Origin of the sequence: Pseudomonas sp. B14(2022) (assembly GCF_012030485.1) — a bacterium.
Lineage (GTDB): Bacteria > Pseudomonadota > Gammaproteobacteria > Pseudomonadales > Pseudomonadaceae > Aquipseudomonas.
In genome coordinates this window covers 1-114481 of record NZ_JAAUVM010000011.1, presented here as the reverse complement: position 1 = coordinate 114481, position 114481 = coordinate 1, and the positions used below count along the sequence as shown (strand labels likewise).

The window sequence follows — 114481 nt, the reverse complement described above, 5'->3', positions numbered from 1 at the left end:
GTCCAGTGGATTGAGTTCATCAGAGGTTAATAAGTCTTTTATAAGGTTTGCAAGGGGTATTTTTCAGCGGTGAGCCATCGAGCGGACGCTCTGTTCTCACAAACCCTAGACGGCCGCATCGCACGCGGGCAGGTAAAACTGTTGCGCGGTATGAATCACTGATCGCACACAGACTGCAGTCTTGTGCCGACTCAATACCTGGCCGCGAAGGTTGCTTGCAGGCAACCCAGGCCGTTATTGTGCTGAATCCTTTTAGTCCTTCCTCCAGGGTTGTGTAGTGATGAATGCACCGCGTACCGCAGTCGGTCCGATCAAGGCCGTGATTTTCGATATGGACGGGTTGTTGCTGGATACGGAAGGCATCTACACCGAAGTCACGCAGATCATCGCTGAACGCTACGGCCGAACCTACGATTGGGGCATCAAGCAGCACATCATCGGGCGCGGTGCCCAGGATTTGGCCGACTATGTGGTCAAGGCGCTGGACCTGCCGATTACCCCGGCTGAATTCCTCGAAATTCGCGAACCGCTGATGAGCGCGCGCTTTCCCAAGGCCTTGGGCATGCCTGGTGCCGAGGCGCTGGTGCGGCACTTGAAGGCACACAACATTCCGATTGCCGTGGGCACCAGTTCGTCGCGCAATTCGTTTGGCCACAAGACCACCTTGCACCGCGAGTGGTTTGGTTTGTTCGACACCATCGTCACCGCTGACGACCCGGAAGTCGGCGCCGCCAAGCCTGCGCCGGACATCTTCCTCACCGCTGCGCGCCGCCTGGGCGTTGCCCCAGAGGATTGCCTGGTGTTCGAGGATTCGCCGTTTGGTGTAACGGCGGCGAAGGCCGCCCGTATGACCGCCATCGCCGTGCCCGATGAAGCCATGGCCGACAGCAAGTACCAGCATGCCGACCAGATCATCCGCAAGCTTGCGGACTTCGACCTGGCGGCCTATGGCCTGCCCCCCATCTCCTGAACCAACAAGGTCAACATGTGGGAGGGGGCAAGCCCCTCCCACCTTGGGTTATGCGCTGAACCCACCATCGATAGTCAGGCTGGCACCGGTGATATACCCCGCTTCCGGCCCGGCCAGATACGCCACGAAACTGGCAATCTCTTCCACATGCCCGTAACGCCCCACCGCCATCAACCCGATCAGGCTCTCGGCAAAATCACTGTTTGCCGGGTTCATATCGGTGTCCACCGGCCCAGGTTGCACGTTATTGATCGTGATGCCCCGTGGCCCCAAGTCCCGCGCCAAACCTTTGGTCAAGCCGACCAGCGCCGCTTTGCTCATCGCATACGGGCCACCGCCGCCAAAGGGCATGCGTTCGGCATTGGTGCTGCCGATGTTGATCACCCGGCCACCTTCACCCATATGCTTGGCGGCTTCCTGGGTGGCGATAAACACGCTGCGCACGTTGATCGCCAAAGTCTGGTCGAAGTCTTCCAGCTTGAAGTCTTCCAAGGGGGCGATGGCCAGCACGCCGGCGTTATTCACCAGGATGTCCAGGCGGCCAAAGGCTTCCACGGTGGCGTTGACCGCATTGCGGATCGCAGTGGCATCGGCGCTGTCGGCGTGAATCGCCAGGGCTTTGCCGCCTTCGCTGATCACGCTGTTCTGCAGGGCTTCAGCCTTGGCGGCAGAGCTGACGTAGGTAAAGGCAACGGCTGCACCCTGTGCTGCCAGGCGCTTGACGATGGCGGCACCGATGCCGCGGGAACCGCCTTGGATCAAGGCGACTTTGCCGCTGAGGTTGTGTGTGGTCATGTCGATCTCCGAGTCGTTCAAGGCGCAATGCCCTGTTGTTGGAGCCGAGTATCGACCTCGCTCGCCGCTGCCGGTAGACCGTGATTGCTATAGTCTGTGTAAACCAAAAGTTTAGAGTGGGGCGTGATGGAGAGCTTTGGCAGTATCGAATGCTTTGTGCGCAGCGCCGAAGGCGGCAGCTTTGCCGAGGCGGCGCGGCACCTGAGCCTGACCCCGGCGGCGGTCGGCAAAAGCGTCGCCAAGCTGGAGGTGCGCCTCGGCGTGCGGCTGTTCCAGCGCAGCACCCGGCGTCTGGCGCTGACCGAAGCCGGCAAGCTGTTCCTGGCCGAAGTCAGCGGCAGCCTCACCACCATCCAGAATGCCGTGGCCAACCTGGCCAGCGCCGAAGGCCGGCCGGTGGGCACGCTCAAGGTCAGCATGGGCACGGTGTTTGGCAATCGCTATGTGGTGCCGTTGCTGGGGGCATTCATGGAGCGTTTTCCGGATATCAGCCCGGACTGGCATTTCGATAACCGCCAGGTTGACTTGATCGGCCAGGGCTTCGATGCCGCCATCGGCGGCGGTTTTGAGCTGCCCCAAGGCGTGGTAGCGCGCAAGCTGGCGCCGGCGCACCGGGTGCTGGTGGCCTCCCCGGGTTACCTGGCGCAACGCCCACCGGTGCGCGAGCCCGAAGACTTGTCGCGGTGCAAAGGTATCCTGATCCGCTCACCGCAAACCGGGCGTATCCGGTCCTGGCAGTTGACCAGTATCGAACGTGAACACCGCCCGCTGGTGCTCAAGCCCGGCATGACCATGAGCGACTCCGAAGCCGCCTGCTGTGCCAGCGCTCAAGGCCTGGGGATTGCGCTGGTGAGCATGCCCATGGCCGTGCCGTTCCTCGACAGCGGCGACGTGGTCAGGGTATTGCCCGACTGGTACGTCGACGACGGCAATATTTCCGTCTACTACGCCGAGCACAAACTGCTGCCCGGCAAGACCCGGGCGTTTGTGGATTTCATCATCGAGCAGTTTGCCGAAAAGAAACTGGGGCAAAGGTTCAGCGCAATCTAAAACCAAGTGCAGCTCAGCGGCCGAACCGAGTCGGCCAGCCAATCACCTGCTTCGGCCGAGGCGTCGCGTAAGTCCGTATCTTCGACGTCGACAACCCCAGCCGCACCAGGGATTCGGCGATGGTCACCGCCGCCGTCACGCCATCCACCACCGGCACCCCGGTGCGCTGGCGAATTTGCTCATCCAGCCCGGCCATGCCGCCGCAACCCAGACAGATCACTTCGGCCTTGTCTTCGCGAATAGCCAGTTCCGCCTGGCGCACGATGGCTTCCATGGCGGCCAGCGGGTCTTCTTCCAGCTCCAGAACCGCCATGCCGCTGGCGCGCACCGAGGCGCAGCGCTGGTACAGGCCGGCGAGTTTCAGGCGGTCTTCGATCAGCGGCACGGTGCGGTCCAGGGTCGTCACCACTGAATAGGCATGGCCTAGGAACATCGCCGTGCTGGCCGCCGCTTCGGTGATGTCCACCACCGGCACATTCAATAATTCCTGCAAGCCTTCCCGGCCGTGCTCGCCGTAGCCGGCCTGGATCACCGCATCGAACGGTTGGTCGTAAGCCATCACCCGGTCCATCACGGCGATGGCGGCCAGGTAGCTTTCAAAATTGCCTTCAACCGATTCCGCGCCGAAGTACGGGGTAAGCCCGACAATCTCGGTGCCCGGCGAAGCCACGGCCCGTGCTTGCTGGGCGATGGTTTCAGTGATGGATTCGGTGGTGTTGACGTTGACCACGAGGATACGCATGGAAGGTCCTTACTCAGTGACTGACGTTATCGACGGCAATGCTTTCGCCGCTGACATCGGCGTAGAACGGCTGGCGCTTGGCGATCAGCAGGTACAGCAACCCTGCAATACCGGCGCCAAACAACCAGGAAAACGGCGAGACGCTGGCAAATCCAGGCAACAGCGCCAGCAGGATGGCGATCACGGCGGCAGGAATAAACGCCGCCACTGCACGCATATTCACCCCTCGGCTGTAGTAATAAGCGCCATTCGGGTCTTCGCTATACAGCTGTGGCACGTCCACCTGGCTTTTACGAATCAACCAGTAGTCGACCATGATCACCCCGTACAACGGCCCCAGCAGCGCGCCCAGGCCGGAGAGGAAATACACGATCACCAACGGGCTGTTGTAGAGGTTCCACGGCAGGATCAGCACGGCCACGGCGGCGCTGATCAACCCGGCGCGACGGAAGTTCAGGTACTTGGGTGCCAGGTTGCTCAGCACAAAGGCCGGCGCGACGAAGTTGGCCATGATGTTCACCGCCACGGTGACGATCAGGAATGCCAGGCAGCCGAGCACGAGAAAGAAGGTATTGGGGATGGCGGCGATGATTTCGGTCGGGCTTTCGATCACCCGGCCATTGAGCTGGAACTGCCCGCCGCAGAGCAGCACGGTGATTGCGGCAAACACCAGGATATTCACCGGCAGGCCCCAGAAATTGCCGACCAGGATGGTCTTGCGGCACGGCGAAGAGCGTGCGAAGTCGCAGAAGTTGAGGATCAGCGTGCCGTAGATCGCCAGCCACAACGCGCCACCGGCAAAGATATTGCGCCACATCTCGCCGCCGGTGAGCGGCTCGCGGATCGACCAGGCGATGTTGCCACCGGCCTGGAAGTACATCCAGCCGGCCAACGCGGCCACCGTCAGCAAAATCACCGGCCCGGCGAAGCCTTCATAGCGCCTCACCATCTCCATGCCATAGGCCAGGATCACCAACTGCACGAACCAGATCACTACAAAACACGCCCAACCCAGGGTGGATAACCCCAGGATCGAATTATGGTCATAGTCGGCAAAGCCTGGATGAATCGCCGTCAGCAGTACGCGGAAAACCACCGACGCCAGGTAGGTCTGGATACCAAACCAGGCAATCGCGATCACGGCGCGGATCAACGCCGGAATCTGCGCACCGTGAATGCCAAAGCTGATGCGGCTGATCACCGGAAACGGCACGCCGGTCTTCTGGCCCATATACCCCGATAAGTTCATGAAGAAGTATACCAGCGCCGCGCCGATGCCCAGGGACAACAGGATCTGCCAGCCGCCCAGGCCCAGCGCGTAGAGGCCGATGGCGAACGAATAGTTGGCGATGTTGTGCACGTCATTGGTCCACAGCGCGAAGATGCTGTAGCGCCCCCAGCGTCGGCCTTCGACCTTGGTGGGCGCCAGGTCCTTGTTGTGCAGGCGTGGGCTGAGCACCAAGGGGCCGGGGCCCGCGGCGTCTGAGTTCAGGGCGGAGGAGGGCAGATCCAGTGCGATGTTATTCGAGAGGCTTGTACGCATTCCGGCAGGCTCCAGCACATCTGCCGGGAAGCCGCAGATGGCAAAGTGTATGTAGGTTTTGTATTTATTGTATACAAAGCACATTCCACCTTAAGCCACATGCGTGCCAGTTTTGAATCTATGAAAGTCCTGGGTAATTTAGTTTTTATAGCTTGGTTAAATAACTGGCTGAATTTTAAGAAATATAAATTGACCGATTGAACAGCTATTTATTTTTGGGTTGTCAGCGTGCGATTCGCCAGGCCAACCGAGGGGAGGGGAGAGGTGTTACGTTATGGTGCGGCTGAATAGAAATTGCACACATAAATGGCACCGATGGTTACATGTATGTGTACATCTCTAACACTCAACACAAGACAAATGTGGGAGGGGGCTTGCCCCCGATTGCGGTGTGTCAGCAACCATTGAACTGGCTGACCCACCGCTATCGGGGGCAAGCCCCCTCCCACATTTTTTACAGCATCAACTTCAAGCCTTGCTGATGATATTCCCGGCATGCAGCCCGCATTCCTTCTGCGTGGCTTCCTCCCACCACCAACGACCTTCGCGCTCGTGCTGGTTCGGCAGCACGGGACGGGTGCACGGTTCACACCCTATGCTGATAAAGCCGCGCTCATGCAGGCTGTTGTACGGCAGTTCCAGCATGCGGATGTAACCCCAGATCTCTTCGCTGGTCATCTGCGCCAGCGGGTTGAACTTGTACAGGGTGCGTTCCGGGGTAGAGAAGGCCGTGTCGATTTCCAGCGCCGCTACCTGGCTGCGGGTGCCGGGGCTCTGGTCGCGGCGTTGGCCGGTGGCCCAGGCGCTGACGCCGGAAAGCTTACGGCGCAGCGGCTCGATCTTGCGCACGCCGCAGCATTCGCCATGGCCGTCCTTGTAGAAGCTGAACAGGCCTTTCTCCTTGACGAAGGGTTCCAGCTTGCTCTGGTCCGGCGAGATCAGTTCGATATCGATCTTGTAGAAGTCGCGCACCTGCTCGATAAACCGGTAGGTCTCCGGGTGCAGGCGGCCGGTGTCGAGGCTGAACACCTTGACGTTCTTGTTCAGCTTCCAGGCCATGTCCACCAGCACCACATCCTCGGCACCGCTGAAGGAAATCCACAGGTCATCACCGAACTGGCTGAACGCCAGCTTGAGAATGTCCTGGGCAGACTTGTTGGCATAAGTCGTGGCGAGTTCAACGACGTCGAAGGCTTGGTTCATCAGGACGGTTCCTACAGGTCAATGGCGCTGAGCGCTCTATAGGGGAGCGATGGTATCAAAATCCGCCCTGCGTTGCGGCGGCGGGCTTGAATCGCTAGAGTTCGGCAGTCCTTTTGCTCGCTCAACTAACAACATCCAATGGGAGTGTCTTGTGGAAATTGCCTGTCTCGACCTGGAAGGGGTGCTGGTGCCAGAAATCTGGATCGCCTTCGCCGAAAAAACCGGTATTGAATCCCTGCGGGCCACCACCCGGGACATTCCCGACTACGACGTGCTGATGAAGCAGCGCCTGCGCATCCTCGACGAACACGGGCTCAAGCTCGCCGACATCCAGGAAGTGATCGCCACTCTCAAACCGCTGGACGGCGCCATCGAGTTCGTCAACTGGCTGCGCGAGCGCTTCCAGGTGGTGATCCTGTCCGACACCTTCTACGAATTTTCCCAGCCGCTGATGCGTCAGTTGGGCTTCCCGACCTTGTTGTGCCACCGTCTCATCACCGACGAAAACGACCGCGTGGTCAGCTACCAACTGCGCCAGAAAGACCCCAAGCGCCAGTCGGTATTGGCGTTCAAGACCCTCTACTACCGCGTGATCGCCGCCGGCGACTCCTACAACGACACCACCATGTTGGGCGAGGCCGACCGTGGGATTCTGTTCCATGCGCCGGAAAATGTGATCCGCGAATTCCCGCAATTCCCGGCGGTGCATACGTTTGAAGATTTAAAGAAAGAGTTCATCAGGGCGTCGAATCGGCAGTTGAGCCTGTAATTTCTTTCGGGCCGCTGAGGGCCCTATCGGGAGCAAGCCCCCTCCCACATTCGACACCATTCCAACAGATAAACGAGGTCGAATGTGGGAGGGGGCTTGCTCCCGATGGGGAAGGTAGCGCCACTACCAATGTTTCTGTCAGCTCCCTGCAAGCAACCGCTCATAAGGAATACTCAAGCCTTCATGCAGTCGCTTGATCATCGACAGGCTCAGCTTGCGCTTGTGGTTCAGCACTTCGGATACACGTCCGCTGGTGCCGATAAATGGCTCCAGGTCGCGGGCAGTCATGCCCAGTTGCTCCATGCGAAATTTAATGGCTTCCACCGGATCAGAAGGTGGCATTGGGTAATGTTCGGCTTCGTACTTCTCAATGAGTACTGCAAGAATTTCCAGCTCATCGCCTTCAGTCGAGCCGATGTCCGCTCCCCAGAGCTGCTGCACCCGCGCGAGTGCCGCAGTGAGGTCTTCCTGGGAGTGTATGGGTTTGATGTTCATTACACGGTCTCCGCATTGATCTGGTCGTACTGCGCATGAGTCCCTACGAACCGTATGAACCCAAGCTGTCGCTGGTAATCGATCGCCATGATCACTCGATATTTGTTGCCGCCCACGTTGAATACAACCCTGCTACCTTTGAGAATGCTCGCGGTCCTGAGCGCTGCCTTGAGTGCTTGTGGCGTAGGGTAAATGGCCTTTTCCATATGCCGATACAATTCAATAAGCGGCGCTTTCGCATCGATATAGGCGGGTTGGCTTTCCCAGAATATTCGTAAGGTCGAGAGGGCGATTATCCGCATCGCTGCAACCTCCCGATTTGGGAGATGATAGGCGCGGTTGAGAGGGGGCGCAAACTCGGAAATATTTCCTGACGGGTAGGCAGTCGCTTCATGTGATCCTTCACAGACGGCGGGTGGACGGTTGAAGCCGGACGCTATCTTCCGACGTTCAACTACGTCTACTGCGGTTCTGATTCAGGTTTTTTCTACTGCTCGGCGCTACGTCTGAGAGCCAGGAAGGCACTGTGCGCTACAGGCTTTCCAGTGTTTGTAACAACACCCGCACCTTCGTCAGTGACTCCTGATACTCCGCCTCCCACTGCGAATCCGCCACGATCCCACCGCCGCCCCAGCAACACACTTGGCCATCCTTGACCAGTAAGCTGCGGATGGCGATGGAGCTGTCCATCTCGCCGCGCACATCCAGGTACACCAGCGAACCGCAGTACAGCCCGCGTCGGGTCGGCTCCAGTTCGTCGATGATCTGCATCGCGCGAATCTTTGGGGCGCCGGTGATCGAGCCACCAGGGAAGCTGCCGGCGATCAGGTCGAGGGCGTCTTTATCGTCGGCCAACTCGCCGGTCACGCTGCTGACCAGATGATGCACGTTGGGGTAGCTTTCCAGGCTGAACAGTTCCGGCACGTTGACCGAGCCGATGCGGCAGGTGCGGCCGAGGTCGTTGCGCAGCAGGTCGACGATCATCAGGTTCTCGGCGCGGTCCTTGGGGCTGGCCAGCAGTTCGGCGGCCTGGGCGGCGTCTTCTTCAGGCGTGAGGCCGCGGGGGCGGGTGCCTTTGATCGGGCGGGTTTCGACGTGGCGCTCGCTGATGTGCACGAAACGCTCCGGCGACAGGCTCAGGACCGCGCCGTCGTCCGGCAGGCTCTGGAACCCGGAAAACGGCGTCGGGCAGGCTTCGCGAAGGGCGCAATAGGCTGCCCAGGGATCACCCATGCACGGTGCGCGAAAACGCTGGGCGAAGTTGACCTGGTAGCAGTCGCCGGCCTGGATGTAATCCTGGATACGCACGATGGCTTGGCGGTAGGCCTCGGCGCTGAGGTCGGGCGCCATCGGGCCCTGGAGTTTGAACGTCGCGCAGGTGTCGACAGCCCCATGGCTGAACAACGCGATCAGCCGTTGCCGTTCGCTATCTGCCAGCGAGGGATGAAACACCAACTGGCTGCTCTGGGCCTGGTGGTCACTGATCAGCGCCCAGGCGTACAGCCCGAAGCGCGCGTCCGGCAGGTGCAGGTCATCCACCGCCAGGTGCGGCATGTGCTCCAGGTGCCGACCGAAGTCGTAGCTCAGGTAGCCGATCAAGCCGCCGGCGAACGGTAACTGCAAACCGTCGGGAATCGCGGCTTCACCCAATCGCGTGAGGTTTTCCCGCAAGCGTTGCAGGAAAGCAGCGCCGCTTTCGTCAGGCGCTACCGCCAAGGTCGCTTCGGGCCAGGCGCTGAGCAGGTCGTAACGCCCACGCTCGGCCGTCGGCCGGCCGCTGTCGAGCAGCACCGCGCCGGGAGCGTGGCGAATCGCCGCAAAATACTCGGCGGGGTTGGCCCGGTAGGGCAATGGGTGTACGGAGCAGGTCGACATGCGGGGTTGAATCAGCCAATGGCGCGGGGGAGGGGGATTGTAGTCCCCTGTAGGATTTGCTCCTAGAGGGGATGTCGGGGATAGACAGTTCGAAGACCGGATCAGCCTTCCACGGGCGGAATATGCCCGAACATCTCCTGCACAAACTTCACCCGCTCTTCCGGGGTTTCCGTCACGCCGGCCGCTTTCAGTTCTTCCAGTCGCGCCTCCACCGCATGGGTGCGCAAGGTCAGGCCGCAGTCGTTGGCGATCTGGATATTCAGCCCCGGCCGCGCATTCAGCTCAAGGATCAGCGGGCCTTTTTCCTGGTCGAGCACCATGTCCACGCCGATATAGCCCAGCCCGCACAGCTCGTAGCAGCCGGCCGCGAGCTTCATGAAACCGTCCCAGTTGGGCAGTTGCACGCCATCCACCGCGTTGGTGGTGTCGGGGTGTTTGGTGATGATGGTGTTCAGCCAAGTACCGCGCAGGGTCAGGCCGGTGGCAAGGTCGACGCCCACGCCAATCGCGCCCTGGTGCAGGTTGGCCTTGCCGCCCGACTGGCGGGTCGGCAAGCGCAGCATCGCCATCACCGGGTAGCCCATCAGCACGATGATGCGAATATCCGGCACGCCTTCGTAGCTGATGCTCTTGAAGATCTGGTCGGGTACCACGCGGTATTCGATCAGCGCACGGTCGCGGTGGCCACCCAGGGAGTAGAGGCCGGTGAGGATGCTGGAAATCTGATGTTCGATCTCTTCATGGCTGATGATCTTGCCGGACACCGTGCGGTAGCGCCCCTCAAAACGGTCCGCCACCACCAGGATGCCGTCACCGCCGGCGCCCTGGGCCGGTTTGATCACGAAGTCGCTGCGCCCGCCGATGATCTCGTCGAGTTTGTCGATTTCCTTCTCGGTGGAGATCACCCCGTACATTTCCGGCACATGGATGCCGGCGGCGATCGCCCGTTCCTTGGTGATGATCTTGTCATCCACGATGGGGTACAGGCTGCGCTTGTTGTACTTGAGCACGTAGTCGGCATTACGCCGGTTGATGCCCATGATCCCCCGCGCTTCCAGGGCCTTCCAGGTCTTCCAGAAGCCGAACATTACGAATCAGCCTTGAGGAAGGCCTTGAATCGCACCAGCTCGGTCAGGCGGTAGCCACGATAGCGCCCCATGGCCAGCATGAAGCCCACCAGGATCAGCAGGATCGCCGGGAAAGTGAATACGAAGTAGATCAGCTCCGGCACGCTCATGATGATGTGCGCCAGGGACGCGGCGAACAGCGTACCAATCGCCACTTTCATGGCATGGCTGGCGCCGCGCTCTTCCCAGGTGATCGACAGGCGTTCGATGGTCATGGTCAAAATCACCATCGGGAACAGCGCCACCGACAACCCGCGCTCCAGCCCCAGCTTGTGGCTGAACAGGCTGATGGCCGCGATCAACACCACCACGAAGGTCAGCACCACCGACAACCTCGGCAGCATCTGCAACTTCAAGTGTTCCAGGTACGACCTGAGGGACAGGCCCAGCGCCGTGATAATCGTGAACAGCACAATCCCGAAGCCCAGCTGCGTCTCTCGGAACGCCAGGGCAATCAGCACCGGGGTAAAGGTGCCCAGGGTCTGCAGGCCGATCAGGTTGCGCAGGATCAGGATCACCAGCACGCCAATCGGGATCATCACCATGATCATGAAGGTCTGCTGGGTTTGCAGGGGCAGGCCGTACAGCGAGTATTCGAGGAAGTTGGCGTCGGTGTTCTCGTCGGTCAGCTTGGCCAGGCGAATCGCGTTCATTTCGCTGTTGTTCAGGCTGAAGGTGACCATGGCTTTCTTGCCGCCATCGACGGTGATCAGGTTTTCATCGCCGGTCCACCACAGCAGGCGGTCGGCGGGCAGGCCCGGTTCGCCGGTTTCCGGGTTGAAGTACAGCCAGTCGTTGCCATTGAAGCTACGCAGCCACAGCTCCGGGCTTTGCGGCTGGTCGGCCACCAGGCGGATGGTGTGGACCTTTTCCACCGGCACATGGGCAATGGACAGCAGCAACTCGACGATCTTGGCCTTGTGCGGCGTCGACGGGTCGCCGGCCAGCAACAGCTTCACATTGTCGTCGTTGAGGTTGTTGGTGCGCTTGATGGCTTCGGTGATGAAGGTCTCGACGTCGGCCGAATGCTGGCGAATCGGCGCCAGCAAGGCCTCGGCGGCGATTTTCTCCGGGCCTTCCACGGCAATACTGTCGCGGAAGGTCGGGCCCTTGATCTTGGTTTTTTCGCCGCTGTAGCGCTTGGTCAGCACCAGGCGGTAATACAGGGTCTGGTTGCCCTTGGCGCGGCGTGCCGACCAGGTGACCTTACGGTTGCCGTCGATGCGGTTGACGCTGACCCCGTAGTTATTGGAGATAAAGCTCTCATTAAGACTGACGAAGTCGCGGCTCAAGGGCGGCACGAACATCTGGATCTTCACCGGGTCTTTCGGGTTGGCGACGAACTCGACCTTGGCGTCGATGTTCCACAAGTCGTCGGTGGCGTCCTCGGTGACGGGAATGCCCAGCACGAAGATCTGGTAGGCGGTGACCGAAATACCCAACACCACCAGGATGGCGATCAGGATTCTCAGGTGTAGGGTTAGAGCGCGCATTCGGTTTACTCGGCGGTATGAGCGTCGGCGGCGCAGGCAGGTTTGCCTGCTGCGTATTTAAGACTGGGGTCGACCAGCGCATCAAAGCGTTTGAGCGCTTCGGAGCCGATCAGCAGCGGAAATTGGAAAGCGCTGCGGTCAGTCAAGTTCACTTCGATGCTGCGTAAAGCGGTGCCCATGCAGATATCCAGGGCAATCACTGGACGGGCGGTGTAGTTCTTGTCCTCATCGGGGTCGTAGTCGCCGGCGCGACGCTTGATCTTGCTGACGCGGGCCAGGGGACGTTCGATGGGATGGGAATGGGCGGTGTCGATGGCCAGGTAGAAGCGCACCCAGGATTCGCCGTTGCGCTTGAAGCGCTTGATGTCGCGGGCGCTGAGGGAGGCGGTCTTGGCGCCGGTGTCGAGCTTGGCGGCTACTTCCAGGTCGATGCCGGCCAATTGGGCGTATTCATTGAGGCCATACACAGTCTTCTCGGCGGCAGCGCCAAGGCTCGGCATGGACAATAGGCAAAACAGTAGGGGGAAGGGCTTGAGTCTCATAGATCCTGAGGCGGTGCAGTGCGATGTTCAATTCAAGGCGACTGGCATTGCTGCGCAAGCTCCCTTCGTGCGCCGTTTCATCAAGTGATGTCAGGCAAATGCGGCGGGCATTCTAACATGATGCTTTTTTGGCGCCAGCGCTGGCAGCCGGCCATGCCCTGAGGGCGTGCAGCCGGGATTATTAGACGATTGTCGACAATATCGATTTATTCTTTGACTGGTAGCGGTTTATTAGCTAGTTTTTGCCGCATTGCTTTCAAAGGTGTCGACAATATGCTGGGTCAATCAGAAGCTCCGATAATGGCGTCGGACGAATCCCAAACGATGTCCGAGAACGTCTTCCGACGCATCCAGGCCGCCATCGTCAAGGGTGAGATCGCTCCCGGCAGCAAGATTTCCGAGCCGGAACTGGCTCGCACCTACGGCATCAGCCGTGGCCCGCTGCGCGAGGCGATCCACCGCCTGGAAGGCCAGCGCCTGCTGGTACGCGTACCTCATGTGGGCGCCCGGGTCGTGTCCTTGAGCCACGCCGAGCTGGTTGAACTGTATGAAATCCGCGAGTCCCTGGAAGGCATGGCCTGTCGCCTGGCCGCCGAGCGCATGACCGACGTGGAGATCGAAGAGCTGCGCCAGGTGTTGCACACCCATGAGCGCGACGCAGCGTTCCAGGCGGGTGTCGGCTACTACCAGCAGGAAGGCGACTTCGATTTTCATTACCGGATCATTCAAGGTGCGGGTAACCGCACGCTCACTCAAATGCTCTGCGGCGAGCTGTACCAGCTGGTGCGCATGTACCGCATCCAGTTCTCCGCCACCCCCAATCGTCCACGCCAGGCCTTTGCCGAGCATCACCGCATTCTTGATGCGATTGCCGATCGCGACGGTGAACTGGCCGAGTTGTTGATGCGCCGGCATATCGGTGCTTCCAAACGCAATATTGCCCGTCATTTCCCAGGCGGCGCCCCTGATAGAGGTGAGTCATGAGTTCGAACAACAAAAGCACACCCGGCCAGCGTTTCCGTGACGCGGTCGCCAGCGAGCACCCTTTGCAGGTGGTCGGCGCGATCAACGCCAACCACGCGTTGCTGGCCAAGCGCGCCGGCTTCAAGGCGATCTACCTGTCGGGCGGCGGGGTGGCGGCCGGTTCCCTCGGCGTGCCGGACCTGGGCATCACCGGCCTGGATGACGTACTCACCGACGTGCGCCGTATCACTGATGTCTGCGACCTGCCGCTGCTGGTGGACGTGGACACCGGTTTCGGTTCCTCGGCGTTCAACGTCGCGCGCACCGTCAAATCGATGATCAAGTTCGGTGCCGCCGCGATTCATATCGAAGACCAGGTCGGCGCCAAGCGCTGCGGCCATCGTCCGAACAAAGAGATCGTGTCCCAGCAGGAAATGGTCGACCGCATCAAGGCCGCCGTGGACGCGCGCACCGATGACAGCTTCGTGATCATGGCGCGTACCGATGCCCTGGCCGTCGAAGGCCTGGAGTCTGCCCTGGAGCGTGCCGCCGCCTGCATCGAAGCCGGCGCCGACATGGTGTTCCCGGAAGCCATCACTGAACTGGAGATGTACAAACTGTTCGCCGCCCGTGTGAAGGCGCCGATCCTGGCCAACATCACCGAGTTCGGCGCGACGCCGCTGTACACCACCGAACAGTTGAAATCTGCCGATGTTTCCATCGTGCTGTACCCGCTCTCGGCCTTCCGCGCCATGAACAAGGCCGCCGAGAACGTCTACACCGCGATCCGTCGCGACGGCACCCAACAGAACGTGATCGACACCATGCAAACCCGCATGGAGCTTTACGATCGCATCGATTACCACACCTTCGAGCAGAAGCTTGACGCGCTGTTCGCCGCGAAAAAGTGACGAACACGCCTCCCTGAATAACGACAAAATTGGAGAAAAACCATGGCTGAAGCAAAAGTATTGAGTGGTGCCGGCCTGCGTGGCCAGGTCGCCGGGCAGACCGCACTGTCCACCGTGGGCCAGGCCGGTGCCGGCTTGACCTACCGTGGCTACGATGTGCGCGAACTGGCGGCCGATGCGCAGTTTGAAGAAGTCGCTTATCTGCTGCTGTACGGCGAACTGCCGACCCAGGCCGAACTGGCCGCCTACAGCGCCAGGCTGAGCAAGCTGCGTGACCTGCCGCAAGCGCTGAAAGAAGTGCTCGAACGCATCCCCGCAGACGCCCACCCAATGGACGTGATGCGCACCGGTTGCTCGTTCCTCGGCAATATCGAGCCGGAAAAAGACTTCAGCGTGCAACGCGACGTGACTGACCGCCTGCTCGCCGCGTTCCCGGCGATCATGTGCTACTGGTACCGCTTCAGCCACGACGGCAAGCGCATCGACTGCGTGACCGACGAGCCGAGCATCGGCGGCCACTTCCTGCACCTGCTGCACGGCAAGAAGCCGAGCGAGCTGCATGAAAAAGTCATGAACGTGTCGTTGATCCTTTACGCCGAGCACGAGTTCAACGCCTCGACGTTCACCGCGCGGGTGTGTGCCTCGACATTGTCCGACCTGTATTCCTGCGTCACTGCCGCCATCGGCTCCCTGCGCGGCCCGCTGCACGGCGGCGCCAACGAAGCGGCGATGGAAATGATCGAGCGTTTCGGCTCGGCGGAGGAAGCCGTCGAAGGTACCCTCGGCATGCTGGCGCGCAAGGACAAGATCATGGGCTTCGGCCACGCCATCTATAAAGACAACGACCCGCGTAATGAAGTGATCAAGGGCTGGTCGAAAAAACTCGCTGACGAAGTGGGCGACACCGTGCTGTTCCCGGTCTCCGAAGCCATCGACAAGACCATGTGGGAACAGAAAAAACTGTTCCCCAACGCCGACTTCTACCATGCCTCGGCGTACCACTTCATGGGCATCCCGACCAAGCTGTTCACGCCGATCTTCGTCTGCTCGCGGCTTACAGGCTGGGCGGCCCACGTATTTGAGCAGCGTGCCAACAACCGCATCATCCGTCCAAGCGCCGAGTACACCGGCGTTGAACAGCGCAAGTTCGTGCCAATCGAACGTCGCTGAATGGGAATACCGACGATCCCGAAGTGGAAACCGGACCCAGTGTGGGAGGGGGCTTGCCCCCGATGGTGGTGTGTCATTCAAACCTATAGCAACTGATACACCGCCATCGGGAGCAAGCCCCCTCCCACATTTGAATCGCATTCCAGCCCCGGATCAGCCGGTTCCGTTTGTAATCACCGTGACCGAGTCCTGACGATGAACACTGAATTTCGCAAACCGCTCCCCGGCAGCCGCCTGGATTACTTCGATGCCCGCGCGGCCGTCGATGCAATCAGCCCCGGCGCCTACGCCACATTGCCCTACACCTCTCGTGTGCTCGCCGAGAACCTGGTGCGCCGCTGCGACCCGGCCACCCTCAACGCTTCCCTGAGCCAACTGATCGAACGCAAGCGCGACCTCGACTTCCCCTGGTTCCCGGCCCGCGTGGTGTGCCACGACATTCTCGGCCAGACCGCGCTGGTCGACCTCGCCGGCCTGCGTGACGCCATCGCCCTGCAAGGCGGCGACCCGGCCCAGGTCAACCCGGTGGTACCGACCCAGTTGATCGTCGACCACTCCCTGGCCGTCGAAGCCGGCGGTTTCGACCCGGACGCATTCGAGAAAAACCGCGCCATCGAAGACCGTCGCAATGAAGACCGCTTCCACTTTATCGAGTGGACCAAAAAGGCCTTCAAGAACGTCGACGTGATCCCGCCGGGCAACGGCATCATGCACCAGATCAACCTGGAGAAAATGTCCCCGGTGATCCAGGTGCGTGACGGTGTGGCCTTCCCGGATACCTGCGTTGGCACCGACAGCCACACCCCCCACGTCGATGCCCTGGGCGTGATCGCCATTGGCGTCGGCGGCCTCGAAGCCGAGAGCGTCATGCTTGGCCGCGCCTCGTGGATGCGCCTGCCGGAAAGCGTCGGCGTCGAACTGACCGGCAAGCTGCTGCCAGGCATCACTGCCACCGACATGGTGCTGGCCCTAACCGAGTTCCTGCGTCAACAGAAAGTGGTCGGTGCGTGGCTGGAGTTCTTTGGCGAGGGCGCCTCCAAACTGACCCTCGGTGACCGCGCGACCATCTCCAACATGGCCCCGGAATACGGCGCCACGGCGGCAATGTTTTATATCGACCAGCAGACCATCGCCTACCTGAAACTCACCGGCCGCGAAGACGAACAAGTCACCCTGGTCGAGCAATACGCCCGTCATACCGGCTTGTGGGCAGACGACCTTAAAGGTGCGCAATACGAGCGTGGCCTCACCTTCGACCTGTCCAGTGTCGTGCGCAACATGGCTGGCCCGAGCAACCCGCACGCCCGCGTCGCCACCCGCGACCTGGCCGCCAAAGGCATCTCCGGCCAGTGGGATGAAGTGCCGGGGCAAATGCCCGACGGCGCAGTGATCATCGCCGCCATCACCAGTTGCACCAACACCAGTAACCCGCGCAACGTGATCGCCGCCGGGCTGCTGGCGCGTAACGCCAACAGGCTTGGGTTGACGCGCAAGCCGTGGGTCAAGTCGTCCCTGGCACCCGGTTCGAAAACCGTGGCCATGTACCTGGAAGAAGCCGGCCTCGGTCATGAGTTGGAAAAGCTCGGCTTTGGTGTGGTGGCGTTTGCCTGCACTACCTGCAACGGCATGTCCGGCGCGCTCGACCCGGTGATCCAGCAAGAGATCATCGACCGCGACCTGTACGCCACCGCCGTGCTCTCGGGTAACCGTAACTTCGACGGGCGTATTCACCCGTACGCCAAGCAGGCGTTCCTGGCTTCGCCGCCGCTGGTGGTGGCCTATGCCATTGCCGGCACCATCCGTTTCGACATCGAGAAGGACGTGCTCGGCTTCGACGCCGACGGCAAGGAAATCCGCCTGCAGGACATCTGGCCGAGCGATGAAGAAATCGACGCGGTGGTCAAGGCCTCGGTCAAGCCGGAGCAGTTCCGCGCGGTGTATATCCCGATGTTCGCGATCCACGAAGACACCGGTCCGAAAGTCGCGCCGCTGTACGACTGGCGCCCGCAGAGCACCTATATCCGCCGCCCACCGTACTGGGAAGGCGCGCTGGCCGGTGCGCGGCCGCTCAAGGGCATGCGCCCGCTGGCGGTGCTGCCGGACAACATCACCACCGATCACCTGTCGCCGTCCAACGCGATCATGCTCGACAGCGCCGCCGGCGAATACCTGGCGAAAATGGGCCTGCCGGAAGTCGACTTCAACTCCTACGCCACTCACCGTGGCGACCACCTGACCGCGCAGCGCGCGACGTTCGCCAACCCGAAACTGTTCAACGAAATGGTGCGGGAGAACGGCAAGGTCAAGCAGGGCTCCCTGGCGCGGATCGAACCGGAAGGCAAGGTCACGCGAATGTGGGAAGCCATCGAAACCTATATGGAACGCAAGCAGCCGCTGATCATCATTGCCGGCGCCGACTACGGCCAGGGCTCGTCCCGCGACTGGGCCGCCAAGGGCGTTCGTCTGGCGGGTGTGGAAGCGATTGCCGCCGAAGGTTTCGAGCGCATCCACCGCACCAACCTGGTAGGCATGGGCGTGTTGCCGCTGGAGTTCCTGCCGGGCACCGACCGTCACACCCTGCAGATTGATGGCAGCGAAACCTACGACGTGATCGGCCAACGCACCCCGCGTGCGCAGCTGACGCTTGTGATCAATCGCAAGGATGGCGAACGTGTCGAGGTGCCGGTGACGTGCCGCCTGGACACCGCCGAAGAAGTGTCGATCTACGAGGCGGGCGGCGTGTTGCAACGTTTTGCCCAGGATTTCCTGGAATCGGCGACCACCGCCTGAAGAGGATGACCATGGCACACGCAGCGCAAATCAAGATCCCCGCCACCTATATGCGTGGCGGCACCAGCAAGGGCGTATTTTTCCGCCTCCAGGACCTGCCCGAGTCGGCGCAGGTGCCGGGAGCGGCGCGGGATGCCTTGCTGCTCCGGGTGATCGGCAGCCCCGACCCCTACGACAAGCAAATCGACGGCATGGGCGGCGCCACATCGAGCACCAGCAAAACCGTAATTCTCGCCAAAAGCACTCGCGCCGATCACGACGTGGACTACCTGTTTGGCCAGGTCTCCATCGACAAACCCTTTGTCGACTGGAGTGGTAACTGCGGCAACCTGTCGGCGGCGGTGGGTTCGTTCGCCATCAGCGCCGGGCTGGTCGATGCGGCCCGCGTGCCCCGCAACGGTGTGGCCGTGGTGCGGGTGTGGCAGGCCAATATCGGCAAGACCATCATTGCCCACGTGCCGATCACCGACGGTGCGGTGCAGGAAACCGGCGACTTCGAACTGGACGGCGTGACCTTCCCGGCTGCCGAAGTGCAGCTGGAATTCATGGACCCGGCGGCGGAAGAAGAGGGCGGCGGCGGCTCGATGTTCCCCACCGGCAACCTGGTCGACGACCTCGAAGTGCCGGGTGTCGGCTCCTTCAAGGCCACGCTGATCAACGCTGGCATCCCGACGATTTTCATCAACGCCGAAGACCTCGGTTACACCGGCACCGAGTTGCAAGGCGCGATCAACAGCGACCCCAAGGCCCTGGCGATGTTCGAGACCGTACGGGCCTATGGCGCGTTGCGCATGGGGCTGATCAAACACCTCGACGAAGCCGCCCAGCGCCAGCACACGCCGAAGGTGGCGTTTGTGGCCAAGCCTGCGGATTACGTGGCGTCCAGCGGCAAGGCGATCAAGGCCGGCGATGTGGATTTGCTGGTGCGCGCCCTGTCCATGGGCAAGCTGCACCACGCGATGATGGGCACGGCGGCGGTGGCGATCGGCACGGCGGCGGCGATTTCCGGCACCTTGGTCAACCTCGCTGCAGGCGGCGTGGAGCGTAATGCCCTGCGCTTCGGGCATCCGTCCGGCACGTTGCGCGTGGGGGCTGAAGCCACCCAGGTGAACGGTGAATGGGTGGTGAAGAAAGCCATCATGAGCCGCAGTGCACGGGTGTTGATGGAGGGTTTCGTCCGCGTACCCGGCGACTCTTTCTAACGTCCAACACCAATCCCCTGTGGGAGGGGGCAAGCTCCCTCCCACAGTTATAAACAGGCATTCAGACCTGCGAAACGATCAACCCTGACCCTGAGGATGCAGCAACCCTAACTCACTTTGGAGATCTGCCATGAGCACCAACGTCGACCAGAACAACCGCCCCGACTACGACCAGGTCCTGCAGGACATTGCCGACTACGTCCTCAACTACCACATCGACTCCCAAGCCGCCCTCGACACCGCCCGCAACTGCCTGATGGACACCCTCGGTTGCGGCCTGCTGGCCCTGCGTTTTCCCGAGTGCACCAAGCACCTGGGGCCGATTGTCGAGGGCACGGTGGTGCCGTTCGGCGCGCGGGTGCCGGGCACGTCGTTTCGCCTGGACCCGGTCAAGGCGGCCTGGGACATCGGCTGCATCGTGCGCTGGCTCGACTACAACGACACCTGGCTCGCTGCCGAATGGGGTCATCCTTCGGATAACCTTGGCGGCATCCTTGCCGTGTCGGATCACCTGTCGCAAAAGCGCGTGGCCAATGGCGATGCGCCGTTGACCGTGCGCGCGGTGTTGGAAGCGATGATCATGGCCCACGAAATCCAGGGGGTGATTGCCCTGGAAAACTCGTTCAACCGCGTCGGCCTCGACCATGTGCTGTTGGTGAAAGTCGCCTCCACGGCGGTCACTGCCAAGTTGATGGGCGCCAACCGCGAACAGCTGCTGTCGGCGCTGTCTCACGCCTTCGTCGATGGCCAGGCCTTGCGCACTTACCGGCACGCGCCGAATGCCGGCTCGCGCAAATCCTGGGCGGCGGGGGATGCGTCGAGTCGCGGCGTACGCCTGGCGGACATCGCCCTGCGCGGGGAAATGGGCATCCCCGGTGTGCTGAGCGCGCCGCAATGGGGCTTCTACGATGTGCTGTTCAGCCACACCAATAACGACCTGGCGCTCAAGCCCGAGGACAAGCGTGCGTTCAGCCTGTCCCAGCCTTACGGCACCTATGTGATGGAAAACGTGCTGTTCAAGATCAGCTTCCCCGCTGAGTTCCATGCGCAAACCGCCTGTGAAGCCGCGGTGACCTTGCATCCGTTGGTCAAGGATCGCCTGCACGACATCGAGCGCATTGTGATCACCACCCATGAGTCGGCGATTCGCATCATCTCCAAGGTCGGGCCACTGGCCAACGCTGCCGACCGCGACCATTGCCTGCAATACATGACCGCCGTGCCCCTGGCATTCGGCAACCTGGTGGCCGAGCAGTACGAGGATGAGTTTCACGCCGCTCACCCTATCATCGATGAACTGCGCGACAAGATGGTCATCGTCGAGGACCCGCGTTACAGCCGTGAATACCTGGAAGCCGACAAGCGTTCCATCGCCAATGCGGTGCAGGTGTTCTTCAAGGATGGCTCCAGTACCGAGCAAGTGGCGGTGGAATACCCGATCGGCCATCGCCGTCGTCGGGTGGAGGGCATTCCGATGCTGGAAGACAAGTTCAAGGCCAACCTGGCCACGCGGTTTACCGCGCAACGCAGTGCCGAGATCTTTGCGTTGTGCACGGACCAGGCGAAGCTCGAGGCCACGCCGGTCAATCGTTTCGTGGACCTGTTCGTGCTCTAGCAGGATGCGCCGAGCTTAACCTGTGGGAGGGGGCAAGCTGCCTCCCACAGTTGGAACCCCGCTCACTCAAACCGCAGGATCACCCGGCGGTTGTGCTTGCTCTTCTTCTCGATCTTCTCGCAGAACACCCGGCCGATTTCCTCGGTGTTGAGCACATGGGTACCACCGCATGGCTGGATATCGATCCCGCCGATTTCAATCACCCGTACCGAACCCTGGATCACCGGCGGCGCAACCGCCTGGGTACGGGTGATCTGCAGCAGGGTGGCGTACTCCGAAGCAGGCATCGACAGGGTTTTGACCTCGTGGGCCTGTTCGATCAGCGCGTTGAGGTCACGGGTGATGCTGTCCTTGTCGAGGGTCATTTCCGGCAGGTCGAAATCCAGGCGACCTTTGTCGGCACTGATGCTGCAACCGGTCACTGGTGCGTCGATGAGCGAGCACAGCAGGTGCAGGCAGGTGTGCATTTTCATGTGCTGGTAGCGCCGCTCCCAATCCAGGCCGGCGTCCACCAGTACCCCGGCGATCAGTTGCTCGGGGCAGTGTTCTACCTGGTGCCAGATGATCGAACGCAGCACCGGGTCGCGCACCGTGCCGGTCACTTCGACCTGCGTACCGTCCGCCAGGGTCAAGTGGCCGGTATCGCCGGGTTGGCCGCCACCTGTGGGGTAGAACAGGGTGTGCTCCAGGGCGATGCCATGTTCGCTGACGGCAATCACCCGGGCGCTGAATGCGTTCTGGTAGGGCGCGCTGTCAAACAGCGCCAGGGTTTCCATGGTGTGCACGGACATGTTCAACCTCCGACGATCAGTGGGCTGGCTTGCAGCAGGTGGCGCACCATCGCGCTCAAGCCAGGGGGGGAGAGCAGGGTGATTTCGAATTCCGGCCCGCAGACTTTCAGGTTCAGCGGCAGGCGCGGCAGGTAGTTGCCGGATTCGAGGCGGTGAAGCCTGAATTGCAGGTGGTGACGCTCCTTCACCGTCGGCTCCAGCATCAAGCCTTGCAACGGGTGAAAGTCGGCGTCCAGCACCGTGACCTTGTGGCTGGTATTGACCTCGCCGACCACGTGCAGGCGCTCATCGAGGGCGAAGGCCCCGAGGTAGTTACTGTGGTCCGATTCATCGTTTTTTTGCAGCTGGATCTGGTTCACCACCTTCACCTTGGTGCCGGCGGGTACGTCCTGGGTGATCACACAGGAGGGGCTGATAAACACGTTGTCGCCGATCAGCACATAGCCCAGCACGCGGGCGCCGGAGCCGACCTCGACGTTGTTACCCAGGCGCGGATGGCGCTTGCCATCGGGGTTGTTGGCGATGCCGCGGGCACCCAGGGTCACGCCGCAGAGGATGTAGCAGTCGTTGCCGATCTCGCAGGTTTCGCCGATCACCGTGCCGTAGCCGTGGTCGAGGACAAAGCGCCGGCCGATACGCGCCGCCGGGTGGATTTCGGCCCCGGACAGGACTTTGCCCTGGTTGCTCAGCTTGAGGGCGATGCGTGAAAACACGCCGTTGGTCTGGTCGGGGAAATTCCACACCAGGTGCGCAAGCCGGTAATAGAGCACCGCCTTGAACGAGGCGTAGGACTCCAGGATCAGTTCGCCGCGCCCACGGGACGCCGGGTCGCGATAGGCGTAGGCGATCAAGTCCTCGGCCACCGCCTGGGCAGCATTCTGGATCAGTGGCGCGAGGTGCGGCTCCAGTTGTTTCATCTGCATGGGGGTGAGGGTCTTGACGAGCTGGGTGAGCAACTCATCGTGCAACTGTTGCATGTCGATAAAGCCGCCCATGGAGGCATCCCCGCATTCTGGCTGGTTGGAAGCCCCGTCATTCGAAACTGGGCAGGTAGCTGTCGGCATTGTCGTAGACCATGGTCAATACCACCGTTTCGGGCGGCAATTCGGGGGCGAGCCTGGCGATGGCGACCATGTTGGCGGCCGAGGACAGGCCCAGGCTGATGGCGTCGGTGCGCATGATGCGTTTCATCATGTCGATGCACTCCTGGCGCGAGACCTTGAGCATGCCGTCGATCACCTCCAGGTTGAGGATGCTCGGGATCAGGCCGATCGACAGGCCCTGGATATGGTGCGGCGCGTGCTGGTTTTTCAGCAGGTCGCATTCTTCCGGCTCTACGCCCATCACGCGCAGGGCGGGCCAGGCGGCTTTCAGGGTCTCGCCGATGCCGGTGATGTGGCCACCGGTGCCGATGCCGCTGACGAAATAGTCAACACGGCGATCACCAAAGGCGCGGAGGATTTCCGGCGCGGTGGTGTCGCGGTGGGTTTGCGGGTTGGCGCCGTTGCGTTGCTGGTTGAGCATCACGTAGCTGGGGTTTTCCAGCTGCAGCTCCATGCATTTTTCGCCGTGGGAGTTGTTGCCCAGGCGGCTGTCGGAGAGCACCACCTTGGCGCCGTACAGGCGCAGCAGCTTCTGTTTTTCGGGGCTGTAGTTGTCCGGGATCACCAGCACCACCTTGTAGCCCAGCACATTGCCGGCCATCACCAGGCCGATGCCGGTATTGCCGCCGCTGGGTTCGATGATGGTTTGCCCGGAATCACGGATCAGCACGCCGCGCCGCTCGGCGTCGAGGATCATGCCCAGGGCGATGCGTGCCTTGTGGCTGCCGCCAGGGTTGAGGGATTCGAGCTTGGCGTAGACCTCAATGCCAAGGTCTTCGGAAAACTGCGCCAGGCGGACGATCGGCGTGTGGCCGATGGCGTCGAGAATAGAGTTATGCAACATCATTCAGTCCTCGGCTCAATACAGCGGCATGTCGGGTTCGACGTCGCGAACCCAGTGCTTCATGCCGCCCTGCAGAACTTTGGTGTTGGCGAATCCGGCCGCCAGCAATGTGCTGGCCGCCTGCTCGGCGCGGGTGCCGGCGTAGCAGATCAGGTAATGGGTGTTGTCACGGCTGAGGCGCCCGAGTTGGCCATCCAGCTCGGCCAGGGGGATATGCACCACCCCCGGTAATTTGCACACCTCCAGTTCGCTGGCGTCGCGCACATCCAGCAGCACGTCGGCGCTGCTGGGGTGTTCGAGTACCTGCTTGAGTACGCGTGGCTTGATGTAGCGCTCTTCGGCCAGGGACGGTTGGCTGGGCACGGCGTCCGCACAGACGGCTGGCGCCCGGGTTTCGCTGTGTCGCAGGTCGGAGCAGCACGGGCAGTCGGCACGACGCTTGAAACGGATTTCGCTGAACTTCATGGCCAGTGCATCGAAGCGCATCAGGCGGCCGGACAGGGGCTCGCCAATGCCGATCAACAGTTTGATCGCCTCGGTGGCCTGGATCATCCCGACTACCCCGGGAAGCACGCCGATCACACCACCGGCGCTGCAATTGGGCGCCAGTTCTACGGGCGGTGCGCTGGGGAACAGGCAGCGGTAGCACGGCCCGCCTTGGTAGTTGAGCACGCTGATCTGCCCGTCGAAACGGTAGATGGCGCCGTACACCAGGGGTTTGCCCAGTTGCACGCAGGCGTCGTTGACCAAGTAGCGGGTATCGAAATTGTCGGTGCCGTCGATCACCAGGTCATAGGCGCCCACCAGTTCCAGGGCGTTATCGGCGTTCAACGCGGTGTTGTGGGCGTTGATCTGGATATGGCGGTTGAGGTCCTGCAAGCGCTGCTTGGCCGACTCGACCTTGGGCATGCCCAGGGTGCTGTTGCCGTGGACGATCTGGCGTTGCAGGTTGCTGCTTTCCACTACGTCGAAATCCACCAGTCCCAGGGTACCGACACCGGCCGCCGCCAGGTACAGGCTGATGGGCGAGCCCAGGCCGCCGGTGCCGATGATCAGGACCTTGGCGTTCTTGAGGTTCAACTGGCCTTCGCGGCCGACGCCGGGCAGGGTGATATGGCGCACATAACGTTGCACTTCCTCGTTGCTGAGGCTGTCGACGTCCATACCGCCGGAGGTGGCGAGCAGCACTTCGATGCGGGCTTTTTCCGGCAGCCGGTCGTCGGCGCTGATCAGCTCTTCCTCGGCGGTGAACAGGAAGTGTTCTTTGAGCTGGTTGTTCTTTTCGTGAAACAGATGGGCGCGCAACTGCGGGTGGCTGCTGCAGAGGTTTTCAATGACTTCGCGCAATGTCGATCCGGCGCCCTCGAGGGTCGATTCCGGCAGCTTGGCCACGCGAACCAGAATGTCGGGGAAAGAGACAGCGTTCATGGACAACTCCGTGTGCAGGTCGTTGAAGGGGGTTAGGGCGAAATGCTTGCCATCCCAGGCAAACAGTTTTGAACCCAGGGCCTGGCCCTGGCGAACGTCGACCACCAGGTAACTGACGGGGTAGATCGGCTCGCCCATGAACAGGGCCTTGTCCTGGTCTTCATCGCTGAAATAGGCGCCGACATCCGGGTGGGAGTGGTAGATCACCACCACCGGGTTGTCGCTGCGAAACGCCTTGTTCAGCATCAGGGTGTCGGCCACCGAGAAGGTGTAGCCATTGGCCGCGCTGCGCGGGTACATCTCGGGGTTCTTGCGGTGCAGTTCGTTCTGGATGTTTTTGCCCAGGTATACGCTGCCGTCGGCGAAGACGAAGCCGCAGCATTCTTCGGGGTAGCTGCGGCTGGCGTGGGCGTAGATCTGTTCCAGGGCTTTGGGGCGGAGGACGTCCATGTTTCTCTCGCGTTGATGGAGGGTCAATTTTTCTTGGCCAGGAGTTTTTCAACGGGCAACTTGGTGATCGCAAAGCCGGCCAGCAGGATGGCCGAATACAGCATCAGGTCGCGGGAAATCGCCACGCCTTCGTACCAGGCACCGATGATCACCGCGAACACCGGGAAGATGATGAACACGAATGACAGGATGATCGGGCTCAAGCGCTTGAGCAGCATGAAATACACGATGAACCCTCCCACCGAGGCCACCAGCCCCAGGTAGAACAGCGCGCTCCAGGAGCGCAGGGTGATGTTTTCGAAGGTCGGCGTTTCAAACCACAACCCGGCCACGAACAGCATCAGCCCGGCAATGCCGATGGGCAGGGTGTTGTAGGTGATCACGCTGATGGCGCTGCCTTTCTGCTTGGTAATCACGTAGCACAAGGCATGCATGATCGCGGCAGTCAGAATTGCGAGCACCCCGAAGAACTCGGCGTGGTCCAGGTGCAGGCCTTGGCTCCTGATGATCATGTAGAGGCTGCCGAAACCGATACCGATGCCGACCACCTGGGAAAAGTAGATGCGCTCGCGCAGGAACAACGCGGAGAAAATCAGGATAAACACCGGCATGCAACTGAACAGCAGGGCGGTGAGGCCGGATGACACATGCATCTCGCCGTAGTTGAGCAGGTAGTAGGGCACGCTGAAGTAGGACAGGGTCACGAACACGAAGAACCAGCGGCTCTCGCGCGGAAACAGGATGGGTTCACGGCGCACCATGGCGAAACACAGGAACAGCGGGAAGGCGATCAGGAAGCGCAGGCCGGCGGACGTCAGCGGCGGCACGCTCTCAACGGCGATTTTGATCCCCAGCCACGTGGTGCCCCAGCTCAGGCACACGATCAGGAACATCACGCTGGTCACCAGCCCGGCCAGCCACTGTTTTTGCGTTTTGGTTTTGGCGGTGTTTTCGAGAACGGCGGACATTGGCATCGTTTATTGCTTCCCTGAGCCTGAATTGAACTCTATATTGAGCTTGTAATGAGTTGTAAAATTCGGCGATTGAACCCGTAAAAGCACACTATTAGGGCGAAAGATGGCTGTCAAAACAAATATTGACATGGTGTCAATTATGCGTGAGGGGTTGTCCAACGGGCAGGGCGTGAAGTACAAGCGCCTGTCCGATGTCATGGAACGGGGCATCCTCGAAGGCTTGATTGAACCGGGACGAAAACTGCCGCCTCATCGGGTGCTTTCCGACAATCTTGGGGTGACCATCGGCACCATCAGCCGGGCCTACGGTGAGCTGGAGCGTCTGGGTTTGGTGGTAGCGCGAGTGGGTGACGGCACGTTCGTACGCAAGCGTGGGATGGAGCGCCAGCGTGATGAAGGCTTTCGTAACTTCAGCGAGGAGCCGCGCCAGTACTTCGACATGAGCCGCAACATGCATATTCCGGGTCAGGAAACCACCTTCCTGGCACAGAGCTTCCAAACCCTCTCGACCAACGCCAAGTTCCTCCAGGACATCAGTGCCTACACCCCGGACGCCGGCCTGCCGCGTTATCGCGATGCGGGCGCGCAGTGGCTGGTGCAGCGTGATTTTCATCCGATCCCCGAGCAGGTGATCTGCGTCAACGGCGGCCAGCATGGCCTGCTGTGCGCGATGATGGCCCTGCTGCGCGCCGGCGATACGGTGGTCACCGAACAATTGACTTACCCGGGGCTGATCACCGCCGCGCGCATGCTGGGTATCCGCTTGATCGGCCTGGAGATGGACGAAGAAGGCGTGCTGCCGAGCGCGCTGGATGAAGTCTGTCGTAATCACCGGGTTTCAGCGTTGTATTGCACGCCGACCATCCAGAACCCGACCACGGCGGTGTTATCCGTGGCGCGGCGCGAAGCCTTGGTGAAGGTGTGCCGGGAACATAATCTGCTGATTCTTGAGGACGAAGCCCACGGCGTATTGGTTGAAGACCGTCCACCGCCCCTCAGCCATTTCGCTCCCGAACGTACGATTTTGATCAGCAGCCTGAGCAAGGCCGTGTCTGCCGGGCTGCGTGTGGGGTATGTGCATGCGCCCCCGGCGCTGGTCAGCCGTATCTCGGCGGCCTTGCGCTCCACCTGCTGGATGGCCACGCCGGTGACCCTGGAACTGGCGACGCAGTGGATTGAAAACGGCACGGCTGAATACCTGCTGCGCCAGCAGATCAACGAGATCAGCCGACGCAAAACCTTGGTGCAGGACTTGTTGGCCGGCCTGGCGTACCGCACTCACCTGAACAGCCCGCACTTCTGGATCGAAGTGCCGGAGCCCTGGCGCGCGTCGGAAATCGAGGCGGAGCTCAAGCAGAATAATTACCTGATCGCCACCGCCGAGGCGTTTGCCGTAGGGCAGACGGCGGTGCCGCAGTTCATTCGGGCGAGTATCTGCAATACGTCTGGGGACGATCAGTTGTTGCGGGCGGGGTTTGATGCGTTGGCGACGGCGTTGGGGCAGGGGGGAGGGCGGTTTCACCTATAGCGAGTGGACGTCCATGCTGTGAGCAGGCTTGTTGTGGCAAGCAAGTCAGTTAAGGAGGAACACTGTAACTGTGGCGAGCGGGACAAGCCCGCTCGCCACAGTAAAACAGAGTATCAAGGTGTTATTTGAAGCGCCGTTCCACACCTTTCTCCACCAGAATCTTCGCCGAAATCTCTTCCACCGAAAAATGCGTGGAATTGATGTGCGCAATATTCTCGCGACGGAACAGATTTTCTACTTCGCGCACTTCGAATTCGCACTGGGCATAGCTGGAGTAGCGGCTGTTGGGCTTGCGCTCGTTGCGGATGGCGGTGAGACGGTCCGGGTCGATGGTCAGGCCAAACAGCTTGTGCGAATGGGCGCGCAGCGCCGCAGGCAGCGTCAGGTGCTCCATGTCGTCTTCGGTCAGCGGGTAGTTGGCCGCACGGATGCCGAATTGCATGGCCATGTACAGACAGGTGGGCGTTTTGCCGCAGCGTGACACGCCGACCAGGATCAGGTCGGCCTTGTCGTAGTAGTGGGTGCGAGCGCCGTCGTCGTTGTCGAGGGCGAAGTTCACCGCCTCGATACGCTCCATATAATTGGAGTTATGCCCAATGGAATGGGACTTTCCGACCGAATAGGAGGAGTGTTCGCTCAACTCCTGCTCCAGCGGCGCCAGGAACGTCGAGAAAATGTCGATCATGAAACCATTCGACGTTGCGAGAATCTCACGGATGTCTTGATTGACGATGGTGTCAAAAATGATCGGCCGAAAGCCGTCTTTTTCAGCCGCCAGATTGATTTGTTGTACCATAGCCCGCGCTTTATCCACGCTGTCGATATAGGGCCGTGTGAATTTGGCGAACGTAACGTTTTCGAACTGCGCGAGCAGGCTTTGACCCAGGGTTTCGGCTGTAATGCCGGTGCCGTCGGAGATAAAGAAAGCAGATCGTTTCATTTGAGCCCTGGGCCTTAAGCTGATGACGAATCTTGGATATGATAGGCGCGATTTTGCCGCCCCATAGTGGGCCGCATTCTCACTTATTTTCCAGGTCCAGGCCACAAACGCGGGTAATCGCTCCTACGAGCAGCCGGCGTCCTGAGCTTTTCCAACACAGTTAGTGGAGAGATCACCTTGGTAGAGTACGTAGTTTCCCTCGATAAGCTCGGCGTCCATGATGTAGAGCACGTAGGGGGCAAGAACGCATCCCTCGGCGAGATGATCAGTAATCTTGCAGGCGCTGGTGTGTCGGTGCCCGGTGGTTTCGCCACCACGGCCCAGGCTTACCGTGATTTCCTCGAACTGAGCGGCCTCAACGCTCAGATCCACGCCGCGCTGGACGCCCTGGACGTCGACGACGTTAACGCCCTGGCCAAGACCGGTGCCCAGATCCGCCAATGGATCATGGAAGCCGAGTTCCCTGAGAAACTCAACGAAGAAATCCGCACCGCCTTCGCCACATTGTCGGCGGGCAACCCTGACATGGCCGTTGCCGTGCGCTCCTCGGCCACCGCCGAAGACTTGCCGGATGCTTCTTTCGCGGGTCAGCAAGAGACCTTCCTGAACATCCGCGGCGTGGAAAACGTGATCCGCGCAGCCAAGGAAGTGTTTGCCTCGCTGTTCAATGACCGCGCCATTTCCTACCGCGTGCACCAGGGTTTCGACCACAAGCTGGTGGCCCTGTCTGCCGGTGTGCAGCGCATGGTGCGTTCGGAAACCGGCACCGCCGGCGTGATGTTCACCCTGGACACCGAGTCGGGCTTCCGTGACGTGGTGTTTATCACCGGCGCCTACGGCCTGGGCGAAACCGTTGTACAAGGCGCGGTCAACCCCGACGAATTCTACGTACACAAACACACCCTTGAAGCCGGCCGCCCGGCCATCCTGCGCCGCAACCTGGGCAGCAAGGCTATCAAGATGATCTACGGCGACGAGGCCAAGGCCGGTCGTTCGGTGAAAACCGTGGACGTCGACAAGGCCGAGCGCGCGCGCTTCTGCCTGAGCGACGCGGAAGTCAGCGAATTGGCCAAGCAAGCGATGATCATCGAAAAGCACTACAAGTGCCCGATGGACATCGAATGGGCCAAGGACGGGGACGACGGCAAGCTGTACATCGTGCAGGCCCGTCCGGAAACCGTGAAGAGCCGTACCTCGGCCAACGTCATGGAACGCTACCTGCTCAAGGAAACCGGCACCGTGCTGGTGGAAGGCCGTGCCATCGGCCAGCGCATCGGCGCCGGCAAGGTGCGGATCATCAAGGACGTGTCCGAGATGGACAAAGTCCAGCCCGGTGACGTGCTGGTTTCCGACATGACCGACCCGGACTGGGAACCGGTGATGAAGCGTGCCAGCGCCATCGTCACCAACCGTGGCGGGCGTACCTGCCACGCGGCGATCATCGCCCGCGAACTGGGGATCCCGGCAGTGGTCGGTTGCGGCAACGCCACCCAACTGCTCAAGGACGGCCAGGGCGTGACTGTGTCCTGCGCCGAAGGCGACACCGGCTTCATCTTTGAAGGCGAGCTGGGCTTCGACATCAAGCAAAACTCCATCGACGCAATGCCCGACCTGCCGTTCAAGATCATGATGAACGTCGGCAACCCGGACCGTGCCTTCGACTTCGCGCAGTTGCCGAACGCCGGTGTGGGCCTGGCCCGTCTGGAGTTCATCATCAACCGCATGATCGGCGTGCACCCCAAGGCCCTGTTGAACTACGACGGCCTGCCGCTGGACATCAAGGAAAGCGTGGACAAGCGCATCGCCGGCTACAACGACCCGGTGGGCTTCTACGTCGAGAAGCTGGTGGAAGGCATCAGCACCCTGGCGGCGGCGTTCTACCCGAAAAAGGTCATCGTGCGCCTGTCGGACTTCAAGTCCAACGAATACGCCAACCTGATCGGCGGCAAGCTCTACGAGCCGGAAGAAGAAAACCCGATGCTGGGCTTCCGTGGCGCCTCGCGTTACATCAGCGAAGCGTTCCGTGACTGCTTCGAGCTCGAATGCCGCGCCCTCAAGCGTGTGCGCAACGAGATGGGCCTGACCAACGTCGAGATCATGGTGCCGTTCGTACGTACCCTGGGCGAGGCGAGCCAAGTGGTCGACCTGCTGGCCGAAAACGGCCTGTCCCGCGGCGAAAACGGCCTGCGCGTGATCATGATGTGCGAACTGCCGTCCAACGCCATCCTGGCCGAGGAGTTCCTGGAGTTCTTCGACGGTTTCTCCATCGGTTCCAACGACCTGACCCAGCTCACCCTGGGCCTGGACCGCGACTCCGGGATCATCGCTCACCTGTTCGACGAGCGTAACCCTGCGGTCAAGAAGCTGCTGGCCAACGCCATCCAGGCGTGCAACAAGGCCGGCAAGTACATCGGTATCTGCGGCCAAGGCCCTTCCGATCACCCGGACCTGGCCAAATGGCTGATGGAGCAGGGTATCGAAAGCGTCTCGCTTAACCCCGATTCCGTGCTGGAAACCTGGTTCTTCCTGGCGGAAGGCCAAGCGTCCGCCTAAGGTCGTGATGTCAAAAGTGCCGGTCCCCCGTCGAGGGTGACCGGCATTCTTATCTGTGCAGGGCGGAAATCCTTCCGGACGCCGCCCTTTTTTGTGCAAGAGCATTATGCAAAGCAGCAGCAACCTGTTTCCCGTCGCCCTGATCAGTGCTGAACGTCGTGGCGACCTGAGTGAAGATGTGTACCGCCTCAAGCCCGGTAACAGCCCCGACGGTACCGTCGAGCTGGCCGTTACCCGTTTGGGCCTGGCCGATGTCCCGCAAAGCCGGGGCATCCCGGTTATTTTGTTGCACGGCAGTTTTTCCAATCGGCGCTTCTGGTACTCGCCCAAGGGTATCGGTCTTGGCGCCTACCTGGCACGCCAGGGGTTCGATGTGTGGATCCCGGAAATGCGTGGCCATGGGCTGTCCCGGCGCAATCAGGACTACGCCCGGAACCGGGTCGCCGACTACGCGCGCTACGACTTGCCGGCCATTGGCGCGTTTGTGCGTGAGCAAAGTGCGCAGATTCCCCATTGGATTGGTCACTCTCTGGGCGGCACAACCCTGGCGGCGGCCCTGGGTGGGCAGCATCTTGGCGCGCCGGCAGTGGCCTCGGTGGCCTTGTTTGGCTGTCAGGTTAGTCGCAGCCACTGGCCGTTGAAGCTTCCGCCGGTGGAGTGGACCGGCCGTCTGCTTTTAAAGCGCTTCGGCGGAGTATCCGGCTCGCGGCTCAAGCGAGGACCGGAGGACGAACCGGCGGGTGTGCTGATCGAAGCCATGCGCTGGAATGGCCTGTTCGGTCGCTTTGGCGAAGGTAAGCGCGATTGGTGGAAAGGCCTGGCGGATGTCGACGTGCCGCTGTTGGCTGTGAGCGCGGCGGGCGATCAGCAAGATCCGGACTGGGCTTGCCGCAAGCTGTTCGAGCAGATCAGCTCCGAGCACCGTCAGTACCTGTGCCTGGGGCGTCAGCAAGGCTTTACTGAGGATTTCGGGCATGTGGAAATGCTGGTCAGCAAAGCCGCCCAGGCCGAGGTCTGGCCGCTGGTAAAACAATGGTTAAACGATCCACTGACACCTTTGTTGGGTGCCAAGCCTGAGGCATTGGTCGTAGTTTGACGCAGGGCTCTGCCAAGGGCGTTTCGCTCGAGTGTGGTTGCGGCTAAGATATGACGCGTTAAACGCTTCTGGTCATATTCAGTCGCTCACTGGTTATTGCGTTGCGACGAAGCGGATGGGATGTTGCGCACCGGCTCCGGCTGGCGCTTCTTTCGAAAGACACTTCTTTGACGGAAAGGAATTTTTTCAATGAACCATTACGTGACCCCCGACCTGTGCGACGCCTACCCTGACCTGGTGCAGGTGGTCGAGCCGATGTTCAGCAACTTCGGCGGCCGAGATTCCTTTGGCGGCGAGATCGTCACCATCAAATGCTTCGAAGATAACTCCCTCGTCAAGGAACAGGCCGACCAGCCGGGCGCCGGCAAGGTGCTGGTGGTCGACGGTGGCGGTTCCCTGCGCCGCGCGTTGCTGGGCGACATGATCGCCGAGAAAGCCGCTAAAAACGGCTGGGAAGGCCTGGTGATCTACGGCTGCATCCGTGACGTCGATGTCATCGCCCAGACTGACCTGGGCGTACAGGCGTTGGCCAGCCATCCGATGAAAACCGACAAGCGCGGCATCGGTGACCTGAACGTCGTGGTGACATTTGCGGGTGTGACGTTCCGCCCAGGTGAGTACATCTACGCCGACAATAATGGCGTGATCGTCTCGCCAAGCCCGCTGCAAATGCCTGAATAAACCGCAATAACCAACAGGGGTGGGGATGTTCGAGGAAGAAAACGCGCAGTGGGGGCTGGTGCATGCCCTGGTGCTGGACGGTAAAGGCGGTGCGCGTTCGATTGCCCGGACTGAGCTCGACGACTTGCAACTGCAGCCCCAGGAAAGCCTGTGGCTGCACTGGGATCGCAGTCATCCCCAGACCCAGACCTGGCTGCGCAAATCCAGTGGCTTGAGCGAATTCGCCTGTGATCTGCTGCTGGAGGAGAACACCCGCCCACGCCTGTTGCCGCTGCCGGATGCCGAGTTGCTGCTGTTCCTGCGCGGGGTCAACCTCAATCCGGGGGCCGAGCCGGAAGACATGGTCTCGGTACGTATCTTCGCCGCCGCCAGCCGCGTGATTTCCCTGCGTCTGCGCCCGCTGCGCGCTACCGATGAGCTGCTGGTGCAGTTGGCGGATGGCAAGGGGCCGAAAACCGCCTCGGAGCTCATCCTTTATATGGCTCAGTACCTGACCAACAAGGTCCAGGATCTGGTCACGGATTTGTCGGAAATCGTCGATGCTGAGGAAGAAAAACTCGATACCGACGAACGGTACACACCTGAACATGGCAGTGTTTTGCAGATCCGTCGCCGAGCGGCCGGGCTCAAGCGTTTCCTGTCGCCGCAGCGGGATATTTTTGCCCAGCTCACGCGGATAAAATTGCCGTGGTTCTGTGACGACGATGCCGACTACTGGAACGAATTGAACAACAGTCTGACCCGCTACCTGGAAGAGCTCGAATTGACCCGGGAGCGCGTGGGGCTTGTGCTTGAGGCCGAAGACCGGCGCTTGAGCGTGCGCATGAATCGCACCATGTACCGCTTCGGGATCATCACGGGAATCTTTCTGCCGATGAGTTTCCTGACCGGTTTGCTGGGTATAAATGTGGGTGGCATACCGTTCTCTGCCAGCCCTTACGGATTCGTGATTGCATGCCTGTTGATGGTGTCGGTGGCGCTCGGGCAATGGTGGTTGTTTCGACGATTGCGCTGGGTTTGAGCTGAATACGACCTGAACGTAGGAAGGGTCCCATGTGACCCCAGGAATTTTACCCTCGTCTTTTAAATCACTTGCGAGAGGTCTTTATGCACGATCCGTTCGAACAGTCTTTGCGTGACATGCTCAATGCCTCGCCGTCCAACCGCGACGACGATGCCTGTCTGGGCCGTGTGCTGAAAACGGCTAATCGCCAGGTGGGCGCGGGTGACCTGTTCGGCCTGCTCGGCCGCTGGATGCCGGCGTTGATGATGGCCCTGAACAACGGTTCGGCCCACGTATCCCCGGTTTCCCGTCGTAAACCTCTTGCTCGCACTGCTGATAAGGCTGATTGAATATGGAACTTGATCTCTGGACCCAGAGCCTGGTCACCGCGATGACCGCATTGTGGACCAAGGTGGCGAATTTCATTCCCAACCTGTTTGGTGCCCTGGTCCTGGTGCTGCTGGGCTTTGTCGTGGCCAAGCTGCTCGACACCCTGCTGTCCAAGTTGCTCGCAAAACTGGGCCTTGACCGCCTGATGGCAGGCACCGGCCTGACCAAGCTGCTGGGGCGCGCCGGGCTGCAGGTGCCGATCTCCACGTTAATCGGCAAGATCGTCTATTGGTTTGTTTTGCTGATTTTTCTGGTTTCAGCGGCGCAATCCCTTGGACTTGAGCGAGTTTCAGCTACGCTCGACATGCTGGCGCTGTATTTGCCGAAGGTTTTCGGCGGCGCGCTGGTGCTCCTCGTAGGCGTTTTGCTCGCACAATTGGCCAATGGGCTGGTGCGCGGTGCCGCCGAAGGTGTGGGATTGGACTATGCCGCTGGCCTGGGGCGAATCGCCCAGGGGCTGGTGATCATCATCAGTATTTCGGTCGCGATCAGCCAGTTGGAGGTCAAAACTGACCTGCTTAACCACGTGATTGTGATCGTTTTGATTACCGTTGGTCTGGCCGTTGCGCTGGCCATGGGGTTGGGAAGCCGGGAAATTGCCAGCCAGATTCTTGCGGGAATCTATGTGCGTGAGTTGTATCAGGTTGGGCAACAGGTGCGTGTGGGCGAGGTCGAAGGGCAAATCGAGGAGATCGGCACAGTCAAGACGACGGTGCTGACCGATGACGGCGACCTGGTGTCGCTGTCCAATCGGATTCTCCTCGAGCAGCAGGTCAGTAGCCGCTAACCCGGTAAACCCTGCTAATGTACGCCGCCGCAAGCCCGGCTGACCGGGCTGTAGTGGACATTGACCTGACTGTCGGCACGACTTGTTTTGAATAAAGCCCAAACGCTGTCCACGCGCTATGACCCCCGTGAGCTCTCTGATGAGGAGTTGGTCGCGCGCGCGCACACGGAGCTGTTTCACGTAACTCGCGCGTATGAAGAATTGATGCGCAGATATCAACGCACTCTGTTCAACGTTTGTTCAAGGTATTTAGGGAACGATAGAGATGCGGATGATGTCTGTCAGGAAGTGATGCTCAAGGTGCTGTACGGCCTGAAGAACTTTGAGGGCAAATCGAAGTTCAAGACATGGCTATACAGCATCACCTACAACGAGTGCATCACGCAGTATCGGAAGGAACGGCGAAAGCGTCGCTTGATGGACGCCTTGAGTCTGGACCCCCTTGAGGAGGCGTCTGAAGAAAAGGCGCCGGCACCCGAGGAGAAGGGCGGACTTGATCGCTGGCTGGTGTATGTGAACCCGATTGACCGGGAAATTCTGGTGCTACGATTTGTCGCGGAGCTGGAATTCCAGGAAATCGCTGACATCATGCACATGGGTTTGAGTGCTACAAAAATGCGTTACAAACGTGCTCTAGATAAATTACGTGAGAAATTTGCGGGCGAGACTGAAACTTAGTGCGTGGCAAATATCTCTTACGTGTAGGCAAGTTCTGTTAGACTTGTCGCCGAGTTGTCCCCCGGTTTGTGGGACTGCTTTACAATCACCAGATGGGGATTTAACGGATGAAACTGAAAAACACCTTGGGCTTGGCCATTGGTTCTCTTATTGCCGCTACTTCTTTCGGCGTTCTGGCACAAGGCCAAGGCGCAGTTGAAGGCGAGCTGTTCTACAAGAAGCAGTACAACGATAGCGTCAAGCACATCGAAGACGGCTTCAATCCTGGCGCTCGCATCGGTTACTTCCTGACCGACGACCTGTCCTTGAACCTGTCCTACGACAAGACCAACCACACCCGTTCGAACGACGGTACTGGTAACCAGAAGATCAAAGGCGATACCGGCAGCCTGGTTGCCCAGTATCACTTCGGTCAAGCTGGCGTAGACAGCCTGCGTCCATACGTAGAAGGCGGCTTCGGTCACCAGAGCCGTACCAACGTTCAGGCTGACGGCCACAGCGGTCGCGACCAGACTACCTTCGCTACCGTTGGTACCGGCGTGAAGTACTACTTCACCAACAACCTGTACGCTCGTGCCGGTGTTGAAGCTGACTACGGTCTGGACAACGGCAAGTGGGACTACTCCGCACTGGTTGGCCTGGGCGTGAACTTCGGCGGTAACGCTGGCGCAGCTGCTCCAGCTCCTACCCCAGCACCAGCTCCAGAGCCAACTCCAGAGCCAGAAGCTCCAGTTGCTCAGGTTGTTCGTGTTGAGCTGGACGTTAAGTTCGACTTCGACAAGGCCGTTGTTAAGCCTAACAGCTACGGCGACGTGAAAAACCTGGCCGACTTCATGGCTCAGTACCCAGCTACCAACGTAGAAGTTGCTGGTCACACTGACTCCGTAGGTCCAGACGCTTACAACCAGAAGCTGTCCCAGCGTCGTGCTGACGCTGTTAAGCAAGTCCTGGTTAAAGACGGCGTGGCTCCTAGCCGTGTAACTGCTGTAGGTTACGGCGAATCCCGCCCAGTTGCTGACAACGCAACTGAAGCTGGTCGTGCTGTTAACCGTCGCGTAGAAGCGTCGGTTGAAGCTACCGCTCAGTAATTACTGAGATGTAGAAAAAACCCGGCTTCGGCCGGGTTTTTTTTCGCCTGGAGTTTGTCTCAGGCGCTGACTGCGGTAGCGACGTAAGCCGTCTGCTCGGTGGCTGCAACATGGCCGATCACCAGAATCGCGGGGCTCTTCAAGGCAAATGCCTGGGCGTCTTCATGCATCCGCGACAGCTGGCTGCGGCATTCGCGCTGTTGGGGCAGTGATGCATTCTCGATCATCGCCACCGGCATATCTGCCGCCATCCCACCTTCCAGCAATTGCTTGCGAATCTCCTCCAGCTTGGCCACTCCCATATACACCACCAATGTCGTCCCGCCTTCCGCCAGCGCGCGCCAATTAAGGCTGCTGTCGTCCTGGGTATGGGCCGTGACCAGGGTCACACCGCGGCTGACGCCACGCAACGTCAGTGGAATCGCGCAATTCGTTGCGCCCGCCAGCCCGGCGGTAATCCCGTTGACCAACTCTACTTCGACGCCGCGTTCGCGCAGCCACATGGCTTCTTCGCCACCGCGCCCGAAAATGCATGGGTCACCCCCCTTTAGCCGCACCACGCATTTGCCTTGGCGGGCGTAACGCAGCATCAGGCGGTGGATGAAGTCCTGCGGGGTCGAGCGGCAGCCGCCGCGTTTGCCAACCGTGATCACTCGCGCCTTGGCGCAATGCTCCAGCACCGCCGGGTTGACCAAGTCATCGATCAGTACCACATCGGCTTCGTGCATGGCCCGTACAGCCTTGAGGGTCAACAACTCCGGGTCGCCAGGGCCCGCGCCCACCAGCCAGACTTTCGCGTTCATGGGTTTTTCCTCGTCTAGAGCTGACGTCAGCTGTGAAAGAGTGAATACAGAAGAATCAGATTGATCAGCATCGAGACCAGGCCCAAGGTGCGCCACACCTTCAACGGTTCACGCTCCAGCAGAGGCCTGGGACGGATGCTCAGTTCCTGGCGGTCAGCCTGTTCCAGCACCCGCAACCATTCCTCGGCGGTTTCGTAGCGATGCGCCGGCTGTGCGGCCACAGCCCGTTCGAGGCTCAGGGGCAGCCAATCCGGGAGGTCCGAGCGATAGCGGTTGGCGCTGACAGCCTGGGCAAATCGAGGCCGTTGGAAAGCTTCGATTTCCCCGTAGGGATAGTGCCCGGTCAGCAGGTAATACAGGGTGACGCCAACGCTGTATAAATCCTGTTGGGCTGTGGGACGGTCACCATTGAACGCTTCGGGCGCGATAAAACTCGGGGTCCCAGGCAGCACATGGGCTCGGTCCTCCGAAAGACCCGGACAGTAGGCCAGACCGAAATCCAGCACGCGCAATTCACCGTCATCCCCCAGCAGCAGGTTTTCCGGCTTGATGTCGCGGTGCAGGATCTGCCGTCGATGCAGCATGCCCACTGCGCGCAGCAAACGCTCGGCCACGGACTGCCATTGCGCCAGGGGCAATGGGCCCTGGTGCTGAAACAGCTCGGCCAGGGTTTGCCCTGGGTATTCACGCATCACGTAGTACAAGTGCTGGCGCCCGCTCGCGGCATGCACTTCAGGAAATGCGCGCCCGGCTACCCGCCGCAGAAACCACTCTTCCGAGAGCAATGCCTGGCCGGCGTCGCTGTCGTCGTCGCGGCTCAGTGGCAGGGTTTTCAGCAACCAGGGTTGCTGTTGGGCATCGCGCACCCGGTACAGCAATGATTGCCTGCTTTGCGCCAGCACGGCGTCCACGTGCCAGCCTTCGAAGTGTTGCCCTGTTTTCAGCAGCGGTGGCAAGGGCCACTGCTGCAGTTGCACCAAGGCATCGCCGAGCGTAGCGGCGCCGAGCGTGTCGACACGCACCAGCAAGGCGCTGGCATTGTCCTGGCTGCCCGCCAGGTGTGCGGCATTGACCAGCGTAGTTACCGCCAGGTCCAGGTCGGCTTGTTCGCGCAGGATCGCGCTGATGCTGTGATCGCCCAGGGTGGCCCATACGCCGTCGCTGAGCAGCAGGAAGCACTCACCTTCGCGCAATTGACCGTCGAGAAAATCCAGCACCAGATGTTGATCCAGGCCGAGGGCACGCTTGAGCACGTGCTGCATGCCCGGCTGTTCCCACACATGGTCTTCGCTGATGCGCTGCAACTCACCGTCCAGCCAGCGATACGCCCGGCAATCGCCGACATGGGCCAGGGTGAAACGCTGGCCGCGAAAGACCAAGGCGCTGAGGGTGGTCAGCAACGGCTGGCCGCCGCCATTGGCCTGCAACCAGCGGTTTTGCGCCAGCAGCAGGCGCTCCAATGCCTGCGCCACGCCCCAGGTTTGCGGTGTGGCGTAGTAATCCAGGGCCAGGGCCTGCAAAGTCGAGCGTGCGGCCAGGCCGCCGTCGGCGCACTGGCTCACACCGTCGGCCATGGCGCACAGGTAACCTTTGCTCGCCGCCAGTTCCGCTGCGGGGGTGACAACCCGCAGCGCATCCTGGTTTTCCGCCCGTGGGCCGATGGCGCTGGCATGGGCGACGCTCAGTTGCAGGCTCATCAGACGCGCGCAGCGGTCACTGCGGCCGAACCCCAAGTGGTTCTCCAGCGACGCTTGACGCCATGCAGGCCGAACCAGGCCAGTACGCCCAGGCTGGCGAACAGCCACAAGGCCAGTTGATAGCTACCGGTGCTTTGCTTGATCGCGCCCATGCCCGCCGCCAGGGCGAAACCGCCGATGCCGCCGGCCATGCCGATCAAGCCGGTCATTACGCCGATCTCACGCCGGAAACGCTGTGGCACCAACTGGAACACGGCGCCATTGCCCGCACCCAGACCGAGCATGGTGCAGACGAAGAGCGCCAGTGCCGCGTAGGAGCTGGGCAGGTTGAAACCCACTGCCGCAATGCAGATCGCCGCAACGCTGTACATGCCCAGCAGGGTGCGGATCCCGCCGAAACGGTCGGCCAGGGCGCCGCCCAGTGGGCGCATCAGGCTGCCACCGAACACGCAGGCAGCGGTGTAGTAGCCGGCAGTCGTGGGGCTCAGGCCGTATTGGTCGTTGAAATAGCCGGGCAGGGCACTCGCCAGGCCGATAAAGCCGCCGAAGGTCACGCTGTAGAAAAACATGAACCACCAGCTGTCGCGGTCGCCCAGGGCCTTGAAGTAGTCGGCCATGGACTTGGCTTTCGGCCGCTCGGGTGCGTTGCGTGCCAGCCAGGCGAAGACGATCAGCGTCAGGATCAGCGGAATCAGCGCGAAGCCGAACACATTGCTCCAGCCAAATGCGGCCGCCAGCACGGGGGCCAGCAGGGCAGCGAACACCGTGCCCGAGTTACCGGCACCGGCGATGCCCATGGCCTTGCCTTGGTGTTCGGCCGGGTACCACTGGGATGCCAGCGGCAGCGCCACCGCAAAGGATGCGCCGGCCATGCCGAGGAACAGCCCCAGCAACAAGGCTTGTTCGTAGCTGTGAATCCCCAGTTTCCAAGCGCCGAACAATGCGACGATCACAATCACCTGGCCGATCAGCCCGGCGGTCTTGGGCGACAGCTTGTCCGCCAGCATGCCCATCAGAAAGCGCAGCACCGCGCCGGCCAGGATCGGCGTCGCCACCATCAGGCCGCGTTGCTGGGTGGTCAGGTGCAGGTCGGCGGCAATCTGCACCGCCAGGGGGCCCAACAAATACCAGACCATGAAGCTCAGGTCGAAATACAGGAACGCGGCAAACAGGGTCGGGGTGTGCCCGGATTTCCAGAAGCTTGATTTCATCACGCACCTCAACGGTTGGGAGTCTTGTAAGAAGGCCTGGTGATGGAGCCGCCGGCTGAGGCCGCCCCACCGGCCCCGTGCTACGGGGCCAAAACAAAAAAAACGCCGCCACCGGGTTCGCGAGGGCAAACCGGGTGTGCGACGTCTTTGTCGTGAAGGGGCAACCGCCGTTGGTTACCTGTGATGATTACTTAGCAAGTCCTGCGCCAACATGCTGGCCGTAGTTACCGTCTTATCCAACACATGCTACGGATGTTTAACCGAGCAGTTCGCTCATGGCGATAATCTGCTCCGCCACCTGAATCAGTTTCTGCTGGCGGCTCATGGCCTGGCGGCGCATCAGGGTGTAGGCCTCTTCCTCATTGCAGGCCTTCATTTTCATCAACATGCCCTTGGCCAACTCAATGCGCTTGCGCTCCGCCAACTGCTGGTCCCGCGCCTGGAGCTGGGCGCGCAAGGCCTGGTCGCTCTCGAAGCGGGCCATGGCCACATCGAGGATCGGTTGCAGGCGCTGGGCCTGAATGCCTTCGACGATGTAGGCGCTGACCCCGGACTTGATCGCCTGGCGCATCACGTCGGGGTCATGCTCGTCGGTAAACATCACAATGGGCCGGGGCTGGTCGCGGCTGACCAGCACCACTTGCTCCATCACGTCGCGGCCCGGTGACTCGGTATCGATCAGGATGACGTCCGGGCGCACCGTTTCGACGCGCGCAGGCAGGTCGATGGTCAAGCCGGATTCATCGATCACCTCGAAGCCGGCCTCGATCAGCGCCGTGCGCAGGCGGCCGACCTTGCGCGGGGTGTCGTTGATTAACAGGATTCGCAGCATGGATGTCCTCCTGTCAGCGCAAGGCTTGGCGGCTGGTAGGATCGACCATGGCATGCAGGCGGAAGCTGCGCGCGTAGCCGGCGGGGTCCGAGCCGTCCCAGATTTTGCCGTCGATCAGTTGGCTGCTGCGCATGTCCTGGCCGTTGTTGCCGAGGCCCAGTGCCTCGGCTGCCTGACGATACAGCGCCAGCTGTTGCACTTGGCGAGCAACGCCCAGGTAATCAGGGTCTTCGCGCAGCAGGCCCCAGCGTCGAAACTGGGTCATGAACCACATGCCATCGGAGAGGTAGGGCAAGTTGACCTCGCCATCGGCAAAAAAACGCAGGGCATGGGGGTCCTGCCACTGGTTGCCCAGGCCGTCGTCATAGGCGCCCAGCAAGCGCGGCTCGATGCAGTCGAGCGGGGCATCGAGGTACTCGCGGCCGCTGAGCAATTGTGCGGTGGAGCGACGGTTTTCGGTGTTTTGCTCGATAAAGCGGCTGGCCTCCAGGATCGCCATCACCAGCACGCGGGCGGTGTTGGGATACTGGTCGACAAAGGCCTGGGTGCAGCCGAGCACCTTTTCCGGATGGTTCGGCCAGATCGCCTGGGTGGTCGCCAGGGTAAAGCCCTGGTTTTGCTTTACGGCACTGGCGCACCAGGGCTCGCCGACACAAAAGCCATCGATACGCCCGGCCTGCAGGTGCGCGACCATTTGCGGGGGCGGTACTACGACGCTGTCCACATCCTGTAGCGGATGAATGCCTTGGCTCGCCAGCCAGTAGTACAACCACATGGCGTGAGTGCCTGTGGGAAAGGTCTGGGCGAAAGTCAGTTTTGTTCGGCTTTGGTGCACGTGGCGGTCCAGTGCTTCAGGAGTGATCACTCCCTGCTGTTGCAGGCTGTGGGACAGGTTGATGCTTTGACCGTTCTGGTTCAGCCCCATCAGTACTGCCATGTCGGTAGGCGCGACGCCGCCGATGCCCAAGTGCACTGCGTACACCAACCCGTACAGGCTGTGGGCGGCATCCAGTTCGCCGCTGACCAGTTTGTCCCGCAGGTTGGCCCATGAAGGTTGGCGCTTGAGGTTCAAGGTCAAGCCATAAGGCTGTGCGAAGCCTTGGGTCGCCGCCACCACCAGGGATGCGCAATCGCTCAAGGCCATGAAGCCCAGGTCAAGGCTGCTCTTCTCCGGGGCATCACTGCCGTTGACCCAGGCCAGCGGGTCGTTCATCGGGCTGTTGCCAACCGAATCGTTCATCAACACCTACCTTTTCTTTCAAAAAAAAGCGTCGTTCCCTCAGATGGCGATGCAAGGCCATTGCGGGTAACGACGCCTTTGTCCGTAAGCCCGCTCCGCCGTTGGTGCGCGCTCTGATACAGAGTCCATAGCAAGGCACATGCCACGGGCCGATGGGCGCCGCCGGCCGTCAACTTTCCATCAAGATTGAAAATCGGCTGCCTCTCAGTATGGCCGCTTCTTACTGCCAGGCCGCCCAGGAAATCCAAGGTGTACGCTCACTTTTCCGTAACGACTCCCTGTCTCTGGCTGCTGTTTACTGCGCTGATGCTGGGAAGTGTCGATGCCCAGGGCGAAACCTACCAGGCGCAGGACGAGAGCCTGCACACCGTTTTTACCGCCTTGTCCATGCCTATGGGCCTGCCCATCGTCGTGAGCAGTGAAGTGGCGCGCATACGCATCAGCGAGGTCATTGACCTCGATACGCCGCAACAGGCCCTGGAGACGCTTTCACAGCAATACGGCTTGATCTGGTACAGCGATGGGCAGGCGCTCTACCTCTACGCCGTCAGCGAGGCAAAAAGCCTGGCGGTGGTGTTGCGGCATATATCGGTCGACAGGTTTCGTGGCTTCATGCGCCGCTCGGGACTTGATGAAACACGTTACCCCCTGCGCGTGAGCGGGACGCGGACATTCCATGTGTCCGGGCCACCCCATTATGTCGACCAGGTCTTGCGTCTGGCCCAGTTGATGGATCGCGAGCGGGCTGAATTGCACGTAGGTAACCAGGCGTTTGCTGTCGTTCAGGTACTCAACACCCATGTGGCAGACCGAGGGTATGCCATGGGCGACGAAAAGGTCACGGTGCCGGGCATCGCATCGACGATCGACACCCTGTTGGGTTCTGAACAGAAGGGAGCGCTGGCCGACAAGAGCCTGGTAGTGATCGCCTATCCGGATACCAACAGCCTGCTGATCAAGGGCAAGCCTGCGCAACTGGCTCTCATCGAACGCCTGGTGGCGGAGTTGGACACACCCAAGCGTTCTATCGAAGTCTCGCTGTGGATGGTGGACGTGGACCGTGATGAACTGAAAAAGCTGGGCTTTGACTGGGACAAGGACGCGAAGGCCCAGGCCACGCGAATTCTGGAGCCGATGGACGATAACCGCTTGATGGCGCAAATAGCCACGCTGGAGCGCCGGCGGCGAGCAAGGGTGATGACGTTGCCGGTAATTCTCACCCAAGAGAATGTGCCGGCCGTGTTTCAGGATAACCATACCTTCTACCTGCCGGCTCCCGGAGCTGACCATGCTGATTGGAAGCCCGTGCAATATGGCTCCCAGGTCAGCGTGCTGCCGCGTTTTGCCGAAGCGAATCAGATCGAGATGCTTCTCCATGTCGAGGATGATCGACAACTGAGCCAGGCGGGGCGGCGTGGTAAACCGACAGCGGTCGGGCGGGTGAGTGTCAGCAGTGTGGTAAGGGTGCCGCAGGGCAAGCGCCTGTGGCTGGGAGCGTTCAGCCGTGAGGCACATGAGTCGGGACGCAGCGCCGATTCAACTGGCCCGGCCAAGGTTCGCCTGTTTGTGATTCAGGCCCGGGCCGTGGGGAGCGAGTTGGAAGCGTTGGCGACAGGCGTCGGCGCACCACCGTTGAGTGCGGCGCAATACGAGCGCGTGCAACGTGCATTTGTACGCCCGGGTCGCGATAGCTCTCCGTGAATAAGGTGTTGACCCATGCATTTGGAAATTCTTCTACAGGAACAACTAATCAGCCGCAGGCGCCTGGCAGCCTTTGCTCCTGGGAAGGTGCTGCCATTGTCGCCAGGCATTATCCACTGCGTGGAGGTTCGGGTTAATGGCCGGTTGCTCGCATTGGGCGAGTTGGTGCAACTGGAGGACCGGTTGGGGGTTGAGTTGCACGAGGTCTATAAGAGGGGAGCGTCTGGTGTGTGTGGGTGAAGAGTCTTACAGGGGGTGGCTAAAAAGCTTTGGTTGTATGGGTTTTTTCCTAGCGTGGGCTGCAAGGCGGTTTTTTATAGTCGTGATGTGGGCGAAAGAGCCAGTACTGGAAAATAAGGACTTCAATGTCAGTAGTCGGATGTCGAGGTAGATATGGCCGTCGTGAATGATGAATTGACGGCGACTTCCCTGCTCTTTTCCCAGTGGACGCTGCATGGCGACGGTCGCCTGACCGGCGACGGCAGCGATGTCCAGTTGCCACCCAAGGAACTGCATGTTTTGCGGCTGCTGCTGGTCTCTGGCGGTGTGCTGATGAGCAAGGACCGTTTGCTGGAGTTGGCCTGGCCCCAGGGGGAGGTCGCCGAGGAGTCGCTGACCCGTTGCATTTACTCGCTGCGAAAGCATCTTGGCGCTGACAAGGGGTTTATCAAGACCATCTATGGTCGTGGGTATCGCTTTACATGCCCGGTGAAGGCTGAGCAGCATGGGCACGGGCCTATGGATACCGTGCAGTATGTGTGTTCGGCCTGTGGCCAAGTCAGTCATGGCTGAGTTCTGGCGCAGGTTGCTGTTGCTTGGCCTGATGACGAGCGGCAACCAGGCACTGGCCTATTGCTGGGAGGAAACCGCCCATCGCTACGATATCGAGCCGGAATTGCTACAGGCTATCGCCGCCGTGGAGTCGGATTTTCGCCCGGATGCGATGAACTACGCGAACGGTAATGGCACACGGGATATCGGCCTGATGCAGATCAACAGTATCCATTTGCCTCGCCTGCTCAAGCTGGGTATCACCGAGGAAAGGCTGTTGAGTGAACCCTGTCTGTCGGTGGAAGTCGGGGCCTCCATACTCGCCGAGTTTATCCAGCGTTTTGGCTACAACTGGACGGCTGTGGGTTCCTACAATGTCGGGCCCGGCTCCGGCCCTCAGCGCGACGTGTTGCGCATGCGCTATGCAGAAAAAATCTGGGCACGTTATGAGACCCTGGTACAGCAGCGCTACTGACGTTTGGGCGGCTCGCCTCGCGTGTACCCCGTCACCCCGGCTATAATCGCGGCCACCTTTCGCCGCCATCCGAGTCTAGCCCGCCCATGTATACCCTGGCCCGCCAGCTGTTGTTCAAACTTTCCCCGGAAACCTCCCACGATCTGTCCCTGGACCTGATCGGCGCCGGTGGCCGCCTGGGGCTCAATGGCCTGGTATGCAAGGCACCGGCAAAAATGCCGGTGTCAGTGATGGGGCTCGACTTTCCCAACCCGGTCGGATTGGCCGCCGGCTTGGACAAGAACGGCGCGGCCATCGATGGCTTCGCGCAACTGGGTTTCGGTTTTGTGGAGATCGGCACCGTGACGCCGCGCCCGCAGCCGGGTAACCCCAAGCCACGGATCTTCCGCCTGCCGGAAGCCGAGGCGATCATCAATCGCATGGGTTTCAACAACCTGGGCGTCGATCACCTGCTTTCGCGTGTCGAGGCCGCGAAGTACACGGGCATCCTGGGCATCAACATTGGCAAGAATTTCGACACCCCGGTCGAGCGTGCGGTGGATGACTACCTGATCTGCCTGGACAAGGTCTACACCCACGCCAGTTATGTCACCGTCAACGTCAGTTCCCCCAACACCCCGGGCCTGCGCAGCCTGCAGTTCGGCGATTCGCTCAAGCAATTGCTCGAAGCCCTGCGCCAGCGCCAGGAAGACCTGGCCGTGCGCCATGGCAAGCGCGTGCCGCTGGCAATCAAGATTGCCCCGGACATGAGCGACGAAGAAACCGTGCTGGTGGCCCAGGCCCTGGTGGATTCGGGCATGGACGCGGTGATTGCGACCAACACCACCCTCAGCCGTGTCGGCGTCGAAGGCTTGGCCCATGGCGATGAAGCGGGTGGCCTGTCGGGCGCGCCGGTGCGGGACAAGAGCACCCATATCGTCAAGGTGCTGGCCGCTGAGCTGGCCGGACGTTTGCCGATCATCGCGGTGGGCGGCATCACCGAAGGCAAGCATGCAGCCGAGAAGATCGCTGCGGGTGCCAGCCTGGTGCAGTTGTACTCGGGTTTTATTTACAAAGGCCCGGCGTTGATTCGCCAGTCGGTGGATGCGATTGCGGCCAGCGGGCTTGCCCCGCGTGGGGCTGCGCAGCGGCCCTGAAACCAGGCAGCGCATTTCTATCTGAAAGACTGAGTGGATCTTATTGGGGCTGCTTCGCAGCCCTACGCGAGGCAAGCCCGCTCACCACAATAAAAGGACAATCACAATAAAAAGGGCTCCATAAAGGAGCCCCCTGGGCCGAAGCCCGCCGCCTGGATAGGGCGTGCGTGGTTAAGTCGTTACATATTCGTGGTGGTGTCGGAATTAATGCCCTTGATTAGCCGACGGCGTGAAGTTCGTTGAGTCTGTGGATGCCCGCAGTGCCAGTCATACCGTCCCAGTTGTCGCCGCGTCCTTCTCGCCAGCCGTTGATCCAGGCTTGGCGTACCGACGGTAGAGTAAATGGGCAAAGCTCACGGGATTTGCCATGAACGCCATATTGATATCCGCGTAAAAATGCTCTTTCCAACGGATCACGCTTAAGTCTTCTCATAGGGTGTTTCCCTCACTTGTTGACTGTCTTGATATCCTTCGGCCTCGTCTGAGGCCGGGCAGAGTTTTTCTGCCGTTGGTGGGCTCGCTGCCGGCGTGGCGAGCCTAGGTGTCGGCGTCGTTACGGCGCCAACCTGTGTTGAGTTCTAACCAATAGGTCACATGGATTCAATGATCGTTTTGTCATAAGCACGTAACGATAACGATGCTATAGCCATAAGCTGGGATGGCTTTTCGCCCCATTTGTTGGGCAAAGCCAGCTATGATGCACCCTGCAAAGAGGATGGGTTTAAACCTTTAGTGAGAATGCCCACTGGTTGCAGTCGGTTATTATTCGACGAAGGGTCGGAATATTTCTTTTTGTTGCGTCAAATTCTCTCCCTGCCCTGTCAATAAAGGCCCCAGTGCCCGTCTGACGGGGTGGAACGGCACATTCGTGCCACGCGAGCACTCTTCAAGAAAAGTGCTTGCTTGAAAACCGAGCCGGCGATGCGTCGCCCGTTCATTTATTGCTGAAAAGCCTGGAATGCCCCATGTCGGACCGTTTTGAACTCTTCCTCACCTGCCCCAAGGGCCTCGAAGGCCTGCTGATCGAGGAAGCCGTCGGGCTTGGCCTTGAGGAAGCCCGCGAGCACACTTCGGCCGTGCGCGGTATGGCCGACATGGAAACCGCCTATCGCCTGTGCCTCTGGTCGCGCCTGGCCAACCGTGTGTTGCTGGTGCTCAAGCGCTTTCCCATGAAGGACGCCGAAGACCTCTACCACGGCGTGCTGGATATTGAATGGGCCGATCACATGGTCTCTGACGGTACCCTGGCGGTGGAATTCAGCGGTCACGGCTCAGGCATCGACAACACCCACTTCGGCGCGCTGAAGGTCAAGGATGCGATCGTCGACAAGCTGCGCACCCCGAGCGGCGAACGCCCGTCCATCGACAAGATTAACCCGGACCTGCGCATCCACCTGCGCCTGGACCGTGGCGAAGCCATCCTGTCCCTCGACCTGTCCGGCCACAGCCTGCACCAGCGCGGCTACCGCCTGCAGCAGGGCGCCGCGCCGTTGAAGGAAAACCTGGCGGCGGCGATCCTGATTCGTGCCGGCTGGCCGCGCATTGCTGCCGAAGGCGGCGCGCTGACTGACCCGATGTGCGGCGTAGGTACCTTCCTGGTGGAAGGCGCGATGATCGCCGCCGACATGGCGCCCAACCTGAATCGCGAATTGTGGGGCTTCACCACCTGGCTGGGTCACGTCCCGGCGTTGTGGAAGAAGCTGCACACCGAGGCCACTGAACGCGCAGCCATCGGCATGAACAAGCCGCCGTTGTGGGTGCGTGGCTATGAAGCCGACCCGCGCCTGATCCAGCCTGCACGCAACAACATTGAGCGCGCCGGTCTGAGCCATTGGATCAAGGTGTACCAGGGCGAAGTGGGCACCTTCGAGCCGCGCCCGGACCAGAACCAGAAAGGCCTGGTGATCTGCAACCCGCCCTACGGCGAGCGTTTGGGTGACGAAGCCAGCCTGTTGTATCTCTACCAGAACCTTGGCGAGCGTTTGCGCCAGGCGTGCATGGGCTGGGAAGCGGCGGTGTTCACCGGCGCGCCGGACCTGGGCAAGCGCATGGGCATCCGCAGCCACAAGCAGTATTCGTTCTGGAACGGCGCATTGCCGTGCAAATTGCTGCTGATCAAGGTCAACCCGGATCAGTTCGTCACCGGCGAGCGTCGTACCCCGGAACAGCGCCAGGCTGAACGTGAGCAGGCCGTTTACGACCAAGCCCCGGTCGAGCCACAAGAGCGCCAGTACAACAAGAACGGCAACCCGATCAAGCCAGCCCCGGCCCCTGTGGTCGAGCAGGCGCGCCTGAGCGAAGGCGGGCAGATGTTCGCCAACCGCCTGCAAAAGAACCTCAAGCTGCTGGGCAAGTGGGCCAAGCGTGAAGGCGTGGATTGCTATCGGGTGTACGACGCCGATATGCCCGAATACTCCATGGCCATCGACCTGTACCACGATTGGGTTCACGTGCAGGAATACGCCGCGCCCAAATCCATTGATCCGGAAAAAGCCTCGGCCCGCATGTTCGATGCCCTGGCCGCCATTCCCCAGGCACTGAACATCGACAAGAGCCGCGTGGTGGTCAAACGTCGCGAGCGCCAGAGCGGTACCAAGCAGTACGAGCGCCAGAGTGCTCAGGGCAAGTTCACCGAGGTCAGCGAAGGCGGCGTCAAGCTGCTGGTCAACCTCACCGACTACCTGGACACCGGTCTGTTTCTCGATCACCGTCCGATGCGCATGCGTATTCAGAGGGAAGCGGCCGGCAAGCGTTTCCTCAACCTGTATTGCTACACCGCCACCGCCAGTGTGCACGCAGCCAAGGGCGGCGCGCGCAGCACCACCAGTGTCGACCTGTCCAAGACCTACCTGGACTGGGCCCGCCGCAACTTCTCCCTCAACGGCTTCTCCGACAAGAACCGCCTGGAGCAGGGGGACGTGATGGCCTGGCTGGACGCCAGCCGCGATGAGTTCGACATGATCTTCATCGACCCGCCGACCTTCTCCAACTCCAAGCGCATGGAAGGCATCTTCGACGTCCAGCGCGACCACGTGCAGTTGCTCGACCTGGCCATGGCGCGCCTGGCACCGGGCGGCGTGCTGTATTTCTCGAACAACTTCCGCAAGTTCCAGCTGGAGGACAACCTCAGCGAACGCTATGCGGTCGAGGAAATCAGCGACAAGACCATCGATCCGGACTTTGCGCGTAATGCGAAGATCCATCGGGCATGGAAAATCATGGCTCGCTGATCGGCGCTAAGAAAAAGCCGCGAGCCTGGATTATTCCGGGCTTGCGGCTTTTTTACGCTGGTCAAACCCTGGGCCGATAGCTATAACTTAAGGCCTAGCCAAAGTGACACCTCCCGCAGGCTGGCGTTGTGAGTGCTGCCTATGCCGTTGCAAGCCGTTCGCCCGAAAATCCTAGGCTTTATCAGTGAGCAGGCGTCGGCTTGGCTGGTGGCATTGGTGGTGTTATTGGCAGGTTTCGCGCTGACGGCAGTCATCGCCTGGGCCGCCTCCGACCTCTATCAGCAACAGGTGCGCCAGCGCTTTCAGTTGCTGGTCAACGAGCGTTACACCCGCTTGCAGGAACGCTTCGAGGATCAGGAACAACGCCTGAACAGCCTGCGGCGATTCTTCGTCAATTCCGATGACGTGTCCCGCGAAGAGTTCGATGGGTTTGCCCAGCCGTTGTTATTGCGCGCCCGTGCCTACTCCTGGGCGCCCCGCGTGTTTCGCGAACAGCGCAGACAGTTTGAGCAAGAAGTATCCCGCCAGCGTGGGGTGCCCTTCGTCATCCGTGAGTTAAATAGCGCCGGAGGATTGACCCCTGCGCCCGAGCGTGATGAATACGTGCCGGTGCTCTACAGCCAGACCCAAAGCCTGCTGGGCACACCCCTGGGCTTTGACCTGCTGGCCCAGCCCTTGCGACGCTCGGCCCTTGAACGTGCGCAAAAGAGCGGCAAGCTGGCGGTGTCCCAACCGATGCAACTGGTGGGGGTCGAGCCGGCTTATGCCATGGGTGTATTACTGGTCGCGCCGGTTAGCCACCTACCCACGTCCGAGCTGTCCAAAAATGAGCCCTACGGTTATGTGATGGCGGTGATCAGCATGCGCCAACTGGTCGCCGATGGATTGCCCAAAGCGGAGCGGGACAACCTGGTGATGCAGATCGTCGACACCTCCGACCTGCAATCGCGTGTGCTCTTCGAGTCCGGCAATGCCGTGGCCAACAGCGACCTCGCTGGCGCGCGCCGCCTGACCCTGGGCGACCATGTATACGCCCTGAGCCTGCGCCCGAGCCAGGTATTCGAGCAGACCAATCATTCCTCGCTGTCCACGATCCTGACCATGGGTGGCCTGCTCAGCCTGCTGCTCAGCGCCTTGCTCTATGTGTTGGTAAGCCAACGCCAGCGCGCGTTGAAACTGGTGGAGCAACGCACTGTGCAGTTGCGTTTGCGTGAGCAGGAACTGCGCGGTGCCCACGGCCAGTTGCGCAGTGTGCTGAATGCCGCTACCCAAGTGGCGATCATCGCCACTGACCTGCGGGGTGTCATCAATACTTTCAACGCCGGTGCCGAGCAGATGCTGGGGTTCCCGGCCGAGCAGGTGGTGGGCAGGCTGACCCTGGAAAGCCTGCACTTGGCGGTCGAGCTGGAGGCACGCTCGGCCAGCCTGAGCGTGACCCTGGGCAAGCGTATCCCTGCGAGCCAGGCCATGCTGGTTGAAAGCCCCGACAACCTGCACGAAGCCCGGGAGTGGACCTTGGTCCGCCAGGATGGCAGCCAGTTGATCGTGAACATGTTGGCCACCGTATTGCTGGATGACCATGGTCTGTGGATCGGTCACCTGGCCATTTACCTGGATGTTACCGAGCAGAAACGCGCCTACGAGGCCCTGTCGGCACGGGACCGCCTGCTCAAGAAACTCAGTGCCCACGTGCCCGGCGGTATCTTCCAATTCACCCTTGAGCCCCAGGGCAACTGGCGTTTCATCTACGCCAGCGATGGTATGCGCGACATCTATGAAATCGAGGTCAACGCGTTGCAACGAGATGCGACGAAGGTCTTCGAACGGATCCATCCGCTGGATGCGGAGCGGGTACGGGCGTCGATTCGTTTGTCGGCGTTGCAGTTGAGCCATTGGCGCGAAGAGTATCGGGTGCTGTTGCCGCAACGTGGCCTGCGCTGGATTCGTGGCGAGGCCACGCCGGAAGAATTACCGGGGGGCGGTACGCTGTGGCATGGCTACGTGTCGGATATTTCCGATCTCAAGCGGGTAGAAGAAGAACTGCGGGCGCTGTCCATTACCGATTCCCTGACCGGCATTCACAACCGCCGCTATTTCCAGGATCGCCTCAGGGTCGAGATGGCCAGGCTCAACCGGACCTCGGGGACGCTGTCGGTGATCATGCTCGATATCGATCACTTCAAGCGTATAAACGACCAGCACGGGCATGCAGTCGGCGACGGGGTGTTACAGGAGTTGTGCAAGCGCATCGGTCAGCGTCTGCGCCGCACCGATGTATTCTGCCGCTTGGGGGGCGAGGAGTTTATGGTGCTGTGCCCCAACACCGGCGGCGAGCAGGCATATGGCCTGGCCATGGAGTTGTGGCAATCGCTGCGCAGCCTGCCGATGGAGCCGGTGGGCATCGTCACCGCGAGCTTTGGGGTGGCCAGCTGGCGGGTGGATGAAGGCATCGATGGGCTGTTATTGCGTGCCGACTCGGCGGTGTATTTGGCCAAGCAGGCGGGCAGGGACCGGGTGGAGTCGGAGAGGGTATGAGCTTGAAAGGTATGTGGGAGGAGGGCTCCCGATGGCGCAGTGTCAGTCAACCTGGCTGTGACTGCACCATCGCCATCGGGGTAAGCCCCCTCCCATAGTGTCCTAGAGCACCGGTGAAGGCGCCGCCAGCTTCGGCTGGCGGTACAGATCCAGCAGCACCTGGTCCAGCACCGACGAAGCGCCCCACGGCTTCGGGTCGTTGAGGATCGCCACCACCGCCCAAGTGTTGCCGTTGTTGTCGCGGCTGAACCCGGCAATGGCACGCACAGTGTTCAACGTACCGGTCTTGACGTGGGCTTCGCCGCGCATGGCGGTGGTCTTCAGGCGTTTGCGCATGGTGCCGTCGGTGCCGGCGATCGGCATCGAGCTGATGTATTCCGCAGCGTAGGGGCTTTTCCAGGCGGCTTGCAGCATGGCGGCCATCTCGCGGGCGCTGACCCGTTCGGCACGGGACAGGCCCGAACCGTTCTCCATCACCAGGTGTGGCGCGGTGATGCCTTTCTTCGCCAGCCACTGGCGCACCACACGTTGCGCGGCCTTGGCATCGTCGCCGTCGGCATCGTTGCGGAACTGTGCACCCAGGCTCAGGAACAACTGCTGAGCCATGGTGTTGTTACTGTATTTGTTGATGTCGCGGATGATTTCCGCCAGGTCCGGCGAAAACGCGCGGGCCAGCACCTTGGCATCCTTGGGCACCGGCGCCTGGATGTCACGGCCCTGGATGCTGCCGCCCAGTTCCTGCCAGATCGCCCGCACTGCACCCGCGGTGTAAGTGGCGTGGTCCAGCAGTGACAAGTAGGTCTGCGAGCTGCAGCCATCGGCCAGTTGGCCGCTGACGGTGACCGTCATACTGCCATCGGCGCCTGTGACCGGGTTGTAGCGTACGTCGCCGGTGCACTGCTTGGCGTTGGAGGCCTTGACCTGGTTGTCGATGCGGATGCTGGCAATCGGCGGCTCGACCGAGACGAGCACGCGGCCCGAATCGTTACGGGTCACAAAGCGCAGGGCCTTGAGGTTGACCAGCAGGGCGTCGGGCTTGACCAGGAACGGTTTGTTCTCGTCGTTGCCGTCATCATTGAATTCCGGCAACTGCGGTTGGTTGAAGAAACTGCGGTCCAGCACCAGGTCGCCAGTGACTTGCTGTACGCCATTGGCCCGCAGGTCGCGCATAAGCAGCCAGAGTTTTTCCATATTCAGCTTTGGGTCGCCGCCGCCCTTGAGGTACAGGTTGCCGTGCAACACGCCACCGCTGAGGGTGCCGTCGGTGTAGAACTCGGTTTTCCACTGGTGGTTGGGGCCGAGCATTTCCAGAGCCGCATAGGTGGTGACCAGCTTCATGGTCGAGGCCGGGTTCACCGAGACGTCGGCGTTGAAAACCGTGGGGGTGCCGGGGCCGTTCAGGGGGATCATCACCAGGGACAGCGCGGTGTTTTGCAGCTTGGCTTTGGCAAGTGCCTGCTGGACGTTCGGCGGCAGGGTGTTATTGATCGGGGTAGCGGAGGTGGAAAAGGCCAGTGGCAGGAGAAAACCGGCGAGTAGCAATGGACGCAAAGATTTGATCATAAGAAGTAAAACCCTACTGCTGAGGAGGGTGAAAAAGGCGAGGGGTAAATAGGAAAATTCCCTCAATGGTCATGAAAGTGTCGGCATTATGCCCCAAGGTGAACGCACTTGTAGCTGAACGATAGCTGGTAATCGGCGTTTTTTTAACAGCAAAGTGCCGCCTGTCCCAGAGAGTCGGGCAATCGTCGTCTTAAACTGCTAAAGTGCCGCCCGTTATTACTTATGAGGATTGTTCCAATGGCGACTAACCGTTCCCAGCGTCTGCGCAAAAAACTGTGCGTTGATGAATTTCAAGAGCTGGGTTTCGAACTGAACCTGGACTTCAAAGAAGGCCTGAGTGAAGAAGCTATCGACGCTTTCCTCGAAGCGTTCATCAAAGAAGCCATGGAAGCCAATGGTCTGGGCTATGTTGGCGGCGATGACTACGGTCTGGTTTGCCTGCAGAAGCGTGGCTCGGTCTCCGAAGAGCAGCGTGCTGCCGTCGAAGCCTGGCTGAAAACCCGTTCCGAGCTGACCAAGGCTGAAGTCAGCCCGCTGCTGGACGTGTGGTATCCGGAAAAGCCGATCAACGCGGCCAAGTGATACTGAAAAAAACGGCGACCTGAGGGTCGCCGTTTTTTTATGCCTTGCGCCAGTTCAGAATCAGCAGCGTCAACACCCCCGCCACAATCCCCCAGAACGCCGACCCGATGGAAAACAACGTCAAGCCTGACGCGGTAACCATAAAGGTGATCAGCGCCGCTTCCCGTTCCTTCGGCTCATTCATGGCGATGCTCAAGCCATTGATGATCGAGCCAAACAAGGCCAAGGCCGCAATCGACAGCACCAGCTCCTTGGGCAAGGCCGCGAACAATGCAGCCAGCGTCGCTCCGAACACCCCGGCGATGCCGTAGAACACTCCGCACCATACGGCGGCGGTGTAGCGTTTGTTGCGGTCTTCATGGGCATGGGGCCCGGTGCAGATCGCTGCGCTGATCGCCGCCAGGTTAATGCCGTGGGAGCCGAACGGCGCCAGCACCAGCGAGGTCAGGCCGGTGGTGGTGATCAGCGGCGAGGCCGGCACGTTATAGCCATCGGCCCGCAGTACGGCGACGCCGGGCATGTTCTGCGAGGTCATCGCCACCACGAACAGCGGAATCCCGATGCTGATGGTCGCCGCCAGCGAGAAGTGCGGCGTCGTCCACACCGGCGTCGCCACTTCCAGGTGGAAGCCGCTGAAGTCCAGCAAGCCCATCAGCCCCGACAACAGGGTGCCGATCACCAGCGCGGCCAGCACCGCATAGCGTGGCGACAGGCGCTTGATGATCAGGTAGGTGAAAAACATCCCCAGTACCAGGCCGGTGCGATGCTGCGCGGCAACGAAAATCTCGCTGCCGATCTTGAACAGGATCCCCGCCAGCAACGCTGCCGCCAACGACGCAGGGATACGCTTGACCAGTTTTTCAAAGCTGCCGGTGAGCCCGCAGAGCGTCACCAGCACCGCGCAGGTGATATAGGCACCGATGGCCTCGCCATAACTCACACCGCCCAGGCTGGTGATCAACAGCGCCGCGCCAGGGGTGGACCAGGCAATGGTGATCGGCGTGCGATAGCGCAGGGACAGGCCGATGCTGCACACCGCCATTCCGATGGAAATCGCCCAGATCCACGAAGAAATCTGCGCCGTGGTCAAGCCGGCAGCCTGGCCGGCCTGGAACATCAGGACCAGGGAACTGGTGTAGCCGGTCATCATGGCGATAAAGCCGGCGACGACGGCGGAGGCAGAAGTGTCGGCCAGCGGGCGCAAAGGCGCTTGGGTGGCGTCGGTCATGGAGAGGTGTTCCTTTTACCTGGTTTTTTGCCGGTGGCGGCGCAGATTCAAGCCTAAACTCAAACGTAACGACTCATTGCAATACAGACGGCACCGCAAACAGCCGTACAGTGTGTTGGCGCAGTGGGTTGTGTACAATGTGCCGTGTTTTTAGGTGGTACTTGCCAGCGACCCAGTGTTGCCGTATTACCTTGAATTTGCCGTATTACCGTTAATTCGCCGCCGTTCTCCCGACCCGAGTGCCCATGAACGAACAGTTGCAACCTCTCAAGAAACAACCGCGAGCCGGTAAGGCCGGTCGCAGCGGAACCCAGGACGATATCGTCTATGCGCATATCTTCGAGGCGATCCTCGAGCAGCGCCTGGCACCCGGTACCAAATTGAGCGAAGAGGCACTGGGCGAAATCTTCGGCGTGAGCCGCACCATCATTCGCCGCGCCCTGTCGCGCCTGGCCCATGAAGGCGTGGTGTTGCTGCGGCCCAATCGTGGCGCGGTGGTGGCGAGCCCAAGCGTGGAAGAAGCGCGCCAGGTGTTCCTGGCCCGGCGGCTGGTAGAGCGAGCGATCACCGAGTTGGCGGTACAGCACGCCACTGCCGAGCAACTGGCCGAACTGCGCCAGATGGTCAACGACGAGCGCGACAGCTTCTCCCGCGGCGATCGCGGTGCCGGCATCCGCCTCTCCGGCGAATTCCACCTCAAGCTGGCCGAGGCAGCGAAAAACGCGCCGCTGATCAGCTTCCAGCGCAGCCTGGTGTCCCAGACTTCGTTGATCATCGCCCAATATGAAAGCGGCAACCGCTCGCACTGCTCTTACGATGAACATACACAGCTGATCGATGCGATCGAAGCACGGGACGCGGCGCTGGCGGTGAATTTGATGATGCATCACATGGATCACATCGACAGCAAGCTCAACCTCGACGAGGAAAGTGCGTCGGATGATTTGCATGCGGTGTTCTCGCATCTGTTGCAGACCAAGAAGCCGGGGCGTTCCTCGATAAAGCTGTAATTTCCCCGGCTCACCCGGGACAAAATGTGGGAGGGGGATTGCTCCCGATAGCGGTGGATCAGTTAACACATTACTAACTGAACCGCTGCCATCGGGAGCAAGCCCCCTCCCACATTTGGTTTTGTGTGGCGGTTGAGATCAGCGTTGGTGCACGAGTTGGCCTGCCGCATAGGTCTGCAACACCGTCCGATCATCCCCCAGCGTCATCAACACAAACAACGTCTCGGCAATGTTATTGGCCTGCTTCAAGCGATAGCTCAGCAGGGGCGTGGCGTTGTAATCCAGAACCAGGAAGTCTGCATCGGTGCCCGGCTGCAACGTGCCGATCTTGTCTTCCAGGCGCAGCGCCCGCGCACCACCGAGGGTGGCCAGGTACAGCGACTTGAACGGGCTCAACCGCGCGCCCTGCAATTGCATGACTTTGTAGGCTTCGTTGAGGGTTTGCAGCAGTGAGAAGCTGGTGCCGCCGCCCACATCGGTGCCCAGGCCAACGTTGAGTGTGTGTTTCTCGGCCATCGGCAGGTTGAACAGGCCGCTGCCGAGGAAGAGGTTTGAGGTCGGACAGAACGCCACCGCCGACCCCGTCTCCGCCAACCGCGCGCATTCGTCATCACACAGGTGCACGCCGTGGGCAAACACCGAACGCTCGCCCAGCAGCTTGTAGTGGTCGTACACGTCCAGATAGCCGTTTCGCTCGGGGAATAGTGCCTTTACCCACTCGACTTCCTGCTTGTTCTCACTGATGTGCGTCTGCATGTACAAGTCCGGGTACTCGCCCAACAGTTGCCCGGCCAGCGCCAATTGCTCCGGCGTGCTGGTCGGCGCAAAACGCGGTGTGACCGCATAGTGCAGGCGACCCTTGCCGTGCCAGCGTTCAATCAGCGCCTTGCTTTCCCGGTAGCCGGATTCGGCGGTGTCGGTGAGGTAATCCGGGGCGTTGCGGTCCATCATCACCTTGCCTGCGATCATACGCAGGTCGAGTTTTTCCGCCGCTTCAAAAAAAGCGTTCACCGACTGCGGATGCACGCTGCCGAACACCAGTGCGGTGGTGGTGCCGTTGCGCAGCAGTTCCTTGATAAAAATGTCTGCGACTTCTTCGGCATGGGCCTTGTCGGCGAACTGGCTTTCGCACGGGAAGGTGTAGGTGTTGAGCCAGTCCAGCAACTGCTCGCCATACGCGCCGACCATGCCGGTTTGCGGCAGGTGGATATGGGTGTCGATCAGGCCCGGGGTGATCAGCGCATCCTGGTAGTGGGTGATGTCGATGTCGGCAGGCAAGGTCGGCAGCAGGTCGCCAGCATGGCCAACGGCGCTGATCCGGCCGTTTTCGATCACCAGCAAGCCGTCTTCGAAATACTCGTAGGAGGCTTCGATCCCAACGATGGCGGGGTCGGCGATGCTGTGCAGGATGGCGGCACGGTAGGCTTTGCGAGTCAAAGGCATGGTGATCTCAATTCTTGGCAAAAGAAGGAATTGCTTGGCTGCGGCGCGAGGCCGGGAGCAATTTGGCAATGGGTTCGGCGCTCGCGGTGTGCTGGCCGAAATTGGCGTTATAGGTGGCGATGATTTCGCCGGCGATGGAGATGGCGATCTCCACCGGCAACTTGCCCTTCACCTCGGTGAGGCCCATGGGGCAGCGCATGCGTTGCAACTGCGCGGCGTCGAAGCCGCGATCGCGCAGGCGGTGTTCGAACTTGACGCGTTTGGTCTTGGAACCGATCAGGCCGAAGTAAGCAAAGTCATTGCGCTTGAGCAGGGCGGCGGTCAGTTCCAGATCCAGCGCGTGATTGTGGGTCATGACGATGCAGTAACTGCCCACCGGCAGGTCGGCGATTTCGTCCACCGGCTCTTCGCTGACGATTTTACGCACGCCGTGGGGGATATGATCCGGAAACTCCTGCTCGCGCGAATCGATCCAGTGCACCCGGCACGGCAGGGTCGCCAGCAACGGCACCAGCGCGCGGCCGACATGGCCGGCGCCAAATACGGCGATCTGCGCCTGGACCTGGCCCATGGGTTCGAACAGCAACACGGTGACGCCACCGCAGCACTGGCCCAGGCTCGCGCCGAGGCTGAAGCGCTCCAGGTGGGTGTTCTGCTGGCCACGCATGAGCATATCGCGGGCGATCTGCATCGCTTTGTACTCAAGGTGCCCGCCGCCGATGGTGTCGAAGGTCTGCGCGGCGCTGATCACCATCTTTGAACCGGCATTGCGCGGCGTGGAGCCGAGCTCTTCGATGATGGTCACCAGTACACAGGGTTCGCCTTGGTTTTGCAGGTCGGCGAGGGCGCTGATCCAGTTGTTCATAGTCACCTCTTGTGGTGTCTGTCAGGCCGTCATCGGGGGCAAGCCCCACTCCCACATTTTGATCTGTGAATACCTTCAAATGTGGGAGGGGGCTTGTCCCCGATGGCAGCGCCTCGGTCTAGAGCGAAGCCATTTCAGTTTCAGTCTCGACAGCTGTCGCCGTCTGCACCTTGCGCATCTGCTCACACCCCCACAACACCCGCTCCGGTGTCGCCGGAGCATCAATCTTCGGCTGATGGCGATAATCACCCAGGCTCGCCACCGCATCCTTGATCGCGCACCACGAGGCTATCCCGAGCATGAACGGTGGCTCGCCCACGGCCTTGGAGTGGAACACCGTGTCTTCCGGGTTCTTACGGTTTTCCACCAGCTTCACGCGCAAATCCAAAGGCATGTCGGCCACCGCCGGGATCTTGTAGCTGGCCGGGCCGCAGGTCTCTAGCTTGCCCTTGTTGTTCCACACCAACTCTTCCATGGTCAGCCAGCCCATGCCTTGGATAAAGCCGCCTTCCACCTGGCCGATGTCGATGGCCGGGTTCAGTGAGGCGCCCACATCGTGAAGGATGTCGGTGCGCAGCATCTTGTATTCGCCGGTCAGGGTGTCGACGATCACTTCGCAGCAGGCAGCGCCAAACGCGAAGTAATAGAACGGCCGACCGCGCGCCTGGCTGCGGTCGTAGAAGATTTTCGGGGTCTTGTAGAAGCCGGTACTCGACAGCGAGACCTGGGCGAAATACGCCTGCTGGATCAACGCCTCGAAGGTCAGGATCTGGTCGCGCACGCGCACATGGCCGTTGTGGAATTCCACATCCGCTTCGCTCACGTCGTACTTGCGCGCGGCGAATTCTACCAGGCGTTGCTTGATGGTTTCGGCGGCATTCTGCGCGGCTTTGCCGTTCAGGTCCGCACCGCTGGAGGCAGCGGTCGGCGAGGTGTTGGGTACCTTGTCGGTGTTGGTGGCGGTGATCTGCACGCGGTCGATGTCCACCTGGAACACTTCGGCCACCACTTGCGCGACCTTGGTGTTCAAGCCCTGGCCCATCTCGGTGCCGCCGTGGTTCAGGTGGATGCTGCCGTCGGTGTAGATATGGATCAGCGCGCCCGCCTGGTTCAGGAAGCTCGCCGTGAACGAGATACCGAACTTGACCGGCGTCAGCGCCAGGCCTTTTTTCAGGATCGGGCTGTGGGCGTTGTACAGGCGAACCGCTTCGCGGCGCTCGGCGTATTGGCTGCTGGCTTCAAGTTCGGCGGTCATCTCTTCGAGCATGTTGTGCTCGACGGTCTGGTAGTAGTGGGTGACGTTGCGCTCGGTCTTGCCGTAGTAATTGGCCTTGCGCACCGCCAGCGGGTCCAGCGCCAAATGACGGGCAATGGCGTCCATCACTTCCTCGATGGCGACCATGCCTTGCGGGCCACCGAAGCCGCGATAGGCGGTGTTGGACGCGGTGTTGGTCTTGCAGCGATGGCCGTTCACCGTGGCATCGCCCAGGTAATAAGAGTTGTCGGCATGGAACATCGCGCGGTCGACGATCGAGTTGGACAGGTCCGGTGAGCAGCCGCAGTTACCGGCCAGCTCCAGATTGATCCCGTGCAGACGACCGCTGTCGTCGAAGCCCACGTCGTATTCGATATAGAAGGGGTGGCGTTTGCCGGTCATCAGCATGTCTTCGACGCGCGGCAGGCGCATCTTGGTCGGTTGGCCGGTGAGGCGCGCCACCACCGCGCACAGGCACGCCGGGCTGGCGGCCTGGGTTTCCTTGCCGCCAAAACCGCCGCCCATGCGGCGCATATCGACGACGATCTTGTTCATCGACACGTCCAGCACTTCGGCCACCAGCTTCTGCACTTCGGTGGGGTTCTGCGTGGAGCAGTAGACGATCATGCCGCCGTCTTCGGTGGGCATCACCGATGAGATCTGGGTTTCCAGGTAGAAGTGTTCCTGGCCGCCGATATGCAGCGTGCCCTGGATACGGTTTTTCGCCGTGGCCAGCGCCCCCGCCGAATCGCCCCGTTGGTGGGTGTGACTGTCGAGTACGAAATGCTTGTTGCGAAATGCCTCGACCACATCCAGCACGGGCTCCAGGTCTTCGTATTCGATCAGCGCGGCCATCGCGGCCTTGCGTGCGGTGTCCAGGTCGCGGGCAGCCACGGCCAAAACGACCTGGCCGACGAACTGCACCGTATCGATGGCCAGCAACGGGTCGCCGGGCATGAGCGGGCCGATGTCCTTGAGGCCCGGCACGTCTTCATGGGTGATGACGATGCGCACGCCGTCAAAGGCATAGCAGGGCGCGGTGTCGATGCTGATGATCCGGGCGTGGGCGCGGTCGGACATGCGCGCATACAGGTGCAACTGGTTGGGGAATTCCAGGCGGTCATCGATGTACTGCGCTTCACCGGATACGTGCTTGGCGGCACTGTCATGCTTGACGCTGCGGCCGACCCCGGAGGTCAGGTCCTGGGCAAACAGCGCGGCCAGTTCGGCCTGGGTTTTTTCCACGGTGTGATGGTTAGACATAAGCGGTCACCCGAGTCTCGATGTGCGGCGTTTGCAGTTCGATGAAGTATTTGCGCAGCAGGTTCTGCGCGCTGAGCAGGCGGTATTCTTTACTGGCGCGGAAGTCCGACAGCGGGGTGAAGTCCTCGGCCAGGGCGGCGCAGGCTTTCTCGACGGTGGCGGCGTTCCAGGTGGCGCCGACCAACATGGCTTCGCAGCTTTTCGCGCGTTTTGGCGTGGCGGCCATGCCGCCAAAGGCGACGCGGGCCTCACTGATCACACCGTTGTCGATCTTCAGATTGAATGCAGCGCAGACGGCGGAAATATCATCGTCCAGGCGCTTGGAAACCTTGTAGGCACGGAACAACGCGTGGCCTTTAGGAACGATAATTTTCTCGATGAACTCGCTGTCCTGGCGCGCCGTCACACGGTAGTCGATGAAGTAGTCTTCCAGCGCCAACGTACGGCGCACGTTTCCTTTGCACAGCACGATCTGCGCGCCAAGGGCTATCAGCAGCGGCGGAGAATCGCCAATCGGTGAAGCGTTGCCGATATTGCCGCCGAGGGTGCCTTGGTTGCGGATTTGCAGGGAGGCGAAGCGGTGCAGCAGGTCGCCGAAATCCGGGTATTCGTGGTGCAGCGCGGTGTAGCAGTCGGAGAGGGCCGTGGCGGCGCCGATTTCCAGGCGGTCGTCGAAGCGCTCGATGCGCTTCATCTCTTCAATATTGCCGACATAGATCATCACCGGCAGGGTGCGGTGGAACTGGGTGACTTCCAGGGCCAGGTCGGTGCCGCCGGCCAGCAGGCGGGCTTGGGGGTAGGCATCGTAGAGGTCGGCCAGGTCGGCAACGGTGAGTGGCACCAGGCAGCGTTTGTCGCCGCTGTTGAGTTCACCGGTTTGGGTCGGCGCGATGGCTTTGAGGCGGGCGATGGTCTCGGCCTGGCGGCTGTCGAACTGGTCCACCGGTTTATTGCAGCAGGCCTGTTCGGCGGCGGCGAGGATCGGCCGATAACCGGTGCAGCGGCACAGGTTGCCGGCCAGGGCTTCGTGGGCTTTTTGGCTGTCGGGAGCGTCGCTGTTCTTTTGCAGGGCGAACAGCGACATCACAAAACCTGGGGTGCAAAAGCCGCATTGCGAACCGTGGTACTCCACCATGGCCTGTTGCACGCTGTGCAGTTGGCCCTGGTGCTTGAGGTCTTCGACGCTGATCAGTTGTTTGCCGTGCAGCGACGAGACAAATGTCAGGCAGGAATTGAGGCTGCGATAACGGATCTGCTCAACGCCCTGAGGGTCGGTGTGCAACTCGCCGACCACCACGGTGCACGCGCCGCAGTCGCCGCTGGCGCAGCCTTCCTTGGTACCGGGTTTACCCACATGCTCGCGAAGATAGTTGAGCACGGTGAGGTTGGGGTCCAGGGCGTGCTCGCTACGGAGTTCCTGGTTAAGTAAAAACTGGATCACGGAAGGCCTCGCAGACTCATTATTGTTGTTAACCGCTTTGCGCCGAATCTAGTCATGTCTGACTTTTCGGTCAACGATTTTCTGACTTTAAGGTCAAGAAATTGCGATCTCAACACATTCAATTATGGTCCAGTCTTCTGGGACCGGCGTTTTTGGCGGCTTATGGGTTTCGCCTGATGCGTAAAAGTTGCTTATTTCATGCCAAATTCGCCACGGTGGGCGTAGCGCCATCAGCGGGCCAATGCGCTACACTGCCGCGCTTGTACCGATAGAAGATTTTGAAGGGAAAACATGACGTTCAAGGCGCCGGACAGTCTCGCCGAGCAGATCGCTCACCACCTCGCCGAACGTATCATTCGCGGCGATCTCAAGCCTGGGGAGCGGATCCAGGAACAGAAAGTCACGCTGGCGCTCAATGTCAGCCGTGGTTCCGTGCGTGAAGCTTTACTGATCCTTGAACGTCGCCACTTGATCGCGATCCTGCCGCGCCGTGGCGCCCACGTGACCGAGCTCACGGCGCACAAGGTGCAGAGTCTGTGCACGCTGATGAGTGAGCTGTATATCCTGCTTGGCAATGCGGTCGCCCAGGGCTGGCAGACCCAGGCCGACATGGCGCCGTTCGTACAGATCCAGCAGCGCCTGGTGAGCAATTTCGAGCGCCAGGACATCCGCGCCTTTGTCGAAGAGTGCTTCAATGTGATGCGCGCCGCATACCCCTTTGCCAACAACCCGTATTTGCAGGAAACCGTCGAGAACCTGCAGCCAGCGATGAACCGCGCCTATTACCTGGCCCTGGATCAGCGTAAGGCGTCCATGAGTGAGTACCTGGCGCTGTTCGAGCAACTGCTCGCCGCCGTGCTCGCCCGTGACCTTCTGCAGATTCGCCAGGTGCTGTCGGCCTACTGCGAGCGCAGCAGCTCGCTGGTCATCGCTGCGTTGGCGGACGCCTAAACGTGCGGCTCAAGTGCATCAAACTGGCGGGGTTCAAATCCTTCGTCGACCCGACCACGGTGAACTTCCCCAGTAACATGGCGGCAGTGGTCGGGCCCAATGGCTGCGGCAAGTCGAACATCATCGACGCCGTACGCTGGGTGATGGGCGAGAGCTCGGCAAAAAACCTGCGTGGCGAGTCGATGACCGACGTCATCTTCAACGGCTCCACCAGCCGCAAGCCAGTGAGCCAGGCCAGCATCGAACTGGTGTTCGACAATTCCGACGGCACCCTGATCGGCGAATACGCGGCCTACGCGGAAATCTCCATCCGCCGCAAGGTGACGCGCGACAGCCAGAACAGTTACTTCCTCAACGGCACCAAGTGCCGACGCCGGGACATTACCGACATCTTCCTCGGCACCGGCCTGGGCCCGCGCAGCTATTCGATCATCGAACAGGGCATGATCTCCAAGCTGATCGAAGCCAAGCCCGAAGACCTGCGCAACTTTATCGAGGAGGCGGCCGGTATCTCCAAGTACAAGGAGCGCCGCCGCGAGACCGAAAACCGTATCCGCCGCACCCATGAAAACCTTGCCCGCCTCACCGACCTGCGCGAAGAGCTGGAGCGCCAGTTGGAGCGCCTGCACCGCCAGGCCCAGGCTGCCGAGAAGTATCAGGAATACAAGGGCGAAGAGCGCCAGCTCAAGGCACAACTGTCGGCCCTGCGCTGGCAGGCGCTGAATGACCAGGTGGGCCAGCGCGAAGCGATCATCGGCACCCAGGAAATCAGCTTCGAGGCCCTGGTGGCCGAGCAGCGCAATGCCGACGCCGCCATCGAGCGCCTGCGCGACGGGCACCATGACCTGTCCGAACGCTTCAATCTGGTGCAGGGCCGCTTCTATTCGGTGGGCGGCGATATCGCCCGGGTCGAGCAAAGCATCCAGCACGGCCAGCAGCGCCTGCGTCAGTTGCAGGACGATTTGAAGGAAGCCGAACGCGCGCGCCTGGAAACCGAATCGCACCTGGGCCACGACCGTACCTTGCTGCTGACGTTGGGCGAAGAGCTGGACATGCTCACCCCCGAGCAGGAGATCACCAACGCCGCCGCCGAAGAGGCCGCCGCTGCGCTGGAAGAAGCCGAAACCACCATGCACGGTTGGCAGGAGCAGTGGGACGCCTTCAACCTGCAATCTGCCGAACCGCGGCGCCAGGCCGAGGTGCAGCAGTCGCGCATCCAGCAACTGGAAACCAGCATGGAACGCCTGGCCGAACGCCAGCGTCGTCTGCAGGAAGAGCGGGTGCTGCTTGCCGCCGACCCGGAAGACGCGGCGATCATGGAACTCAGCGAGCAACTGGCCGAAAGCGAAATGACGCTGGAGGAGCTGGAAGCCAGCGAAGAACAACAAGTGGAGCGCCTGGAGCAACTGCGTCAGCAGCTGCAACAGGCGACCCAGGCCCAGCAGCAGGCCCAGGGCGATTTGCAGCGGCTCAATGGCCGGCTGGCGTCCCTTGAAGCCTTGCAGCAAGCGGCGTTGGACCCAGGCACCGGCACCGCCGAATGGCTGCGTGATCAGCACCTGGCGGAGCGTCCGCGTTTGGCCGAGGGCTTGAAGGTTGAAGCCGGTTGGGAGCTGGCGGTAGAGACCGTTTTAGGCGCCGACCTGCAAGCCGTGCTGGTGGATGATTTTGGCGGCTTCGACCTGGCCGGTTTTACCCAGGGTGACCTGCGTTTGCTCAGCCCCGCCGCTGATGGCACGCGGGTGCCGGGCAGCCTGCTGGACAAGGTCGAGGCGGCGATTGACCTGTCGCCGTGGCTGGGCCAGGTCAAACCGGTGGAGTCCCTTGAGCAGGCCCTGGCCCAGCGCGGTCAACTGGCTGCCGGCGAAAGCCTGATCAGCCGCGACGGTTACTGGGTCGGCCGCCACTTTCTGCGAGTGCGCCGTGCCAGTGAAGCGGAAAGCGGCGTTCTGGCCCGTGGCCAGGAAATCGTCAACCTGATCGCCGAGCGTGAAGAGCGTGAAGCCACTCTGGAAAGCCTCGAAACCGAACTGCAAACCTTGCGCGCCACACAGCGCCAGCAAGAGACCGGCCGCGAACACCTGCGCCGCCTGTTGCAGGACGAAGCACGCCAGCAAGGCGAATTAAAAGCGCAGCTCTCCGCGAGCAAAGCCAAGGCCGAGCAACTGACCCTGCGCCGCACCCGCCTCGACGAAGAAGTGGCGGAGATGGGCGAGCAGCGCGCCCTCGAACACGAACAGATCGGCGAAGCGCGCCTGCAATTGCAGGAAGCCCTCGACAGCATGGCCCTGGACACCGAGCAGCGCGAACTGCTGCTGGCCCAGCGTGACAGCCTGCGCGAGCGCCTTGATCGTGTGCGCCAGGAAGCCCGCCAGCACAAGGACCACGCCCATCAGTTGGCAGTGCGCCTGGGTTCGCTCAAGGCCCAGCACAATTCCACGGCCCAGGCCCTTGAACGCCTGGAAATGCAGTCCGAACGCCTGACCGAAAAGCGCGAGCAACTGAGTCTCAACCTGGAGGAGGGCGAAGCGCCGCTGGAAGAGTTGCGCCTCAAGCTTGAAGAGTTGCTCGACAAACGCATGACCGTCGACGAAGAACTCAAGACCGCGCAGATCGCCCTGGAAGATGCCGATCGCGAACTGCGCGATGCGGAAAAACGCCGGACCCAGGCCGAGCAGCAATCCCAGCTGATTCGCGGCCAGCTCGAACAACAGCGCATGGAATGGCAAGCTTTGACCGTGCGCCGCAAGACCCTGCAAGACCAATTGCTCGAAGACGGCTACGACTTGCATGGCGTGCTCAACACCTTGACCGCCCAGGCCAACGAGAAAGAGGCCGAGGAAGAACTTGAACGGATTGCCGCACGTATCCAGCGACTCGGCGCGATCAACCTCGCCGCCATCGATGAATACCAACAGCAGTCCGAGCGTAAACGTTATCTGGATGCCCAGGACGCCGACCTGGTGGAAGCACTGGACACCCTGGAAAACGTGATCCGCAAGATCGACAAGGAAACCCGTAACCGCTTCAAAGATACCTTTGATCAGATTAATGGCGGTTTACAGGCGTTATTCCCGAAAGTTTTCGGTGGTGGCAGCGCTTACTTGGAACTGACGGGCGAAGATCTACTCGATACAGGGGTAACGATCATGGCGCGGCCTCCGGGCAAGAAGAACAGCACCATCCATTTGTTGTCCGGCGGCGAAAAAGCCCTGACCGCATTGGCCTTGGTGTTTGCCATCTTCAAGTTGAACCCGGCGCCGTTCTGCATGCTCGACGAAGTTGACGCACCACTGGATGACGCTAACGTTGGACGCTATGCGCGACTGGTCAAGGAGATGTCCCAGACGGTGCAGTTCATCTATATCACCCACAACAAGATCGCCATGGAAATGGCTGATCAGTTGATGGGGGTGACAATGCATGAACCGGGCTGTTCACGTTTGGTCGCGGTGGATGTCGAAGAAGCGATGGCGATGGTGGACGCCTAGCGGCAAGCTTCAAGCAGCAAGTGAGTTGGCTTGAAGCTTGTAGCTCAGGGCTTGTAGCTCACAGTCGGCGCCTGCTGTAGGAGATTGCCTACTATGCCTGAAAGCTGGCAATTCGACACATTTCGCGTCAACTGTGTAAAGTTATCTTTGGTCGTGCTAGTTTAATGTCAATTTTTCGTATGCGTGGGCAAAACGTCAGTCAGAACATAGAGTTGGCGCCACGTTTTAAAGCGGTTTGCACGGTGCTAAACCCCTTATTTTTCAGCATTTTTTATTAGAGGCACGGGATTACATGGAAATCGGTCTGCGCGAGTGGCTGATCGTCATCGGCATCATTGTCATTGCCGGTATTCTTTTTGATGGCTGGCGCCGCATGCGCGGTGGCAAGGGCAAGCTCAAATTCCGTCTGGACCGCAACCTGTCCAACTTGCCTGACGACGACGGCAGCGCCGAGCTGCTGGGGCCGCCCCGTGTGCTGGATACCCATAAGGAACCGCAACTGGACGAGCATGACTTGCCGTCGATGAGCGCGCCGGTGCGTGAAGCCCGCGAGTCATCCTCCAAGCGTGGCAAGCGTGGCAGCGCCAGCGTTGCCGAACCGCATCAGGGTGACCTGAACCTCGATGTCGATGAAGGCCCGAGCTTCAGCAGCCGCGACGATGATTTCCCGGACGAAAACGCCGGCAAGAATGCGCCGCGTCAATCGGTCAACGATCAGCCTGCCGCTGAAGAAGTGCTGGTGATCAGCGTGATCTGCCGCGACGCGGCCGGCTTCAAGGGCCCGGCGCTGTTGCAGAACATCCTCGAAAGCGGCCTGCGCTTTGGCGAGATGGATATTTTCCACCGCCACGAAAGCATGGCCGGCAACGGCGAAGTGCTGTTCTCCATGGCTAACGCAGTCAAGCCAGGCACCTTCGACCTTGACGACATTGACCTGTTCAGTACCCCTGCGGTGAGCTTCTTCCTCGGCCTGCCGGGCCCGCGTCACCCGAAACAAGCGTTCGACGTGATGGTGGCCGCTGCCCGCAAGCTGTCACAGGAACTCAACGGCGAGCTCAAGGACGACCAACGCAGCGTCCTGACCGCCCAGACCATCGAGCACTACCGTCAGCGCATCGTCGAGTTCGAGCGTCGCGCCCTGACACAGAAACGCTGAGGATTGGTTTCCAGCGTTGTCATTAGAATAAGCGCACCAACATTTGAGCAGCTTCGGCTGCTCTTTTGCTTTATGAGAGAACACCCATGACCGCCGTCCACACCCGCATCCTCGAACTGCGCGCTGAACTGGATCAGCACAACTACCGTTACCACGTCCTCGACGAGCCGAGCATTCCGGACGCCGAGTACGACCGGTTGTTCCACGAGCTCAAGGCCCTGGAGGCCGAGCATCCGGACCTGGTGACGCGTGATTCACCGACGCAGCGGGTCGGCAGTGCGGCGTTGTCCGCCTTTACTCAGGTACGCCATGAGATCCCGATGCTCAGCCTGGGCAACGCGTTTGATGAAACCACCATGCTTGAGTTCGATCGCCGGGTCACCGAGGGTCTCGACCTGCCCGTGGGCGATCTGTTCGGCGGTGGCGCGGCGGTGGAATACAGCTGTGAGCCGAAGCTGGATGGCCTCGCGGTCAGCCTGCTTTACCAGGATGGCGAATTGGTACGCGGCGCCACCCGAGGCGACGGCACCACCGGCGAAGACATCAGCGTCAACGTGCGCACCGTGCGCAATATCCCGTTGAAACTGCATGGCAGCGGCTGGCCGGCGACCCTGGAAGTGCGCGGCGAAGTGTTCATGTCCAAGGCCGGTTTCGAGCGGCTCAACGCTTCGCAGATGGAAGTCGGCGGCAAGACCTTCGCTAACCCGCGCAACGCTGCGGCGGGCAGCCTGCGCCAGTTGGATTCGAAGATCACCGCCAGTCGTCCGCTGGAATTCTGCTGCTATGGCCTCGGCCAGGTGACCGCGGATATCAGCGACACCCATATCGGCAACCTGAAGCAGTTGCAGCAGTGGGGCATGCCCATCAGCCACGAGCTGAAGTTGGCCAAGGGTATCCAGGAGTGCCTCGATTACTATCGCGATATTGGCGAGCGGCGTAACAGCCTGCCCTATGAAATCGACGGCGTGGTGTTCAAGGTCAACAGCATTGCCTCGCAACGTGAGCTGGGCTTTCGCGCCCGCGAGCCGCGCTGGGCCATCGCGCACAAATTCCCGGCCATGGAAGAACTCACCGAGCTGCTCGACGTGGAATTCCAGGTCGGCCGCACGGGTGCCGTGACGCCGGTGGCGCGCTTGAAGCCGGTCAAGGTCGCGGGTGTCACCGTGTCTAACGCCACCCTGCACAACATGGATGAAGTCGCGCGCCTGGGCGTGAAAATCGGCGATACCGTGATCATCCGCCGTGCTGGTGATGTAATCCCGCAGGTGGTGTCGGTGGTCCTCGAACGCCGCCCGGAAAACGCCCGTGCGGTGCCGATCCCTGAGCGCTGCCCCGTGTGTGGCTCCCATGTGGAGCGCACCCAGCTGGTCAAGCGTAGCAAGGGCAAGGAAACCGTCAGTGAAGGTGCGGTGTACCGCTGCGTCGGGCGCCTGGCCTGTGGTGCGCAGCTCAAGCAGGCAATTATCCATTTCGTCTCGCGCCGGGCCATGGACATCGACGGGCTCGGTGACAAAACCATCGAGCAACTGGTGGATGAAAAACTCATCGGTTCGCCGGCCGACCTCTACAAACTCAAATACGAGCAGATCATCGACCTGGAAGGCTTTGCCGATATCTCCAGCAAGAAGCTGATCACCGCCATCGAAAACAGCAAGACCCCGACCCTGGCGCGTTTTATCTACGCCCTGGGCATTCCCGACGTGGGCGAAGAGACGGCCAAGGTGCTGGCGCGCTCCCTGGCGTCCCTTGAGCGCGTGCAGAAAGCCTTGCCGGAAGTGCTGACGTACCTGCCGGATGTGGGCCTCGAAGTGGCCCATGAGATCCACAGCTTCTTCGAAGACAGCCACAACCAGGACGTGATCGGCGCGCTGTTGTCGCCTGATGAATGCGGCCTGCAATTGCAGGATCAGGGGGAACTGAGCGCCGAGTTCGCCGCCAGTACCACTTTGGGCGGCTTCCTGGACAAGCTGCATGTACCCTCGGTGGGCCCCGGCGCTGCGCAGAAACTTGCGGATAAGTTCGGCAGCCTGGAAGGCGTGATCAAGGCGGACTGGCTCGACATGCGCCAGGCGCTGCCGGAGAAGCAGGCCAAGGCCGTGCGGGAGTTTTTCGATAACCCGGACAACGCTCGCCACGCCCTGGCTATCGAGCAGCAACTGCGGGACTTCGGCATGCACTGGCAGAGCGAGAAGAAGGTGGTCGAAGGCCTGCCCGAAGCTGGGCATACCTGGGTGCTCACCGGCTCCCTGGAGCTGATGAGTCGCGACGTGGCCAAGGACAAGCTTGAAAGCCTTGGCGCCAAGGTGGCCGGTTCCGTGTCGGCGAAGACCCATTGCGTGGTGGCCGGGCCGGGTGCCGGCTCCAAGTTGGCCAAGGCCAGCGAACTGGGGTTGAAGGTGCTGGACGAAGAGGCCTTTGTCGCGTTCCTTGCCAAACACAATATTTCGGTCTGACGCGGCGCCTGTGGTGAGCGGGCTTGCCCCGCGCCGGGCTGGGACGCAGCCCCTGAAGAAAGTGGAACGATCCTGAGTCCTAAATGATCTAGTCTCAGTCACCCAGGGAGAGATCGCCATGTTCCGCTACTTCGAGCAACTCAGTTCGCGCATCGCTGCACCGTTCATGGCCGAAACCTCGCGCAACAGCAAGGTGTGGCAGTGTCGGTGCGGGCAAGCGCTGTTCTTTCGCAACAGCCAATGCCTGGCCTGCCAGGCGCTGCTGGGCTATCAGCCGCAGCAAAGCCGCTTGTCCTCCCTGCAGCCCGGGCCCGTGGAAGGCACCTGGCTGCAAGACGACAACCTCGACGCCGGCGCTTTTCGCCGTTGTGCCAACCTCGACACCGCGGCGGCCTGCAACTGGCTGATTCCCGCCCACAGCACTGCGCCGCTGTGTGTGGCGTGCAGCCTCAACCGCACCATCCCCGACCTGTCGATCCCGGAGAACCCCGAGCGCTGGAGCAAGGTGGAGACCGCCAAGCGCCGGCTGGTGGCGCAGTTGATCAGCCTGGGCCTGCAAGTAGTGCCCAAGAGCGTCGACGAGGATAGCGGCCTGGCGTTCGACTTCGTCGGCATCGACCTGGAAGGCAACGCGCCCATGACCGGGCATGCCAACGGCCTGGTCACCCTTGACATCAAGGAAGCTGACGACGCCCACCGCGAAAAAATCCGGGTGCAGATGCGCGAACCCTACCGCACCTTGCTGGGCCATTTTCGCCATGAGGTCGGCCACTATTACTGGGACCGCCTGATCGCCAACAGCCACTGGCTGGAGCCTTTTCGCCAGTTGTTCGGCGACGAGCGCGCCAGTTACGCCGACGCCCTCGACCAGCACTACCAGAACGGCCCACGCCCCGACTGGCAGCAAACCAGCGTCAGTGCCTACGCCACCATGCATCCCTGGGAAGACTGGGCGGAGACCTGGGCTCACTACCTGCACATGATGGACGCCGTCGACACCGCCCTGGGCTTTGGTATGAGCGCCCGTGAGATGGACCTGGATTACCAGCCATTCCCCCTCACCACGCTCTACGACCCCGAACATCCCGGCGGCGTTGCATTCCTGTCCTTCGTCAACGCCTGGATCGAACTGGCCGGCATGCTCAATGAACTCTCCCGTGCCATGGGCCAGCCGGATTTCTACCCGTTTGTGCTGCCACCGGCGGTGATCGCCAAGCTGCACTTCATTCACCTGGTGATCCAGGAAGAGGGCGGCCGGGCGGATGAGGTGTTGCAGGCACAATGATCAGCCAATGTGGAAGGGGAAGCCGATGGCATGGCAAGTGCTTGAACCCCTTCATATTTTTAATCCGTCACCAACGGTTGTAACTTCCGATGAGATCGGTACAATGGCCCCGCTTGCCGAGAGGCCAGCGTCGTTATGGTGACCCCATCGGTCCCCCCGCAACGATTACCCGTGAACCTGGTCAGAGCCGGAAGGCAGCAGCCACAGCGGGAACATTGTGTGCCGGGGTGTGGCTGGTGGGGTTGCCTCCATAACGCTCTTCCCAGCGGTCCCCCCCTTCGATTCAAATCCAAATTACTTATTTTCAGTCAACTGCCGATGTTTTATTGCGCGGTCGATGACGGCTGTTTCACAACTTTCCAACACCCCTCTGGACAACCCCAAACCGCCTTGTTAGTTTCCGCCGGCCACTTGTTTCAGAATATGACAGTGGTGCTGATTTGATATTGAAGTGCTATCACTTCTTTAACTAACAAGGATGTCTGTATTGAAAAGCCTGCAAGGGTTACCTCGTCTTATCAGTGCTTCGGTAGGTGCGCCGGGTAAAGCCCGCAACTTGCCCGCCGATGTGCAGTGCATCCAGTATTTATTCAATCTGATCATTCCCAAGATGGGTTTCCCATTGGCCGAAAACGGCAAGTGCGATGGCCAGTTGGTGCAGTGCATCAGCCAATACCAGTTTCGCCACCTCAAGTATGCCCATCCCGATGGCGTGGTCGACCCCACCGGTCGCACGTTCAACAGCCTGATCGAGGAAGCGGTGAAGGTGCCGGTGAAGGCCTTCCCGACGATGCGCATACCGAGTTTTCTCAATGCATTTGGCAACAACCAGGGCGATGCGGTGCAGGCCACGGTCAATGTGTACCTGGACCGCATGCGCGCGATGATCGAGGCCGAGCGGCGTAACCGGCAATTGATGCTCCAGGCCACGTGCGACGGGGGCATGACCCTCAGCGAAACGGACTTCCAGAACGCCGCCACGCAGTTGGGGAGCGGTATTTCGGTGAATATCATCAAGGCCTTCGCCACTGTGGAATCAGGTGGGCGTTCGGGGTTCGGCCCGGCCAAGTTGCCGGTGATCGCGTTTGAAGGGCACTTGTTTCGCAAGTACACCAAGCACATCTACGACCAGGCGCACCCGCTGTTGTCCTACCCCTACAAGAAAAAAGCCGGGCCGCAGTGGCAGGCCAATAACAAGGATCAGGCCAAGGCTTGGGAAACCATGGCCACCGCATTTGCCCTGGACCAGGAAGCGGCACTCATGTCGGCGTCGTGGGGTATGTTCCAGATCATGGGCTTCAACTTTGCATCGTGCGGCTACAAGACGGTGTTTGAGTTTTCGGCAGCATTAAAAGTGAATGCCGGCAACCAACTAAAAGCGTTCCTCGGTTTTTGCAGCAAGAGCCCGGCCTTGATGAAAGCCATGAAAGCCAAGGATTTTACCGGCATGGCGCGTAACTATAACGGCGAGGACTACGGCAACTACGACGTCCTGATGCAAAAAGCCTACGAAAAACTTGAAGGGAAAAAATAGGATGATCCGTTTTCTAGCGATAGGTGTGTTGTCGTTGTGCGCCGTGGGCCCTGCCTTGGCCGGTTCGGCTGCGTTGCATTCGGGCAAGTACGAAGGGCTGATGCTGGCAGTGACGCCCGAACATCAGGTTGAAGGGTTCTATTCTGAAGCCATGGGCGAGGGCGTCACCCGCCGTTGCGCGTTTTACCTGCAAGGCAAACCTGAGGCGCTCACCACTTGGCTCGATGAGGCTCATCCCGGCAGCCTGGCGCCTTCGTCCGATGGCGTGACCCTGACGGTGGAAGAGGGCCGCCAGCACCCTGGGTGCATGAACGTGCTTATGCCGGAGATTGCCACCGGCCTGGACCTGACCCAGACCGCCAGCAAAAAATGGATCGGCCTGGTGACGGTATCCGCCGACAAGGCTTACCTGCTGAAGACCCCAGGCGCCAAGCCCGCCAAGCGTCCGTATATCGTCAAGCGCGATGTGGTCGGTGTGCTGGCCTTCAAGGACGGTTGGGCCCAGGTCGAGTTCATCAATGCCGACGACCGCTCGTTCAGCGGCTGGATCAGTCAGGATCAGTACGCAAGGTTGGCTGCTCCGGAAGGCTGATTGCGCAGTTGCTTGAAAACGAAAGGTGGGAGGGGACAAGTCCGTTCCACCTTTTTGATTTGTGTCAGCCAAAAGTCTCCCGCAACAGCTCGGCAAATGCATCCCTGGCCAGATGTCGCTGGGTGTCCTTGTGCCAGAACAGCAGGTTATCCACGGCCGCCAGTTCTTCAAATCGATAAGACGCCAGCTGGTTGGCTTGCTCATAGCGGGCGAGGATGCCTTCCGGCGCCAGCGCCACGCCAATCCCAGCGCTGACGCAGCCGATGATCGTGCCCCAACTGGCATAGCTGGCGATGGTCGGCTTGAAGTCATGGGGCTTGACCCAGTTTTCCAGTGCCGCGCGATATGGGCAGCCGGGTGGCCAGACCAGCAAAGTGCGCCCGGCGAGGTCCTCGGCGCCACTGATGGGGTCACTGGACGCGCTGGCGATCAGCACCAGGCGCTCGCTGTAGACCACGCTGTGTTCGAGCCTGGTGCGCTTGTTGCCGGCGGCCACCAGCGCCACGTCCAGGCGATGGTGTTGCAGGTCGTCGAGCAGTTGGCCCCAGGCGCCGGTCACCAGTTCCAGGCTGACATCGGGGTAGCGCCGGTGATACTCCGCCAGCAGCGGCGGTAAGCGTCCGCTGGCGCTGGACTCCACCGCGCCGATACGCAAGGTGCCACGGGGAATGGCATTGGCGTCCACGGCGCGTTTGGACTCATCCACCAGCGCCAGGATGCGTTCGCAGTAATCCAGGAAAATCTCACCGGCAGCACTGATGGCCAGCCCACGCCCGGCGCGGATGAATAGCGGTGTGCCCAGTTCTCCCTCCAGCTGCTTGATGCGCGTGGTGATGTTGGACGGTACGCAGTGCAATTGCGCCGCGGCCTGGGCCACGCTGCCGGTTTGCGCCACGGCTCGCACCATTTTCAGTTGGGCCAGTTCCATTGCTCAGTTCCAGTGATTGCAGAAGTCAGAAACGGTTAATTGTCCTGCGCCTTACCCGGGCCAAGACTGACGGCACACCTTCTCAGTTTCTGGACGCCGTCGATGAATACCCCTTCACCCGTAAAGCTTACGCTAGTCATCGCCAGCGTCATCCTGTGTTGGGCCTATTCGCCGATTGGCGTGCACATGGGGTTGCACAGCTACAGTCCCGGCCAGTTGGCATTGCTACGGTTTTTGATCGCCTCGGTGTTCATGGGCGTCGTGGCGCTGGTGATGGGCATTGGCCGGCCGCGCTTGCGCGATGTGCCCTGGTTACTGGTACTGGGGTTTTTCGGCGTGTTCCTGCATCACACCGCGATCAACTACGGACAGCAATGGGTGACTGCGGCGGCGTCCAGTGTTCTGGCGCAGTCAGCGCCGCTGTTCAGTGTGCTGATCGCGTTTTTCTGCTTGAAGGAACGGGTCAGCGCCTGGCGCTGGGGCTGCGTATTGCTGGGCCTGCTCGGCGTGCTGGTGGTGATCTGGGGCGATCAGGGCGTGGGTGACATCGACCCGCGTGGCGTGTTGATCCTGCTGGCGGCGGTGTCGTGGAGCGTGTATTTCGCCCTGCAGAAACACTATGCCCACCGTTACAGCCCACTGACCATGGCGTGCTACATGGTGTGGGCGGGCACGCTGATGTTGTGTGTGAACCTGCCGGGCCTGCCTGCGGCGGTGCTGCAGGCGCCGTTGCCGGAGAACCTGGCGGTGCTGGTGCTCGGCATCTTCCCCAGCGCCCTGGCGTACCTGGCCTGGGGTTATGTGTTGAAGCATGTGGAGGTCAGTCGCGCGTCGGTGGCGATGTACCTGATCCCGCCGGTGGCGATGGTGATGGCCGCGACGTTGCTGGGCGAACACATTGCCTTGCGGGTGATGCTGGGCGCTGTGATCGTGCTGGCCAGCGTGGCGGCCATCAGCCTGGAGGGGCGCTGGCGGTCAGTCGTTCAGGCAAAACGCGCGCAAACGGTGGCCATCGAGGTCCTGGGCGACGAAGGTGTAGCCGAAGTCCAGGCTCGTCGGTGACTGGATAATGACGGCGCCCTGTTCTGCCCATTGGTCGTGCAGCGCGTCCACGGCGGCCTTGTCGGGCAGCGAGAAGCCCACTTCACCGCCACCACCTGTGAGCTGGGCTGCCGGCTCGACAGTATGACGCGACCACAGCCCGAGCTTTACGCCGTTGTCGAGAATGAACAGGGCAAAGGTCGGGTTCAATTCGACCGGTGGCTTGCCCAGCAGGCGGCTATAGAAGTTGGCACTGGTGGCCGGGCTGTCGACGTACAGCAGGAAGTAATGGGCGACGGTGTTCATGTGGGCTCCTTGAGAACGGGTGGGTGAGGGCGCCGATTCTATAAGGCGTCATTGTCAGTTCTTGTCAGGAGTCTCACCGGTGTACAGCTTGATAATTTCATCGACTTCGCCGGACATTTTCATGCGCAGCAAGGTGCGCAGGATCTGCTGCACCGGCACGTTCGGATCATTGCGCACGGCGCAGCCCACGCGTTGTTCATCGATCACGGCGACTTTATGCAGTTTTGTGCCGGTCGGCATGCGCTGGTTGAAACGATCCAGGATCCATTCGTTGCTCACCGCAAACTTGAAACGTCCGGCCACCAGCTTGTACAGCACCTGCTCTTCGCTGCGCGCATCGTCACGGGAGAGTTGGCCGCTGGCAAATAGCGGGTCGAGGATGGCGTAGCGATAATTGAGCACCGTGCCGATCGATTGAGGTGCCAGCCTGGTCACTTGCACCGGCTGCGTGGGAATGTGGCTACTCACCAGCACGTTACGCTGCACCATCAACGGGATGCTCCAGGTGTAGTCGCCGGACAGGTTGTTGAGCCAGGCCTGGGTGACATAACAGCGCACATCAATATCGCCATGCTCCATGGCCGTCGAGATACGTGCCCGGGCCAGTACATGGAACTGTGCCGGACGGCCGACCTGGGTGGCCAGGCTCAACATCACGTCATACAGAATGCCCTGGGTGGGCCGCCCGTCGTCCAGTTGCACCATGGGCATCGCCCAACTGTCGGAAATCGAGAAACGCAACGGCGCAGGCGCCGCCAGAGTGGCCGTGGTGAACATCCATAAAGCGCCCAGGACTACGCGCATACACTCTCCGGGTTCAGGGCTTTTTGGGGCCAATCAGCAGAGCTTAGTCAGATTAGGCGAGCGTGCCGGATGCAATTTCCCCCTTGCTCCGCTAGCATTACCGGCTTCCGCTTCCCAGTTGCGACGGTTTTCGATGAGTTATCAGGTTCTTGCACGTAAATGGCGTCCGCGCTCGTTCCGCGAAATGGTCGGCCAGACCCATGTGCTCAAGGCTCTGATCAATGCCTTGGACAGCCAGCGGCTGCACCACGCCTACCTGTTCACCGGTACTCGGGGGGTGGGCAAGACCACCATTGCGCGCATCATCGCCAAATGCCTGAACTGTGAAACCGGTATCACTTCGACGCCCTGCGGCACCTGCTCGGTGTGCCGCGAGATCGATGAAGGGCGTTTCGTCGACCTGATCGAGATCGACGCCGCGAGCCGCACCAAGGTCGAAGACACCCGCGAGCTGCTCGACAACGTGCAGTACGCGCCCAGCCGTGGCCGCTTCAAGGTCTACCTGATCGACGAAGTGCACATGCTCTCCAGCCATTCCTTCAACGCCTTGTTGAAAACCCTGGAAGAGCCGCCGCCCTACGTTAAATTCATCCTGGCCACCACCGATCCGCAGAAACTTCCTGCAACGATCCTGTCGCGGTGCCTGCAGTTCTCCCTGAAAAACATGACCCCTGAGCGCGTGGTGGAGCATTTGACCCACGTGCTGGGCGTCGAGAACGTACCGTTCGAAGATGACGCACTGTGGCTGCTGGGCCGCGCCGCCGATGGTTCGATGCGCGATGCCATGAGCCTCACCGACCAGGCCATTGCCTTTGGTGAAGGCAAGGTCATGGCCGCCGATGTGCGCGCCATGCTCGGTACCCTCGACCACGGGCAGGTGTTCGACGTGCTGCACGCGCTGATCGAGGGCGATGCCAAGGCGTTGCTCGAGGCCGTGCGCCACCTGTCGGAGCAAGGCCCCGACTGGAACGGCGTGCTTTCGGAAATCCTCAACGTGCTGCACCGCGTCGCTATCGCCCAGGCGTTGCCGGAAGGTGTCGACAACGGCCATGGCGACCGCGACCGCGTGTTGGCCCTGGCCCAGGCGTTGCCGGCCGAAGACGTGCAGTTCTACTACCAGATGGGCCTGATCGGTCGTCGCGACTTGCCTTTGGCACCGGACCCGCGCGGAGGCTTCGAGATGGTCCTGCTGCGGATGCTGGCGTTCCGACCGGCGGATTCGGCCGATGCGCCGAGACAGCCGCTAAAGCCAGTGGGGATCAGCCAGGCCACAGTTGATTCCGCCAAACCAGTGGCTGGCGCGGCGGTGGTCGCGCCAGTGGTTGCTGCCCCCGTTGCACCGGCGCCTGAGCCGGCACCGGTGGTGGCGGCAGCAGTGGTCGAGCCGGAACCGGTTGTCGAGCCCGAGCCTGTGGTCGACCTGCCCTGGAATGACCCGGTAGACGCTGAGGTCGAGGTCGAACAGCAGCCCTATGTCGAGCCGGTACTGGAAACCGCCGGTGAGCAGCCTGAGCTGACGCCGATGCCTGCACCGACGCCGGACAGCGTGGTGCCGGCCGCCCCGGAGTGGGTTTCAGCGCCGGTTCCCGAGCCGACCGTCGCCCAGGTCGAAGCCGCAATCCCGGGCATCGACCTCGACGACGAACCGCCGCTGGACGAAGATTACATCGAGCCGGACATGGATTCGGCCTACAGCTACCTGGACGATCTGGCCAGCGAGCACACTGCCGAGCCAGCCCCGGAACCCGAGGCAGAGCCCGCTGCGGCGCCGGCCACCGGCCTGGCCCTGCAATGGCTGGAGCTGTTCCCCAAACTGCCGATTTCCGGCATGACCGGCAGCATCGCCGCCAACTGCACCCTGATCGCCATTGACGGCGACCACTGGCTGTTGCACCTGGACCCGGCCCACAGCGCCCTGTTCAACGCGACCCAGCAGCGGCGCCTCAACGATGCCCTGAACCAGTACCATGGGCGCACGCTGACCATCACCATCGAGTTGATCAAGCCCGAGCAGGAAACCCCGGCCCAGGCCGCGACCCGCCGGCGTATCAACCGCCAGCGGGAGGCTGAGGACTCGATCCACGGCGATCCGCTCATCCAGCAAATGATGCAGCAGTTCGGTGCGGTCGTTCGCCAAGATACAATTGAACCTGTCGAAGCCCCGGTGCCCCAGGCGTCCTGACACCGGGCTATTAATTGATCCACGTACTTTTGAGGTGATTCCCATGATGAAAGGTGGCATGGCCGGCCTGATGAAGCAGGCACAGCAGATGCAGGAAAAGATGGCCAAGATGCAGGAAGAACTGGCCAACGCCGAAGTCACCGGTAAAGCCGGTGGCGATATGGTCAGTGTGGTGATGACCGGTCGTCACGACATCAAGCGCGTGAGCATTGACCCAAGCGTATTGCCAGGCGTGGGCGAAGATGACCTGGAAATGCTCGAAGCGCTGTTCGCTGCAGCCGTCAACGACGCCGTGCGCAAGATTGAAGCCAACAGCCAGGACAAAATGTCCGGCGTGACCGCCGGCATGCAACTGCCGCCGGGCATGAAGCTGCCGTTCTAATCGGCGGTCTTTAGCTAGACTCCAATGCCAGGCCTTGTGCCTGGCATTTTTGTTTGTGCCAATCCAATCGAACCCTGGCGCGGCACCCATGGTCTGCACCCTATACCGATAGATTCGATAAAGGAGCCCCTTCATGCCTCACGAACCGACTTTGAACCAGCGCATTGTCCTGGTCTCACGCCCCCAAGGCGCCCCCACCCCGGAAAACTTCCGCCTGGAACGGGTGACCTTGCCGGAGTTGGCAGACGGCCAGGTCCTGCTGAAAACGCTCTACCTCTCCCTCGACCCTTATATGCGCGGTCGCATGAGCGACGCACCGTCCTACGCCGCGCCCGTGGAAATCGACGAGGTGATGACCGGCGGGGCTGTCAGCCGTGTCGAGCAATCACGTAATCCGAAATTCGAGGTGGGTGACCTGGTCGTCGGCGCCACCGGTTGGCAAAGCCACAGCATTTCCGACGGCCGCAACCTGATTCCGGTGCCCAATGGCCTGGCCAGCCCGTCCATGGCCTTGGGGGTACTGGGCATGCCTGGCATGACCGCCTACATGGGCCTGATGGACATCGGCCAGCCAAAAGCCGGTGAAACCCTGGTGGTGGCCGCAGCGTCCGGCGCCGTGGGTTCGGTGGTCGGCCAGGTGGCCAAGCTCAAGGGCCTGCGTGTGGTCGGGATTGCGGGCGGTGCCGACAAGTGCCGCTACGTGGTGGAGGAATTAGGCTTTGATGCCTGCATAGACCATAAGAGCGCAACGTTTGCCGAAGACTTGGCCCAGGCCTGCTTCAAGGGCGTGGACATTTACTTCGAAAACGTCGGTGGCAAGGTGTTCGACGCCGTGCTGCCGCTGCTCAATCCCAAGGCGCGCATCCCCCTGTGCGGGCTGATCGCCGGCTATAACGCCCATGAAGCCCCCAGCGGGCCTGACCGCTTGCCGGCGCTGCAACGCACGTTGTTGACCAAGCGTGTACGGATCCAGGGCTTTATCGTGTTTGACGACTACGGTGATCGTCAGCCGGAGTTCCTCAGCGCCATGGCACCGTGGGTACGCGACGGCAAGATCAAGTTCCGTGAAGACGTGGTCGAGGGCCTGGAGCAGGCGCCCGAAGCCTTTATCGGTTTGCTGGAAGGGCGCAACTTCGGCAAGTTGGTGGTGCGGGTCGCGCAGGATTGAGCATTTGACGCTAATCCGGGGCGCGGGTATAAACCGCGTCTCGTTGTTTTGTCGGACCATTCGCCCATGAGCTTCAGCCCCTTGATTCGCCAACTGATCGACGCCCTGCGCACATTGCCGGGTGTCGGCCAGAAAACCGCCCAACGCATGGCGCTGCAACTGCTGGAGCGTGATCGCAGCGGCGGTACCCGGTTGGCCCAGGCCCTGAGCCAGGCCATGACCGGGGTGGGCCACTGCCGCCAGTGTCGTACCCTCACCGAAGAAGAACTCTGCCCGCAATGCGCCGACCCGCGCCGCGACGACACGCTGCTGTGCGTGGTGGAAGGGCCGATGGATGTGTACGCGGTGGAGCAGACCGGTTATCGCGGGCGCTACTTTGTGCTCAAGGGCCACCTCTCGCCGCTCGATGGCCTGGGGCCGGAGGCCATCGGCATTCCGCAGTTGGTGGCTCGTATTGAAGAACAGGGCACTTTTACCGAGGTGATCCTGGCCACCAACCCGACCGTGGAAGGTGAAGCCACCGCGCATTACATCGCTCAACTGCTGAGCAACAAAGGCCTGGTCACTTCGCGCATCGCCCATGGCGTGCCGCTGGGTGGCGAGTTGGAGTTGGTGGACGGCGGCACGTTGGCGCATTCGTTTGCCGGTCGTAAACCGATCGCGCTCTAACGATCACCGCAGGATCAAATGTGGGAGGGGCGGTGCGGCGATTTCACTTGCCCCTGATAGCGTCAGTCCAGGCAACCGTTATCGCTCGGTGAGGGCAAAGCGGGTCAGGCAAAACGTCGGAATCCCCATATCTTCCAGGCGCTGCGAGCCACCCAGCTCCGGCAGGTCAATGATCGCCGCCGCTTCAAAAACCTTCGCCCCCATGCGCCGCACCAGGTTCGCCGCCGCGATCAGGGTACCGCCCGTGGCGATCAGGTCATCGAACATCAGCACTGAATCACCCTCGCACAGGCTGTCGGCATGCACTTCGAGGAAGGCCTCACCGTATTCGGTCTGGTAACCCTCGGCCAGCACGTCAGCCGGTAGCTTGCCCTGCTTACGGAACAGGATCAGCGGCTTGTTCAGTTGGTAGGCGATGATCGAGCCGATCAGGAAGCCTCGTGCATCCATTGCGCCAATATGGCTGAAATCAGCCTCGACGTAGCGATGGGCAAAGGTGTCAGCCACCAGGCGCAGGGCCTTGGGCGATTGGAACAGCGGTGTGATGTCACGAAAGATCACCCCAGGCTTGGGGAAGTCGATGACGGGGCGGATCAGGGATTTGATGTCGAACGAATCGAAGGTCATCGTCGAAGAGTCCAGGGCGGAAAACGGACTCGAAGTATACCTGCGGCCTCGCCGATTGGCGCGGCCGCAAGTGTCTACGTCAGCCTTCCATCGAACCGCCTGCCAGCGCACACAGTTGGATCGGATCGAGGATGTGCACTTCCTTGCCTTCGGCGGCGAGCAGTTCGCTCTGCTGGAAACGGGTAAACACACGGGACACGGTTTCCACCGCCAGGCCCAGGTAATTGCCGATTTCGTTGCGCGACATGCTCAGACGGAACTGGTTGGCCGAGAAACCACGGGCGCGGAAACGCGCCGACAGGTTGACCAGGAAGGTGGCGATGCGCTCGTCGGCGGTTTTCTTCGACAGCAGCAACATCATCTGCTGGTCGTCACGGATCTCGCGGCTCATCACGCGCATCAACTGACGGCGCAGTTGTGGCAGTTGCAGGGCCAGTTCGTCCAGGCGCTCGAAGGGGATTTCGCACACCGACGTGGTTTCCAGGGCCTGGGCCGACACCGGGTGAATCTCGGTGTCCATGCCCGACAACCCGACCAGCTCGCTGGGCAGGTGGAAACCGGTGATTTGCTCTTCGCCGCCGTCGCTCAGGCTGAAGGTCTTCAGCGCGCCCGAACGTACTGCATAGACGGAATCGAACTTGTCGCCCTGGCGAAACAGAAACTCGCCTTTCTTGAGCGGGCGACCACGTTTAACGATCTCGTCCAACGCTTCCATGTCTTCCAGATTCAGCGAAAGTGGCAGGCAGAGGGGGGCCAGGCTGCAATCCTTGCAGTGAGCCTGGCTGTTAGCGCGCAGTTTGACTGGCTCGGACATTTCTTAGATCCTTGTGGGAAAACACACATAAGACGTAAGGGTACCGCACTGGGGGGCAGTGAAGCCAGTCTGTACAAAAAACAGGCAACGGTATAAAGCTTTTTGTACCGATGCCGATACAAGCTGCACATCTACCATTCGGAGCTTGGATCATGTCTGTTGTCGCGGCTTACAACCCTGCCATCCGTGTACCCAGTGTGCAGGACTTGAAGCCCGCTGCCGAGACCGAGGAAAAACTGCCCGTGACCGCGCCGGTGCCTGAGGCCAAGGTGAATGAAGGGGTTACGGTGACTATTTCCGCCGCAGCGTTCAAGGCGGCTGCGGCGCCCAAAAGCGCGAATGCCGATATCGACGACAGCGGCCTGGACAATAACGTCAAGGACGTGCTGAAAATGATCCGTAAGCTGAAACAGCAGATCGCCGAGAAAATGGCTGAGCTTCAGGCGATCGCGGCTGACAAAAGCTTGACCCCGGAACAGGCCCGGGCCAAGACCGCCAATGTGCAAGGCGCGATCAGTTCGTTGCAGGCAGGTTTGATGACGGCCCAGATCTCTCTGGCCAAAGCGATGAAGACCATGAGCGCCGATGACGCGCTCAAAGCCGCTTCGTTGTCGATGTAACTAGATCACCCGTGAAAATCGTTGCCGGTTCTGGTGCTCCAGATAGGCATCGAACACCATGCACACCGAACGCACCAGCAGCCGCCCAGCTGGCAGAACCTTGATGCTCTGCGTATCCAGTTCGATCAGGCCGTCTTGCGCCATGGTCTCAAGTTGCGGCCAGACTTCGTCGAAGTACCCACGAAAATCAATATTGAACGCCTGTTCGATCTGCTCGAATGCCAGGCTGAACGTGCAGATCAACTGCTGGATCACTTCCCGGCGCAAGCGGTCGTCGGTGGTGCAGATCAAGCCGCGGCTGGTGGCCAGTTGGGCGCTGGCCAGGGCGTTCTGATAGCCGTTCAGGTCACTGCTGTTCTGGCAATACAGGTCGCCGATCTGGCTGATGGCTGACACGCCGAGCCCGATCAGGTCGCAATGGCCGTGGGTGGTGTAGCCCTGGAAGTTACGTTGCAGCGTGCCTTCTTCCTGGGCAATGGCGAGTTCGTCGTCCGGCAGGGCGAAGTGATCCATGCCGATGTAGCGGTATCCGGCCTGGGTCAGTTGCTCGATGGTGGTTTGCAGCATCAGCAGTTTGGATTCCGGCGACGGCAACTCCTCGCTGTTGATCCGTCGTTGGGGCATGAAGCGTTCCGGCAAATGCGCGTAGTTGAACACCGACAGGCGGTCCGGTTGCAGCTTGATCACTTCCTCCACGGTGCGCGCGAAGTTGATCGGCGTCTGCTTGGGCAGGCCGTAGATCAGGTCGATATTGATCGAGCGAAACTGCAGGGTGCGCGCGGCGTCGATCACCGCGCGGGTTTCTTCCAGGCTTTGCAGGCGGTTGACCGCCCGCTGCACGTCCGGGTCGAGGTCTTGCAGGCCGATGCTCACACGGTTGAAGCCCAGTTCACGCAGCAGGCCCATGGTCGCCCAGTCGGCTTCGCGGGGGTCGATCTCGATGCTGTAGTCGCCGGAGTCACCGTCGAGCAGATTGAAGTGCTGGCGCAGGCTGCCCATGACCTGGCGCAGTTCGTCGTGGCTGAGAAAGGTCGGGGTGCCGCCGCCGAAGTGCAATTGCTCGACTGATTGTTTCGGGTCGAGGTGGCAGGCCACCAACTGAATCTCCTGCTCCAGGCGTTGCAGGTAGGCTTGGGCGCGGCCACGGTCTTTGGTGATCACCTTGTTGCACGCGCAGTAGTAGCAAATATTCGCGCAGAACGGCACATGCACATACAGCGACAACGGTCGCGTGGCCTTGCGGCTTTCGCGCAGGGCGTGGAGCAGGTCGAAGGTGCCGACCTGGCTGTCGAATTGTACGGCGGTGGGGTAGGACGTGTAGCGCGGTCCCGCCAGGTCGTAGCGTTGAATCAGATGTGGGTCCCAACGAATGGCGTCGAGCATGCGGGCATTCCCCGGATAGGCTAGTGGGCCGAGTCTAGGGGCGTGGCCGATATGGCATCTTGATTTGCGTCAACGGGGAGCGGCGCTATGCCACATGGCCTTTTAGTGGCCCATTAGCCAGTGCTGATGCGGACCTGGTAGGGTCCAGATACCGAAAATAATCACCAGCAGGCCACCGGCCATACGCACGCTGCGCTTGCGCAATAACGCGGTCACGCGTTCGGCCGCCAACCCGGTCGCCAACAGTACCGGCCAGGTGCCTAAGCCAAAAGCCAACATCAGCAACGCACTGTCGAGCGCATTACCCTGGCTGGCGGCCCACAGCAGGGTGCTGTACACCAGCCCGCACGGCAACCAGCCCCACAGCGCGCCCAGCAGCAGCGCGCGGGGCAGGCTGGACACCGGCAGCAAACGGTTGGCGACGGGCTGTATGTAGCGCCACAGGCCGCGCCCGAGGCTTTCGATACGGGTGAGGCCGCTCCACCAACCGGCCAGGTACAGCCCCATGCAGATCAACAGCAACCCGGCGAGCACGCGCATGAACAGGGCCGCCGGGCTGTTGGCCACGGCCCAGCCCGCCAGGCCGATCAATAACCCCGCAGTGGCATAGCTGAGGATACGTCCCAGGTTGTACGCCAGCAGCAGGCGGAATCGGCGGCTGCGTTGTTCCTTGGGAATCGCCAGGGTCAGCGCGCCCATCAGCCCGCCGCACATGCCCAGGCAATGGCCGCCGCCCAGCAGGCCCAGGATCAGAGCAGAGACCAGCAGCGGCGCCAGCTCAAGCATGGGGTGGGTCTTTGGGCGTGGGCGGTTGCTCGGGGCCGTTGGCTTCGTCGACGGCCGCGAGGTGGTTCGGGTCCTGGTCGTCGAACAGCACGCTGTGGGCCGGGCCGTCGAGGTCGTCGTACTGGCCGCTGTCCACGGCCCAGAAGAAGATGTAGATGGCCACGCCCACTAACAGCAGCGCCGCCGGAATCATTACGTATAAAGCTGGCATCTGCACTCCATGCCCGCGCGGCTCAAGCCGGCAGCGGGCGGGTTACCAAAGGGGCGCTTGTGGCCTGCGCACTCGGCACGCGAGTCAGGCGCAGGGCGTTGAGCACCACGGTCAACGAACTGAGGGACATGCCGATCGCCGCCCAGATCGGGGTGATCCAACCGAGGGCGGCAAACGGCAGCATAAGGCCATTGTACAGCCCGGCCCACAGCAGGTTTTCAATGATCACCCGGCGGGTGCGTCGTGCCAGGGTAAAGGCCTGTACCAGCGCGTCGAGGCGGTTGGACAGCAGCACCGCATCGGCGCTGGTCTTGGCCAGGTCGGTGGCCGAGCCCATGGCCACGCTGATATCGGCGGCGGCCAGCACCGGAACATCGTTGACGCCGTCGCCGAGCATCAGCACCTTGCGGCCTTCCTTGTGCAACTGTTGCAGCACGTGCAGCTTGTCGTCGGGGCGCAGGCCGCCGTGGGCTTCATCGATGCCCAGTTCAGCGGCGACGCTGGCGACCATCGGCGAACTGTCCCCCGACAGCAGCAGCGTACGCCAACCGCGCGCCTTGCAGGCGGCCAGCAGGGCCGGGGCATCGCTGCGCAGGCGGTCGTCGAGGACGAACCAGGCAAGGGCGCCATCGCCGTCGCCCAGCAGCAGCCATTGGCCGTCATCCTCCGGAGAGGCAGGAATCGGGCAACCACTGAGTGCGCAGACAAACCCCGGCTGGCCGATGCGCAACTGGCGTTTGCCGACACGTCCTTCCAGGCCGAGGCCGGGGGAGCTGAGCACCTCGTCAGCGGCCAGCGGCGCACGGCCGAAGGCGCGGGCAATCGGGTGTTCGGAGCGGTTTTCCAGGGCGGCGGCGAGGCCCAGGCACTCGTCGCTGTTCAGTGCGGTCAGGGGCCTGATCGCTTTCAGCGCCAGGCGGCCTTCGGTGAGGGTGCCGGTCTTGTCGAAAATCACCGTGTCGATCTGGTTCAGGCCTTCGAGCACATGGCCACGGGTCAGCAATAGCCCGAGCTTGTGCAGGGTGCCGGTGGCGGCGGTGAGGGCGGTCGGCGTGGCCAGGGACAACGCACACGGGCAGGTCGCGACCAGCATCGCCAGTACAATCCAGAACGCCCGCGATGAATCCAGCTCCCACCACAGCAGGCCAATCACTGCCGCGGCAATCAGCGAACACAACAGGAACCACTGCGCGGCGCGGTCGGCGATCTGCGCCAGGCGCGGCTTCTCGGCCTGGGCCCGTTCCAGCAGGCGCACGATGGCGGACAGGCGGGTCTCGTGGCCCAAGGCGCGCACTTCGACGGTCAGCGCGCCTTCGACGTTCAGCGTGCCGGCGGTGACGGCGTCGCCGGTTTGGCGCGGCAGCGGCAGGTACTCACCGGTGAGCAGCGACTCATCGATGCTGGACCGGCCATCGAGGATCACCCCATCTGCCGGCAGCACCGCGCCCGGATGCACCAGCACGCGGTCGCCCAGTGCCAGTTCGCTCAAAAGAATACGTTCGCTCTGGCCGTCACCTTTGAGGCGCAGGCATGAGGCGGGCAGCAGGTTGACCAACTGCGCGGTGGCGGCGGCCGTGCGCTCCCGGGCACGGCGCTCCAGGTAGCGACCGGCCAGCAGGAACAGCGCAAACATGCCCACCGCATCGAAATACAACTCGCCCACGCCGGTGATCGCGGTCCAGATGCCGGCCAGATAAGCCCCGCCGATGGCCAGGGACACCGACACGTCCATGGTCAGGTGACGCGTACGCACGTCGCGCATGGCGCCCTTGAAGAACGGCGCACAGCTGTAGAACACGATGGGCGTTGTCAGAAACATCGCCACCCAGCGCAGGATCACATGCAGTTCGGGGCTCAGGTCGATATTGAATTCCGGCCAGGTGGCCATGGTCGCCATCATCGCCTGGAACCACAGCAGCCCGGCGACCCCCAGTTGGCGCAGGGCCAGGCGGTTTTCGCTGGCCAGTTGTTCGGCCGCACGGTCGGCTTGATACGGGTGCGCGGCGTAGCCGATATGGCGCAGTTCACTGAGCACCTGGCTCAACGGCAATTGCCCGTCGGCCCAGCGCACCTGCAGGCGATGGTTGGACAGGTTCAGCCGCGCCTCGGCCACGGCGGGCAGGCTGCGCAGGTGTTTTTCGATCAGCCAGCCACAGGCGGCGCAACTGATGCCTTCCATCAACAGGGTGGTTTCGGCGAGGTCGCCTTCGTGGTGCACGAAGGGTTTTTGCACGTCGGCGCGGTCATACAGCGCCAGTTCGTCCACCAGTTGCACCGGCAGCGTCTCGGGGTTGGCCGAGGCTTCGCTGCGGTGCTGGTAATAGCTTTCCAGCCCACCGGCCACAATCGCTTCGGCCACGGCCTGGCAGCCGGGGCAGCACAGCTCGCGGCGCTCGCCGAGGATAACGGCGGTGAACCGACTGCCGGACGGGACGGGCAGGGCGCAGTGGTAGCAGGGGGTTGGGCTGGTCATGAGCGCTGCTATTTTTTCAGGTCTTCAGCACCCTGCAACGGTTCATCACCCAGCAGCAAGTCCTTGTCGTGGCTGACTTCTTCTTCCTCGAACAGGCGCCAGGTCTTGTCACCTTCCACGCCCAGCAATTCCACGAAGCGGCGACCTTCGACCTTGTCGGTGACCTGGCCGATGTAGCGGCCCGGTTCGCTGTCGCTGCGGGTCAGGTTGATCTTGCGATCCTTCTCTGGCTGGGTCGGGGAAATAAGGTTCAGTTCCAGGGTGTTCGGGTTGCTGTAGCCGGTGAGTTGCAACTCGACTTCACCGGTCAGCTCATCCAGGTGCAGCTTGGCGCGCAGTTGCAGGGTCTGGGCCAGCCGTTCGCGGTCCAGGGAGCGGTTGATGCCTTTGCCGGCCTCGTAGTAGTTGTCGTTGACCAAGTTGTCCGGGTTGTTCACCGCGATGGTCACCATGGACAAGGTCAAGGTCACCGAGCAGGCCAGAATCCCAATGATGATCCAGGGCCAGAGGTGCTTGTACCAAGGGCTTGCGGCAGTGGCTTGGGGCATTGTTCTGCTCTCTATTAACGAAGCTTTCTATTTATTAACGAACCTGGGGGCCGATGAATCGGCTCTTGGCTTCAATATGGATGCTGGTGTCATCGGCATCCTTGAGGATGAACGTCACCTCGTTGGTACTCGACGGCAGTTGCTCGGGCGAACTCGACAGTTCCACCGGCATGCTGACGATGTCGCCGGCCGCCACTTTGATTTCACGTCGGCCTTGCAGCTTGAGGTCGGGCAGGCCGGCAGCGTCGAGCACGTAGGTGTGATCGCGCTGGTCCTTGTTCATGATCTTCAGGCTGTAGACGTTTTCGATGCGCCCTTCGGCGTTTTCGCGGTACAGCACGCGGTCCTTGCTCACGTCGAAGCCCACCAGCGAACGCATGAAGAACGCCCCGGCCAACAGGCTCATCATCGTCAGCAACACCAAGGCATAACCGATCAGGCGTGGGCGCAACTTGTGGGTTTTCTGCCCTGACAGGTTGTGCTCGGTGGTGTAGCTGATCAGGCCGCGCGGGTACTCCATCTTGTCCATGATGTTATCGCAGGCGTCGATACAGGCGGCGCAACCGATGCACTCGATTTGCAGGCCGTCGCGGATGTCGATACCGGTGGGGCATACCTGTACGCACATCGTACAGTCGATGCAGTCGCCCAGGCCCTGGGCCTTGTAATCGGCACCTTTTTTACGCGGGCCACGCACTTCGCCACGGCGTGGATCGTAGGAGACGATCAGGGTGTCCTTGTCGAACATCACGCTCTGGAAGCGTGCGTACGGGCACATGTAGATGCACACCTGTTCGCGCAGCCAGCCGGCGTTGCCATAGGTGGCGAGGGTGAAGAAGCCGACCCAGAAATACGACCAGCCATCGGCCTGGCCGGTGAAGAAGTCGAACACCAACTCGCGGATCGGCGAGAAGTAGCCGACGAAGGTCATGCCGGTGGCAAAGCCGATCAGCAGCCACAGCGTGTGCTTGCTGAATTTGCGCAGGAACTTGTTGGCTCCCATCGGCGCCTTGTCCAGCTTGATGCGCTGGTTGCGATCACCTTCGGTGACCTTCTCGCACCACATGAAGATCCACGTCCACACGCTTTGCGGGCAGGTATAACCGCACCACACGCGGCCGGCGTACACGGTGATAAAGAACAGGCCAAACGCCGAGACGATCAGGATGCCCGAGAGCAGGATGAAATCCTGGGGCCAGAAGGTCGCGCCAAAAATAAAGAATTTACGTTCCGGCAGGTTCCACCATACCGCCTGGTGGCCACCCCAGTTCAGCCACACCGTGCCGAAGTAGAGCAGGAACAGGCCGGCGCCGCCGAGCATGCGCAGGTTGCGGAACAGGCCGGTGAAGGCACGGGTGTAGATTTTCTCTCGCGACGCGTAGAGGTCGACGCTCTTACCTTCAGGGCTATTCGAGATTTTGGCAGGCGGGGTAACGTCATGTACCGGTATCTGGTTGGTCATCATTGCATCCCACGGCGGTGGAGATTTGCCTCGGCCAGTACGTGCCAACCGGGGTCAAATTAAGGGTGTTGCAGTGGCGTAATGATACGCCCCCGCTGGCGCTCAAAGGGTGCGACCTTTGGTCGCATTGGGGGAAATCAATTGATGGTGTACGTGATCTGGATCAATTGACTTGTGAAGTATGGACGGTTTTTGTGGGGGAGGCGGTCATTCGTCCCAAGGATTGATCAGTGGAACACCGCTGGATTTGAAGTCGCTGACGTTGCGCGTGACAACCGTGAGCCCATGCACCAGCGCGGTCGCGGCAATTAATGCATCACTTTCATTGGCACGGTCCGGCACATGCAAGTGTGCGCAACGCAACGCGACTGCAGCATCGACGGGTAGGATTCTGGCATCAAAGGCCGGCATCACATGACGCTTGAGCCAGGTTCGCAACACCTTCCCCTGAGCCGGGTCTCGCCGCTCAATGCGCAAGACCCCGGTTTCCAATTCTTTAAGGGTGATTGCCGAGATAAACATACGCGGTGCGATGACACTTTTGGCCCAGGCGACCACGTTCGCATCAGCCTGGGGTTTACGCAGTTCAGAGATTACGTTGGTGTCGAGTAGATACATCAAGAGAGGTCCACGGGTCGATGAGTGATCACGGCACGTTCGGTTTCAAAGTCGATATCGGCCGCTTCCGGCATCACCAGCAGGTCAACGATGTTGGCATTGAGACCTGTCAGCTTTTGGTAGTCCTCAATGCTTAGCAGTACATGGGCAGGCTTACCGCGATCGGTGATAAAAACCGGGCCTTGGCGAGCGGCTTTTTTGGCACCGCTTGTGTCTTGATTGAATTCGCGGCTGGAAATGGTGGTGAAAGTCATGGTGCGCCTCCCCTGGAGTGGGCTGAATGTAGTTACGTTACTACTTCACCTTTGCTAGCCACAAGCTTAAAGCTACAAGCGGTCAACGTGCTTTTCCCATGCGAGCTGTCGCTGCATTGGAAACGAAAAAGCCCCGCCAGCTTTCGCTGGGCGGGGCTCTTTTGTTTCCGAGAGCCTTACTGCTCGTCAGCCTTCTTATCCCCATGGGACAAGCTGTAAACATACGCCGCGAGCAAGTGCACCTTGTCGTTGCCTTGCAGTTGTTCCTGCGCAGGCATCTGGCCCTGGCGACCCCAACGGATGGTCTGTTGCAGTTGGGCGAAGCTCGAACCGTAGATGAATGCACCCGGGTGTGTCAGGTCTGGCGCGCCCATGGCGGGAGTGCCTTTGCCGGCCGGGCCGTGGCAAGCCACGCAGTTGGCGGCGAAGAGTTTTTCGCCGTTGGCTACATCAGCCTTGACGCCTTCCGGCAGCTTGCGGCCGTCGAGGTTGGTGACGACGAACGCGGCAACGTCGCTGACGCCTTGCTCCTTGAGGATGTCCAGCCAGGCCGGCATGACCGCATGGCGACCTTTCATGATGGTTTCCTTGATGGTGGCAGGCTCGCCACCCCAGCGCCAATCGGCGTCGGTCAAGTTGGGGAAACCGTAGGCGCCCTTGGCGTCGGAGCCGTGGCACACCGAGCAGTTGGAGGCGAACAGGCGGCCACCCATCTTCAAGGCTTGCGGGTCCTTGGCGACGTCTTCAATCGGCATCGACGCAAATTTGGCGAAGATCGGCCCGAACTTGGCGTCCGACCTGGCCATTTCCTTTTCCCATTCGTGCACGCCGGTCCAGCCGGTCTGGCCGTTGGCGAACGGGGTTTGCTTGTCGTTGTCGAGGTAGTTGTAGCCCGGCAGCAGGCCTTTCCAATTGCCCAGGCCGGGGTACAGCACCAGGTAGCCAAGGGCGAAGATGATGGTGCCGACGAACAGCATGAACCACCATTTGGGCAGCGGGTTGTCATACTCCTCGATGCCGTCGAACGAGTGGCCGACGGTCTCGTCGGTCTGCTCGGCGCGCTGGCCCTTGCGGGTCGACAGCAGCAGCCAGGTCAAGGCGAAGATGGTACCCAGGCTCAGGACTGTGACGTACAGACTCCAGAACGTAGTCATTCTTTGTTACTCCTAGAAGCTTGCTCGACGTGCTTGATGGCTTCGGGATCATCCGCAAAGGGCAACATGGTCGCGTCGTCAAACTCCGACTTGCGCCGGGGACTGAACACCCACAGCGCCAGGCCAATAAAGGCCACCATCACCACAACGGTGCCCAGGCCTCGAATCATCCCGATATCCATGAAGAATCACCGTTTGCTTTTGATGATGGTGCCCAGGCCTTGCAGGTAGGCCACCAATGCGTCCATTTCGGTCTTGCCCTTCACGGCTGCGGCTGCACCGGCGATGTCTTCGTCGGTGTAGGGCACGCCCAGGGTGCGCAAGACTTCCATCTTCTTCGCGGTGTCCTTGCCGTCGAGCTTGTTTTCCACGAGGAACGGGTACGCCGGCATTTTCGACTCAGGCACCACGTTGCGCGGGTTGTACAGGTGCGCACGCTGCCAGTCATCGGAGTAACGCCCGCCAACACGCGCCAGGTCCGGGCCGGTGCGCTTGGAACCCCACAGGAACGGGTGGTCCCACACGCTTTCACCGGCGACCGAGTAGTGGCCGTAGCGTTCGGTTTCGGCGCGGAACGGGCGGATCATCTGCGAGTGGCAGCCGACACAACCGTTGGCGATGTAGACGTCGCGGCCTTCCAGTTCAAGGGCAGTGCGCGGCTTCATGCCTTCGACCGGCTTGTTGGTCACGTCCTGGAAAAACAGCGGAACGATCTGGGTCAGGCCGCCGATGCTCACGGCGATGACCATGAAGAAGGCCAGCAGGCCGATATTCTTCTCGACTACTTCATGCTTCATCAGTGGGCTCCCACAACGGCGATCTTGGCGGCGGCTTCGGCTTCTGCCGGGTCCGAGGCACGCACGGTGCGCCAGACGTTGTAGGCCATTAACAGCATGCCGCTGGCAAAGAACGCACCACCAATGGCGCGGACGATGAAGCCTGGGTGGCTGGCTTGCAGCGCTTCGACAAAGGAGTAGGTGAGGGTGCCGTCATCGTTGATTGCACGCCACATCAGGCCCTGGGTGATGCCGTTGACCCACATCGAGGCGATGTAGAGCACGGTACCGATAGTGGCCAGCCAGAAGTGCGCGTTGATCAGCCCGACGCTGTGCATCTGCACGCGGCCGAACAGTTTGGGGATCATGTGGTACAGCGCGCCGATGGAGATCATCGCTACCCAGCCGAGGGCGCCGGCGTGTACGTGGCCGATGGTCCAGTCGGTGTAGTGGGACAGCGAGTTGACGGTCTTGATCGCCATCATCGGCCCTTCGAAGGTCGACATGCCGTAGAACGCCAGGGACACCACGAGGAAGCGCAGGATCGGATCGGTGCGCAGCTTATGCCAGGCCCCCGACAGCGTCATCATGCCGTTGATCATGCCGCCCCAGCTCGGGGCCAGCAGGATGATCGACATCGCCATGCCCAGGGACTGCGCCCAGTCCGGCAGCGCGGTGTAGTGCAGGTGGTGAGGACCGGCCCAGATGTAGAGGGTGATCAGCGCCCAGAAGTGCACGATGGACAGGCGGTAGGAGTAAATAGGACGTTCGGCCTGTTTCGGCACGAAGTAGTACATCATCCCCAGGAAACCGGTGGTGAGGAAGAAACCCACCGCGTTGTGGCCGTACCACCACTGGATCATCGCGTCCGTTGCCCCGGCGTAGGCCGAGTAGGACTTGAACAGGCTGACCGGCAACGAGGCATGGTTGACGATGTGCAGCATCGCCGTCACCAGGATGAAGGCACCGTAGAACCAGTTACCCACGTAGATGTGCTTGGTGTTGCGCTTGACGATGGTGCCGAAGAACACCACCGCGTAGGTCACCCAGACGATGGCGAGCAAAATCGCGATCGGCCATTCCAGCTCGGCGTATTCCTTGGTGGTGGTGTAGCCCAGCGGCAAGGTGACGATGGCGCCGACGATGACCGCTTGCCAACCCCAGAAGGTGAAGGCTGCAAGGCTGTCGGAGATGAGTCGCGTCTGGCAGGTTCGCTGCACGACATAGTAGGAGGTGGCAAACAATGCACATCCGCCGAAGGCGAAAATCACCAGGTTGGTGTGCAGCGGGCGCAGGCGGCCGAAGGTTGTCCATGGCAAGCCGAAATTCAATTCCGGCCAAACCAGTTGCGAGGCGATGAACACCCCGAGCCCCATGCCAAGGATCCCCCAGACCACCGTCATGATGGCGAACTGGCGGACTACCTTATAGTTATAAGCAGTCGGACTGATTGCTGTGCTCATTCTAAGGTTCCACGGTTTAGGTTTTTTTATAGGTAAAATTCGGCCGCAAGTATGTAGAAAGCAAGGGGCCATTGCAACGCAAGGCTGACCTGTGTCAATGCGTTCCACGCCAGATTCTGCGCCCTTTCCATGTTTGGCGTAAGGATAAAATCCGAAATCGAAAGCTGATCAAGTGGACAGGAAATTTTGGGGTTCGCAACGACTGTCGTCGCGTACGCCAGGATCGGTCCGCTGTGCAAGCAAGCGTAGACCCGAATGGCAGGAGGGGAAAGGTGTGCTTTGGAAGGGTGCGACACTTGGTCGCGTAGCGCGGTAGAGCTGCCGCCCCAAATTGGGGCGGCAGTCAGGTGTTACTGAGCGGGGCTTTCTGGCGTTGCACCATCAGCGTTATGGGACAGGCTGTAAACGTAGGCGGCGAGCAGGTGCACTTTGTCATTGCCCTGCAGCGCTTCCTGCGCTGGCATCTGGCCTTGGCGGCCGTGGCGAATGGTCTGCTGCAACTGCGCGAGGCTGGTGCCGTAGATGTAACCGGCAGGCAGGGTCAGGTTCGGCGCGCCCATGGCTTCCATGCCGTGGCCTTGTGGACCGTGGCAGGCCACGCAGGTGGTGTTGAACGCGGCTTGGCCGGCAGCCAGGTCGGCAGTGCTGTCGGCCGGCAATGGCAACTTGGCGATATCGTGACGCACATAGGCCGCGACGTTTTTCACGCCCTCGTCGCCCAGTATCTCACCCCAGGCCGGCATCGCCGCGTGGCGACCGTTCATGATGGTGGTCTTGATCGCTTCGGCCGAACCGCCCCAACGCCAGATGTTGTCAGCCAGGTTTGGAAAGCCGAATGCGCCCTTGGCATCCGAGCCGTGGCACACCGCGCAGTTGGAGGCGAACAGGCGGCCGCCCATTTTCAGCGCTTGCGGGTCTTTGGCGACTTCTGCCACGGGCATGGCTGAGAATTTGGCGAAGATCGGCCCGAACTTGGTGTCGGCCTTGGCCATCTCCTTGTCCCACTCCTTGGCCGATGTCCAGCCGTTTTCATAGCCCGGCAACACGCCTTTCCAGTTGCCCAGGCCCGGGTAGAGGATCAGGTAGCCGACGGCAAACACCAGGGTGCCGGCGAACAACATGAACCACCACTGGGGCAGGGGGTTGTCGTATTCCTCGATACCGTCGAAGGCGTGGCCCATGGTCTGGTCGACACTGCCCTTGGTCTCGCCCTTGCGGGTGGCGAACAACAGCCAGGTCAGGCCGATCAGGCTGCCGATGGTCAGTACGCAGATCCATGTACTCCAGAAGGTAGTCATGGCCGGTTGCTCCTTGTTGCAGGCTCTTGGTGAGCGTCGGATGGCGAAGGTTCATCGGCGAAGGGCAGCAGGCGCGCTTCCTCGAATTCCGCGTTGCGCCGGTTGTTGAATACCCACAGCGACAGGCCGATAAAGGCGATGGCGACCACCAGCGTGCCGAGGCCGCGGATGGTGCCCGCATCGAATTCAAATCCCATGGCTCACCTCTTGCTCTTGATGGCAGTGCCGAGTACTTGCAGGTACGAAACCAGCGCGTCCATTTCGGTCTTGCCCTTGAGGCTGGCCACGGCGGCACTGATGTCGTCGTCGGTGTACGGCACGCCGAGGGTGCGCATCACTTTCAACTTGGTCTCGGTGTGGCTGTTGTCGACCGCAGCCGTGACCAACCATGGGTAGGCCGGCATTTTCGACTCAGGCACTACGTTGCGCGGGTTGTACAAGTGCGCGCGGTGCCAGTCGTCCGAGTAGCGTGCGCCGACGCGTGCCAGGTCTGGCCCGGTACGCTTGGAGCCCCACAGGAACGGGTGGTCCCACACGCTTTCACCGGCGACCGAGTAGTGGCCGTAGCGCTCGGTCTCGGCGCGGAACGGACGGATCATCTGCGAGTGGCACTGTACGCAGCCTTCACGGATGTAGATGTCGCGGCCTTCCAGTTGCAGCGCGGTGTAGGGCTTCATGCCTTCGACCGGCTTGTTGGTCACGTCCTGGAAGAACAGCGGGACGATCTGGGTCAGGCCGCCGATGCTCACGGCGAGCACCATGAGCAGCATCAGCAGGCCGACGTTTTTTTCAATCGTTTCGTGTTTCATCACTGACTCCTCAGGCCATCTGCGCGACAGGGGCGGCTTCGACAGGTTGTGCCGAGCGCACGGTGCGCCATGTGTTGTAAGCCATCAGCAACATGCCGCTGAGGAACACCGCACCGCCCACCAACCGCACGATGAAGCCTGGGTGGCTGGCCACCAGGGTTTCGACGAAGGAGTAGGTCAAGGTGCCGTCGTCGTTGATCGCACGCCACATCAGGCCCTGGGCGATGCCGTTGACCCACATCGAAGCGATGTAGAGCACGGTGCCGATGGTGGCCAGCCAGAAGTGCGCGTTGATCAGCCCGACGCTGTGCATCTGCACGCGGCCGAACAGTTTGGGGATCATGTGGTACAGCGCGCCGATGGAGATCATCGCTACCCAGCCGAGGGCGCCGGCGTGTACGTGGCCGATGGTCCAGTCGGTGTAGTGGGACAGCGAGTTGACGGTCTTGATCGCCATCATCGGCCCTTCGAAGGTCGACATGCCGTAGAACGCCAGGGACACCACGAGGAAGCGCAGGATCGGGTCGCTGCGCAACTTATGCCAGGCGCCCGACAGGGTCATCATGCCGTTGATCATGCCGCCCCAGCTCGGAGCCAGCAGTACCAGCGACATCACCATGCCCAGCGACTGTGCCCAGTCCGGCAGCGCGGTGTAGTGCAGGTGGTGAGGACCGGCCCAGATGTACAGGGTGATCAGTGCCCAGAAGTGCACGATGGACAGGCGATAGGAATACACCGGACGCTCGGCCTGTTTCGGCACGAAGTAGTACATCATCCCGAGGAAACCGGCGGTGAGGAAAAAGCCTACCGCGTTATGTCCATACCACCACTGCACCATGGCATCCGTCGCACCGCCATACAGCGAGTAGGACTTGGTCAGGCTGACCGGGATTTCCAGGTTGTTGACGATATGCAGGATCGCCACGGTGATGATGAACGCACCGAAGAACCAGTTACCGACGTAGATGTGCTTGGTGGTGCGCTTGGCCACGGTGCCAAAGAACACAATGGCGTAGGCCACCCAGACGATGGTGATCAGTATATCGATCGGCCATTCAAGCTCGGCGTATTCCTTGGAGCTGGTGTAACCCAGCGGCAAGGTGATTGCGGCCAAAAGAATGACCAACTGCCAGCCCCAGAAGCAGAACGCGGCGATTTTCGGCGCGAACAGCTGGGTTTGGCAGGTACGCTGCACCGAGTAGAAGGAGCTGGCGAACAGCGCACAGCCACCGAACGCGAAGATCACCGCGTTGGTGTGCAGTGGGCGCAGGCGGCCGAAGCTGGTCCAGGGCAAGTCGAAGTTGAGCGCGGGCCAAACCAATTGGGCGGCGAGAAAAACCCCGAGCCCCATGCCGACGATGCCCCACACCACCGTCATAATGGCGAATTGGCGGACCACCTTGTAGTTATAGGCGGTACTTAAAGTAGTGTTCATGGTTCCCCATCCACGGTTCAACCCAAGCAGATGCGGCACTTGGGCTGGAGTTATAGGCAGACTGAATAGCGAGGCAAGCATGGGCAAAGAGCACAAGGCCAGTATTGACGGGGATCAATGGGCGCAGTGTGTGCGGGAACATGGCTGGCTTTGGGATGTCGCGTCGGGCACTGCTTCGGGTGATTGCGTGACGCTGATCCTTGCCCATGGCGCCGGCGCACCGATGGACTCATCCTTCATGAACGACATGACTGCACGCCTTGCCGGGCATGGCGTCAACGTGTTGCGCTTCGAGTTTCCCTACATGGCTCAACGTCGATTGGACGGCGGTAAACGCCCGCCCAACCCGGCGCCGAAACTGTTGGAGGCGTGGCGCGGGGTGTATGCCGAGGTGCGACGTCATGTCGCTGGGAAACTGGCCATTGGCGGCAAGTCCATGGGTGGGCGCATGGCGAGTCTGTTGGCGGATGAATTGGCGGCAGATGGGCTGGTGTGCCTGGGGTATCCGTTCTATGCAGCGGGGAAACCGGAGAAACCCCGGGTCGAGCACCTGGCCGGGCTGAACACGCCGACGCTGATTGTGCAGGGCGAGCGCGATGCCTTGGGTAATCGGGTGGCGGTGGAAGGCTATGATTTGTCGCCGAGCATCGAGGTGATGTGGCTGGAGGCGGGGGATCATGACTTGAAGCCGTTGAAGGCTTCGGGGTTTACGCATGAGCAGCATTTGGAGGCTGCGGCCGTGCAAGTGGCTGAGTTTCTCAGCGCCTGTTAGGGCCAATCGGGAGCAAGCCCCCTCCCACATTCGACCGCATTCCAAGGGATGTACGCGGTTAACTGTGGGAGGGGGCTTGCTCCCGATAGCGGTCTACCGGTTGAAACGCTCGACCAACGAATACTGGGTATTCGCCGTATGCGTCAGCTCTTCACTCAACTGCGCCGAGTTCATCGCCTGCTCCGAAGTCTGATCCGCCAACAGCGCAATGGTGCTGATATTACGGCTGATCTCTTCGGCTACCGAGCTTTGCTCTTCGGTGGCGGCTGCAATCTGGGTGGTCATGTCGGTGATATGTGCCACCGCTTCACTGATGCCCACCAACGCCTGATCCGCCTCCATCACCCGCGCCACACCTTCTTCGGCCTGGCGATGCCCGGCATCCATGGTTTGCACGGCGGCGGCAGCGGTTTGCTGCAGCTTGGCGATCAGGGCATGGATCTGCCCGGTCGACTCAGTGGTGCGCTGCGCCAGTTGGCGGACTTCATCGGCGACCACCGCAAAACCACGGCCCATCTCTCCGGCACGCGCCGCTTCAATGGCGGCGTTGAGCGCCAGCAGGTTGGTTTGGTCGGCAATGCCTTTGATCACGTCGACTACGCCGCCGATCTCATCACTGTCCTTGGCCAGTTGGGTGACGGTCACGCCGGTCTCGCCCACGGCCACCGACAGACGCTGAATCGCCTCGCGGGTTTCCCCGGCAATAGAGCGACCGCGACCGGTCAGGCGATTGGCTTCCTGGGTAGCATCGGCGGTGCGCTGCACATGGCTGGCCACTTCCTGGGTGGTCGCCGCCATCTGGTTGACCGCAGTGGCCACCTGTTCGGTTTCCACGCGCTGGCGTTCCAGGCCGCTGGAGCTGTTATGCGCCAGGGTGTTGGACTGCGCCGCTTGGTCGTTGAGGTGCTCGGCAGTGTCCTGCAAACGCGTCAGGCATGTCTTCAGACGCGCCTCCTGGCTGAGGATCGACATCTCCAGGCGTGCCTGGGCGCCACGGCTGTCGGTGTACATCTGTGCGATCAACGGGTCGGACGTGGTCTGCTCGGCCAGACGCAGCAAGCGCTTGAGACCGCGCTGTTGCCAACTCAGGCCCAGCAGCCCCAATGGCACCGACAACCCCGCCGCCAGGGCAAAGCCCCAGTGGGAGTTGAGCGACGCACCGATCATGAAGCTTAACTGGCTGATCAGGATAAACGGCACCCAGTCCTGCAACACCGGCAACCACTTGTCCCGCTGGGGAACGGCCGACTTGCCCTGGTTGATGCGTTGGTAGAGCGCCTCGGCACGGCGGATCTGCTCGGCAGTGGGCTTGATGCGCACCGATTCGTAGCCGACCACCTGATTGCCTTCAAAGACCGGCGTCACATAGGCGTTAACCCAGTAGTGATCGCCCGTCTTGCAACGGTTCTTAACGATGCCCATCCATGGCAAGCCTTGTTTGAGCGTGGTCCACATATGCCCGAACACGGCCGCTGGCACGTCCGGATGACGCACCAGGTTGTGCGGGGCACGCACCAGTTCGTCGCGAGAGAACCCACTGATTTCAACGAAAGCGTCGTTGCAGTAGGTGATCACGCCTTTGGCATCTGTGGTGGAGATCAACCGTTGCTGAGCGGGGAAGGTACGTTCGCGCTGGGTAACGGGTTGGTTATTACGCATGATTGTTCAATCCGCAAGGCTTTCAATGGGTATCGGCGGTAACGGGGGTTTATTTAACTTATTTTTGCAACAATCGGCGGGTTGCTCGTTTCTGGAGGTGGTGTCAACCCGCTAGCATCGGATAGGTAAACAACCCGAAGTGAAGCAGATTCAAGCCAAAGTGCGTGGCAATCGCCGCACCCAGCCCGCCAAACCGATAAGCCAGGCCATAACCGACCCCGGCGATGCTCGCCAGCAGTACCCAATGCCACCCCGCGCCCACGTGCACCAGCCCGAACAGCAGCGACGCCAGCAGCAGCGCGAGGTTTTCGCCGTAGGGCAACTGTTTGAAGCGCCGGCTCAAGCCGCCTTGAATGTAGCCACGGAACAGCGCTTCTTCCACCAGGGTCACCAGCAGCAGGTTATTGAGCACCCACAGCCAGGCCTGGTCCGGCCATTTCGGTGCCCAACTGATCACGCCCAGCAAGGCTGCGCCACCCAGAGCGATGATGGCGGTCAGCGCCAGCGCCAACGCGGTGACGCAGATCGACAAGCGCAACGAACGCCGCGCCACAATCCACGGGCAGGCCAGCAACAACCAAAAGCCAATCAAGGGCTTGTCCTGGTTCAGGTACATCGAGAACGGCACGGCATCAGGCGTGAGGCGCTGCGGGTCAATGCCGCGTCCGTTGTAGAACCCCGGCAACCAGTGCATTGCCAGGCTCAGGGCCAGTACGATAAACAGCCCGTGGCCGAGGTTGCGTGCCCACGGCGTGCGTTGCTGGCGTACGGCATAGCCGGCGATCAACAGCAGGGCGATGGACACCAGCGCCAGCACGCCCAGTTGCCCGTAGGCCAAGGCCAGCACATAGCCGATGGAAAGCAGCGTCAGGTACAGCCAGGGCAATGCGAGCATGGGGATTCCTTGGGAAAAAACGGTCGACATTATAGCGACGGCCCGCGCGCCGGAACGTGAAAACGCCTCCACGCAACAGGGTTTGGGCAAGTGATTGCAAAACATGTCTTCGGCTGGTTATAGTCCTCCCGTCGTTATCCCTTCAAAAAGATCAGCACATGCCAGCTTCCCTGCGCATAGCGGTAGTCGATTCAGCGGTCAACGCTGTGGTCGTGCCGTGCGCGAACAAGCAGTCTGTGCAGATCAGTCACTACCCCCCACCTGTCAGTAGCACCCCGGTGTACGCAGTCGCATCACCGCCGGGTGTTGGCATTCCGGGCTGATCAGCGCGTTGCTGTTCCCGCTGTGCCTGCCTGAAAAAAAACTACTGAATTTCAGCATCTGCTGCTGAATCGGCTTTTTTTGCCTGATTACAGGTGGTATCCATGTCCGTTCTTTCGAAACACTCCGTGGCCGCGGCGGCCTCGACGAGCCTGTTTGTCCTGCTGTGGAGCAGCGGGGCGATCTTCTCCAAACTGGGCCTGGCCCATTCGTCACCCTTCGCGTTTCTGTTGATCCGCTTTGCCGTCGCCCTTGCAGGCTTGGTGGTGCTGGTGCCGATCCTCAAGCTGAAACTGCCGCGTCCCGGCAAGCCCATGCTGTACGCGGCGGCAACCGGATTGGTGTTGTTGGGGGCCTATCAGATTTTCTATCTGCTGGCCCTGGACCTCAACGTCACCCCCGGCGTCATGGCGAACATCATGGGGGTGCAGCCGATCCTCACCGTGGTGCTGATGGAGCGCCAGCGTTCCTGGCGTCGCATGTTCGGCCTGAGTCTGGGCTTGGCCGGGCTGATCATGGTGGTCTACCAAGGCATCGGGCTGTCGGGCATGTCCCTGGCCGGGATGCTGTTCGGGCTGTTGGCCCTGGCAAGCATGACCTTCGGCTCGATCATGCAAAAGCGTATCACCGACAACCCCCTCGGCACCCTGCCGGTGCAGTACTTGGCGGGGCTGTTGTTGTGTTCGGTGTTTGTGCCGTTCCAGCCGTTCCATGTTGAACACAACGCCGGCTTTTACCTGCCGGTGCTGTGGATGGGCCTGGTGGTGTCGGTACTGGCAACGCTGTTGCTGTACCGTCTGATCGCCAGGGGCAACCTGGTGAATGTCACCAGCCTGTTCTACCTGGTGCCGGCGGTGACGGCGGTGATGGATTACCTGATCTTCGGCAACCGGCTGGCGGTGCTGAGCCTGTTGGGGATGGGCTTGATCATCATTGGGCTGGTCTTCGTGTTCCGCAAAAACTGACCCCCCCGTAGGCGCCGGCCAGCCGGTGCCTACGGTTTTCGAGGCCGCAATACCAGCCACAACGCCCCGGCAATCAACATGCCGCCATATAAATGCGCCATTGATAACGGTTCGTCGAGCAACAGCGCCCCCCACAACACCCCAAACGGCGGGATCAGGAAGGTGGTGGTCATCGATCTCACCGGTCCGATAGCGGTGAGCAGTCGGAAGTACAAAACATAAGCAAACGCCGTACACACCAATCCCAACCCCAGCAACGACAGCCACACCTGCCACCCACCCCAGCTCGCGGGCGGATGGCTGATCGCGCTGTAGGCAAACAACGGCAGCAGAAACAGCGTCGCGCCCAGCATGCTGCCCAGGGCCGCGAGACGACTGTCCAGCCCGCCACGCTGGTCCAGCCAGCGCCGCGCCAGGAAACCGGCAAAGCCATAGCAGGTGGTGGCCAACAGGCAGGCCAGTGCGCCCATCAATAATTCCAGGTCAAACGCCACCGGCCCTGCGCGAGTCAGCACGCCCACGCCGAACAGGCCCAGGCACACCCCGGCGATTTTCGACGCGGTGAGGCGCTCACTGAAAAACAGCCCGCCAATCAACACGCCCATCAACGGCGTGGTGGCATTGAAGATCGCCGAGTAACCCGCCGGCAGCACCTGGGCCGCCACCGAATACATGGTCGCCGGGATCCCCGAGTTGATCACCCCCAGTAATAGCACGGTCTTGAACTTGCCCTGGAAATCCCAGCTCACCCGCATCACCGCCAGCATCACCAGCAAGCCTGCGGCGGCAATCGATACGCGGAAAAATGCGGTCGGCACCGTGCCGATTTCCGGCGCGATGATGCGCATGAACAGAAAGCTCGCGCCCCAGATGGCGGCGAGTCCCAGCAGGTAAAGGGTGTCAACAGGCCTCACGGAACACTCCTACATCAATAAGGCGGCGAGTGTTGCACGCCGCTTTCACTGATTACAGGACAAACCGCGTCACCAGCCCATTGAGGTCCACCGCCAGCCGCGACAGTTCCTGGCTGGCGGCCGAGGTCTGGGTGGCGCCGGCGGCGGTCTGGGTGGAGAGGTCGCGGATGTTCACCAGGCTGCGGTCCACATCACGCGCTACCAGTGCCTGTTGCTCGGCGGCGCTGGCTATCACCAGGTTGCGCTGGCTGATCTGCGAGATGGCGGCGGTGATTTTCTCCAGGGCGCTGCCGGCGCCGTTGGCCCGTTGCAGGGTCTGGCCGGCGTGCTCGGCACTGCTGTTCAACGCTGTGACCGTATCCTGGGTGCCTTGCTGGATACCGGTGATCATCTGCTCGATTTCTTCGGTGGAGTCCTGGGTGCGCTGTGCCAGCGAACGCACCTCGTCGGCGACTACCGCGAACCCACGCCCGGCTTCACCGGCACGCGCCGCTTCAATCGCTGCGTTGAGCGCCAGCAGGTTGGTTTGCCCGGCAATGCCGCGAATCACTTCCAGCACCTTGCTGATGTCCTGGGCTTGCAGCGCCAGGCCTTCGGCCTTGTTGGAGGCGCCGAGCACTTCGTCCACCAGGTTCTGGATCGAGTTGATGGTTTCGCTGATCTGGTAGTGGCCGTGCTTGCTGTCTTCATCGGAAGCCTGGGACGCCTCGGCACTGGACACCGCATTGCCCGCGACCTGGTCCACCGCCGTGCTCATCTCGGTCACGGCGGTGGCAGCCTGCTCGATTTCATCATTCTGCGCCTGCAGGCCGCGCGTGCTTTGTTCCATCACCGAGCTCATTTCTTCGGCGGCGGAAGCCAGTTGCTGCGCCGATTCGCTGATGCCACGGATGGTGGTCTGCAGCTGCACTTGCATGGTCGCCAAGGCGGTCAGCAATTGCGCGGGTTCGTCATGGCCGCGCACCACAATCGGCTGGCTCAAGTCGCCGGCGGCGATGGTGCGAGCCACCTTCAGGGCCTGGCCGATCGGCGCGGTGATGCTGCGGGTCAGCAGCCAGGCCAGCAGTAAGGTGGTGATCAGGGCGACGGCGATAATCAGGCCGACAATCCACTGTGCGCTCGAATACATCCGTGCGGCCGAATCAGCCGCCGCTTCGACGCCGTTCTGGTTAAAGACGATCAGTTTTTCCAGGCTCTGGCTCAAGATCGTGCCCTGAGGGGCGAGGCGGCTGACGAGCAGGTCGAGGGCGTCTTGCTGTTGATCCTTGTCCACCAAAGCGACCATCTGCCCGACGATGGCCAGGTACGTTGCGACATTGCTCTTGAGGGTTTTCAGCAGATCGCGCTCTTCGTCATTGCTCAGCAAGGTTTCATGGCGATCGAGCAGGGCTTGCAGTTCGTTGCTGGTACGGCTGATCAGGCCTCTGCTGGTGTCACGCACGCGAGATTCGTCGGTGCTCACCAGGCGCAGGGATTCCAGGCGGATGGTGGCCACCAAGGCTGCGCTGTCGTGGATATTCTCGATGCTCGGCATCCACGACTGTTCAATGACCAGCGCGCTTTCGCGCAGCTTGGCCATCTGGCCCAGGCCAAACATTCCCACAATCACCAGCAAGCTGGCCAAAACCCCAAAACTCAGGCCGGCACGCAGACCGATCCTCATATTCCTCAATGACATCTCAATGCTCCTTGGGCGATTAGAACCTGCTCCCGGATCGGTCTTCGGACCTTGTTAGGGTGGGAGAGGGCGCGCTGTATATCAAAGTGCCATTAAGGTGGTAATCGGGGTTTCCCTTAGTTGAATCCAAAGCCCTGCGGAGGGTGCGCCCCCGCGCTGGCTGGCGGTTTCCCGCCTCTACCGGCCAGGCCACGATGGTAAAGGCGTGTGGATAAAACGCGCTGGGACTGTAAGGGGCGTTTATTGACCAGATGGTCGAATTAAAAAATTGAAAATAAATGTACGAAATGAACAAAGCCGTACAAGTCAGTGCAAAAAATGACCCTTCTCCTGCCTTCGTACACTGGCTAAGCTCAGGGCTTCCAGATACCCGTAGAGGTTTCCCGCATGTCGACATCCACGCCCGCCCTCGCTATCGCCCGCACGATCCTCGAAGGCTTCGACGATTACCGCGAGCACTTTCGCCAGATCACCGATGGCGCCCGCGAGCGTTTCGAAAAGGCCCAGTGGCAGCAGGGGCAAGCGGCCTCGGCGGCGCGGATCAACCTGTATGAAGACAAGGTCGGTGAAGTGACCACGCGCCTGCGTGGGAATTTCGAGGGCGGCACATTGTTCGACATTGATCTATGGCCGCTGGTGAAAAGCGCCTACATCGGCCTGATCGACCTGCGTTTTGACGATGAGCTGTCCGAGACCTGGTACAACTCGATCTTCTGCGGCCTGTTCAGCCACGACCTGATCAGCGACGGCTGCATGTTCATCCACACCACTCGGCCGAGCCTGCGCCGGGCACGGGCGGCACAAACCCGGATCTACGCGCCTGCCGGCCAGATTCCCGAAATGCTCGCGCAGATTTTTGCGGACTATCGTTTCAGCGAGCCCTACGCCGATCTGGCGGCCGACCTGGGGCGCCTCGAAATCCAACTGCGGGAAAACCTGCCGGACTGGGTGTGCAAGGATCCGGACCTCAAGGTCGAGCTGTTTTCCTCGGTGCTCTACCGCAACAAAGGCGCCTACCTCGTAGGGCGCATCTACACCCGCGACGAGCAATGGCCCCTGGTGATTCCGCTGCTGCACCGCGAAGGGCAGGGCATCCAAATCGATGCGTTGATCACCGACGAGGCGGAGGTGTCGATCATCTTTTCGTTCACCCGTTCCTACTTCATGGTCGACGTGCCGGTGCCGGCGGAATTCGTCGGCTTTCTCAAACGCATCCTGCCGGGCAAGCACATCGCCGAGCTGTACACCTCGATTGGTTTCTACAAGCACGGCAAATCGGAGTTTTACCGCGCGCTTATCAACCACCTGGCCACCACCGACGATCAATTCATCATGGCCCCCGGCGTACGTGGCATGGTCATGAGTGTGTTCACCCTGCCGGGCTTCAACACCGTGTTCAAGATCATCAAGGACCGATTTTCACCGTCGAAAAACGTCAACCGCGCCACGGTGATCGAGAAGTACCGCCTGGTCAAAAGCGTCGATCGCGTCGGGCGCATGGCCGATACCCAGGAGTTTGCCGACTTCCGCTTTCCCCTGAGCAAGTTCGAGCCCGAGTGCCTGGCTGAATTGTTGGACGTCGCTGCCGGCACCGTCGAAGTGGAAGGCGACACCGTGCTGATTCGCCACTGCTGGACCGAACGGCGCATGACCCCGCTGAACCTCTACCTGGAAAACGCCAACCCCGCCCAGGTGCGTGAAGCCCTGGAAGACTACGGCCTGGCGATCAAGCAACTGGCGGCGGCGAATATCTTCCCCGGCGACATGCTGCTGAAGAACTTCGGCGTTACCCGCCATGGGCGCGTAGTGTTTTATGACTATGACGAAATCTGCTTTCTCACCGAGGCCAACTTTCGCCACATCCCCGCGCCGCGTACCCCCGAGGACGAAATGGCGTCCGAGCCCTGGTACTCCATCGGCCCGCTGGATGTATTCCCGGAAGAATTCCCGCCGTTTCTGTTCGCCGATGCCGGCCAGCGCAAGTTGTTCGATCAACTGCACGGCGAGCTGTACAACGCCGATTACTGGAAAGGCCTGCAGGATACGATTCGGGCGGGAAAGGTGATTGATGTGTTTCCGTATCGGCGCAGGTGGGGAGAAGTGTCTTGAACCGCTCGGTCACTGTGGTTTAGCACACCCTGGAGTGGGCCTACTGAAAAAAACTACTGGCAATTATAAAAGTGCCAGTAGTTCAAGGTGATGCAGGTTATAAGTCGATATGTCTAATGGTTCGGTTGAGTTTACTTCAGGAATGGCATGTCTTTGTTAGTTTCCAGTATCCTGTCACTCCAGTTAGTCAAACGGTTCCTGTCTGTTTCGTTGGGCGAACTCCTCTGGCCTTTAGCCGTTGCCTGGTAGAGGTCATTCATCGATTCTTTATACGTTTTGTCGATATTCTTGGTTGAATATCCTTTGTCCTGCAATTCAATTTTTCTCTGTAGCAAACCTATAGGCTTGTCAACGTAACTTTTACCGAATTTGGACGTGGGGAAGTCGGTGGGGAGACTTTTTAAAGTTTCAATGGTTTTCCACGAGCTGGAGGAAGATGCCGATGCACCTTGTGGCATGCTGTCGGGCGTACGTTGGTGCTTTTCCGCAAATGAATGTCCATAGCCTCCGACACGAGAGGAAGACATGCGATCTATAGGCATAAAAACTCCGATGAACACTGTTGTTGATGATTGATAAACAGCGCGCCGAATATAATTTCGATATTACATCAGCGCATCAGTGAGTTCTCACAAAAGTGCGAGATGCTTCTTTATTCCTCTGGTGAAATAGTTTTCTATGTTTTTTAATGGCGTATTCAAGTATCGAATGGAAAAAGACGCGTCTTCTTGGCTTTTCTTTTGTTAAAGGTTACTCATGAAGCGCATTCCTCGATTGGCCTGGCTTGTAGTGTGGTAGTTCGCGATTCGATTGGCTGTCAGGTTGGTGGCTGGCGCGGATGGAGTACGGCTATTGCTCGTCGAACGCTGCGTACCTGTTGCTCGCGCATAGCTGGGAGGGTGTTCATAGGGCGGCGGGTTTCGAGGATTCGTTGCTTCGGCGTAGGAGGGCGGGTTGTCTAGGCGCGTAGTGGATGGACTGATCTCCATGGAAACTCCTGTTCACGTTAAGAAATGAAGGTTGGCCAGATGTGTCTGGAAGTTTTATTGAACCTTTCACACGCCATCCATTCCATCGGACTTATGCTGTTAAAAAGACAGAATGATCCACTCGGTGTCGTAGTAAATGTCCTTTTAGGCGGTAGGTCAGCGCGGTCGTGATTGACTGACCGTCTCCAGACTTGCCGAAATCTTCGACAATTCCTTCCTCTTTGATGACTTGCGCTTTGCACTATTGGCACCCGGGCATTGTGGGGTGTTCATAGGGCGGCGGGTTCCGAGAACTCATTGCTTCAGCGTAAGAGGGCGGGTCGTCTGAGCGTGTAGTGGACGGCATGATCTGCATGGAGGCTCCGTTTCACATTAGGTTGGTGTCTGGAAGTCTCATTGAACCGTTCACATGCCATCCATCCCATCGGACTGCTGCTATTGAAACTACCGAATGGTCCACTCAGTGTCGTAGTAAATATCGTCCTCAGTGGTAAGTCAGCGCAGTCATGATTGACTGACCGTCTCCATACTTGTCGAAATCTGCGACAATCCCCGTCCTCTCTGACGACTTACGCTGCGCAGGCCTCACCTGCCTCACCCAAAAGACCCTTGCCGCCCTGATGACTGACCAAGCGCCCGCTATCGACCAACTGCTGAAAAACCTCGACCACGCCATGCTCGCCGACCGACACCGCTTGCGGCGCCAGTTGCTCGAGCTGCGCAAGAAACCCGACGAGGAGAAGCTGGCGCAGTGGGTCACGCGCATGCAGGCGTCCTGCGCCCAGGTCACGGCGCGGCGTGCCAGCCTGCCGGTGATTCGTTACGACGACAGCCTGCCGATTGCCGCCAAGCGCGATGAGATCAAGGACGCGCTGCTCAAGCATCAGGTGCTGATCATTGCCGGCGAAACCGGCTCGGGTAAGACCACCCAGTTGCCGAAAATCTGCCTGGAAATCGGCCGCGGCCAATACGGCCTGATCGGCCATACCCAGCCACGCCGGATCGCTGCGCGCAGCGTAGCCAGCCGCGTCGCCGAAGAGTTGGCCACGCCGCTGGGTGCGTTGGTCGGCTATCAGGTGCGCTTCGAAGACCAGAGCGACGCCAACACCCTGATCAAGCTGATGACCGACGGCATCCTGCTGGCGGAAACCCAGAACGACCGTTACCTGGAACGCTACGACACGATCATCGTCGACGAAGCCCACGAACGCAGCCTGAACATCGACTTCCTGCTGGGTTACCTGAAAACCCTGCTGCCGCGTCGTCCGGACCTGAAAGTCATCATCACGTCGGCGACCATCGACCTGGAACGTTTTTCCAAGCACTTCGACGACGCACCGATTGTCGAGGTCTCGGGTCGTACCTTTCCGGTCGACACCTGGTATCGCCCGCTGACCCTGGAACAGGACGAGGAAGGCAACCGTGTCGAAGACGACCTGACCGTCGACCAGGCGATCCTCGCCACCCTCGACGAAATCGCCGCCTATGAGCGCAGCGAACGGCGCAGTCCCGGCGACGTGCTGGTGTTTTTGCCCGGCGAGCGCGAGATTCGCGACGCGGCCGACATGCTGCGCAAGGCCCAGCTCAAGCACACCGAGATCCTGCCGTTGTACGCGCGCCTGTCGCCGGCCGAACAACAGCGCATTTTCCAGTCTCACCCAGGGCGCCGCGTGGTACTGGCGACCAACGTCGCGGAAACCTCGCTGACGGTGCCGGGCATTCGTTATGTGATCGACAGCGGCACCGCTCGCATCAGCCGCTACAGCTACCGCGCCAAGGTGCAGCGCCTGCCGATCGAGGCGATTTCCCAGGCCAGTGCCAACCAGCGTAAAGGTCGTTGCGGCAGGGTGGAGCCGGGGATTTGCATTCGGTTGTACAGCGAAGAGGATTTTATCGGGCGTCCGGAATTTACCGACCCGGAAATCCTGCGCACCAACCTCGCGGCGGTGATCCTGCAGATGCTGCACCTGCGCCTGGGCGAAATCACCGACTTCCCGTTTATCGAGCCGCCGGATGGCAAGGCCATCAGCGACGGTTTCAACCTGTTGCAGGAACTCTCGGCGGTCGACCGCAACAGCCAGCTGACCCCACTGGGCCGCCAGTTGGCGCGCCTGCCGGTGGACCCGCGCATGGGCCGCATGCTGCTCGAAGCCGCCAAGCTTGGCAGTTTGCAGGAAGTGTTGATCGTGGCCAGTGCCATGTCGATCCAGGACCCGCGCGAGCGCCCACCGGAGCGTCAGCAGGCCGCCGATCAGGCCCACGCACAATGGAAGGACCCGGATTCGGACTTCGCCGGGCTGGTCAATTTGTGGCGTGGCTTTGAAGAGCAGCGCCAAGAGCTGACCGCCAGCCCGCTGCGCAACTGGTGCCGCAAGAACTTCCTCAACTACCTGCGCCTGCGCGAGTGGCGCGATTCCCATCGCCAGTTGAGCCTGATCTGTCGCGACATGCAGTTAACCGTCAACAAAGAACCGGCAGACTTCCCCAAGCTGCACAAGGCGGTGCTGTCCGGTCTGCTCAGCCAGATCGGCCAGAAGACCGAGGACGGCGATTACCTTGGCGCCCGTCAGCGACGTTTCTGGATTCACCCGTCCTCGGGGATCGGCAAAAAACGCCCGCAATGGCTGATGACCGCCGAACTGGTGGAGACCACCAAGCTGTATGCACGCATGGTGGCGAAGATCGATGCCGACTGGATCGAACCGCTGGCCGGGCACTTGATCAAGAAGAACCACTTCGAACCCCACTGGGAGAAGAAGCGCGGCCAGGTGGTGGCGTTCGAGCAGATCACCCTGTTCGGGCTGATCGTGGTCGGGCGTCGGCCGGTGCATTACGGGCCGATTGACCCGGTGGTGTCGCGCGAGCTGTTTATTCGCGAAGGTCTGGTGCGCGGTGAGATCCAGTCCCGCGCCAAGTGCCTCACGGCCAACCAGCAACTGCTGGAGCAACTCGACGAACTGGAAGCCAAGGCGCGCCGCCGCGATATCCTGGCCGATGAAGAAACCCTGTACGCCTTCTACGATGCACGGCTGCCGGCGGAGATCCACCAGACCGCCACCTTTGACAGCTGGTACAAGGTCAACAGCCAGAAAGATCCGCAGTTGCTGATCATGCGCGAAGAAGACGTGCTGGCCCGCGAGGCCAGTGAAGTCACTGCCGCGCATTACCCGGACACCCTGCACCTGGGCGATCTGGAACTGGCCCTGAGTTACCACTTCGAACCCAACCACCCCCGCGACGGCGTGACCCTGCGCGTACCGGCACCGCTGCTGCCGGCCTTGCCGCCGGAGCGTCTGGAGTGGCTGGTGCCTGGGGTGATCGAAGCCAAGTGCATCGCCCTGGTGCGCAACCTGCCCAAGGCCCTGCGCAAGAACTTCGTGCCGGTGCCGGATTTCGTCAAGGCGGCGCTGCAGCGCATCGAGTTTGGTCAGGGCTCGCTGCCCCAGGCATTGGGGCGCGAGTTGCTGCGCATGACCGGGGCGCGGGTCAGCGATGAGGCCTGGGCCGAAGCGGCGCAGCAGGTGGAAAACCATCTGAAGATGAACCTGGAAGTGGTCGACGGCCAAGGCAAGTTCCTTGGCGAAGGCCGCGACCTGGCCGAGTTGACCGCGCGTTTTGTCGAAGCCAGCCAGGCCGCGCTGGCCGTGCCGCACACCGCGAAAAGCCAGCAGCCGGTGGAGGCCAAGGTGTTCGCGGCGGTGGCCGAGAAAACCCAGCAGAAGATCGCCGGGCTGTCGATGACGGTCTACCCGGCGCTGGTGGAAGAAAACGGCACCGTCAAAGAGGGACGTTTTTCCACCGCCGCCGAGGCTGAGTTCCAGCACCGCCGTGCGTTGCAGCGCCTGCTGATGCAGCAATTGGCGGAACCGGCCAAATTCCTGCGCGGCAAATTGCCCGGCCTCACTGAACTGGGCCTGATGTACCGCGAACTGGGGCGTATCGATGCCCTGGTGGAAGACATCCTGCTGGCCAGCCTCGACACCTGCGTGCTGGACGGCGAAGCCAGTTTGCCGCGTGACGGTGCCGGATTGGCGGCGCTGGCTGAACGCAAGCGTGGCAGTTGGACCGAACACGCCGAACGCCTGGCGCGCCTGACCCTGGAAGTGCTGAAGCTCTGGCATGGCCTGCAAAAGCGCTTCAAGGGCAAGATCGACCTGGCCCAGGCCGTGGCCCTGAACGACATCAAGCAGCAATTGAGCAACCTGGTGTATCCCGGCTTTGTGCGCGAAACCCCGGCGCAGTGGTTCAAGGAATTGCCGCGTTTTCTCAAGGCCATTGAATTGCGCCTGGAGAAACTGCCGAGCCAGGTGCAAAAGGACCGCGTGTGGAGCAGCGAGCTGGGCGGCCTGTGGGCGCAGTACCAGAACCGCTTGAACAAGCACACCCAGGAAGGCAAGCGCGACCCGCAACTGGAGCTGTATCGCTGGTGGTTGGAGGAGTATCGGGTGTCGTTGTTTGCCCAGCAGCTGGGTACCAAGGTGCCGATTTCCGACAAGCGCTTGAGCAAGCAGTGGAGCCAAGTAGAGCCCTGAAGCTCTCCCTGTCTCCAAGACTGAGCAGGTCCAAATGCGGGAGGGGGCTTGCCCCCGATAGCGGTGTATCAGTCACAGAATCTTTGTCTGACACACCGCTATCG

General features: G+C 60.9%; 98 protein-coding genes, 1 other RNA gene and 1 pseudogene (1 of these 100 cut by a window edge). 45 read left to right on the top strand and 55 right to left on the bottom strand.

The window, feature by feature from the left end:
* Positions 1-20 (bottom strand): annotated as a pseudogene (locus HCF10_RS17665) (type II toxin-antitoxin system RelE family toxin) (its annotated part extends 232 nt beyond the left edge of the window); the annotation flags it as partial.
* A 260-nt stretch (positions 21-280) separates the two neighbouring features.
* Here HCF10_RS17665 and HCF10_RS17660 point away from each other — a divergent pair.
* Positions 281-970, top strand: a complete 690-nt coding sequence (locus HCF10_RS17660) for an HAD-IA family hydrolase (RefSeq protein WP_131699706.1) — start codon at positions 281-283, stop codon at positions 968-970.
* 48 nt (positions 971-1018) lie between these two features.
* On the opposite strand, the gene HCF10_RS17655 is transcribed toward HCF10_RS17660, so the two are convergent.
* Positions 1019-1765: a 3-oxoacyl-ACP reductase family protein gene (locus HCF10_RS17655; protein ID WP_145337034.1), complete on the bottom strand. Its 747-nt coding sequence runs from the start codon at positions 1763-1765 to the stop codon at positions 1019-1021.
* A gap of 126 nt (positions 1766-1891) precedes the next feature.
* On the opposite strand from HCF10_RS17655, the gene HCF10_RS17650 reads away from it, so the two are divergent.
* Positions 1892-2815: a LysR family transcriptional regulator gene (locus HCF10_RS17650; protein ID WP_167656092.1), complete on the top strand. Its 924-nt coding sequence runs from the start codon at positions 1892-1894 to the stop codon at positions 2813-2815.
* Positions 2816-2828: 13 nt separating this feature from the next.
* Here the strand turns inward: HCF10_RS17650 and HCF10_RS17645 are convergent, their stop codons facing one another.
* The 3 genes from HCF10_RS17645 to HCF10_RS17635 all read right to left on the bottom strand — a co-directional run bounded on the left by HCF10_RS17645 (position 2829) and on the right by HCF10_RS17635 (position 6303).
* On the bottom strand, positions 2829-3557 hold the full coding sequence (locus tag HCF10_RS17645) for an aspartate/glutamate racemase family protein (RefSeq protein WP_053132703.1): 729 nt from the start codon (positions 3555-3557) through the stop codon (positions 2829-2831).
* 13 nt (positions 3558-3570) lie between these two features.
* Entirely contained in the window at positions 3571-5100 is a 1530-nt protein-coding gene (locus tag HCF10_RS17640; protein WP_167656065.1) for an NCS1 family nucleobase:cation symporter-1, read from the bottom strand.
* Positions 5101-5568: 468 nt separating this feature from the next.
* A complete protein-coding gene (locus tag HCF10_RS17635) occupies positions 5569-6303 on the bottom strand; it encodes a phosphoadenylyl-sulfate reductase (protein WP_027603661.1) in 735 nt (244 codons plus the stop codon).
* A gap of 151 nt (positions 6304-6454) precedes the next feature.
* Between HCF10_RS17635 and thrH the strand changes: the two genes are divergently transcribed.
* Positions 6455-7072, top strand: a complete 618-nt coding sequence (gene thrH, locus HCF10_RS17630; RefSeq protein ID WP_053132712.1) for a bifunctional phosphoserine phosphatase/homoserine phosphotransferase ThrH — start codon at positions 6455-6457, stop codon at positions 7070-7072.
* A 138-nt stretch (positions 7073-7210) separates the two neighbouring features.
* Here thrH and HCF10_RS17625 read toward each other — a convergent pair whose 3' ends face one another.
* From HCF10_RS17625 to rloA, 6 genes are all read right to left on the bottom strand, one after another.
* Positions 7211-7567: a helix-turn-helix domain-containing protein gene (locus tag HCF10_RS17625; protein WP_092486821.1), complete on the bottom strand. Its 357-nt coding sequence runs from the start codon at positions 7565-7567 to the stop codon at positions 7211-7213.
* A complete protein-coding gene (locus tag HCF10_RS17620; protein ID WP_131699703.1) occupies positions 7567-7869 on the bottom strand; it encodes a type II toxin-antitoxin system HigB family toxin in 303 nt (100 codons plus the stop codon). The genes HCF10_RS17625 and HCF10_RS17620 overlap by 1 nt, the downstream gene beginning before the upstream one ends.
* 229 nt (positions 7870-8098) lie before the next feature.
* Positions 8099-9442 carry an aminodeoxychorismate synthase component I gene (pabB, locus tag HCF10_RS17615; RefSeq protein WP_131699702.1) on the bottom strand — a complete coding sequence of 448 codons (1344 nt, stop codon included), beginning with the start codon at positions 9440-9442 and terminating at the stop codon, positions 8099-8101.
* A 101-nt stretch (positions 9443-9543) separates the two neighbouring features.
* Positions 9544-10530: an alpha-L-glutamate ligase-like protein gene (locus tag HCF10_RS17610; protein ID WP_131699701.1), complete on the bottom strand. Its 987-nt coding sequence runs from the start codon at positions 10528-10530 to the stop codon at positions 9544-9546.
* Positions 10530-12062, bottom strand: coding sequence for an osmotic stress tolerance membrane protein RloB (rloB, locus tag HCF10_RS17605; RefSeq protein ID WP_131699700.1), 1533 nt, complete (start codon positions 12060-12062; stop codon positions 10530-10532). Before rloB ends, HCF10_RS17610 begins: the two co-directional genes overlap by 1 nt.
* A 5-nt stretch (positions 12063-12067) precedes the next feature.
* Positions 12068-12604: a retropepsin-like aspartic peptidase RloA gene (rloA, locus tag HCF10_RS17600; RefSeq protein ID WP_167656064.1), complete on the bottom strand. Its 537-nt coding sequence runs from the start codon at positions 12602-12604 to the stop codon at positions 12068-12070.
* A 273-nt stretch (positions 12605-12877) separates the two neighbouring features.
* Here rloA and HCF10_RS17595 point away from each other — a divergent pair, with 273 nt between their 5' ends.
* The 6 genes from HCF10_RS17595 to prpD all read left to right on the top strand — a co-directional run bounded on the left by HCF10_RS17595 (position 12878) and on the right by prpD (position 21255).
* Positions 12878-13588, top strand: coding sequence for a GntR family transcriptional regulator (locus HCF10_RS17595; protein WP_131699699.1), 711 nt, complete (start codon positions 12878-12880; stop codon positions 13586-13588).
* Entirely contained in the window at positions 13585-14478 is an 894-nt protein-coding gene (gene prpB / locus HCF10_RS17590) for a methylisocitrate lyase (RefSeq protein WP_027603670.1), read from the top strand. Before HCF10_RS17595 ends, prpB begins: the two co-directional genes overlap by 4 nt.
* Positions 14479-14520: 42 nt before the next feature.
* Positions 14521-15648, top strand: coding sequence for a bifunctional 2-methylcitrate synthase/citrate synthase (gene prpC / locus HCF10_RS17585; protein WP_131699698.1), 1128 nt, complete (start codon positions 14521-14523; stop codon positions 15646-15648).
* Positions 15649-15843: 195 nt separating this feature from the next.
* Complete coding sequence (gene acnD / locus HCF10_RS17580) at positions 15844-18438, top strand: Fe/S-dependent 2-methylisocitrate dehydratase AcnD (RefSeq protein ID WP_167656063.1); 2595 nt, start codon at positions 15844-15846, stop codon at positions 18436-18438.
* A gap of 11 nt (positions 18439-18449) precedes the next feature.
* Positions 18450-19640 (top strand): 2-methylaconitate cis-trans isomerase PrpF, encoded by a 1191-nt coding sequence (gene prpF / locus HCF10_RS17575; RefSeq protein WP_167656062.1) that lies wholly within the window; start codon positions 18450-18452, stop codon positions 19638-19640.
* Positions 19641-19770: 130 nt separating this feature from the next.
* Complete coding sequence (gene prpD / locus HCF10_RS17570; protein WP_167656061.1) at positions 19771-21255, top strand: 2-methylcitrate dehydratase; 1485 nt, start codon at positions 19771-19773, stop codon at positions 21253-21255.
* Positions 21256-21317: 62 nt separating this feature from the next.
* On the opposite strand, the gene HCF10_RS17565 is transcribed toward prpD, so the two are convergent.
* From HCF10_RS17565 to HCF10_RS17545, 5 genes are read right to left on the bottom strand one after another with little or no spacing between them, the layout of a single operon-like run.
* Positions 21318-22046, bottom strand: coding sequence for an alanyl-tRNA editing protein (locus HCF10_RS17565; RefSeq protein WP_145337030.1), 729 nt, complete (start codon positions 22044-22046; stop codon positions 21318-21320).
* 2 nt (positions 22047-22048) lie between these two features.
* On the bottom strand, positions 22049-23041 hold the full coding sequence (locus HCF10_RS17560; RefSeq protein ID WP_131699693.1) for a serine O-acetyltransferase: 993 nt from the start codon (positions 23039-23041) through the stop codon (positions 22049-22051).
* A gap of 37 nt (positions 23042-23078) precedes the next feature.
* Positions 23079-23993 carry a PLP-dependent cysteine synthase family protein gene (locus tag HCF10_RS17555; protein WP_167656060.1) on the bottom strand — a complete coding sequence of 305 codons (915 nt, stop codon included), beginning with the start codon at positions 23991-23993 and terminating at the stop codon, positions 23079-23081.
* A 15-nt stretch (positions 23994-24008) separates the two neighbouring features.
* On the bottom strand, positions 24009-25871 hold the full coding sequence (gene moeB, locus HCF10_RS17550; RefSeq protein WP_167656059.1) for a molybdopterin-synthase adenylyltransferase MoeB: 1863 nt from the start codon (positions 25869-25871) through the stop codon (positions 24009-24011).
* Positions 25872-25894: 23 nt separating this feature from the next.
* Positions 25895-26788: a DMT family transporter gene (locus HCF10_RS17545; protein ID WP_167361139.1), complete on the bottom strand. Its 894-nt coding sequence runs from the start codon at positions 26786-26788 to the stop codon at positions 25895-25897.
* A gap of 160 nt (positions 26789-26948) precedes the next feature.
* On the opposite strand from HCF10_RS17545, the gene HCF10_RS17540 reads away from it, so the two are divergent.
* Entirely contained in the window at positions 26949-28373 is a 1425-nt protein-coding gene (locus HCF10_RS17540) for an aminotransferase-like domain-containing protein (protein WP_027603680.1), read from the top strand.
* Between the two features lie 121 nt (positions 28374-28494).
* On the opposite strand, the gene ppsR is transcribed toward HCF10_RS17540, so the two are convergent.
* Positions 28495-29313 (bottom strand): posphoenolpyruvate synthetase regulatory kinase/phosphorylase PpsR, encoded by an 819-nt coding sequence (ppsR, locus tag HCF10_RS17535; protein ID WP_003175525.1) that lies wholly within the window; start codon positions 29311-29313, stop codon positions 28495-28497.
* Positions 29314-29490: 177 nt separating this feature from the next.
* On the opposite strand from ppsR, the gene ppsA reads away from it, so the two are divergent.
* The 8 genes from ppsA to HCF10_RS17495 all read left to right on the top strand — a co-directional run bounded on the left by ppsA (position 29491) and on the right by HCF10_RS17495 (position 37589).
* Positions 29491-31866 (top strand): phosphoenolpyruvate synthase, encoded by a 2376-nt coding sequence (gene ppsA / locus HCF10_RS17530; protein ID WP_131699689.1) that lies wholly within the window; start codon positions 29491-29493, stop codon positions 31864-31866.
* 106 nt (positions 31867-31972) lie between these two features.
* On the top strand, positions 31973-32962 hold the full coding sequence (locus HCF10_RS17525; RefSeq protein ID WP_167656058.1) for an alpha/beta fold hydrolase: 990 nt from the start codon (positions 31973-31975) through the stop codon (positions 32960-32962).
* 189 nt (positions 32963-33151) lie between these two features.
* On the top strand, positions 33152-33643 hold the full coding sequence (gene rraA / locus HCF10_RS17520; RefSeq protein WP_027603684.1) for a ribonuclease E activity regulator RraA: 492 nt from the start codon (positions 33152-33154) through the stop codon (positions 33641-33643).
* Positions 33644-33668: 25 nt separating this feature from the next.
* A complete protein-coding gene (locus HCF10_RS17515; protein ID WP_027603685.1) occupies positions 33669-34664 on the top strand; it encodes a zinc transporter ZntB in 996 nt (331 codons plus the stop codon).
* An 86-nt stretch (positions 34665-34750) separates the two neighbouring features.
* The gene (locus HCF10_RS17510; RefSeq protein WP_015885347.1) at positions 34751-34996 is read left to right on the top strand and encodes a hypothetical protein; all 246 of its coding nucleotides are present in this window, start codon (positions 34751-34753) and stop codon (positions 34994-34996) included.
* A gap of 2 nt (positions 34997-34998) precedes the next feature.
* The gene (locus HCF10_RS17505) at positions 34999-35823 is read left to right on the top strand and encodes a mechanosensitive ion channel family protein (RefSeq protein ID WP_131699687.1); all 825 of its coding nucleotides are present in this window, start codon (positions 34999-35001) and stop codon (positions 35821-35823) included.
* An 87-nt stretch (positions 35824-35910) separates the two neighbouring features.
* Positions 35911-36501: an RNA polymerase sigma factor SigX gene (gene sigX / locus HCF10_RS17500; RefSeq protein WP_003175518.1), complete on the top strand. Its 591-nt coding sequence runs from the start codon at positions 35911-35913 to the stop codon at positions 36499-36501.
* 107 nt (positions 36502-36608) lie between these two features.
* Complete coding sequence (locus HCF10_RS17495; protein WP_065873888.1) at positions 36609-37589, top strand: OmpA family protein; 981 nt, start codon at positions 36609-36611, stop codon at positions 37587-37589.
* 59 nt (positions 37590-37648) lie between these two features.
* Here the strand turns inward: HCF10_RS17495 and cobA are convergent, their stop codons facing one another.
* From cobA to HCF10_RS17470, 5 genes are all read right to left on the bottom strand, one after another.
* Positions 37649-38392: a uroporphyrinogen-III C-methyltransferase gene (gene cobA, locus HCF10_RS17490; protein ID WP_145337025.1), complete on the bottom strand. Its 744-nt coding sequence runs from the start codon at positions 38390-38392 to the stop codon at positions 37649-37651.
* A gap of 26 nt (positions 38393-38418) precedes the next feature.
* Positions 38419-40089, bottom strand: a complete 1671-nt coding sequence (locus tag HCF10_RS17485; RefSeq protein WP_145337024.1) for a bifunctional protein-serine/threonine kinase/phosphatase — start codon at positions 40087-40089, stop codon at positions 38419-38421.
* Positions 40089-41300 (bottom strand): nitrate/nitrite transporter, encoded by a 1212-nt coding sequence (locus HCF10_RS17480; RefSeq protein WP_167656057.1) that lies wholly within the window; start codon positions 41298-41300, stop codon positions 40089-40091. The genes HCF10_RS17485 and HCF10_RS17480 overlap by 1 nt, the downstream gene beginning before the upstream one ends.
* 256 nt (positions 41301-41556) lie before the next feature.
* Positions 41557-42132: an ANTAR domain-containing response regulator gene (locus HCF10_RS17475; protein ID WP_027603690.1), complete on the bottom strand. Its 576-nt coding sequence runs from the start codon at positions 42130-42132 to the stop codon at positions 41557-41559.
* A 13-nt stretch (positions 42133-42145) separates the two neighbouring features.
* On the bottom strand, positions 42146-43345 hold the full coding sequence (locus tag HCF10_RS17470; protein WP_167656091.1) for a CmpA/NrtA family ABC transporter substrate-binding protein: 1200 nt from the start codon (positions 43343-43345) through the stop codon (positions 42146-42148).
* Positions 43346-43678: 333 nt separating this feature from the next.
* Here HCF10_RS17470 and sctC point away from each other — a divergent pair, with 333 nt between their 5' ends.
* The 5 genes from sctC to HCF10_RS17445 all read left to right on the top strand — a co-directional run bounded on the left by sctC (position 43679) and on the right by HCF10_RS17445 (position 47455).
* The gene (gene sctC, locus HCF10_RS17465; RefSeq protein WP_167656090.1) at positions 43679-45073 is read left to right on the top strand and encodes a type III secretion system outer membrane ring subunit SctC; all 1395 of its coding nucleotides are present in this window, start codon (positions 43679-43681) and stop codon (positions 45071-45073) included.
* 15 nt (positions 45074-45088) lie between these two features.
* Positions 45089-45313 carry a FliM/FliN family flagellar motor switch protein gene (locus HCF10_RS17460; protein WP_131699684.1) on the top strand — a complete coding sequence of 75 codons (225 nt, stop codon included), beginning with the start codon at positions 45089-45091 and terminating at the stop codon, positions 45311-45313.
* Positions 45314-45466: 153 nt separating this feature from the next.
* The gene (locus HCF10_RS17455) at positions 45467-45865 is read left to right on the top strand and encodes a winged helix-turn-helix domain-containing protein (protein ID WP_131699683.1); all 399 of its coding nucleotides are present in this window, start codon (positions 45467-45469) and stop codon (positions 45863-45865) included.
* Positions 45858-46319, top strand: coding sequence for a transglycosylase SLT domain-containing protein (locus HCF10_RS17450; protein ID WP_145337023.1), 462 nt, complete (start codon positions 45858-45860; stop codon positions 46317-46319). Before HCF10_RS17455 ends, HCF10_RS17450 begins: the two co-directional genes overlap by 8 nt.
* 86 nt (positions 46320-46405) lie before the next feature.
* Positions 46406-47455 (top strand): quinone-dependent dihydroorotate dehydrogenase, encoded by a 1050-nt coding sequence (locus tag HCF10_RS17445; RefSeq protein WP_131699681.1) that lies wholly within the window; start codon positions 46406-46408, stop codon positions 47453-47455.
* A gap of 217 nt (positions 47456-47672) precedes the next feature.
* Here HCF10_RS17445 and rmf read toward each other — a convergent pair whose 3' ends face one another.
* Positions 47673-47888: a ribosome modulation factor gene (gene rmf, locus HCF10_RS17440; RefSeq protein ID WP_002553055.1), complete on the bottom strand. Its 216-nt coding sequence runs from the start codon at positions 47886-47888 to the stop codon at positions 47673-47675.
* Between the two features lie 532 nt (positions 47889-48420).
* Here rmf and rlmKL point away from each other — a divergent pair.
* On the top strand, positions 48421-50685 hold the full coding sequence (rlmKL, locus tag HCF10_RS17435) for a bifunctional 23S rRNA (guanine(2069)-N(7))-methyltransferase RlmK/23S rRNA (guanine(2445)-N(2))-methyltransferase RlmL (RefSeq protein ID WP_131699680.1): 2265 nt from the start codon (positions 48421-48423) through the stop codon (positions 50683-50685).
* Positions 50686-50826: 141 nt separating this feature from the next.
* Positions 50827-53220 carry a sensor domain-containing diguanylate cyclase gene (locus HCF10_RS17430; RefSeq protein WP_131699679.1) on the top strand — a complete coding sequence of 798 codons (2394 nt, stop codon included), beginning with the start codon at positions 50827-50829 and terminating at the stop codon, positions 53218-53220.
* A gap of 102 nt (positions 53221-53322) precedes the next feature.
* Here HCF10_RS17430 and dacB read toward each other — a convergent pair whose 3' ends face one another.
* Positions 53323-54783 (bottom strand): D-alanyl-D-alanine carboxypeptidase/D-alanyl-D-alanine endopeptidase, encoded by a 1461-nt coding sequence (gene dacB / locus HCF10_RS17425; RefSeq protein WP_167656056.1) that lies wholly within the window; start codon positions 54781-54783, stop codon positions 53323-53325.
* A 237-nt stretch (positions 54784-55020) separates the two neighbouring features.
* Between dacB and HCF10_RS17420 the strand changes: the two genes are divergently transcribed.
* Entirely contained in the window at positions 55021-55365 is a 345-nt protein-coding gene (locus HCF10_RS17420; protein ID WP_010208515.1) for a YggL family protein, read from the top strand.
* Between the two features lie 37 nt (positions 55366-55402).
* Here the strand turns inward: HCF10_RS17420 and HCF10_RS17415 are convergent, their stop codons facing one another.
* A complete protein-coding gene (locus HCF10_RS17415) occupies positions 55403-56593 on the bottom strand; it encodes a benzoate/H(+) symporter BenE family transporter (protein WP_167656055.1) in 1191 nt (396 codons plus the stop codon).
* 245 nt (positions 56594-56838) lie between these two features.
* Here HCF10_RS17415 and HCF10_RS17410 point away from each other — a divergent pair, with 245 nt between their 5' ends.
* Entirely contained in the window at positions 56839-57603 is a 765-nt protein-coding gene (locus HCF10_RS17410; protein WP_015885332.1) for a GntR family transcriptional regulator, read from the top strand.
* 138 nt (positions 57604-57741) lie between these two features.
* Here HCF10_RS17410 and guaD read toward each other — a convergent pair whose 3' ends face one another.
* From guaD to xdhA, 4 genes are all read right to left on the bottom strand, one after another.
* Entirely contained in the window at positions 57742-59046 is a 1305-nt protein-coding gene (gene guaD, locus HCF10_RS17405) for a guanine deaminase (RefSeq protein ID WP_131699676.1), read from the bottom strand.
* Between the two features lie 7 nt (positions 59047-59053).
* Positions 59054-59911 carry a xanthine dehydrogenase accessory protein XdhC gene (gene xdhC / locus HCF10_RS17400; RefSeq protein ID WP_131699675.1) on the bottom strand — a complete coding sequence of 286 codons (858 nt, stop codon included), beginning with the start codon at positions 59909-59911 and terminating at the stop codon, positions 59054-59056.
* 118 nt (positions 59912-60029) lie between these two features.
* Entirely contained in the window at positions 60030-62429 is a 2400-nt protein-coding gene (gene xdhB / locus HCF10_RS17395; protein ID WP_167656054.1) for a xanthine dehydrogenase molybdopterin binding subunit, read from the bottom strand.
* Positions 62422-63870 carry a xanthine dehydrogenase small subunit gene (gene xdhA, locus HCF10_RS17390; RefSeq protein ID WP_167656053.1) on the bottom strand — a complete coding sequence of 483 codons (1449 nt, stop codon included), beginning with the start codon at positions 63868-63870 and terminating at the stop codon, positions 62422-62424. Before xdhA ends, xdhB begins: the two co-directional genes overlap by 8 nt.
* Before the next feature lie 291 nt (positions 63871-64161).
* On the opposite strand from xdhA, the gene HCF10_RS17385 reads away from it, so the two are divergent.
* The 8 genes from HCF10_RS17385 (at position 64162) to HCF10_RS17350 (ending at position 75332) form a co-directional block, all read left to right on the top strand.
* A complete protein-coding gene (locus HCF10_RS17385) occupies positions 64162-64821 on the top strand; it encodes a GntR family transcriptional regulator (protein ID WP_053132831.1) in 660 nt (219 codons plus the stop codon).
* Between the two features lie 2 nt (positions 64822-64823).
* Positions 64824-68312, top strand: coding sequence for a chromosome segregation protein SMC (gene smc / locus HCF10_RS17380; protein ID WP_167656052.1), 3489 nt, complete (start codon positions 64824-64826; stop codon positions 68310-68312).
* Positions 68313-68604: 292 nt separating this feature from the next.
* Positions 68605-69468: a cell division protein ZipA gene (gene zipA / locus HCF10_RS17375; RefSeq protein ID WP_167656051.1), complete on the top strand. Its 864-nt coding sequence runs from the start codon at positions 68605-68607 to the stop codon at positions 69466-69468.
* Positions 69469-69554: 86 nt separating this feature from the next.
* Positions 69555-71921 (top strand): NAD-dependent DNA ligase LigA, encoded by a 2367-nt coding sequence (gene ligA, locus HCF10_RS17370; RefSeq protein WP_167656050.1) that lies wholly within the window; start codon positions 69555-69557, stop codon positions 71919-71921.
* 118 nt (positions 71922-72039) lie between these two features.
* The gene (locus tag HCF10_RS17365) at positions 72040-73206 is read left to right on the top strand and encodes a zinc-binding metallopeptidase family protein (protein WP_131699668.1); all 1167 of its coding nucleotides are present in this window, start codon (positions 72040-72042) and stop codon (positions 73204-73206) included.
* 145 nt (positions 73207-73351) lie between these two features.
* Positions 73352-73448: signal recognition particle sRNA small type (gene ffs / locus HCF10_RS17360), an RNA gene on the top strand.
* Positions 73449-73693: 245 nt separating this feature from the next.
* The gene (locus tag HCF10_RS17355) at positions 73694-74740 is read left to right on the top strand and encodes an N-acetylmuramidase family protein (RefSeq protein WP_065924756.1); all 1047 of its coding nucleotides are present in this window, start codon (positions 73694-73696) and stop codon (positions 74738-74740) included.
* A gap of 1 nt (position 74741) precedes the next feature.
* Positions 74742-75332 (top strand): hypothetical protein, encoded by a 591-nt coding sequence (locus HCF10_RS17350; RefSeq protein WP_131699666.1) that lies wholly within the window; start codon positions 74742-74744, stop codon positions 75330-75332.
* A 64-nt stretch (positions 75333-75396) separates the two neighbouring features.
* Here HCF10_RS17350 and HCF10_RS17345 read toward each other — a convergent pair whose 3' ends face one another.
* The gene (locus HCF10_RS17345) at positions 75397-76260 is read right to left on the bottom strand and encodes a LysR family transcriptional regulator (RefSeq protein ID WP_131699665.1); all 864 of its coding nucleotides are present in this window, start codon (positions 76258-76260) and stop codon (positions 75397-75399) included.
* Positions 76261-76362: 102 nt separating this feature from the next.
* Between HCF10_RS17345 and HCF10_RS17340 the strand changes: the two genes are divergently transcribed.
* A complete protein-coding gene (locus tag HCF10_RS17340; protein WP_167656049.1) occupies positions 76363-77322 on the top strand; it encodes a DMT family transporter in 960 nt (319 codons plus the stop codon).
* Here the strand turns inward: HCF10_RS17340 and HCF10_RS17335 are convergent.
* On the bottom strand, positions 77236-77607 hold the full coding sequence (locus HCF10_RS17335; RefSeq protein WP_167656048.1) for a VOC family protein: 372 nt from the start codon (positions 77605-77607) through the stop codon (positions 77236-77238). The two genes, HCF10_RS17340 and HCF10_RS17335, sit on opposite strands and share 87 nt — an antisense overlap.
* A 54-nt stretch (positions 77608-77661) precedes the next feature.
* Complete coding sequence (locus tag HCF10_RS17330; RefSeq protein WP_167656047.1) at positions 77662-78411, bottom strand: substrate-binding periplasmic protein; 750 nt, start codon at positions 78409-78411, stop codon at positions 77662-77664.
* 133 nt (positions 78412-78544) lie between these two features.
* On the opposite strand from HCF10_RS17330, the gene dnaX reads away from it, so the two are divergent.
* From dnaX to recR, 4 genes are all read left to right on the top strand, one after another.
* Positions 78545-80593: a DNA polymerase III subunit gamma/tau gene (dnaX, locus tag HCF10_RS17325; protein ID WP_131699661.1), complete on the top strand. Its 2049-nt coding sequence runs from the start codon at positions 78545-78547 to the stop codon at positions 80591-80593.
* 43 nt (positions 80594-80636) lie between these two features.
* The gene (locus HCF10_RS17320) at positions 80637-80975 is read left to right on the top strand and encodes a YbaB/EbfC family nucleoid-associated protein (RefSeq protein WP_003193199.1); all 339 of its coding nucleotides are present in this window, start codon (positions 80637-80639) and stop codon (positions 80973-80975) included.
* A 133-nt stretch (positions 80976-81108) separates the two neighbouring features.
* Complete coding sequence (locus HCF10_RS17315) at positions 81109-82143, top strand: NADP-dependent oxidoreductase (RefSeq protein WP_131699660.1); 1035 nt, start codon at positions 81109-81111, stop codon at positions 82141-82143.
* Between the two features lie 66 nt (positions 82144-82209).
* On the top strand, positions 82210-82812 hold the full coding sequence (gene recR, locus HCF10_RS17310) for a recombination mediator RecR (protein WP_027603720.1): 603 nt from the start codon (positions 82210-82212) through the stop codon (positions 82810-82812).
* A 78-nt stretch (positions 82813-82890) separates the two neighbouring features.
* On the opposite strand, the gene HCF10_RS17305 is transcribed toward recR, so the two are convergent.
* Positions 82891-83439, bottom strand: a complete 549-nt coding sequence (locus HCF10_RS17305; protein ID WP_131699659.1) for an adenine phosphoribosyltransferase — start codon at positions 83437-83439, stop codon at positions 82891-82893.
* A 79-nt stretch (positions 83440-83518) separates the two neighbouring features.
* Positions 83519-84253, bottom strand: a complete 735-nt coding sequence (gene fnr, locus HCF10_RS17300) for a fumarate/nitrate reduction transcriptional regulator Fnr (RefSeq protein ID WP_167656046.1) — start codon at positions 84251-84253, stop codon at positions 83519-83521.
* 152 nt (positions 84254-84405) lie between these two features.
* Here fnr and HCF10_RS17295 point away from each other — a divergent pair, with 152 nt between their 5' ends.
* The gene (locus HCF10_RS17295; RefSeq protein WP_145337012.1) at positions 84406-84873 is read left to right on the top strand and encodes a hypothetical protein; all 468 of its coding nucleotides are present in this window, start codon (positions 84406-84408) and stop codon (positions 84871-84873) included.
* Here HCF10_RS17295 and hemN read toward each other — a convergent pair whose 3' ends face one another.
* The 16 genes from hemN to ccoN (HCF10_RS17215) form a co-directional block, all read right to left on the bottom strand.
* Positions 84874-86256, bottom strand: a complete 1383-nt coding sequence (gene hemN / locus HCF10_RS17290) for an oxygen-independent coproporphyrinogen III oxidase (RefSeq protein ID WP_131699656.1) — start codon at positions 86254-86256, stop codon at positions 84874-84876.
* A 102-nt stretch (positions 86257-86358) separates the two neighbouring features.
* Entirely contained in the window at positions 86359-87042 is a 684-nt protein-coding gene (locus tag HCF10_RS17285; protein WP_131699655.1) for a sulfite exporter TauE/SafE family protein, read from the bottom strand.
* Entirely contained in the window at positions 87035-87253 is a 219-nt protein-coding gene (gene ccoS / locus HCF10_RS17280) for a cbb3-type cytochrome oxidase assembly protein CcoS (RefSeq protein ID WP_053132914.1), read from the bottom strand. The genes HCF10_RS17285 and ccoS overlap by 8 nt, the downstream gene beginning before the upstream one ends.
* A gap of 22 nt (positions 87254-87275) precedes the next feature.
* Complete coding sequence (locus HCF10_RS17275) at positions 87276-89726, bottom strand: heavy metal translocating P-type ATPase (RefSeq protein WP_167656045.1); 2451 nt, start codon at positions 89724-89726, stop codon at positions 87276-87278.
* 8 nt (positions 89727-89734) lie between these two features.
* Entirely contained in the window at positions 89735-90274 is a 540-nt protein-coding gene (locus tag HCF10_RS17270; protein WP_131699653.1) for a FixH family protein, read from the bottom strand.
* A gap of 34 nt (positions 90275-90308) precedes the next feature.
* Complete coding sequence (gene ccoG / locus HCF10_RS17265; protein ID WP_131699652.1) at positions 90309-91736, bottom strand: cytochrome c oxidase accessory protein CcoG; 1428 nt, start codon at positions 91734-91736, stop codon at positions 90309-90311.
* A gap of 207 nt (positions 91737-91943) precedes the next feature.
* Complete coding sequence (locus HCF10_RS17260; protein WP_053132925.1) at positions 91944-92354, bottom strand: type II toxin-antitoxin system VapC family toxin; 411 nt, start codon at positions 92352-92354, stop codon at positions 91944-91946.
* Positions 92354-92608: a type II toxin-antitoxin system Phd/YefM family antitoxin gene (locus HCF10_RS17255; RefSeq protein ID WP_027603731.1), complete on the bottom strand. Its 255-nt coding sequence runs from the start codon at positions 92606-92608 to the stop codon at positions 92354-92356. Before HCF10_RS17255 ends, HCF10_RS17260 begins: the two co-directional genes overlap by 1 nt.
* A 176-nt stretch (positions 92609-92784) precedes the next feature.
* Positions 92785-93762 carry a cytochrome-c oxidase, cbb3-type subunit III gene (ccoP, locus tag HCF10_RS17250; protein ID WP_065946875.1) on the bottom strand — a complete coding sequence of 326 codons (978 nt, stop codon included), beginning with the start codon at positions 93760-93762 and terminating at the stop codon, positions 92785-92787.
* On the bottom strand, positions 93759-93944 hold the full coding sequence (locus tag HCF10_RS17245; RefSeq protein WP_003193169.1) for a CcoQ/FixQ family Cbb3-type cytochrome c oxidase assembly chaperone: 186 nt from the start codon (positions 93942-93944) through the stop codon (positions 93759-93761). Before HCF10_RS17245 ends, ccoP (HCF10_RS17250) begins: the two co-directional genes overlap by 4 nt.
* Positions 93945-93950: 6 nt before the next feature.
* Positions 93951-94559 (bottom strand): cytochrome-c oxidase, cbb3-type subunit II, encoded by a 609-nt coding sequence (ccoO, locus tag HCF10_RS17240; RefSeq protein ID WP_003193167.1) that lies wholly within the window; start codon positions 94557-94559, stop codon positions 93951-93953.
* The gene (gene ccoN, locus HCF10_RS17235) at positions 94559-96001 is read right to left on the bottom strand and encodes a cytochrome-c oxidase, cbb3-type subunit I (RefSeq protein ID WP_131699650.1); all 1443 of its coding nucleotides are present in this window, start codon (positions 95999-96001) and stop codon (positions 94559-94561) included. Before ccoN (HCF10_RS17235) ends, ccoO (HCF10_RS17240) begins: the two co-directional genes overlap by 1 nt.
* A gap of 350 nt (positions 96002-96351) precedes the next feature.
* Positions 96352-97299 carry a cytochrome-c oxidase, cbb3-type subunit III gene (ccoP, locus tag HCF10_RS17230; protein WP_131699649.1) on the bottom strand — a complete coding sequence of 316 codons (948 nt, stop codon included), beginning with the start codon at positions 97297-97299 and terminating at the stop codon, positions 96352-96354.
* Positions 97296-97496, bottom strand: coding sequence for a cbb3-type cytochrome oxidase subunit 3 (locus tag HCF10_RS17225; RefSeq protein WP_145337008.1), 201 nt, complete (start codon positions 97494-97496; stop codon positions 97296-97298). Before HCF10_RS17225 ends, ccoP (HCF10_RS17230) begins: the two co-directional genes overlap by 4 nt.
* Positions 97497-97499: 3 nt before the next feature.
* Entirely contained in the window at positions 97500-98108 is a 609-nt protein-coding gene (gene ccoO, locus HCF10_RS17220; RefSeq protein WP_090400253.1) for a cytochrome-c oxidase, cbb3-type subunit II, read from the bottom strand.
* Between the two features lie 10 nt (positions 98109-98118).
* Positions 98119-99543, bottom strand: coding sequence for a cytochrome-c oxidase, cbb3-type subunit I (ccoN, locus tag HCF10_RS17215; RefSeq protein ID WP_167656044.1), 1425 nt, complete (start codon positions 99541-99543; stop codon positions 98119-98121).
* A gap of 79 nt (positions 99544-99622) precedes the next feature.
* Here ccoN (HCF10_RS17215) and HCF10_RS17210 point away from each other — a divergent pair, with 79 nt between their 5' ends.
* The gene (locus tag HCF10_RS17210; protein WP_167656043.1) at positions 99623-100315 is read left to right on the top strand and encodes an alpha/beta family hydrolase; all 693 of its coding nucleotides are present in this window, start codon (positions 99623-99625) and stop codon (positions 100313-100315) included.
* A 93-nt stretch (positions 100316-100408) separates the two neighbouring features.
* On the opposite strand, the gene HCF10_RS17205 is transcribed toward HCF10_RS17210, so the two are convergent.
* Positions 100409-101974, bottom strand: coding sequence for a methyl-accepting chemotaxis protein (locus tag HCF10_RS17205; RefSeq protein ID WP_145337006.1), 1566 nt, complete (start codon positions 101972-101974; stop codon positions 100409-100411).
* A gap of 103 nt (positions 101975-102077) precedes the next feature.
* Positions 102078-102869, bottom strand: coding sequence for a CPBP family intramembrane glutamic endopeptidase (locus HCF10_RS17200; RefSeq protein ID WP_131699644.1), 792 nt, complete (start codon positions 102867-102869; stop codon positions 102078-102080).
* A 425-nt stretch (positions 102870-103294) separates the two neighbouring features.
* Between HCF10_RS17200 and HCF10_RS17195 the strand changes: the two genes are divergently transcribed.
* On the top strand, positions 103295-104155 hold the full coding sequence (locus HCF10_RS17195) for a DMT family transporter (RefSeq protein WP_167656042.1): 861 nt from the start codon (positions 103295-103297) through the stop codon (positions 104153-104155).
* A 29-nt stretch (positions 104156-104184) separates the two neighbouring features.
* On the opposite strand, the gene HCF10_RS17190 is transcribed toward HCF10_RS17195, so the two are convergent.
* The gene (locus HCF10_RS17190; protein WP_167656041.1) at positions 104185-105069 is read right to left on the bottom strand and encodes an EamA family transporter; all 885 of its coding nucleotides are present in this window, start codon (positions 105067-105069) and stop codon (positions 104185-104187) included.
* Between the two features lie 52 nt (positions 105070-105121).
* Complete coding sequence (locus HCF10_RS17185) at positions 105122-106732, bottom strand: methyl-accepting chemotaxis protein (protein WP_371920976.1); 1611 nt, start codon at positions 106730-106732, stop codon at positions 105122-105124.
* Between the two features lie 402 nt (positions 106733-107134).
* Between HCF10_RS17185 and aceK the strand changes: the two genes are divergently transcribed.
* Positions 107135-108856, top strand: a complete 1722-nt coding sequence (aceK, locus tag HCF10_RS17180; RefSeq protein ID WP_145337004.1) for a bifunctional isocitrate dehydrogenase kinase/phosphatase — start codon at positions 107135-107137, stop codon at positions 108854-108856.
* A 131-nt stretch (positions 108857-108987) separates the two neighbouring features.
* Here the strand turns inward: aceK and HCF10_RS17175 are convergent, their stop codons facing one another.
* The gene (locus HCF10_RS17175; RefSeq protein ID WP_167656040.1) at positions 108988-109398 is read right to left on the bottom strand and encodes a hypothetical protein; all 411 of its coding nucleotides are present in this window, start codon (positions 109396-109398) and stop codon (positions 108988-108990) included.
* Positions 109399-110465: 1067 nt separating this feature from the next.
* Between HCF10_RS17175 and hrpA the strand changes: the two genes are divergently transcribed.
* On the top strand, positions 110466-114377 hold the full coding sequence (hrpA, locus tag HCF10_RS17170; protein WP_131698653.1) for an ATP-dependent RNA helicase HrpA: 3912 nt from the start codon (positions 110466-110468) through the stop codon (positions 114375-114377).
* The last annotated feature ends 104 nt before the right edge of the window (positions 114378-114481 follow it).

What these genes read in the sequence shown, in the direction of transcription:
- HCF10_RS17175 (WP_167656040.1), bottom strand. Translation starts at nt 109,398, where the DNA reads ATGCCTATAGATCGCATGTCTTCCTCTCGTGTCGGAGGCTATGGACAT.
- HCF10_RS17610 (WP_131699701.1), bottom strand. Translation starts at nt 10,530, where the DNA reads ATGTTCGGCTTCTGGAAGACCTGGAAGGCCCTGGAAGCGCGGGGGATC.
- HCF10_RS17305 (WP_131699659.1), bottom strand. Translation starts at nt 83,439, where the DNA reads ATGACCTTCGATTCGTTCGACATCAAATCCCTGATCCGCCCCGTCATC.
- HCF10_RS17620 (WP_131699703.1), bottom strand. Translation starts at nt 7,869, where the DNA reads ATGCGGATAATCGCCCTCTCGACCTTACGAATATTCTGGGAAAGCCAA.
- dnaX (WP_131699661.1), top strand. Translation starts at nt 78,545, where the DNA reads ATGAGTTATCAGGTTCTTGCACGTAAATGGCGTCCGCGCTCGTTCCGC.
- prpC (WP_131699698.1), top strand. Translation starts at nt 14,521, where the DNA reads ATGGCTGAAGCAAAAGTATTGAGTGGTGCCGGCCTGCGTGGCCAGGTC.
- ccoP (WP_065946875.1), bottom strand. Translation starts at nt 93,762, where the DNA reads ATGACTACGTTCTGGAGTCTGTACGTCACAGTCCTGAGCCTGGGTACC.
- HCF10_RS17515 (WP_027603685.1), top strand. Translation starts at nt 33,669, where the DNA reads ATGTTCGAGGAAGAAAACGCGCAGTGGGGGCTGGTGCATGCCCTGGTG.
- HCF10_RS17475 (WP_027603690.1), bottom strand. Translation starts at nt 42,132, where the DNA reads ATGCTGCGAATCCTGTTAATCAACGACACCCCGCGCAAGGTCGGCCGC.
- HCF10_RS17560 (WP_131699693.1), bottom strand. Translation starts at nt 23,041, where the DNA reads ATGGGCGGCTTTATCGACATGCAACAGTTGCACGATGAGTTGCTCACC.
- HCF10_RS17635 (WP_027603661.1), bottom strand. Translation starts at nt 6,303, where the DNA reads ATGAACCAAGCCTTCGACGTCGTTGAACTCGCCACGACTTATGCCAAC.
- HCF10_RS17445 (WP_131699681.1), top strand. Translation starts at nt 46,406, where the DNA reads ATGTATACCCTGGCCCGCCAGCTGTTGTTCAAACTTTCCCCGGAAACC.
- guaD (WP_131699676.1), bottom strand. Translation starts at nt 59,046, where the DNA reads ATGCCTTTGACTCGCAAAGCCTACCGTGCCGCCATCCTGCACAGCATC.
- hemN (WP_131699656.1), bottom strand. Translation starts at nt 86,256, where the DNA reads ATGCTCGACGCCATTCGTTGGGACCCACATCTGATTCAACGCTACGAC.
- dacB (WP_167656056.1), bottom strand. Translation starts at nt 54,783, where the DNA reads ATGATCAAATCTTTGCGTCCATTGCTACTCGCCGGTTTTCTCCTGCCA.
- HCF10_RS17210 (WP_167656043.1), top strand. Translation starts at nt 99,623, where the DNA reads ATGGGCAAAGAGCACAAGGCCAGTATTGACGGGGATCAATGGGCGCAG.
- HCF10_RS17255 (WP_027603731.1), bottom strand. Translation starts at nt 92,608, where the DNA reads ATGACTTTCACCACCATTTCCAGCCGCGAATTCAATCAAGACACAAGC.
- HCF10_RS17565 (WP_145337030.1), bottom strand. Translation starts at nt 22,046, where the DNA reads ATGTCCGTGCACACCATGGAAACCCTGGCGCTGTTTGACAGCGCGCCC.
- HCF10_RS17645 (WP_053132703.1), bottom strand. Translation starts at nt 3,557, where the DNA reads ATGCGTATCCTCGTGGTCAACGTCAACACCACCGAATCCATCACTGAA.
- ppsR (WP_003175525.1), bottom strand. Translation starts at nt 29,313, where the DNA reads ATGAAACGATCTGCTTTCTTTATCTCCGACGGCACCGGCATTACAGCC.
- HCF10_RS17205 (WP_145337006.1), bottom strand. Translation starts at nt 101,974, where the DNA reads ATGCGTAATAACCAACCCGTTACCCAGCGCGAACGTACCTTCCCCGCT.
- xdhC (WP_131699675.1), bottom strand. Translation starts at nt 59,911, where the DNA reads ATGAACAACTGGATCAGCGCCCTCGCCGACCTGCAAAACCAAGGCGAA.
- HCF10_RS17410 (WP_015885332.1), top strand. Translation starts at nt 56,839, where the DNA reads ATGAACGAACAGTTGCAACCTCTCAAGAAACAACCGCGAGCCGGTAAG.
- acnD (WP_167656063.1), top strand. Translation starts at nt 15,844, where the DNA reads ATGAACACTGAATTTCGCAAACCGCTCCCCGGCAGCCGCCTGGATTAC.
- HCF10_RS17350 (WP_131699666.1), top strand. Translation starts at nt 74,742, where the DNA reads ATGATCCGTTTTCTAGCGATAGGTGTGTTGTCGTTGTGCGCCGTGGGC.
- HCF10_RS17450 (WP_145337023.1), top strand. Translation starts at nt 45,858, where the DNA reads ATGGCTGAGTTCTGGCGCAGGTTGCTGTTGCTTGGCCTGATGACGAGC.
- HCF10_RS17285 (WP_131699655.1), bottom strand. Translation starts at nt 87,042, where the DNA reads ATGCTTGAGCTGGCGCCGCTGCTGGTCTCTGCTCTGATCCTGGGCCTG.
- rlmKL (WP_131699680.1), top strand. Translation starts at nt 48,421, where the DNA reads ATGTCGGACCGTTTTGAACTCTTCCTCACCTGCCCCAAGGGCCTCGAA.
- ccoO (WP_003193167.1), bottom strand. Translation starts at nt 94,559, where the DNA reads ATGAAGCATGAAGTAGTCGAGAAGAATATCGGCCTGCTGGCCTTCTTC.
- HCF10_RS17420 (WP_010208515.1), top strand. Translation starts at nt 55,021, where the DNA reads ATGGCGACTAACCGTTCCCAGCGTCTGCGCAAAAAACTGTGCGTTGAT.
- HCF10_RS17275 (WP_167656045.1), bottom strand. Translation starts at nt 89,726, where the DNA reads ATGACCAGCCCAACCCCCTGCTACCACTGCGCCCTGCCCGTCCCGTCC.
- HCF10_RS17505 (WP_131699687.1), top strand. Translation starts at nt 34,999, where the DNA reads ATGGAACTTGATCTCTGGACCCAGAGCCTGGTCACCGCGATGACCGCA.
- aceK (WP_145337004.1), top strand. Translation starts at nt 107,135, where the DNA reads ATGTCGACATCCACGCCCGCCCTCGCTATCGCCCGCACGATCCTCGAA.
- ccoG (WP_131699652.1), bottom strand. Translation starts at nt 91,736, where the DNA reads ATGACCAACCAGATACCGGTACATGACGTTACCCCGCCTGCCAAAATC.
- rloB (WP_131699700.1), bottom strand. Translation starts at nt 12,062, where the DNA reads ATGCGCGCTCTAACCCTACACCTGAGAATCCTGATCGCCATCCTGGTG.
- recR (WP_027603720.1), top strand. Translation starts at nt 82,210, where the DNA reads ATGAGCTTCAGCCCCTTGATTCGCCAACTGATCGACGCCCTGCGCACA.
- prpD (WP_167656061.1), top strand. Translation starts at nt 19,771, where the DNA reads ATGAGCACCAACGTCGACCAGAACAACCGCCCCGACTACGACCAGGTC.
- ccoS (WP_053132914.1), bottom strand. Translation starts at nt 87,253, where the DNA reads ATGCCAGCTTTATACGTAATGATTCCGGCGGCGCTGCTGTTAGTGGGC.
- HCF10_RS17660 (WP_131699706.1), top strand. Translation starts at nt 281, where the DNA reads ATGAATGCACCGCGTACCGCAGTCGGTCCGATCAAGGCCGTGATTTTC.
- prpB (WP_027603670.1), top strand. Translation starts at nt 13,585, where the DNA reads ATGAGTTCGAACAACAAAAGCACACCCGGCCAGCGTTTCCGTGACGCG.
- HCF10_RS17460 (WP_131699684.1), top strand. Translation starts at nt 45,089, where the DNA reads ATGCATTTGGAAATTCTTCTACAGGAACAACTAATCAGCCGCAGGCGC.
- HCF10_RS17260 (WP_053132925.1), bottom strand. Translation starts at nt 92,354, where the DNA reads ATGTATCTACTCGACACCAACGTAATCTCTGAACTGCGTAAACCCCAG.
- HCF10_RS17315 (WP_131699660.1), top strand. Translation starts at nt 81,109, where the DNA reads ATGCCTCACGAACCGACTTTGAACCAGCGCATTGTCCTGGTCTCACGC.
- sctC (WP_167656090.1), top strand. Translation starts at nt 43,679, where the DNA reads ATGCTGGGAAGTGTCGATGCCCAGGGCGAAACCTACCAGGCGCAGGAC.
- ligA (WP_167656050.1), top strand. Translation starts at nt 69,555, where the DNA reads ATGACCGCCGTCCACACCCGCATCCTCGAACTGCGCGCTGAACTGGAT.
- HCF10_RS17385 (WP_053132831.1), top strand. Translation starts at nt 64,162, where the DNA reads ATGACGTTCAAGGCGCCGGACAGTCTCGCCGAGCAGATCGCTCACCAC.
- HCF10_RS17650 (WP_167656092.1), top strand. Translation starts at nt 1,892, where the DNA reads ATGGAGAGCTTTGGCAGTATCGAATGCTTTGTGCGCAGCGCCGAAGGC.
- prpF (WP_167656062.1), top strand. Translation starts at nt 18,450, where the DNA reads ATGGCACACGCAGCGCAAATCAAGATCCCCGCCACCTATATGCGTGGC.
- HCF10_RS17540 (WP_027603680.1), top strand. Translation starts at nt 26,949, where the DNA reads ATGGCTGTCAAAACAAATATTGACATGGTGTCAATTATGCGTGAGGGG.
- HCF10_RS17245 (WP_003193169.1), bottom strand. Translation starts at nt 93,944, where the DNA reads ATGGATATCGGGATGATTCGAGGCCTGGGCACCGTTGTGGTGATGGTG.
- HCF10_RS17295 (WP_145337012.1), top strand. Translation starts at nt 84,406, where the DNA reads ATGTCTGTTGTCGCGGCTTACAACCCTGCCATCCGTGTACCCAGTGTG.
- moeB (WP_167656059.1), bottom strand. Translation starts at nt 25,871, where the DNA reads ATGGACGTCCTCCGCCCCAAAGCCCTGGAACAGATCTACGCCCACGCC.
- ccoN (WP_131699650.1), bottom strand. Translation starts at nt 96,001, where the DNA reads ATGAGCACAGCAATCAGTCCGACTGCTTATAACTATAAGGTAGTCCGC.
- HCF10_RS17200 (WP_131699644.1), bottom strand. Translation starts at nt 102,869, where the DNA reads ATGCTCGCATTGCCCTGGCTGTACCTGACGCTGCTTTCCATCGGCTAT.
- HCF10_RS17270 (WP_131699653.1), bottom strand. Translation starts at nt 90,274, where the DNA reads ATGCCCCAAGCCACTGCCGCAAGCCCTTGGTACAAGCACCTCTGGCCC.
- HCF10_RS17495 (WP_065873888.1), top strand. Translation starts at nt 36,609, where the DNA reads ATGAAACTGAAAAACACCTTGGGCTTGGCCATTGGTTCTCTTATTGCC.
- HCF10_RS17345 (WP_131699665.1), bottom strand. Translation starts at nt 76,260, where the DNA reads ATGGAACTGGCCCAACTGAAAATGGTGCGAGCCGTGGCGCAAACCGGC.
- rmf (WP_002553055.1), bottom strand. Translation starts at nt 47,888, where the DNA reads ATGAGAAGACTTAAGCGTGATCCGTTGGAAAGAGCATTTTTACGCGGA.
- HCF10_RS17320 (WP_003193199.1), top strand. Translation starts at nt 80,637, where the DNA reads ATGATGAAAGGTGGCATGGCCGGCCTGATGAAGCAGGCACAGCAGATG.
- fnr (WP_167656046.1), bottom strand. Translation starts at nt 84,253, where the DNA reads ATGTCCGAGCCAGTCAAACTGCGCGCTAACAGCCAGGCTCACTGCAAG.
- rraA (WP_027603684.1), top strand. Translation starts at nt 33,152, where the DNA reads ATGAACCATTACGTGACCCCCGACCTGTGCGACGCCTACCCTGACCTG.
- HCF10_RS17185 (WP_371920976.1), bottom strand. Translation starts at nt 106,732, where the DNA reads ATGAGGATCGGTCTGCGTGCCGGCCTGAGTTTTGGGGTTTTGGCCAGC.
- HCF10_RS17640 (WP_167656065.1), bottom strand. Translation starts at nt 5,100, where the DNA reads ATGCGTACAAGCCTCTCGAATAACATCGCACTGGATCTGCCCTCCTCC.
- HCF10_RS17340 (WP_167656049.1), top strand. Translation starts at nt 76,363, where the DNA reads ATGAATACCCCTTCACCCGTAAAGCTTACGCTAGTCATCGCCAGCGTC.
- HCF10_RS17455 (WP_131699683.1), top strand. Translation starts at nt 45,467, where the DNA reads ATGGCCGTCGTGAATGATGAATTGACGGCGACTTCCCTGCTCTTTTCC.
- HCF10_RS17365 (WP_131699668.1), top strand. Translation starts at nt 72,040, where the DNA reads ATGTTCCGCTACTTCGAGCAACTCAGTTCGCGCATCGCTGCACCGTTC.
- HCF10_RS17625 (WP_092486821.1), bottom strand. Translation starts at nt 7,567, where the DNA reads ATGAACATCAAACCCATACACTCCCAGGAAGACCTCACTGCGGCACTC.
- HCF10_RS17335 (WP_167656048.1), bottom strand. Translation starts at nt 77,607, where the DNA reads ATGAACACCGTCGCCCATTACTTCCTGCTGTACGTCGACAGCCCGGCC.
- ccoN (WP_167656044.1), bottom strand. Translation starts at nt 99,543, where the DNA reads ATGAACACTACTTTAAGTACCGCCTATAACTACAAGGTGGTCCGCCAA.
- cobA (WP_145337025.1), bottom strand. Translation starts at nt 38,392, where the DNA reads ATGAACGCGAAAGTCTGGCTGGTGGGCGCGGGCCCTGGCGACCCGGAG.
- HCF10_RS17430 (WP_131699679.1), top strand. Translation starts at nt 50,827, where the DNA reads ATGCCGTTGCAAGCCGTTCGCCCGAAAATCCTAGGCTTTATCAGTGAG.
- HCF10_RS17195 (WP_167656042.1), top strand. Translation starts at nt 103,295, where the DNA reads ATGTCCGTTCTTTCGAAACACTCCGTGGCCGCGGCGGCCTCGACGAGC.
- xdhB (WP_167656054.1), bottom strand. Translation starts at nt 62,429, where the DNA reads ATGTCTAACCATCACACCGTGGAAAAAACCCAGGCCGAACTGGCCGCG.
- HCF10_RS17470 (WP_167656091.1), bottom strand. Translation starts at nt 43,345, where the DNA reads ATGAACGACCCGCTGGCCTGGGTCAACGGCAGTGATGCCCCGGAGAAG.
- pabB (WP_131699702.1), bottom strand. Translation starts at nt 9,442, where the DNA reads ATGTCGACCTGCTCCGTACACCCATTGCCCTACCGGGCCAACCCCGCC.
- HCF10_RS17330 (WP_167656047.1), bottom strand. Translation starts at nt 78,411, where the DNA reads ATGCGCGTAGTCCTGGGCGCTTTATGGATGTTCACCACGGCCACTCTG.
- ccoP (WP_131699649.1), bottom strand. Translation starts at nt 97,299, where the DNA reads ATGACTACCTTCTGGAGTACATGGATCTGCGTACTGACCATCGGCAGC.
- HCF10_RS17595 (WP_131699699.1), top strand. Translation starts at nt 12,878, where the DNA reads ATGCTGGGTCAATCAGAAGCTCCGATAATGGCGTCGGACGAATCCCAA.
- zipA (WP_167656051.1), top strand. Translation starts at nt 68,605, where the DNA reads ATGGAAATCGGTCTGCGCGAGTGGCTGATCGTCATCGGCATCATTGTC.
- HCF10_RS17415 (WP_167656055.1), bottom strand. Translation starts at nt 56,593, where the DNA reads ATGACCGACGCCACCCAAGCGCCTTTGCGCCCGCTGGCCGACACTTCT.
- HCF10_RS17225 (WP_145337008.1), bottom strand. Translation starts at nt 97,496, where the DNA reads ATGGGATTTGAATTCGATGCGGGCACCATCCGCGGCCTCGGCACGCTG.
- HCF10_RS17655 (WP_145337034.1), bottom strand. Translation starts at nt 1,765, where the DNA reads ATGACCACACACAACCTCAGCGGCAAAGTCGCCTTGATCCAAGGCGGT.
- hrpA (WP_131698653.1), top strand. Translation starts at nt 110,466, where the DNA reads ATGACTGACCAAGCGCCCGCTATCGACCAACTGCTGAAAAACCTCGAC.
- HCF10_RS17485 (WP_145337024.1), bottom strand. Translation starts at nt 40,089, where the DNA reads ATGAGCCTGCAACTGAGCGTCGCCCATGCCAGCGCCATCGGCCCACGG.
- HCF10_RS17510 (WP_015885347.1), top strand. Translation starts at nt 34,751, where the DNA reads ATGCACGATCCGTTCGAACAGTCTTTGCGTGACATGCTCAATGCCTCG.
- HCF10_RS17555 (WP_167656060.1), bottom strand. Translation starts at nt 23,993, where the DNA reads ATGTTGCATAACTCTATTCTCGACGCCATCGGCCACACGCCGATCGTC.
- rloA (WP_167656064.1), bottom strand. Translation starts at nt 12,604, where the DNA reads ATGAGACTCAAGCCCTTCCCCCTACTGTTTTGCCTATTGTCCATGCCG.
- ccoO (WP_090400253.1), bottom strand. Translation starts at nt 98,108, where the DNA reads ATGAAACACGAAACGATTGAAAAAAACGTCGGCCTGCTGATGCTGCTC.
- HCF10_RS17480 (WP_167656057.1), bottom strand. Translation starts at nt 41,300, where the DNA reads ATGAAATCAAGCTTCTGGAAATCCGGGCACACCCCGACCCTGTTTGCC.
- HCF10_RS17525 (WP_167656058.1), top strand. Translation starts at nt 31,973, where the DNA reads ATGCAAAGCAGCAGCAACCTGTTTCCCGTCGCCCTGATCAGTGCTGAA.